The sequence below is a fragment of the Salipaludibacillus sp. CF4.18 genome (assembly GCF_051262595.1).
GTDB classification, from domain to species: domain Bacteria; phylum Bacillota; class Bacilli; order Bacillales; family Salisediminibacteriaceae; genus Salipaludibacillus; species Salipaludibacillus neizhouensis.
Map to the genome: position 1 here is coordinate 1 of NZ_JBIMEV010000003.1, position 115,343 is coordinate 115,343.

Consider the following 115,343-nt stretch of genomic DNA (forward strand, 5'->3'; position numbering starts at 1 on the left):
AACTGGGCATATTATATTTTTTCGACAACGATTTGTATCCAAGATTCCCATACAAATACTCGGTGAAGAGCTTTATTTTAAATTCTTCACTATATTTGGCCATAAAAACACCCCCGAAAGTTAGATTTTCTACTCTAACTTTCGGGGGTCGGTACCCAAGGGAACTACTATAAAGTGAAAGCATTAATTTAATCGTTCCACGTTTGTGCACCGGTTTCAAGGTCCGAGTCTTTGATTTCAGACATAATATTTTCCAACATCCTATTATTTGTGATTTAAATCACCACGTTTACCTTAAAAGAGTATTACTATTACCTTATAAGGTTCCTTAAGAGTTACCATAAGAGTTTTATACGATAAAGAAATGAAAAGGGGTTTTAAAATGAAAAAACATAATGTGAATGAGTTTATAGAATATGGCGAAGATAGATTTACGAAACGAATCATTTATAAAGAAAAAGACAGTACAGCATTTGTTTTAAATTTTAAGCCAGGTCAATCACTTCCTGCTCATAAACACCCAGGTTCAACTGTCTATTTAATGGTTTTGCATGGGAATGGTGAATTTACAATCGATGGAGAGACAGTATCTGCTTCTGTGGACGATGTTTTTAAAGCAATAGGCAGCAATGAAGAGATGGCTTTTGAAAACACAGGCAACGACAATACAAGTCTCTATGTCCAGTTAATGAAAATTCCGGATGAAAAGTACGCGAGAAATATATAACTTAAGTGTACAGAAAATAAGAAAAACGGCATAGCCGTCTTTTGTTATATACAGCGTCAGCTTCCGCCGCCCCCGAGTAGCACCTACTTAGTTCGTGTAGGTGCTACTCGAATGGAGGTCGGTTTCCCTTGATAAATGCGTCGTGAAGGTAGCTTGTAATTTCACTTTATCAGCGGCCTCTATCAAATAAGCGAGCGGAGATTGATATCCACTCACTTATTTAATTTTTATTTGGGTTTGATACTAACTCCTTTATCAACTTTCGTTCCAGGCATATCTTTCTTCGTTTTCATATGAGGGATAACCTTGTATTTTACAATCAAAACATTGAGGAACAAAAGAACCGAAGAAATAATAAACAAACTTCTAATTCCAGCTATTGATGCTATCCATCCACCTGCGACCGGTCCAACCATCGTCCCTAAATACATAAAGCTATTAGAAAAACCATAAGTTCGGCTTTCCATCCCTTCTGGTGAAAAGTGACGTAAAAGCGAATTTATTGCTGGTAATAGTCCTCCTATACAAATACCTAATAGAAATCGGAAGATAAGTAATTGCCAATAACTTTGCACAAACGCTTGTGGAAAACTAATAATCGCAGCAAATAAAAGTGCAAATAATAACACAAAATGATGGCCTTTCCGGTCACTGAGTTTGCCTAAAAACGGGCTTACAGACATGTTTGCGAAGCCCATCACCGACATGGCCAGACCAGCGTAGAAAGCAACATTTTGTGAAGGACTAAGCTCTTGGACAAACAAAGATAAAAGTGGATTAATTCCTATTAATGCACATTGAACGATAAAAAACACGAAAAATAGTGATAAAACGGGGGATGTGGAGATAATTTTTTTAAAATCCTGCATTGTTTTTGTCTTTACTGTTTCTTCTTTTCTCACAAATTGTTCATCCACAAACAACAACACGACAAATGCAGCGATCAAAATAGTAACTCCTGTTACATAAAAGATCATCCGAAACCCCATTAAATCAGCCATAATTCCACCTAATAAAGGTCCACAAATTGTACCTGCCACACCACCAGCTTGCAACATACCTAATGAATGTCCCATTTCTTTTTTTGGCGTGCTCATTGACATTAGTGCAATTGCTGCTGGAATAAAACCAGAGATAATTCCATTCAATAATCGAAGTAAAAGTAATGACCATGGTCCAACTGCAAATCCTGTAAGCGTTATGACAATCGCCATCCCAAATCCGGATCGAAGCAGCATTGATTTCCGGCCATATTTATCAGCAAGCTTTCCCCATAATGGTGCAAATAGAAAAGCGGTTAAAAAATTAGCCCCGAAAATTACCCCGGCCCATCGACTAATTGATTGAGGATCGGTGACTCCTAATTCTTGGAGATAAAGGGGTAAAAACGGGATGATCATTGTCATTGCACCCATGACAAAGAACTGACATACCATCAATATATATAAATTTCGTTTCCAATTTGGTTGAGACACTTTTATTCACGTCCTTCTAGTTACTTCTATTATATATTTCGTATCCCGAAGGTTTCAAGAGTAAATCTACATACATATTGCAAATTCCTTCCTGGAAGTTTCTCGGGGGTCTGACCCCATTCAAGCTTTCATGGATATCTTTGCTATTTTTCTGTATAATCAATATGAAAGCGAATTATTTTCTGAGTAGTGCGATAAACTATCCGAATTCGAAGAAACAAGAAGGAGGAACACCATTTGTTAACAAATCATTTAGATTTCAGGTTGGAACCGAAGTTAATACAAATGTATGAAGATCATAAAAAAAGAGCTGCAAAAATAGATTGGGGCTATCATGAATTTTTACCGTGGGACAAGGCTAAAAGTTTTAAAAGAGTGCCCTGGGACGAAAGTCAGGTTACTTTGCCTAGACATTTAATAACAGCTGTGGAAACTGCCCTATTAACTGAGGTCAACCTTCCTTGGTTTACGTCCCATTTGGATCAAACATTCAAAGGTTCATTAACTGTTATTCGGGATTTTGTTCATACGTGGACTGCCGAAGAAGACCAGCATTCAAGTCTCCTTGAAAACTATCTTTTAATTACTCGCAATGTAGAACCGATGCGTTTACATCAACTTCATAAACAAACGGTAGAGAGTGGATTTAATCCTGATTTCGAATCACCTTTTGAGACTATGGTATATACAACTCTACAGGAACTCGCAACGATGGTTTTCTATACGAATGTCGCTAAATTGGCTAACGGCCCGGATAAAGACCTTGCTACAATGCTTCGTCGCTTAGCGAAAGACGAAACATTACACTATGCTTTTTATCGCGATGTCATTAAATACCATCTTCAATTAGAACCTAATTATTGTTATTATTTGGGACATGTTATCAAAAACTTTCAAATGCCTGGAACAGTTATGCCAAACTTCGAGGATCGTATGTCAATTATTGCAAAGGAAGCAAATTACGGTCCTTTAGAATACTTTGATCAAGTTCTCGATGTGATTGTAGATTACTGGGAACTGGAAAAACTCCGTCCAATCGCTCCGGAAGCAGAAGAAGCTCGGCTAGACATTTTACGTTATCATGCTAGATTGAGAAAAGTTAGAGATCGATTTTATAAGAAAAAACATTCTGAGAAATAATGTAGGAAGAAAAAAGGCATGACACCTTGGTGTCACGCCTTTCCCCTCTAAATTAGAAGAAATCTAATACAAATTTAAGCTTTGCTAAATTCAATATCATTCCCCATCGATCTTAAAAACTGCTGAGCTGATTTATATGTCTCAAATCGTTGCTCATTATGCTCTTCAATCCAGCTCTCCGTATTAAAATAAATATCTTCATTTGCATCTGTTAAATCGTCTTCTATTGTCATTATTAACAATTTTTTATCATAAGTAGCCTTCACTAAAACACCACTAACAGAATGATGAAACAAACCCGTGTATACTTTTGCCATACGTTACACCTACTCTCTTGTTCTATTATAACAAAAATTTAATAATTATGAGGGATTCTAAGCTCACATTAAAAAAATGTCTCTAAAAACTGTCTAGACATTGGAAATAGTGAAGTCCCCCTTAACTATTGAAGTAGGAAGTGTGTCTACCATAGAAGCTCCAGTTTCGCTATATTTTTCACTAGAATATTAAGAATATATATTTAAAACTACAAAGAAAAGGTATAGAAGTAACTGAAATACTAGATGATGGAGATAACTTATTTTCCAGATAATAAGAAATTGCTATCATTACTACTCCCTCCTTAGAGCCTAGAGGTCGAGAAATTAAATATGAAAAAAGCACCTGAACAAAACAGGTGCTTTTCACGTGTTAATTACATGGTGATTTTATTGTTAAAGTCGTTGAATTAAGCTATGTTTTACATCAATTTTTAGCGTTTTGTCTTGCGAACTTTTTCCTGCAGCTTCTTTTCATCATACTAGTCCTACTTTTTACACCTATAAGCTTAATCTCTCGGAAACAATATAAGTCATTGTTGCCTCATATTTGGCATCACTATCTTCTAACTCCACTCGGATAAGGTAATAGTCCGATTCTCCTACTTCCCAAGAAAACAATCCTTCCTCATCCGTATTCACACGAACCTCACTTGAATCACTTCTTTTGATCACAGCCACATCAGCATTAGGAACAGGTTCCCCCTTCAACATCACTTGCGCAGAGACTGTGTTATCCGGTGCAATTGCTGTTGGGTTGAACAATGGAACAATCTCAGCCCTGTCTAAGGTTACGTGTTTGTCATATCCTTTAAAATCTTTAACCGACTCAAGTGATGGGCATTTGCTTGCAGCAACATAGGATTTTGCGCTGCGTAAGGTAGGCTCCGTTTCATCTCCATAGGTGAAATCTCCCTTAGCGGCAATCGTATAAATACCTTCTTCTTCGGTTAGCAAAGAACCTACGTGATAGTTGTTCACACCTATTCTTTCTTCAATCTCTTCTTCTTCTCCCATATAAAAAAATGTATCTGTAATTTGCTGTTCCTCACCAGATGGGGCAGTCACTTCCACATTAGTGTCTTCTAATCCCCAATTGCGGTCCAGTCGATAGCTAGTATGCTCTCCAGAATGATTTCCAAATAGTAATTCTATATAGGATTTTTGCCCAATTTCAACAATTGGAGTGTTTGTTTGAGACCACCCATTATGTGCACTAACACTCGTCGCTACCATAAACAGCGTGACTAACATCAAACTAATAGTACTGATCATTCGCATAATTGTTCCCACCTTTAGGAATAAGTTGTTTCTTTTATATTTTTCCAAAAAGTGAAGATCTTATTACAAATGAGCAGCGTAAATCAACACTTTTTTCTATTGTTCCTAGATAGACGATTATATTTCAATAATAATTGGCACGATCATTGGTCTTTTTCTCGTATGAGATAATAAATACTTTCCAACTGTTCGTTTTATATGTTGTTTAATAATACTCCATTCTTTTCGCTCGGATGCTTTTAACTCCTCAAACGCTTTTGCAATTTGATTATTGACTTCTTTCAGCAGTTCCTCTGAATTTTTTGCATAAACGAATCCGCGGGAAATCGTATCTGGTGGTGAGATGAGTTGCTTTTCTATTTTACTTATTGTCAAAACGATGACTAGCATCCCATCTTCCGAAAGTTGCTTTCGATCGCGCAACACGATATCCTCTACGTCCCCAATTCCTATACCGTCTATGAATGTATTTCCCGCTGGAACTTTCCGTGATTGACGAGCCACCTTGTTTTCAATATCGACTACTTCGCCATTTTTCAATATAAATGTATTTCCTTTTTCTACCCCAACCTGTTCTGCTAGTAACCGATGATGGTGCAGCATTCTATATTCACCGTGAATAGGGATAAAATAAGTCGGTTTCATCAGTGTAAGCATTAGTTTTAAATCTTCTTGATAGCCATGTCCAGACACGTGCATGCCTGATGAACTTCCGGATCCGTAAATGACATGGGCACCAAGTGCATATAAGTTATCAACAATACGAGTGACATTACGTTCATTTCCAGGGATCGGACCCGCAGCGAATATAACTGTGTCTTCAGCTAAAATTTCTACATTACGGAAATTTCCAGTGGATAGCCGGGAAAGTGCAGCCATTTGTTCTCCTTGACTCCCAGTGCATACAATCGCTACTTTTTCAGGAGGCAATTCATCAATTTCATTCGCTTCAATTAACATATCATCGGGAATATCCAAATAGCCACGTTCTCTCGCAACAGCAACGACATTCACCATACTTCTTCCAAGTAGCGCCAGCTTCCGATCCGTTTTCCTTGCTGCGTCAACAACTTGTTGGACACGACTTATATTTGAGGCAAAAGTAGAAAGAATCACTTTACGTTCCGCTTTCAAAAAAGCTTCATCAACATGCTCAGCTACGATGTGCTCAGATGGTGTTAAACCCTTTCTTTCCGCATTCGTACTTTCTGACAAAAGAAGCAATACCCCTTCTTTACCAATTTCAGCCATTCTATGAAGATCAGAACGTTCCGTGCTTGCAGGAGTTAAATCAAATTTGAAGTCTCCTGTATGTACGATATTACCTTGTGCTGTGTGGAGGACAATTCCTAAACAATCAGGAATACTATGGATCTCTTTAAAAAAACTAACACTAATTTCTTGAAAAGCCACCTTTGAGTTTTCGTCTACTTCCATTAATTTTGTTTCTCTAAGCAGTTTATGTTCTCTTAATTTCAATTCAATAAGACCTAGTGTAAAACGTGTTGCGTAAATAGGGACATTTATTTTTCTTAGTAAATATGGGATGCCACCGATATGATCTTCATGCCCATGTGTCACAACCAAAGCTTTAACTTTTTCCTTGTTTGCTTCTAAATACGCCACATCAGGGATAATGACATCTACTCCTAACAAGCTTTCGTCAGGAAATTTGATGCCACAATCGATAACGATGATTTCGTTTCCAAATTCTACTGCATACATGTTTTTACCGATTTCATTCAATCCGCCTAATCCGAAAATGGATAAGACATTCTCTTTTGGACTCATATATATAACCTCCAAGTCTGATGATATAACTAGTATGCCCTTTTCATTTGCGTTTATAAGAGACGTTGTTGGTTAATCTAATATTCCATAAAATTGAGTTATCAATGAGGTCAACAAAGAAGCACACAAAAGAGGCCAGAAACTTTCATCCGCCCCCACGTTCTTTCCGCTCAAGTAAATGCTATTTACATTTTCATTGAACATACTTTATCTAAGTTTTTCTAAATTTTTCTTGAATCTTTTCATCACCATCAGGTGTATTTTTGCTTGGGTTATGAGGTAAAAAGTCCAAGGCAGCGAAGGTATAAAATCATGTATTGCAGCTAAACATTCTTCTTCCCCTGGAATTTTTCTGAATTCTAGTGTACCTTGTTCAAATGGCATACGTTTGGCAAGTATCCCCCCACTTATCGTAAATAAAGCATGATCTGGTTTACTTCTATCCTTTAAATAGCTAAATGACAGCAAAGGTTTTTTTAATAAAACCGTATGTATATAACAATTGTTATCGAAATCTTGTTTCACCTTAATTAGTGGACTCAACGATTTTGACAACCATTCCATATAGTAAAAAGCCATCCACTGTGCATTCTTTCTATCTGGCAACGGTAATTTTTGCACAGAACATACAGAATGATTTTCATTAACAATGGACTTGGATATCTTATCTTTTTCATGACGACTTGTACCTAACTGCTTATCACCAACACGTTTGTTACTTAAATTCTTTTTTAGTTCGAGGGTAACTTCATTTAATGATACTGATTCTTCATCGGTGGCATCTGTTCTCAAAGTCGTTACAGGAATACCGTATGAGCGCATAACAGCTTCCGCTTCATCTTGTATTATCACGTTCCTGGAATTTTTCTGTTCTCCCGCAACTGGACAACGAATATAAATAATCTTTTTCAATCTATTTTTCTTGGCCGTCTGTGCAAAATTATCAGCAGCAATGATATTCAGATCTTCCGTCCTTGCTTGTGTTAAATGATTGATTGTATGTAATGATTGCACAAAATAAATACCATAATCAGCTTCTTCTATGCAGTGCTCTACTTCCCATAACATCAAAGGATTACAGGATCGCCAAATGATATTCTTACAAAATAATTCTTGTTTCGGAACAGACGCTGCGAGTGCAACGATCTGGAAATCTTGTTGTAACTCTTTGATTAAATGTCTCGCTAAATCACTATTGGCTCCTGAAATGATGATTTTAGGAGTCTCATCTTGTTCTTGAACCATCATGACTCGTCACTCCTTCCATAACCTTTAATTTTGTCGCCTCTCCCCTCCTGATTATATAGTATATGACTCACCGGTTAATCTCCATTAGAATGAGCGAATTCAAGTATAGAAACATATCTTCAAACTAATAATAAGTTATGGTTTTTACACACCTTATAAAGGAGGAACTAATTGTGGAAAACAAAGAACCAGAACGATTTACGGCAGCGGATCTTAGTCCTGAGCAGTTGAACGATCTCGAATTTTTTGAGAAGGATTTGCGAAGTGATTCGAATAAAGAGATTATATTAGTAGCATATGAAGAAAAGAATGAAAAATCACATTAAAGATTTGAATAAATGACTATAAAGGAGACATTTTCCTCTATATGTATACTCACCGGTTAGATGAAGGACAATAAGGTGTATTACATTGTGTTTGTATGATTAAAGGAGGTACTCACATGGCTAAAGATAAAAATAAAGACAAGAATCACGAAAATCTCACCGCGGATTTAGGGGGGATGGGACTTTACGGAACAACTGGAAATGTTGAAATAGAAGGATATACCATGTCTGGAGATATTGAAAATGCCGGGCAACTTGACAAAGGTTATAAACGTAACAAGGAACATGAAGGTGCCGTTGCTTCCTTTTTAGAAGACGACTTGCCTGTAGGTAAAAATGAAGATGTTGAATATGACCCAAAACTGGCGGATCATGAGGATAAAGAAGCACAGCAAAGAGCTGACGAGGCGGATAAGCGAGCGGAGCACCGTACAAATTTGTATGACAAATGATAAGTAAACATTTTTCGGAATGATGTAGCAAAGGTCTTTTCACAGACCTTTGCCTCGCCATTCATTCAATAGGGAGAAAAACGATGATTTTTAGCCTGATTAAAAAAGTTCTTGATAAAACCATCAATATAGAGCACTGGATTCTGATAGTAAGCGGTTTCGATTTTATCATTATAAGTTCACTAATCATGTATTTATTAGAACCAACTGAATTTAATTCTCTATTTAATGGTTTTTGGTTTGTTATGTCAACTATTTCTCAAGTAGGTTACGGAGATTTTGCTCCTGAAACAGTTTTAGGTAAGCTTTACAGTATCTTACTTTATATCGTCGGCGTTGGTTTTTTTGCCATTATGATCGCTAAATGGATTGACTTACTTAATAACTATCAAGAATTAAAGGAGATGGAAATACTGGGTTACTCCGGGGAAAATCATATCGTTTTGATCAATTGGTCTCAAAAAACAAAAATTACAATAGAAGAGATGGTTGTTGAAAATCCACAGGTTTCCATTGTTATCATTGATCAAATGAAGGAATCACCTTTAGATCAGAAAAATGTTCATTATATTGAAGGAACTCCATTAAAAAAGGATACTCTTCAACGAGCAAACGTATTCCATGCAGATTCCATCGTCCTTTTTCTAAACTAATGGCTAAAAAAGCTTTGTATAAATAACCTCATTACTCTTTTAAATACATTGTCATATTATCTAGCAAAGTTTCCATGTTTTGCGCCTGATTTTTATACATCTCTTTCGCTTCTTCATTCTCAGCTTGTAAAGAGAAATTCATTAAATTTGTTTGTAGTTGTTTTATATTTGCAGCTAATAATAGTTTCTGTTTTATTTGCGACATTTCAAGTTGATCATTAAATAAATCAATATATACATTCCCTTTTGAATCTACTTGCGCAAGAAATACTTCAGAAAATGAATTTGCTCCTTGGTTGTTTAGTTCATTTAAAAGCCATTCTTGATTGTATCCGAGCTCACTTAAATTTTTTTGCATCAAGTTTCCATCCATAATAACGATACGAGGTTGATGTTCTGGCTTGACCGGCATCCCCATATCTTTAGACGTTATTGGCTGGACACTACTTTGTTTCATCACACTTACTTGACCATTTTTCTCCATGACCGCTGATTCAACATCGGATAATTTAAACACATCTTTCTGTCTCAGATGAATCATGAGTTCATCAATTGTTAAGCTTACCTTTTTTAAGTTTTTTTCATAAACTTTCCCTTTTTCGATTAAGACTGTCGGACTACCTTCTGAAAATTTCCTAAATCCAAATGACCTCATTTCTATTTGTGAAATAATCATTGGTAAGAGAGCCCAAACGATCATCCCAACAATAAAATTAGATACTCTTACTTGCGTTCCGAAAGTTAGTTCCGCAGCAATACTACCGATAGCAATTCCGACAATATATTCATAATAGGTCATATCGGTCAAATGCTTTTTGCCCATCATTCTTGCTAAAATAAATAACACGATAAACCCAAGTATCCCTCTTATAACGACTGTTCCTATTTCAGTCACTATTATTCCCCCTTATTTTATATATACGTACTATTTTTCCATTATTGGGCAATCTATAAAGAAACATACATCATTTACTAATTTAAGGAGTGTTTACTTTGACTAGAAAAATTTTAATTCTTTGTCTGGGATTGTTGATGACTTTATGCATGCTTTCTGGGTGTTCTACAGCTGAGATTTTCCAATCCAAAACGGACGAGGCACTCTTCAACGATATTAATGATCTGTACGAGCAGATTGATAAGGAAGAATGGGATGGTGCACTTTCGAATGTGAACAAATTTCAGAAGAATTATGAAAAACAGAAGTTGAAACTATTAATGTTGGGTACAATTGATTATTACCATGAACTCGAACTAGAAGTTGAATCCCTTAAGGAATATGTAAAAGATGAGGATGATGTGGAGAGCAAATTAGGATTAAATGAAATTAAATATAGATTATTCACAATCTATAATTTGTAAGGTTTACTCTAAGTTAATACAATTTCTTGCATATACTTTTAGCAACCTAAATTGTATACCTTTGCATTAATCTAATGAACATACTGTAAACAATATGGACATACACTTTCACTAACAGTGAGGTGGATTACTTGTCCTATTTATATGTGAATGAATGGCTATTTTTTGTTATATCTGAAGGGCTTACTTGGATTTTTTTAGGTATATTCCTTTTTAATCGCTATACTCTTCGATTCGTCCGACTAAATCGATTGTTCTTGACCTTGATTATCTTTTGTACGATTTTCCAGTTTGGTTTGGTTTTCATTGACTACTATATAACAAAACATATTTCCTTGTTTCAAATCATTATAATCCTGTTTATCGTCTATGCGATGACTTTAGGAAGTGCTGATATTCAGCGTCTCGATAAATATCTTTTATCTAAATTCACTAATCACCGATCCGTCATGAATGAAGATTTATATTCGTATGTAAATTACCGAAAAAATCTCTTTCTCATTCATACTATAGCCATAGTTTTTGTTCATTTTATCTGGCTTATTGCCGACAATAGTATAACTTTGTATTTACGTGAATTAAAAGTTTTTATGTTTACTCATACTTACTTATCTGAGTTTCCACTTTTATTTAATCTTCACGCACTTAATAGACTTAGTTTCATCTGGATTATTATGTATTGCTTTGATTTATTCATTTACCTCATCTATACATCTTGGCAAATAAAAAATCCGTAATTTAACTCAGAGAATCCATTAGTAAAGATATATCATGCCGTGTAAAGAATCTCCTGCATAATTCATCTTTTTTAACCTCCTCTAAAATCATTTCCTTTACTATTAACAAAACCACAAAATTAAAGCTCTTTTTCGTAAAAAGGCTTATTTCTTTCGGAACTTAAATGTCTCAAGATATAGTTAATGTTTGTATAAACCATATAGGTACTTGTATCAAGTGATTTTTCCCCTTGTTAGTTCTTTCAACTTATAGTATCGTTAATATATTCATAAATATATTAATATGTTTATGTTTTAATTTCTACTTGAATTTTGAATAAGGAGGGAAGAGATTCGATTTTATGAAGGTAAGGACTTTTGTGTAAAGAAATGATCGCGTTTACATTTTGTTTTATAGAGAGGAGAAAGTAGAATGCAAAAAACAACTAAAAAGAGAATAGGGCTTATTTTATTTCTATTACTATTAATTATTCCTATTACGGTGTTTAGTCAAGGCTATAGTGGTAAAAATAATGCCAATAGCAATAAGCCCAACCAAGAAAATCAAAAGGAGGTGCCTAGTTTTCAAGAGGCTTCCGTTCATGACCCTTCTATTATTAAAGCCGGAGATACGTATTATGCTTTCGGTACTCATATTGATGCTGCGAAATCAACTGATCTAATGGAATGGTCTAATTTTACGAACGGATATACAACCCCTGATAACACTTTATATGGTGACTTATCTGAAAACTTAGCTGGTTCGTTTGAATGGGCAGGTGAAGATGACTCGGATAGTGCCGGTGGTTTTGCTGTTTGGGCACCAGAAGCCGTTTGGAATGAACATTACGAACATGAAGACGGTTCAACTGGCGCATATATGATGTATTACAGTGCCTCATCAACATATATACGATCCGCCATCGGTTATGCTGTATCTAAAGATGTAGAAGGTCCATATAATTACGTCGATACCATTATGTATTCTGATTTCCATGAGAAAGAAGATATAAAAGATGCTGGTAGCGATGTAAATAAAAACTGGAAAAATACCAATCTTCCAGACCTTATTGAAGATGGTACGATTGAAGGAATAAGAGATGAATGGTTTCTAGATAATGGTGGATACAACTACAATGATTTCACCAATTCAATTGATGCTAACTTGTTTTTTGACGAAGACGGAAAGATGTGGATGACTTACGGCTCTTGGGCAGGTGGGATATTCATTCTCGAAGTAGATCCGACTACCGGTCAACCAATCTATCCTGGTAAAGATGGTGTGACAGAAGATGGTAGAATGATAGACCGCTATTTTGGAACTAAAATATCTGGTGGATATGGTCGTTCAGGTGAGGGTCCATACGTAAACTATGATGAGGAAACTGGCTATTACTTCTTGTATGTTACATATGGCTGGTTAGGTGCCGACGGTGGGTATCAAATGAGATCCTTCCGTTCTGAGAATCCTGAAGGTCCATATGTAGATGCTGCTGGAGATCCGGCTATTTTACCTGATTCATTAGACAATGGAATTCCGGGAAACAAACCTGATTCTCTGGAACATGCTGATCACGGAAATAAATTAATGGGCAACTTCTTATTTGAAAGAAAAGTCGGCGATCCTGGGTCTGGAAATGGCTACGGTTACATGTCTCCTGGTCACAACTCTATCTTTACAGATCCCGATACTGGAAAAAGATTCTTAGTTTTTCATACACGATTCCCTGACAAAGGTGAAATGCATGAGCTTCGTGTTCACCAAATGTTTGAGAACAAAGAAGGATGGCTAGTGGCCGCCCCTTATCGTTATGCAGGGGAAGAACTTGCTAAGGTAAACCGGCAGGACTTGATCGGTGACTATCAGTATATCAATCATGGAAGCGGAATTACTGGGGATCTCGAAAAAGCCTCCTACATTTCTTTAAACAAAAATAACAAAATATCTGGTGCAGTGGAAGGTTCTTGGAAAAAAACCAGTCACAATCAAGCAGAAATCACGATTGATAACGTGACTTATGATGGCCTATTTATCGAACAATGGGACCATAGCTCGGAAAGTTACGTGATGACATTTACGGCTATGTCTAAGGAAGGCGTCACTGTTTGGGGCAGCAAAATGCTTGATAAAACAGACGGAGAGATTGTCGAAGATGTCGTAAATGATTTAAGTCTCGGTGACATCGATAATGTTATTTCTAACGTAACCCTTCCCGTTGAAGGTACTCGCAATTCAGAGATTACGTGGGAAACTTCTGACGAAACTGTTGTCACGGATTCAGGTGAAATCAACCGACCAGATGTTGATGCTGACTTTGCGACAGCGACGCTTACAGCAACAATCACAAAAGGTGACGTCTCCGAAACTAGAAATTTTGATCTCACCGTTTTACCAATGAAAGAAGCTGGCTTAGTCGCGCATTATCCGTTTGAAAATGGTCTTGAAGAAAGCACGGGTAACTTCGATTCAGGTGCGTCTACTGGTGATAGACTTGATAATTCAGGTGGTACGATCACATTTGAAGATGGTCAACTAGGGCAAGCAGCTGCCTTCGATGGCAATTCCGGGGTTCGTTTACCAGATGGGCTTATTTCCAGCGACGCTTATTCGGTATCACTTTGGTTAAAGCCTGAATCCTTAACATCGTTCACGACCGCTTTCTTCGGTGCGACGGATGCAAACAACTGGATTAGCCTCCTTCCATCTGGGACAGATGATCTTAAAAATACGATGGTTTGGTCAGGCAGTTCAACTTGGTATGATGCCAATACTGAGATGACGATAGGAACTGATGAATGGACCCATCTCGCTTTCACAGTAGCAGACGGAAACATTCAAATATATATTAATGGAGAAGAGAAATACACAGGTTCTGATTTTCCAAATGTATTCACGAATACTTCAGCGAAATTTGGCTTAGGTGTAAATTATTGGGATACCCCTTATCAAGGGTTAATGGATGATCTGCAAATTTATGAAGGTCTCCTCTCCCCTGAAGAAATAAAAAATATTACAGATTCCAATGAATAAGCTGACAAAAAGTCATATTCTGTAGTCTTAAAAGCAACTAGAAAATAAAACTTTTAAAAACCTATTGGGAGAAGAGGCCTCCTAATAGGTTTTTATTTCTTCGTTCTGATTGATTATGAAGGGTGATGATTGCCCTCGGAAAGCGCCCGCCTAGAGCGGATAACGCTTCCTCTTGAAAAGAAACGTCTGCACAAACCTTTTATTTATTAGTCCAAACTAATCTTTGAAAAAACACAAGTATCCGTCAGCTCTTTCCCATCAAGAGAAAGTTCGTCATTTCTAAGTATACCTTCTAAAATGTACCCCAATCTTTCAGGAATCGCTCTGCTTTTAAAATTCTTAGAATCACACCTTATTTCTAAGCGTCTTGCTTTCAGCTCTTTAAACGCAAACTTGGTTATCCCTTCTACTACCTCAGTAGTATAACCCTTACCACGATGTCGAGTGTCTACCCAGTAGCCGATCTCAAACTTAGGTACTTCCCAATCAATTCGGTGCAGGCCGGACGAACAAACAAATTCACCGGTTTCTTTTAGAAAAGCCAGCAATCTAAGATCTTCTCTTTTCAAAAACTTTATGTAAGAATTTCGGATGTTAATCTCTGTTTCCTCTTCTGTAGGTTCCTTGTGAGCAAACGGCATCCATGCTTTTAATTCATTTATAGATTCTTTTATTGCCCCATTAACAGCTTTGCCATCTCCTGGTTTAGGAAGCCTTATTAAAAGACGTTCTGTTTCAAATTCCTGTGGAAAATTGAGCAGCATTGGTTTCACCTTTGAGTTTTGCAACATTTCCCCATCTCCTTAAACTTATCATTTATCTGATTATACCATTTTATAGCTATTCGTTTTACAATAGTGACCACTATTATACAAGATTTACAAATATCGAAAACAACAATATCCAAAGTTTTCTTTTCAATCTACTTTGTTTACTTATTGTGTACATTCATAATATTTAATTACTTGAACTCGGTTAATGTGACCACCAAACCGTTTAGCTAAAGTTACTTGGTTTCTTCGGAAAAAGAGCCAGCACTGTGTGCTGACTCAAAGAAATTACTTTTTAATTCTATAGTAATAACTGTACTTTTCCTCGAATCCTATTTTACTGTACAGATTTAATGCCGGAACATTCGAGATCATTACTTGAAGATATGCAAATTTAGCTGCACTCTCTTTTCCCCATTGTAAAATCTGAAGCACAAGTTTTTCTCCGTACCCGTTGTACCTATATTTTTCATCAGTAATAATGTCGTATAATCCTATGTATTCGCCTTCCAGAACGCCTCTCCCGCAGGCAACAACGTTACCATTGTCATCGATTACCATGACGTAACAAATACCAGGTACAATATTTCTTAAGATTTGCTTCATTGTTGATTGGTCGTTTTCTTTTATTTTGCTTAAACGGCAAAAAGCAGATAACCAACTATCATGTAAATACTCGTATACTTCAACGTTTTGCGCTGAATGAAACTCTATCTTTTCCAATGGGAGTAATTGAACACTCGTTATACCCTCCAGAACATAACCTCTTTCATCAAGACTCTTATCTAAATTTCGCGGAAATATTTGGGGAGTAATTTTATAAACTGTTCTCAAGTTTCTTTTTTCGTAAATCTGCTCACTTATGTCTATTTTTTGTTCCACTTCTTGTTTCGAGAAATAAAGCGCATTAATCGAATTTGCTCGTTTCGTATAACCATCTGCAAATCGTAATACCCACCCATCGAACATATGTGTTTGAAGCGCCGGTAAAGCATTCAAAGATAATTCTTCTATTTTTTGTATGAATGATTGATCTTCCATGTAGACGACCTCCATGGTCTTATAATATAAATTCTGGCAAATGGTACTTATACATATTTATTGCATTTATGTGTCTCTTTAAAACATCCATCGTTTTTATAGGTAACTTCGTTTAATTCTAGCAACTATTCATTTATACTTTTAGAATCACATACTAAATGATAGACTTAACCGCAAAATTCAATCATTGTTTATGCTAACTTACTTTCTGGAATTACGATATTTCCCATACATTAATTCATTATAATATTTTTCATATTGGGCCAATCCAAGCTCTTTCGCCTTTTTAAGCTCGGCCTCTCGATCATATTCTACCCGGACAAATTGAATAGCATTGTTTGAATGCGTCCCATCAAGGATGACATAGGACGCTGACGTTAAATCCAATGAATTTCCGACACTCCCCACGTTACAAAGGATGCCTTCTTTAAATGTGTGTAAGAACGTTGTATGTATATCACCATAGAAAACGATATCGGGCTTTCTCGAAGAAATTTCTGAATTCGTCTTCTCACTATTTTCAAACATCGATGTTCGTTTAGTATGTGAGTCGATATGAAGAATACGTTCAAACTCACTTCTAGGGGAAGCATGAATAAATCGAATGAGCTGTCCATTCATTTCAAGATCATGATGGAACTTTAATGTGCTTAAATAATGATAATCCTGCTTTGTAAGCTGATCTTGGAACCATTGAATAAATGGGTCTTTCGTAGGCAATTGAATAAATACATCCCAATTCCCCCTAACTACTTCTTCGCAATTACTTTTAATTAGTTCAATGCATTCCGATCCTTGTGGGCCTTTTCCGATTAAATCTCCCAAACAAAAAATTCTATCGATATCTCTTGAATGAATGTCCCTAAGAACTTCTTCTAATGCTGTCATATTTCCGTGTACATCAGATATAATGGCAATTTTAGTCATAACGTTGTTTTCCCCATTTCTTTTCTGATATAGTTTATTAATAGCATTCATGCCTTCACCAGTAAAGTTATATAAACTCAAGTATTAGCTTGGTTACAATTTCAGATTGCTCGTGATTCACCCAGTGAGTCGCTTCCCCAACAAAGATTAGTTCACCATTTTCACAAAAATTCAAGCTTTTTTTAGCACTTTCTACACTTAAGAATTGATCATCCATACCCCAGATAATTCTTGTCGATACAGCTATTTTCTCCGAAGGAAGCTTTGCAAAACGCATTGCTCGGTACCAGTTTAACATTCCAGTCACACTGCCTTCTTGCGACCAGGCACTATGATAGTAATCGATATCCACTGAATGGAACGTGCCTTTTTTACTCGAAGCTAGAAGAGCCCCTGTCAATCGTTTATAGTTATCTGATTTAAGAAATGACTCCGGAATATTAGGTAATTGAAAAAATAAAATATATGAGCTTTTTAACCATTGCGGAGGGTAACTAAGGATTGTTTTTTTCATAGCACTTAAGTGTGGGATATTTACGGCAACTAATTTATCTACATACTGTGGCCTGGTAGCCGTCAAATACCATGCAACAGCACCTCCCCAATCATGGCCAATAATCGTTGCGCTCTCTCTGCCACAAACTTTGATTAATCCAATAATATCATCACGCAGCTTATCCAACGTATAATTAACTATTCCTTCGGGTTTATCACTTAAATTGTAACCCCTCTGATCAGGAATGACGACTCGGTACCCCGCATTAGCAAGAGGCTCAATTTGATTTTTCCACCCGTACCAAAACTCTGGAAACCCGTGAAGTAACAATACAAGTGGTCCATCTTCTGGTCCAGCAAAAGCAACATGAAGTCTAATTCCGTTAGTCTCTATAAAATGAAAGTCGACGTCAATCATCATGTTATGATCTCCCCTTTATATAAATATAGTTTACTTAAGAATCGTAACCCATTATTTTATTAGCAGTGGATCTTAGTATATCTCAACTTAAGAATATTTAACGTGAATCATCAAGTAATTTTAACATTAATTTCCTGCACAAGGATTACTCAATCATCTAATATGCATAAAAATAATTCTTTTTCCCTCCTAATCATTACAAATTAGTTGAAAAGAAATTCATAGAAGGTATACTATTAATATGAGTCTATAAGACTATGTATATTGAATTATAACCAGGAGGTATCGTTTTGCGAAATGACAAAGCTATGGAACTAATTAATGCTAACCTAACTTCCGATAATCTTTTAAATGTTATTGAAGAGATGGGTATCGGTGTAACTATTACTGATCCACATTTGCCAGATAATCCAATTATATATGTCAATAAGCACTTCGAATCAATGACAGGCTATTCGAAAGAAGAAGTCATGTACAAAAACTGCCGTTTTCTTCAGGGACCAGAAACAAATCAAGAAGACACTGACATCATTCGTACTGCGATTAGGAACAATACACCTGCATCCCTTACACTATTAAACTATAAAAAGGACCAGACTCCTTTTTGGAATCAATTCGTCATTAGTCCAATCTTTCAAGAGAATTTGGATCTGCCGATGTACTTTATCGGTCTTCAATTTAACGTAACAAACTTAGTTGATCAAAAGAAAGCATTCGAACAACGCATCCACCAATTAACATCCTTTGATTCGTTAACTGGACTCATGAATATGACAAATTTTCGCTCATACATATCAAAAGATCTACAAAACTTTAACAAAAAGCACGAAACACGGGCAGTTATCGCAATTAACATTAATCGATTCCGCTATATTAACGAATCATTCGGTGAACATTCAAGCAATGAGATACTTATGAAATTCGCTGACCGTTTGCGTAAAAACTTACCTAATCACACAAGGATCACTCGTTACTTCGCTGATTTATTTGTCGTTTATTTAGCTGAAGATAAAGAAAATAGGCAATCTTTAGCTGAACTTTTAGCGAACTTAAACGATCAATTAACACTTCCATATTCTATTCAAGGAGAGATTATCCGTCTGAATGTTCGAATTGGTTCAAGCATTGCTCCCGAAGATGGCTCAAGTGCTCAAGTTTTAGTGAAGAATGCGGAAATTGCTATGAACGAAGTTAAGATCATTCCAAATAAATTTTATCGTAATTTTACATATGACATTCTTGACCGTATACAAAAACGTGTCCGCATCGAAAATCGATTACTTACTGCACTTGCGCAAGATGAATTCGAGCTCTATTATCAGCCGAAAATTGCTGAATTTTCAACTAGTATATACGGTGTAGAAGCTTTAATACGCTGGAACGATCCTGATAATGGGCTCATTAGTCCAGATGATTTCATCCCTATAGCTGAAGAAACTGGGTTTATTAATGATCTTGGTAGATGGATTCTTGCAGAGGCGTGTACCCAAAGTATGAAATGGAAACTAGAAGGATTAGGAGAGATTCCTGTTTCCGTTAATATTTCGGCAGTACAATTTCAACACCCTGGTTTTCTTCAGGATGTGAAGCATATAATGAGTGAAACTGGAATTAAGCCGAAAAACTTAGAGTTAGAGATTACAGAAACGCTGTTGAACGATACGAAACACATTGAAACGAAACTTCACGACTTAAAAGCACTTGGGATCGCGATAAGTATTGATGATTTCGGAACGGGATATTCTTCTATTTACTACTTGAAAAGTTTACCAATCGATATACTGAAAATAGACCGAGCATTTGTTCACGATCTCTACGAGAAAAAGAACAATCAGTCTCTTCTTCGCTCGATGATTTCACTGGGAAAATCAATGGACTTAAAGGTAGTCTGTGAAGGTGTAGAAAGCAAAGAGCAATCAGATTTTTCATTCAATAATAATGCTGACCTTATACAAGGTTATTATTATAGTCGCCCTTTACCCGTACATGCATTTAAAAATTGGCTCCAACAGTTTCAGAGCACTACGTCGTAATATAAGGACGTCAAACACTTTTTGCCAGAAAATTATAATATAGATAAGATTATACTTCCCTCAATACATTAAAAAACTGCTAAGTAATGATCCACTTAGCAGTTTCGTTTATTTATTAAATTATAACTCTTCCCCATTTGTTGCAATAACATTTTTATACCAGTTAAAACTTTTCTTCTTGATCCGTTTATTCGAACCTTGTCCTTTACTATCGCGGTCCACGTAAATGTATCCGTACCGTTTTTTGAGCTCTGCCGTTGATGCACTTACTAAGTCAATTGGTCCCCATGATGTGTAGCCTATAATATCTACTCCATCGGCAATTGCTTTTTTCATTTCTTGAATATGCGCTCGTAAATAGTCGATTCGGTGATCATCATTAACTGAGCCATCGTCTTCGACTTTATCAACTGCTCCTAAACCATTTTCCACAATAAATAACGGCTTTTGATATCGGTCGTACAGTTGATTACTTACTGTTCTAAGACCAACAGGATCAATTTGCCATCCCCACTCTGAAGCTTTCAAATGAGGATTTTTTACACCTGCTAATAGGTTGCCAGACGTTTGAGCTTTTAAATGTTCGGGATCCGTACTTGCTACAAAAGACATGTAATAACTAAAGCCGATATAATCGACCGTATTTTCCTGAAGAATTTCAAGATCTCCATCTTCCATAACAATATTAATATCATTTTCTTCTAGGTAGTTTCGCATATAGGAAGGATAATATCCTCTTGCCTGAACATCGGAAAAGAACAACGTTTTTCTGTCTTGCATCACAGCAGCCAACATGTCTTCCGGTTTTGAAGAATAGGGATACGTAAGCATGGAAGCAATCATACAACCAATTTGAAGATCAGGATTGATCTCATGTCCAACCTTAACGGCAAGTGCACTTGCAACAAATTGATGGTGTGCGGATTGGTAAATGTCTTGGTCATTCTTTTCTCCTTCTTCAAAAAGAAGGCCTCCGCCAGTAAATGGAGCATGCATAACGACATTAATCTCATTAAATGTCATCCAGTATTTCACTTTTTTATGAAAACGAGTAAACAAGGTCTTCGCATAATTTTCATAAAATGCAACCAATTTTCGACTTTTCCAACCACCATAGTTTTTCACAAGAGCTAATGGCATTTCATAATGAGAAATGGTAATGACAGGCTCAATATTATATTTTACTAATTCATCGATTACTTTTTCATAGAATTCCAAGCCTTGTTCATTTGGAGTTTGTTCATCTCCATTAGGGAAAATGCGAGTCCAGGCAATCGAAAAACGAAAGGATTTAAATCCCATTTCAGCAAACAATGCAATATCTTCTTTGTAAGTATGGTAAAAATCAATTCCTTCATGGTATAAATTGAAGTCCTTCATGGAGAAATCTGGTGGGCTCATAATTCCTTTTGGAGAAACGTCTGCCGTTGAAAGTCCTTTTCCATCTTCTTTGTATGCACCTTCTAATTGATTGGCAGCAACTGCACCACCCCATAAAAATCCTTTAGGAAACTTTTTAATTTCACTCATCAAATCACTCCTTCTAAAAATTTATCATCTATCTATCTATAAAAAGATTATTCTTTTAATCAGGACTTTGCTCGAATTCGCTAAAGGCGGACGCTTTCCGCGGGCAACCCTCAAGTCTCCGCCTATTGCTTCTTCTACTTTTTTGAACTAACTAATTAATCGATCTGCTCACCATTTGACTCAATTACTTTTTTGTACCAATAAAAGCTTTTCTTTTTCGTTCTATTCAACGAACCTTTTCCTTCGTTATCTTTATCTACATAAATGTAGCCGTATCGCTTTTTCATTTCTCCTGTAGATGCACTGACAATATCAATCGGTCCCCAGCTAGTATAACCAAGAATCTCGACACCATCTTTTATTGCTTCGCCCATTTCAGCAACATGCTTTCGTAAATACTCGATACGGTAATCATCATGAATTTCTCCGTTTTCACTCATTTCATCCACCGCACCTAGTCCGTTTTCTACCACAAACAATGGCTTTTGATATCGATCATATAATTGATTCGCTGTAATTCGAAATCCTTTAGGATCAATCGTCCATCCCCATTCAGACTTCTCTAAATATGGATTTTCAACGGAACCAAAGATATTTCCGCTCGTTTGGTTCTTTAATACTTCTGGATCTGTACTCGTTGAACGGCTTGCATAATAACTAAATCCTATATAATCAACAGTATGAGCTTTGAAAAGTTCTTCATCTTCTTTTTCCATATCGATACGAATATTGTTTTCCTTAAGAAATCGCTTTGCATAGCCAGGGTAAGCGCCCCTTGATTGCACATCAATAAAAAAGAACGATTCCCGGTCTTTTTCCATCCCATCAAAAACGTCATCAGGGTGACATGTATAAGGATAAGTAGAACCAGCAGCGAGCATACAACCAATTTTCGCTTCCGGAATAATCTTATGACACGCCTTTACCGCTAATGCACTTGCAACCAACTGGTGATGTGCCGCTTGATATTTGATCTGTAATTCGTTATCTCCTTCTTTAAAAACGAGCCCAGCACCTACGAACGGTAAATGCAGCAGCATATTAATTTCATTAAATGTCATCCAATATTTCACTTTATCTTTGTATCGCTCTAAAATAGTTGTTGCATAGTTTTCAAAAAACTTTACAAGTTTACGGTTTCTCCAGCTACCGTATGTTTTGATTAAGTTAACTGGCACATCGAAATGAGCAATCGTAACAACTGGTTCAATGCCGTACTTTAACAATTCATCGAATAATTGATCGTAGAATTTTAAACCAGCTTCATTCGGTGTTTCATCATCCCCGTTCGGAAAAATTCGTGACCATGAAATGGATACTCTAAGAGATTTAAAGCCCATCTCAGCAAATAAAGCAACATCCTCCTTATAGCGATGATAGAAATCAATTGCTTCATGGGATGGATAAAACTCTCCCTCTTTGGGTTCTAAACTATCGAGCTTGCCCATCATAATTTCCCATCGTTTTTGTCCCGTGGGAAGGAGATCAACAAGAGTTAATCCTTTTCCGTCTTCTAGATAAGCACCTTCTGTTTGGTTTGCGGCAATGGCACCACCCCATAAAAAGTTTTCTGGAAATATGTAATTTTTCATAGTAACCCCTCCTTATAAGAAAAACGGCATAGCCGTCTTTTATTAAATGTAGCGTCAGCTCCACCGCCCCCGAGTAGCACCTACGTAGTTCGTGTAGGTGCTACTCGAAAGGATGTAGGTTTCCCTTGATACTTGCGGTGTGAAGGTAGCTGCCAATTTTATGAATTATCTCTCTATCAAGTATCAGAAGGAAAGCTTTGAGTTCCCTTCTGATATTAAGCGAATTACTTAGTTGATTAGCGTAATTAGACTATCACCTTGTTTCACTTCTTTTTCTTCTGTAGTCATCAAATTATAATTCGTTGGATTTGTCACAACAACTGGTGTCGCGAGACTGTATCCAGCGTCTTGAATTTTCGCAATATCAAATTCAGTAAGGAGTTGACCTTTCTCTACTCGATCACCTTGTTTCACATGAGAAGTGAAGAATTTACCTTGTAACTGAACCGTGTCCATGCCAACATGAATTAAGAGTTCGGCTCCATTATCCGTAGTAATCCCAATTGCGTGATTCGACGGAAAAAGAGCTGAGACTGTCCCAGATGCTGGTGCATGTAATTTACCTTCTGTCGGTAAAATAGCGATTCCTTTTCCAAGAGCACCTGTTGAAAATGCTTCATCTTCAATCTCAACTAATGGAACGATTTTTCCAGTAAACGGACTAGCAATTACTTCTCCTTTATTCTCAACAGAAGATGTTGATTTCTCTGTTAACGGATCTACTGGAGCTTCAGATGAAGTTGCACCTTCCTGCATAACTGGTGAATTGGCTTTATTAATTCCACCGAAAATGTATGTCAAGACGAAGGCTAATACAAATGCTAAAGGAGCTGATAGAATCGCACCCCAAAATGCTAAATCAAGTCCGCTTGTTCCGATAAATGACGGGATTTGGAAAATTCCCAATCCACCGATTCTGTATCCTTGTCCTCCAACGAAACCAATAAGACCACCACCTATTCCAGCAGCAATACAACTAATAATAAACGGTTTTTTCAAAGGTAATGTTACCCCGTAGATAGCCGGCTCCGTTACTCCGAATATTCCAGAGATAAAAGCAGGAATACTTAATGTTTTTAAATTATCATTATTTGTTTTTATCCATACAGCTAAGACTGCACCGATTTGAGCAAAAGTAGTAGCAAACATCATGGCTAATACTGGATCAGCACCAGTTGTTGTTAAATTGTTAATTGCAATTGGGATTAATCCCCAATGTAAACCGAAAATGACGATTACTTGCCATAAACCACCGATGACAAGACCGGCAATAACTGGACTTAAGTTATAAACGAAGAGTGTCCCTTGTCCGAGTATCTGGCTTGCCCAAGTTGCAATAGGACCAATAACAATAAACGTAAGTGGCACAACGATAAGCAATGTAAAGAATGGGATTAAGAACATTTTGACAACGTCAGGGATGAATGTTCTTAACCAACGTTCCACTTTTGAAGCGAATAAAGTAGCAAGAATAATAGGGATAACTGATGAAGCATAACCCGCACCCATTATAATAATAGGAATACCTAGAAAGGTAAATTGAACTGGTGATTCAAACACCGTACCAGCAAACAAGACGTATAGAGGGTCAGCTGCCAAGATTGTGTTTAGTGTCGGGTAAACCAGAGAGGCCCCGATGGCTATTCCGATGAATGGTGACCCGCCAAATTTCTTGATTGCAGTGTAACCTAAGAAGATTGGGAAGTAGTAGAATAAAGAATCCCCGATTATGTCTAATAACTGATAGGTTCCTTGTCCTTCTTCTAACCATCCAAGTGCTAAAAATAGTGCATTAAAACCTTTGATCATCCCTGTTGCAGCTAAAACACCTAAGACAGGAGTAAAGATACTAGAAATAATATCAATCATGCGGTTAAATAAATTGGTATCTTGTTCTTCTTCTTGATCTACTTCTTCTTTATGCGCGAAACCACCTACTTCAACGACTGCTTTATAAACATCAGGAACGTGATTACCAATAACAACCTGGTACTGACCAGCGCTTTTCATTACTGTCACAATCTCATTCATGTTCTTTAATTCTTCTGTTTGGGCTTTACTTTCATCTTTCAATTTGAATCTTAATCTGGTGATACAATGCACAACACTTTTGACGTTATCTTTCCCGCCAACTTTGTCAATAATATCTTTTGCTAACTCTTCGTATTTCATGATAACCCCCACTTTCTTATGATGTTTTCTATTTTTTGCAAAATAAAAACCTGATCCGATTTGAAACGCACACAAATTGTGTGTTCTCAAAATCAGATCAGGTTATGCCCACTAAGTGGTAACATTCCTTCGAAGGATATTTAATTTGTAAGCTTAGTATATTACTTCTCTAAACATGTGTCAACGCTTTCACGACAAAAATATTTTATATTTCGATAATTTCTAACATGGCCGATCAGTTGTTAAATTTTTTGTTATAGTAATAACCCTTTACTAGTAAGGATTGTTTGTTTCCTGATGATCGAATTCATTCTTTGCATAACTATATTAAAATATAAGACTTTCTTTATTATCATTATCCACCTCACCTTCCTATCGAAATATCTTTAGCTTCTGCAGGTTAAGAAATAAAAAACCTAACTTTGTTATAGAATGTCCCCCAAGAAGAGAAATTCCATTACAAAGTTAGGTTTTGCCTGCCGAACAGTCACAATCCTTGTATGCAATTGAAAACGATTACTTAATTTTTATCATACTTTTTTGGTATTTGTCAAGTAGACTTCGCGATATCAGTTTCTCTACTTTGTTTTTTTATAATGTACTTTAGAGCCTCGTGTGAAGTGCTAATAGTACGCATTTGTTTATTATTCTCACCAAAGGTCATTGCTATTTTTGGCGTAATTCCAACCAGGATACATTCTATCCCCATTAATTGCAAGCAATCATTTAACGTTTTTATACTTGACTGTACTCCATCATCAAACTTATTTAATCCACCCAGAGATACTAGTACGTAATCAATATCATTAGAAGAAGATTCCTTTAAAACAGAAGAAATCATACTTTCTCCACGTTCCTGTGTAAAATCTCCTATTAGAGGAAGTGCAATTGTTTTCTCCCATATATACATGATGGGAACAGATAAGCCCTTGATCAAATTGTCTTTCTTTTTTTCTTCCTCTGCTTTCGTTGTCACGTCTAACAGCATAACTATGTATCCTTCTATTTTTTCCGCTTCAGTTTTTATAGGTGTTATAACAATATCTGCTACCAATCTGTTACGGATATTTATACGAGCCCGGTGCACTTCTGTTAGTTCATCCATAATTTTTTTTTGATAATTCGGATCACGATGGAATCGGCCCATATTCAATCCCAATAGATCCTGTAAATCAGGAATATCAAATAAAGTGATAACTTTTGAAAACAATTCTGTAGCATGTGAGTTCATCCACGCAATATTATAATTTACATCAGCAACAATAATATTTTCACCGATACTATCTAAAGCGTGTAACAATGAAATATTTTCTGGTAGCTTACCAATAGAAGCCACATCTACCACCCATTTCTATGTAATTTCTATTATTATAGCATAATTAATAATTAGTATTGTTTACTTTCTTGCAAGTTACTGTTGTCTAAATTAGTTTCAACCAAATGCATGATACTTTTGATAAATTCTTCTACTTCTAACCTTTCATTTCCAGTTTGAAATTTCGCTATAATATTCGAGATCGTTCGTGATTCAATTTAAACTTCTTACTTTTAGCTTATTATTTTTTAATAATATTACCCAAATATATGCACACTACTATTGTATCAACTTGCTTTCAGAATAATGAAAACAACCATTTTAAACAAAAAATATTTTTTTAAAAGGTGAATTTTATGCATATACTTACTGCAATTATTAGTATTATAGCGGCCTATGGATGGGGTGATTGGAGGAATTGGAAGAAGTATCACGCTTCATTACTGTTCTTCGCTCTCGGAAACATGATTTACAATTTTTACACAGCAAATCACTTTCTTTGGAGAATGGACGCTGATCTATTTTCAAATCATTCTGTAACAGAAACCATCTATACATTTATCGTCTTTCCTGCTACTGGGCTATTATTTTTAAGTAACTTCCCAAAAACGATGATCAAACAGATTTTACATACACTCCAGTGGATTGCAATTTATGGGATATGGGAATATATATTTACGTTAACAGGACATATCGACTATCAATACGGATGGACGTTAGGATGGTCGATTGTTTTTTTATTTGTCATGTTTCCACTATTGAAACTGCATGAAACCCGTCCTCTGTTAACTTATGTTCTATCGGGATTTGTCGCCATATTTGTTTTGTGGTGGTTTAAGGTTCCCATACATTTACCTGTAGAAGAGAGATTTCATTGATACAACTACGAAGGTATAATAAGAAAAACGGCATAGCCGTCTTTTTATTAAATACAGCGTGATCTTTAAAGCCACCCCCGAGTAGCACCTACTTAGTGCGTGTAGGTGCTACTCGAAAGGAAGCGAACTTCCCTTGATGCTTGTGGCGTAAAGATAGCTGTCAACTTGCTTGCCTTTATGCTGTTAGCGCGAAGAGAAGCAGTTTTACATCCCTCTATATCGACAATCGAAATGCTTTCACAATAATACCATCATTTGCTGGTTCGAAATCATATTGTGGAATACGTTCGAAGCCAAATTGTTCATAAAGTTTAATCGCGTTTTTCATAAAAGATCCAGTATGAAGACCAATTGTATCATAGCCTTTTTCTTTCGCTCTTCGAATGCATTCTAATATCAAAGCTTTCGCAACACCTTGACCACGCGCTTCAGGAGACACTGCCAGCATTCGGATTTCCGGGTATTCCAGTTCCTCGACATATCCCTCATAAGCATCTGTTTTGGCTGGAAACAATACGACACTACCAAGAATTTCTCCATGGATTTCTGCAACAATCATCTCTGAGCCTGGTTGAATGTCGCCCTCTGATGAAATTGCTTTTTCAAGACCCTTCCAGTGATCTTCATTTATTTCCTTGGCATGCTCTGCATATGCAGCTATTCGTTGATCTCGAATTAGTTGTAGTTCTTCCTTTTCAGCATTACGTGTAATCATTACATTATCCCCTCACTAACATTACTTGAGAAACTTCTCTTGTTTACCACTTATTAAATGCCGGCTATGCGGTGAGTCAAGGCTAGTTAAATCAGGTCCTTTCGGGAGAATTTTCTTCTCATTATTATTTGGATTTATCGTTATCGACAAATGGTAATGTTTTTTAATCGCCTCAAGGTCCGTTGTATCTCCAAAACCAGGCGTTTGGTATAAATCCTTAACGTATTCACCTAAGTTTTTAAATTCTCGGATAAGGTTTCTATTCGTTTTAAAAGCTGAATAATAGGCGGCATCAAATCTGATTAAGGTAGAGTAAAGTCGTACATCAGAATCAGTAATAAAATCACCAAATAAGAACCTTTGTTTTGATAAGCGGTCTTCTAAATCGTCCAACCTCGCAAACAATTGGTCGAAAGCTAGTTCATAAGCATCTTGTGACGCAGCGAAGCCGCATTTATATACACCATTATTTATATCGTGAAAAATAATATCATTTAAAGCGTCAATTTCAGTCTGTAGATGTGGGGGGTATAAATCTGGTGCATTTTCTTTATGAAAAGGAGCCCATTCTCTTTCTAAATAATTTGTAAGTTTGAAATAATCGTTATTGACAGCTTGTTTGTTTGTCACATCTACTACTACTGGAACCGTCGGACGATCAGAATAGTTATGATCTGTGCTAATATATATTTCACTTAAGTATCTAATCCCTAACACTGGATCCGTTCCTTGATCATCTAAAGAAAATTCCCAGTCAACCCGAGGAATATCCGGACGCATTGGGCTAACTGTGCCTAAACTAATAACATTTTCCAAACCAAGAACTTTTCGAACGATTACCGAGCGATGGGCCCATGGACATGCTGGGGACCATATAAGACGATAGCGACCTGCTACTACAGGCAGCTCACCAGACTTTGTTCCAAAAGGCGTTGCAAACCTGTTTTTTTGCCGTTTAAATGAACCGTCTTTAGAAATTTCTTCAGGCTTTTTCCCCTCTGGTTTATCATTCCCTGTCATAGATTCCCACACCCTTTATTAATTGTTTAGTTATTCTATAAATGTACTATCATTTCATTTAGAAAACAATTTCTAGGACTCGGTACAAAATGGAATGAAACCCTTACCTGTGAATACGAAAAAAGAGTCTCAAGAACTAAGTCAATAAGAAAAACGGGATAGCCGTCTTTTATTAAATACAGCGTGATCTTTTAGCCACCATCATTTAAGTGTCAAGGGTGGGTTTCCCTTGACACGCGTGGCGTAAAGATAGCTGTCAATTTTATAAATTCTTATCTACTAAAAAAAGGCACTAAAAAAGTTCAAATAACCTTTTTCAGCCCCTTCGCGATCTACTCTATTCGTTTTGTTTTTCCTCTGGCAGCATCTACCATAAGCACAATTCCAGTAATCAGGTGCATGGTCATTCCGACAAATGGAATCCATGCAATGAGATTGGTGAAAATGCCAATAACAGAGCCGTATTTATTACCGCCGTCTCTTGCAGAAATAATTATTGTAATAACATGTAATAACAACATTACTCCAAGAGGTGCCCATGAGAATCCAATGACAATGGATGCACCTAGGAACGGAATACCAAGAATAAATTCAAAACATCCTGTAAGCCACTTCATTTTTGTAGAAGAGCGCATGGTTCATCATTCTCCTTTGTTGACAGATATTGTATCTGTATTTTATAAATAAATAATTAAAACACCCACCATATGAATTTTACCACATGGTGGGTGTGATTGTTTATACCAATTTAATCTCTTCATTCTCCAGAACAATATTGATTTCTTTCGTATCATCTTTGTCAAGAATCAAATCAGTAATTGGATCTTCTAGTTGTTCGGAAATCGTTCGACGCAATGGTCGAGCACCAAACTCTTGATGATAACCAAGCTCAGCCAACTTTTCTTTTACCTCTTGTGATACTGCTATACTCATATTTTGTTCTTTCAATGTTTCTTGCAACTCTTCTAGCATTAATTCCACAATCTCGATAAGACTGTCTTTTCCTAAGTGATCAAACTCAATAATTGCATCAAATCTGTTCAAGAATTCAGGCTTAAAGTAAGCTGACAAGGAATCCAAAATCGAAGTTTGCCTTAACGCATCGTTGTCAGCACCAAATCCTACCTTCCCTTGCTTTGAACCCACGCCAGCGTTACTCGTCATTATAATCACAGTCTCCTTAAAACTGACTGTACGGCCCTGGCTGTCCGTTAACCGCCCATCCTCTAATATTTGCAGAAAAGTGTGCTGGACATCTGGATGTGCTTTCTCGATTTCATCAAGTAAGATGATGGAGTATGGGTTCCGACGAATCTTTTCCGTCAATTGACCCGCTTCATCATGACCGATATAGCCTGGAGGCGAACCAATTAATTTCGAGACAGCATGCTTTTCCATATATTCGCTCATATCAAGTCTAACCATAGCATCTTTTGAACCAAACATTTCTTCTGCAAGTGTCTTCGTCAACTCGGTTTTTCCGACACCCGTTGGCCCTACAAATAGAAACGATCCAATCGGACGATGTTTTGGCTTTAGCCCTGCACGGGAACGACGGACAGCTTTCGCAACTTTAGATACCGCATTAGCTTGTCCTATCACTTTTCCAGCAAGATTCTCAGAAAGATTCTTCATTTTTGACGCCTCATTATCCTGGAGTTTACCTACTGGAATACCAGTTTTCCTTTCAATGATTGCCTGAATGTTCTCCACGTTTACGATTACCTTTTCTTCTTTCTTCGTTTCCAATTGCTTTTCTAAGTTTTCTTCTTCATCTCGGAGCTTCGCAGCCACTTCATAGTTCTCGTCTTTCAGGGCTGCATCTTTTTCCTCAGCTATCACCCTTAACCGTTCTTCAATATTACTATGGTTGGTGCCACCTGCTTGTAAGTTTAGTTTTGATCCAGCTTCATCTAATAGATCAATTGCTTTATCAGGTAAAAATCGATCTTGAACATAACGATGAGATAACGTCACACATGCACGAATTGCTTCTTCAGAATAAGTTACTTCATGGTATGCTTCGTATTTTGATTGAATTCCTTTTAGAATATCAATGGCATCCTCTTCCGATGGTTCATGAACCATCACCGGCTGGAAACGGCGCTCTAACGCTGCGTCTTTTTCAATTGTACGGTACTCTTTTAATGTCGTCGCACCAATTACTTGAAGTTCGCCCCTAGCTAATGCGGGTTTCAATATGTTACCGGCATCCATGGAGCCTTCTGCGGAACCAGCTCCAACCACTTGATGAATCTCATCGATGAATAAAATCACATTTTTGCGCTGCTGTAGTTCAGCAATCAATTGTTTTAACCTTTCTTCAAATTGACCCCGAACTCCTGTGTTCGCCACTAAGGAAGCGACATCGAGTAAATATACTTCTTTGTTTAAGAGCTTAGAAGGAACATCTCCTTCGCTAATTTTAAGAGCTAGTCCTTCCACTATTGCAGTTTTACCAACCCCTGGTTCTCCGATAAGAACTGGATTGTTTTTATTACGACGATTTAATATCTCAATGACTCGATCTACTTCCTCATTACGACCAATAACCGGATCAACTAAACCTGTTTTTGCAGCCTGTGTAACATTTTGACCAAGCTGGTCCAATAAGCCACCTCCTCGGTTACCTCCTTGCTGAGCTTGCTTGCCATTTTTATCTTGGTTTTGTGCATTCATTGTTGATTCATTGAATTGGTTAAAAAAATCTTTTAATGGCATATCTGAAGATCCTCCAAAACCAGAAGGCATTTTACTTTCAGATTGTAATTCTTTAAAACAAGGGTGACATAATTGCACCTGATGCTTGCTATGATTCAATTGCACATTTAAATTAATTGTTGCTTGTCTTTCGTTACATTTTTGACAATTCATATATTACTACCTCCCTGATTTATGCGGAATTTTATTGTTATATTTAATTTGACTTTGACTATCTTTGACTAACATATTTCTAGTATACTTTGACCTATTTTGACTTTCAAGTATTTTGCTTATAAAAAATAAATTCTTATCGATAAAGACAATCAATTTTAGTTTTAGCGTCAAAGATTACATTTGTATTCCTGATAAAAATGTATTAACTAGACATAATAAGAGAAATAAACAAAAGGAGTTGATGAATATGGTTGAAAGTAACAAACTCTTAGTACCTGGAATTGAAAAAGCTCTAGATAAAATGAAGTATGAAATTGCTGAGGAATTAGGAGTAGACCCAAGTGGAGATTCTTCACAAGCAACAGAAGACATGACAAAAAGACTTGTTAGTGAGTCCCAACAGGCAACAAAAAATGATCAGTAAGGAAAACGGCATAGCCGTCTTTTGTTAAATGCAGCGCGGGCTTTCGCCACTAAGAGTAGCACGTATGAATTTCATGTAGGTGCTACTCGAATGATACGTCTACTGTAAAGCTGTTGGCTGTCATCTATCTTATGTCAAAAAAGAACCTAGTTTTATAACTATGGACTAGGCTCTTTAATAAAATTTAATGAATATACATTTTATGTTGCGATATTATCCGCTCACAACCGTCTAACATCAAAGTAAATTTCTTTCTATCATAATCTCTTCCTGCTTCAATGGCATCAAATTCTTTCAGCAAAGCAATACTTTCAAACAGAACTTCTTTTTCGCCTGCGATCTCCCGAAGGCTATACTTCACATGAGAATGTAACAGTCCTGCCAAAGTTCCGGCACTGGCATTATGACGATTAATGCTAGCCAGCAATTCTCTCGAAGGTTTGTTTATAAGTCTTAAGTAGCTTTCTGACACTTGAAAAAATCTTCTCATTTCTTCTTTACATAACTCTCTTTCAGGCATAAAGTTTGTTACCTTAAATGCTTCACCAATGAAATAATGTAAGTCATATTGCCAGTACTTGTCTTCTAAATTGGATGCATAACTAGGAACAATAAAATCATCATGAATATGTTTTGTATCTCTCTTAACATTCAGTCCTCTTATTCTTTTGTCAAAAGATAAATAAATTCTACCTTCTTCCCCTGTTACGATCCATGATAATGGAGCAACTTCTTGAAATTCGAACTCCCTGAAACTATATTTAACCGACAGAAAATCATTCTCTAGAATCTCCATCATTTCTTCGGAAGACTCTGCTATTTTTCTTGTCATACGACACCACTCCTTTTTAACACCTTTCTATGATAGATTATATTCTTCCTGCCATGAAAAATGTCTAGTTTAGTCACAGAGAGTTTTTAATTTCATTTACTTATCTTCCTCATTAATAATCCATGAGCAGATCTACTAGATGTAAGTCCCCGTTCATGTATGCATGATTATCTATCTATTGTTTTTTGTCTAATAATTAGTGAGAGAAATTGCCTCATGAAATGTCGTAGTATTTACTGTCTTATCCAAATGAGAAATTTCTGTATTAATTTTTGACTGGACGTTAATTATGTCTTCTAGAGTCATTTCTTTATAGGTTCTCTTTTTTAGTTTATCAACTGCTTCTCTTTTCCCTAACGAAAAACACACCGGGTGAGGATCATGGATCTTAGGTAAGCACTTTTCTAATTTATATTTTTTGTCATTGGTAAAATAATAGTAAATAATATCATTATCACGATTAACTGCTCCTATGACGACATGGGAGTAATATTAGTCCGGTGGTTTTTTGGCTTGATTTTCAATACCTTTTCTCGTGTCACGTTCACAAAGCTGTCGATATCATCTTCTGAACTTTCCAGCCATTCAGCAGCATTAGCTAAGAGGGATTTAGCCTCCTCATGATTTCCAGTAGCACCTAAAACAATGTTATCTGATATCATCGCTATTTTTTTGAAATCCTCTTGGTAGACTTTGTCTCCTTCACATAACCTTCCATCACTCATTATAGAGATGAGTTCTTTTGTTGCGACAAGCGTAATTAATGACATCATTATCCCTCCTTAAACTAAGAGATGTTAACTAGTACTCCTGGTTTTCCCCTTTATATTAATTAAAAACGCCTGTCACCTGAGCCGACTTTTCCACCCACTCCTACTTTTTCTTTAGTAATGGTGGGTGATCCCACATATGATGTTTAATGAGTAAGTTACTTGTATCTTCCGCATAAATCAGTATGCCTCCCATTAGCTTAAGAAACAGAGCTCCTAAATCTTTACGAAATATGGAAGAAGCAGAGACTCCGTAACGACCCGCGGCAGCACTCATTAAATTTGCTGTTTTGAATAGCATCAACCGCTCTGAAAATGGTGCCCCTCCTTCCGTATCGATTTCTGATTCCCAAGTTGGTAGCTGAGGCAATTCATCTTTGTCTAGCTTTGATTTAATACTCTCTAAATGGTCTTTACACATTTCTATGCCTCGTTCATAATGTGCTTTAAGTTCCGTATTCATTGACTGGGAAAATGATCGACATACCTCGCGGGTCACTTCTATTGCCCGATAATTGTTAGTAAGTTGCAATACTTCTGAAGCAGTTAAATTCCGATTACCCCCCAAAAGTTTTCCTAGAAAAGCCTGCTTGTCGACTTTATCTACTTTTGGATTTTCAGGGAGATAGATCAAAGGCTGATGTAATCCAAGTTTCACTTTTAGTTTTAAACACATATCTACTAGATCTGCAGTTTTATTTAAACATGTCTTGTAAAATTCCCGCACTTCGGGCCTTATACTTGTAGAGAGCGCTAAACCTAGCACATTTAAGGAGTCTTGCGCTAAACTAAACTTAAGTAACACAACAAAGTTAGTGGAACAATATCGTTTATTTTTAAGCACGATATCTTTTTTAGTAAAAGGTTCTGGCAAGGTTTGACCGTCATCTAACAAAAAATTTTCTGCTCCGTATACTTGATAATTTGCAAGCTTTAAAGCGAAATCGAGCATCTGTTTTACCCACGGGTCGTCTTCTTTTTTTAACAGATTTGCCGAAACATTCGATGCCATTGAATTGGTTATATAGGTCATAAATAAATTGGAGGTCTCATCCGCTGTTAGTTCATTCATCTTTTCACTCCTCGCTAAGTAATTATCATTACAATTTTTCTAACAATATATCCTATGAGTAATCCGGGAATTAAAAAGAGCATCGGTAAAAAAACAGGTCCTAACAGTATTCCGAACAAAATGACCTTGCTGGAATACATCAATCCGATTGTAATAAAAAATGCACCAAAAACGAATGGAAGATAAGCTAAATCAGATACCTCTCCATCAGCATCCTGATAGGCATCCCAAATGGCAAACATATACAAACATGGATAGAACATAAGCCATTGATAATTGAGCACCTCGGAGGCAGCACTTATTTCTCCCCTAAATGAATACATAATCCCTAAGTTAAAGTTACTTTGAACATTCACTAAAAACTCTAAAATTATCAAAATAATGCCTTTTAACACTTGTTTATTTAGAAACTGACCAAAACCCGGTAATGCTATGCTCCACATTAAAACCTCATGTTTTTTTGGCTTTCTTTTCACGGTAGCCAACCAATTACTCGACAGGTTGATTTCCATCTGACATTTTTGAAAGTTTGTCTCGATCAGCGGATTTTGGGGGCTCTTCCAACCACCCTTTTTTTATCATGAGCTTTGTTCCATCATTTACATATTTTGCGATTCCAGCTGTAAGTCCTGCGAACTGAAGATGAATGTCATGTCTTAATATTGTAGATACTGCCTGTCCATAATTTTGTATGCCACTCCCGTTGGCGAGGACAGTGTGATACAGCAATAATTTGTCAGAAAACGGAGAAATCGTAGAGTCAGTGATATGGGCATCCATTAATTTTGGCGACGGTAAGCTGTCATCTAGTAATGTTTTGCTCAATTCAACAATCTGCTTCTCAGCTAATTGTGAACCTTCATGAAAATACTTTCTTAATTCTTCTGATTCTGCAATTTGACTAAATGCTAGCACTAATGACTTACCTAATGTATTTGTATTAAGATTAATTTGTAGTTGTTTAATTTCTATTGCAGTTAAGGGTCTATTTTTACCAGCTACAGCTGAGATGAAAGATTTCTTTTCTACGAAGTCAACTTTTTTGGGATAAGGAATTGCAGGTGGAGAAATATCCATTCCCTTCGAAAGTAACAAAAATTGACCTTGTTTATAAATTTCTATGGAATCTTTAATACACATTTCAAAATGACTAATAACGTCCTGTCTAAACGAAGTAGACAAAGCACTTCCATAGGTTAATAACGCTTCTCTTCCCATTTCTGTAACATAAAACACCATAAATAAGTCGCTAAATAAACGGGGCACCTTTTTCCGAAAATCTTGCTCGCCGAAACCGACTGGCAGTGGTATATTTTCTTTACTATATATTTCTTTAATCGATTCTAAATGTTTTTTGCTATTTTTTAGTGCAATGGTTAAAAATTCTTTCACTTCGCTGTCTTCAACTACTTCGAGGTGATGTTGATACACGCAACAAAATAACGAATCGCCAATGTAATTAGCAAATAAATCACCTAATTCCGAAGCAACCAAAGATTTATGCTGCTGATGCTCCTTCATTTTTTCCTCAGTACTGTTTCCGTCCTGTTCTGAATTCATGCTCCATATCCCCTCTCTGAAAAATATACTTAGGAATATTATTTGTAGAGATGGCATTTTGTATGCATTAGCATATATATCACAATTAAAAAAAGCTGATTCCCACTTGTCAGTGAGAATCAGCTTTTTACAAGCAATACAATAGTATGTCTTCAATTTAAGCTATCTTTGTTACGTCCTCATCAATTTTAAAGTTTTCAATCTCTCGATTAAGTTTCACTTTATAAGCAAACAAAGCTACTACAATCCCTGTACTTATCCCAGCTAACATGTAAGATGTTGTCATTGGGAGCCCGAAACCAATCGGTGCACTAAAGATAAATGTAAAGGAAACCATTGTCATGAAAATAGCGGGGATGGTTGCAACCCAGTGAAACTTCATTTGAATGGCTAAATACATTGCCCCTACAAATAATGCAATCGCACTTATCGCCGCATTCGTTACACCGAAGTATCTCCATAAAAGAGTAAAGTCCATGTTTGTCAATGCGAAAGAGACAACGAATAGTGGTAATGCGATCCATAAACGGTTCATCATTTTTAATTGAGGGACTTTAATATAGTCGGCAATTATCATTCGTGCTGAACGGAAAGCTGTGTCACCAGAAGTAATTGGAAGTACAATGACACCCAAAACAGCTAGTGTTCCACCAACCGCACCTAGTAAAGTAAATGCAACTTCACTGACAACAAGGCCAGCTCCACCAGAAGCAATTAAATCACTTAAATCTGTACCGTAGAATATACTCATCGCAGCAGCTGCCCAGATCATTGCAATAATACCTTCAACGATCATCATGCCATAAAAGATTTTACGTCCATTTTTTTCTGATTCCATGGTCCTGGAGATAATCGGTGATTGTGTTGCATGAAATCCGGAAATAGCTCCACATGCAATAGTTATCATTAATAATGGAAAGATTGCTGCGCCACCAGGATGCATATTCTCAAGCGTTATTTCAGGAATTGGCGCTCCGGTAAATAGTAACATTCCACCAATACCAATAGCACTGATTACTAATAATGCTCCTAGGATTGGATATACTCTGCCGATAATTTTATCGACCGGAAGAAGAGTTGCTAATATATAGTAAGCAAAAATTACTCCAGTAATGACACCTAGTGCTACCCAACCATCCAATAGATTGAATAATAGTCCAGCAGGTGCAGTGACGAAGACGGTTCCTACCAATAGCAGAAGAAGCACTGCAATTACATTGACGATATGCTTCATAGAATTGCCAAGGAACTTACCGGCAAGCTGTGGTAAATGCGCCCCATGGTTACGAATGGAAATCATCCCTGTCAGATAATCATGAACTGCGCCAGCAAAGATTGATCCAGCAACTATCCAGATAAAAGCTACTGGTCCGTAAAGAGCTCCCATGATTGGACCGAATATAGGTCCTACGCCAGCGATATTTAGTAACTGTATCATCGAGTTACGATTCGTACCCATTGGAATATAATCCACCCCATCTTTTTGACTATATGCAGGGGTTTGCCTTGCCTCATTAACTCCAAAGATCCGCTCAATCAATTTTCCGTAAGTGAAATAACCAATAATTAAAATTGCAATACAAACTAGAAATGTAATCATGTTAAAAGCACCTCTTTCTATTATATAGTCACGTTTGAACACGCTTTCATTTTATCATCACCAATAAACAAATGTGTCTGTTTTGTGACGAGATGTTAATAGAGGCACTCAACATGTAAGTTATTCGGTTTTACGTGTAACAAAGATGACTAATTGAAGTCACCTTTCTGTTCTAAGTGTTATAATAATTCGTTACCTAGAGTTCCAATCTCTCACGTAAAGCTTTGACATAATTTCTGCTTACTGGTATTTCTTCATTACTACCTTCTACTTTTACTTGATATGCTCCATTGAACCAAGGAATGAGTTCTTCAATTCTATCTATATTAACCAAATAACTTTTATGAGTTCGAAAAAATGGATGATTTTTCAATTTCATCTCTATATCTTTAAGCGGCATTTTCATGCTGTATTGTGAGTCTGTTGTTCGTATCATTGTCTCTCTTTCTTCACGAAACAAATACGTGATCTCGTTAGGGGACAAGTATACAATTTTCCCTTCGTCCTCTACCGCCAACCTTGCACTACTAACAACAATTTTTTCATTAGGCGCTTCCTTAACAATGAGCCGATCCTTTACTAAAAGCATTGTTTCCTCCAACTGTTCTTCGTCAAATGGTTTTAAAATATAATCCAGCGCCTGAACACGAAAAGCTTTTGCTGCATAATCGGGATATGCAGTAGCAAAAACAATGAGAGGTACTTTTTTCATACTTTTAAGTGAATGCGCCAGCTCCATTCCGGACATTTGTGGCATCTCAATATCAATAAACACCACATCCGGAGACTTTCTCATGATTACTCCCAAAGCCTTTTCTCCAGATTCTGCTTCCCCGACAATTTCCACTTCTTGATACTTTCCAAGTAAAAATAATATCTCATCGCGACTATATGGCTCATCATCCACGACAACAACACGAATACGTTTCATCCTTAATCACCTCTTTAAAGGAATAGAGAAGGATACTACTGTTCCTTTCCCTTGTTTACTTTCTATGTTGATTTTTCTCTTTTCACCATACATCATTTGCAATCTGCGGTTCACATTTGAGAGTCCTATACCTGTTCCTGTTTCAGACGATACTTTCTCGTTACCTAACTCGTTCAAACGATCTTCTGAAATTCCGCTCCCGTTATCATGAATAGCTAAATGAACGACTTCTCTCAGTTCTTTAATTCGTATGATTATCAAACTAGCTTCTGTTGATTGCTTCACCCCGTGTTTAATTGCATTCTCAACAATAGGCTGTAATGTCATCGGTGGAATTTTAGCATGTAATACCTCTTCATCGACATCGAATTCTACCGTTAACTTATCTGAAAAACGAGCTTCCTCTATTTGAAGATATGCTTTCACATGATTAAGCTCTTCTTCTAATGTAGCTTCTGTTGCTGTTGTCCCAGCTAAGTTCTGTCTAAAAAAATGAGAGAGAGAAATTAATAACTTTCTAGCTTTCATTGGATCCGTTCGAATTAACGCGACAATTGTATTTAAAGCATTGAATAAAAAGTGTGGACTTACTTGAGCCTGAAGAGCTTTAATTTCTGCCTGTTTTGCCAACTCCAAATGTCGGTCTACTTCAGATAACTCAAGCTGATGGCTTAGAATTGTAGATAGTCCCTTGCTTAATTCAATCGTCGTTTGTGTCATATCTTCTTCTGATTTAAAGTAAAATTTCAATGTCCCAATCGTTATATCCTTTATTTTCAGAGGTGCGATAATAGCTGATCTCAATGGACACTTCTCGTGGCCACAAGAAATTTCTTCTTCATTAGCAATAACTACCTCGCCGTCTCTTAACACTCGTTTCGTAGCGCCAGTTCTAACTTTATCATTTACTAAATGGTATTCATGACCTAGCCCTTCGAAAGCTAACACCGTATCCTTATTGGTTAAAGAAACAGCATCTACTCTTGTTTCCTTTAAAAGAATGTCACACGTAGCTTGGGCTGATTGTTTATTAAGTCCTTTTCGTAAATATTTTAACGTGTAATCGGCTAATCGTAATGCTTTCTGCGCTTGTATTGATCCCATTTTTTCTTCCTCATAAAAAACGTTTCGGATAATTAAGATGAAAATAGCTGTTCCGATTCCGTTAGCAATGATCATCGGTACACCTATACTTTCAACGAGAAGCATCGCTTGATCAAATGGCCTTGCGACTAGTAGGATAATAATCATTTGAACTGCTTCCGCAATCATTCCTACCCAGAATGCGGTCTGTAAAGAGATAATCCGCTTATTTTTATTTCTTTTGTAAAAATATGCGGCAATAGCTCCTGCAATCACAGTAGCTAGTCCACAAGCTATGCCTGTGAAACCACCTAGAAAGAAACGGTGAGTACCGGCAATTAATCCAGCTCCTAAACCAATTTTCCACCCGCCGAGTAGACCGGCAACCACCACCCCAATTACTCTTGAATTAGCAATTGCTTCTCCTTCGTTCAGTTCAAGGGCCCACCTCGTATACGTTGCATGCTCTGCGTTGACCGTTAAACCCGAATATGTGCCTATTATTCCAAATATGCCAAACATAACGATGACACTAACCTTATGTTGTGGTGTAATCTTTCGTTTATCAATTAGATGCCGAATGAATTTAAAGCGAGTCATTATGAAAGCGACTGCGACAATGATGCCCAACCTTTCCAGCATGGCTAACAACAATTCCCACATGTCAATCACTCCTAATGAATCTTTTTATCGTATTTATGAAAACAGATTGGTTCCTGAATGCGGAGGCTGTATCCGAAAATAGTCTATTATCTTAGCAATTGTTTCTTAGAGTATAGCATTACTTTTAAAAAATGACGTCCCTCCATTCAAACAAGGAACGTCACTGCTGCATTATTTAGTTATTTTCAAAAAGTGAGTTGCTGAAGGTAAAAATCGGAAGGCGGTTTCTATCATTTCAACACTCGCACCAGTTTTCTCTACTTCTTGTATTAACTCCTTTAGATGAGAATAAACTTCATCATTAAATCCAACTAAGGGATAAACATAAATCGATCCGTTTCTTTGGGTCACCCTTATTAATTCTTTCATCGCTTTCAAATGAAATGTGTAATCAAATTGTGCTTCATATAAAAATAAAAAATGATTACAAAACACAGATGAAAATACATCCTTTTCAAAAGGTAACCGAGGTAAATTAGCTGGAACATACATTGTTTTGCTTTTATCATTTTTGTAACTAGCTATAAATTGTTTTAACGACATCTTGCGTATTCGTTCATGATTCTCTAAGTTTTGATAATAATCCCATACAAAAAGATTCTCACTTTTAGATAGTTTTTGGGAAGCTATTCTCATTTCTTCTTCCCCTAGAATATTAATTTCTTCTGTGGATAATCTGTACATTGGATCTGCTGCAATCGCATTACAGCCTCTTTGATTTAATTCTGAAGTAAATGACGAAGCACCTGCAGCAATATCCAGAATAGCCTTCTTCGCCAGCGTTGCAACGTCCAACTCAAACATTTCTTCATACTCTTTAAATGAACGACATGTCATCGCCACTCCTGATTGAGCATACAATTCTTTCTTATTCATTGTTCTCATCTCTCCTCATCTCATCTAAACTCATCTCATCTAAAACTAATAGAAACCTAACACCTAACGTAATTATAATGGAAATATAACGTTTTTAAAATAAATTATTTCTTACAGTTTGTTGTTTATATGAGAATAGGTTTGTGGCTCGAATATGCTTAAGCTGTGCTTCCATGGGAAACGCATTTAGACTTTCCCCATGATTTGACAGTCATAGTAAATAAACAGCTTTTTTATATTCCTTCTGCAATACTCTTTCCGAAAAGTGAATGTACATATTTTTATAGTAAAAAAAGATACTATTCATAAGGAGGTTTGATACCATGGATTCAAAAAATTTCGAAGACATTTACAATCAATACAAAACGCAGGGAGCTAACAATACAAACGACTATCCTGAGAATGTTAATTCCACTCAGGAACAGATCGTCGCCGTAAGAAAAAATGAGGATAATGATATCATTGCTTTCAAAACAGAGTCTGGCAAGGAGTTAGACTACGTAAGTGCTTTAGAGGAAGCTAAGTCAGGCAATCTTGCTCATATAGATGTATTCCATCGCTACAGTAGAGATATTATTCGAAGTGAGCCGGATGGTTCTAAAGACAGTTTTTAATCTCCATACAAAAAAGCATTCACTGGCTTAATTTGTGAATGCTTTTTACATATAATGAATGATTATTACTTAGCTATAAATGTTTTACAATTCGGACATAGAGCCTTGGAATAATTATCTGGTATCGTAAAGTCACATTCACTGCAATTGTTTTGTGATAGGACAGAATCATCTGCACTCTTTGAACGGTTTCCCTTGATCGACTTGGTAATTACGAATAATAATATCACTAGAACGGCAATCCCCAAAATAACTGCTAAAACGGGTGACATACTACCATCTCCTAATTATTATTTTAAATCAAGTCTGACTGCAGTTACTTTTCTACATTCCATGTTGGATGAGATCAATACATTGCTACATCTAGATGCTTATTTAACAATTACCCCCTTCCTTTCTTTTATAAACAGATTTTCTTACATTCGGATTCCGAACAAGATATTTATGAATGACCGTATTATTAATATATATGACCATATTTTTCTTCTATGTATATGAAGAAAAAGACTTATAAGAAAACTTTATCTCTCGCCTTACCTCTAGTTCACGTCAACTACTATTTGAAGTCCAACAAAAACATTAAACTCCTCTTTTATTGCCCCAAACCAGTGTATGTAATTGCGGTAAAACTCTTGCTTCATTTAGTTCCTTATCAGATACAACTTTATCAATTAGATCTTCGTAATGATGGAGTAGTACTTCCGTTAATTTTGTTGTATTTTCAGTTGAAACATCTTCGTTGCCTACTTGTAAATAAAGTGGTAATAAGGGATACCTTTTCGTGATACCTTTAGCGTAGAGAAGATCTTCGTCATTAAATATAACTACTTTCAAACTTGTATTTGGGAATCTGTTAGAATCCTTGAGTTGTTTTATAATGTGATCTAACACAGTATAATCTGTCTTCATTTCTGAACTTGGTGGTTTTGGGGAAATTGTCAGGTCATCAATGTGCAAAAACCAATCCTGCCACCTGCTTCCTTGTGTTTCTAAAGCAATGGTTATATTGTTTTCTTTTAGCAGATGGATAACTTTATCAAGATGCCTTAATAACGCTGGATTACCTCCTGAAATCGTTACGTGAGAAAAGCGGTCATTTCCTATTTCCTTTAACTTCAGCCAAATCTCCTCCGCCGACATTTGAACGATGTCATCTTTCGCAGAACCATCCCATGTAAACGCTGAGTCACACCATACACAGGAATAGTCACACCCAGCAGTTCGAATAAACATCGTTTTCTTTCCAATGACCATTCCTTCGCCTTGAATAGTAGGTCCGAAAATTTCTAACACAGGAATCTTACTCATTTTCCATCCACTCCCGTCTTGCTTCTGCATAACTTGTAGGAGTTTCGAACAACCGAACAAATTCTAGTCTGCCACCTTCATATTTTTTCTTGTTCTCCGGCTTTAACAGTGATTCAGCCATTTTTTCATATATCCAGACCACCATATTTTCTGCTGTTGTATTCATTGCAGGAAGTGTTTCATTCAAATAGCGGTGATCCAGATGAATTTCAATTTCTTTTTTCCATATATCTTTAATATCGCCAAAATCCATCATTAAACCTGTCTCATCAACAAATCCGCTAATTCCAAAAACCGCTGTATATGTGTGACCGTGTAAATTCTTACATTTCCCCTCATAACAATGCAAGTGGTGCGCAGCATCGAAAGTGAATTCTTTACTAACCAACACCCTTTTTGAATGATATTTTAATTGATCTCTTTGGATATCTTCATCTATTTTTTCTAGTTTATCTACAATTTTAAATCCATACATCCTTTTAAAACTCCTATTCTTTCCTTATAATATTTAAAATACATACAAGTTAATTCATTTAGTACTACAAATAGCTCTATTCTAACAAACTACCGTATTTAAGCTATAATATCAAAGGAATCGACATATTTAAATATAATTTATTTCCGGCTAAATTATGGAAGTCACTGAATTAACTCCTACGTTATGTTAATCTGATATTAAAGACTATGAATAACTTATGGAAGGTGAGATCATGTTTTTAAAACTATATGCTGCTGTTTCTGCAATCATTGTACTTTGTTTAGGAAGCTATAGCCTTATATCACAAAATTTTCATTTAATGCCTCTTTTATTATTTTTCTTAGGGATTACTTTATTGTTATCGGGATTAGGTGAACTTAGAAAGAAGCGTTATTACTGGGGATATGTTAATATCGGCATTTCTCTATTTGTATTTTTTGTTTCCATAGAATCATTCATAACTAATTAAAGGAGCATGCTTATAAATATTAAGACGCTCCTCCACATGAATATTTTTTTACACAAATGATCAAGACAAACTATTGAAAAGCTGAGCTTCCATAAGAACAGTGTCTATTGGGCATATCTCAGCATCTCGCCCATATTGCCAAGCCCATACATTGCCGCCACATGTTGGACTTTCAGGGTTATACGCCGGGATATCACTTTTCCTAGTAACACCTGGTTCAGGTTCTGCACTCCATAAAACCGTTTGATTCCTGACATTTTCATTTTGTCCCTGTGCTTGACAGAATGCTTCGTTAAAATCTCCTTCTACCGGGTCGTTATAATATCCTGGCCGGAAACTGCTTTCGACAAATGCATCTGCCCATCCCATTAACCAGTCAGCATCGATGTTGAAAAAATTCTCTACATTCGCGAAAATAAACGTATCATTATTTATTCCTAATCGTTGAGCATTAAAGATAGCATTTCGTGCCGCTACTCTTCCTGTTGAGTACCCTATTGCTTCTTGAAAATTATTGTATATTGGAAGTAACTTAATCCCCTTATTTCGCATAAACGTGATTTCTTCTTTGCTTAACCCTTCATTCACATTTGGAACTGTCGTAAGGTACCTTCCCCAAAAATCAGGTTGACCAAAGTTAGTGACCACACAATTAAGCAATGTTTGATCAGCAATTGCTGCAGAATCCACACCCCAAAATAAACTTCTCCTCATATACCCACCTCCTCCCAAAATTATATGAAAGGAACATCTTGAAGGTGAACGTAAGAGATCTTTTACTGGTTATGAATTAAGAAAACATACTTTCTTTCATTTCTTTTACCGACTCTACTTCAAATCCTAAATCTTCTAACATTTTATGGTCTTCCGTTTCTTCTTGACCATCTGTTGTTAAATAGTCTCCGACAAAAATAGAATTCGCTGCGTATAATCCTAAAGGTTGTAAGGAACGAAGATTGACCTCTCGCCCCCCGGCAATTCTAATTTCCTTAGTCGGATTAATGAAACGAAATAAAGCCAGTACTTTTAAACAATACATTGGATTAAGCTCGTTTACACCTTCTAGCAGGGTTCCATCAATCGCATGTAAAAAGTTAATTGGGATTGAATCTGCATCAAGTGTCTTTAAACTAGTTGCCATATCTACTACATCTTGTCTTTCTTCCTTCATTCCTATTATCACACCTGAGCATGGAGACATACCTGATTCTTTAGCAATAGTAATTGTATTGACTCGGTTATCATAAGTATGAGAAGTCGTAATATTAGAGTGATGGCTCGCTGACGTATTTATATTATGATTGTATCGATCTACGCCGGCTTCTTTGAGGCGCTTTGCTTGCTCGGGCTTTAATAGACCTAAACAGGCACATATTTTCAACCCATATGTATTTTTTATTTCTTTTACCGCTTCCACTACTTGATCGACTTCCTTATTTGAGGGACCTCTGCCACTAGCAACAATACAGTATGTGCCTATATTCAGCTTATGTGCCTGCTTTGCCCCTTCAACAAGCAATTTTTTGTCTCTCATTCTATAGCTTTCAATTGGTGATTCTGCAATAGAGGATTGAGAACAATACCCACAATTTTCTGGGCATAAGCCTGATTTTGCATTCATAATCATATTAAGCTTTACTTTCTTGCCATAATATTTTTTTCTAATTTGAAAGCTAGCATGCATGAGTAAAAGGATATCTTCATCTGGACACTCTAAAATTGAAAGTGCTTCTGAATTCATTATCTCTCCATCATTTAATACATGCTGTGCAAGTTCCTTCCATTTTTCCATTTAGTTACCCCCGATATGTGTGCATATTATCAATCCTTTAAAAGTTTAATAGACTGATATCGATATTAACAATAAAGCAACTCTATTGTTAACCTATATAAAATAAAGGTTAACAATATGAATATATGTTTTTTGCGCTAATTTGTCAATGCTCAATAAATGCTCCCTGGCTTTTCAAGAAAACAATCGGAAAATAGACTTCCTCAGGAAAAGCCTATATTATTTTACTTCCTATTCTATCTCAGATCCCATGTTTCTAATTCTTCTTTCTCTGATGAAATCAGCAATTCCATTGTAATCACTTTCCCCTGAGACTCGGCCCATTCTTCAAATTCTTCACGATTTTCATAACCAGATTGCATCTCTCCTGTACCCTCTATCACCCCGATTCCATAGATAACAGGTTCTGCATCTTTCACAGCTACACTATCTTGCCGCGTCCACATTTCTAAATCTCCTTCATGCGCAAGTCTACCCCACTTCTTAGACTCCCGTTGGTGACTTTAATGACTTGAGTCCAATAATATCCGTCATCATTTTCTTCCAGGTTGTTCATTCCACCAGTTGCAAAATCGACATAGTCCCCTTCGAATAAAAAATCGTCATCGAATATAAGTGCTCCCGACGGATATTGAGCTACATGCTCACCTTCCTCGTATATGTTAATCAAAGAGGTGACAGTTCTTATCTCGCCGGGAAATGCCACATTCACTCGAGCGTGAAAGGATGCATCAAATGCTGCGTCAAAAATGCTAGATTCTATTTCTTGATGATCCACAAAAAAACCGAACTCTTCTCCATCTAAAGTTTGAAAAGTTTTTTCTGAATTGTCTAAAAGCATAGATAAACCTATCCCAATAAAAAGACAAACTATAAAAATAACTGCTGTAAAAACCTTTAAATCTTTCATTTCGTATCCCCCTTTAAATGAATGTTCAGAAGTTCCAATAAGCTATGAGGCTAATGACCTTAAAGCCCGAACCTCGACCAATTAAAAATTTACCAAGTTCTCCAGCAATCTGATCCAAGCATGATACACAGAAAAAAACACTAAAATGAAAACTAAAGTTAATGCGATAAGAAATATCCATTTATTTTTACTCATGGAAATCATACTCTCTCATCCTCTCTCCTTGAAAAGTTTCATTTATTTTTTTATCACCTAGTTTGTATCTGAGACTCTGCTGAGAAAGATAGCTTCATGAAAATATAGTCTCTATTCTGATTTTATTCGTTTAAAATTTCTTGATACCTTCTTTTTCAGTAACGATATTAGTATAAATTAACCTGTTTTAGCTAATAATTCAATTGTATTAATTTCACAAAGGAGGCCTTTATTTTGAAGGTATATGTCTTACATGCAAGTATGAACGGTCATACTAAGGATTTTGCAACTGCACTTGCAGATGGCGCAAAACAAGTTGAAAACACGGAAGTTTTTCTACAAGCAGTCGAGGAAACGGACCCTGATGATTTAAAAGATGCAGGAGCTATTATGTGGGGATCTTCAGGTTACTTTGGCGAGCCCAACTTGAAAATGGCAACTTTTCTTTCAAAACTAGGCCAGTTATGGTTTACTGGTGGACTCCAGGGAAAGGTTGGCGGTGTATTTGGAACAACTTCCACTCAGCATGGTGGTGTGGAAAACATTTGTCGTGCCCTTCAAACGCCAATGCAACATCACGGAATGATTTTTGTATCAAACACCGGTCCATTAGACGAGAATAGAATAAAATACGGCACGCCCTATGGTGCAACAGCAGTTATTCCTGTCGAGTCTTCACAAGATTCACCAATGAACAAAGCAAGTGATCCTGAAATGCAACTAGGAAAAGACTATGGAAAACGAGTTGCAGAAGCTGCTTTAAAATTATCAAAATAGATTCGAAAGAAGCTGAGTTCCGTTCAGCTTCTTTTTCTATTAATTTAATTTTTTATGCGCAAGAAATTACTAAATAAGAGTGTTTCTTTGATGAGCACACAATACCGTTTCATTGAAGAGGACGGGGCCTTGCCAAAGACAGTGTTCGATTCTAGCGGTACGAGTTCTGCAATGTTCTAATTTGACCACCCGGAAAAATTTATTCATTTCTTATATTGATGGTAGTTTTACGGTAAACGTTGTACCTTCATCCAATTTGCTCTGAACACTGACCTCTCCATCATGATTAGAAATAATCGTATAAGAGACCATTAGGCCAAGTCCTGTGCCTGTTTCTTTTGTGGTATAAAATGGTTCTCCTAAACGACTTAACTGTTGATCAGTCATTCCTGCTCCTTCATCTCGAATAGAAATGTGAACGCACCCATTTCTATTTGCTAAAATAATCGTAATGGTTCCCCCATTTATCATTACTTCAATGGCATTCTTTATAAGATTAATGAAAACCTGTTTTAGCTGTGTTATTTCGCCTCGAACTGAAGTATTCTCTGTTGTTACTCTCATATCAATCAAAATAGATTGTTTATATAGTTCTGTGTCTAATAAGGCTAAAACATCCTTTATAAGAGTTTGTAAATCCAGCGACGTAAAATTAATATTTCCAGGTTTAGCAAGTGTAAGAAATTCACTCGAAATGATATCAATTCTTTCTAATTCTGTTTCCATGATATCTATAAATGTTTGATTTGGAACTGTACCAGCGCGAAAGAGTTGCACAAATCCTTTCAGAGATGTTAAAGGATTTCTTATTTCATGCGCGATCCCCGCTGCTATTTCACCAATAACATTCATTTTTTCTGCCTGTATCATTATATGCTCTGCATGTTTTTGTTCGGTAACATCTTGAATAATAAGTTGAGTAGCTGTTCGTTCTCGAAAGGTAAAAGGCATTGAAATGACTTCCGTGTGCAATTCTTTTCCTTCTATAGTTTTCCAATATATGTTTGTTGTAGCAGGTACTCCATCTTTTGTGGTAATCATCTTGTACTCATTATGAATTATGGGGTCGAGCAAATCGTAAATGTTTACACCAAGGAGGTTTTCTTTGGATTTAACCCCAAATAACTTAAGCGCGGCTTCGTTTGCATACACCCATTTATCATCTTGTATTATAGCAATACCATTTGGTGAAGACTCAACTAACCTTTTATATTGTTCTTTTGTATTATGTATTATTTTTTCCGCTTTTTTCCTATCACTAATATTTCTACATACGGTTAGAAAATATTTCTCACCTTTTTCATCAAAGGTATCCGTCATAATTTCTACAGGTATCAGGCTGCCATCCTTACAAACATGTGTGGTTTCAAAAGTATAAGTCCTATTGGTATAAACATCTTCAAGTATTATATATATTTCTTCCTCCGCATGAATATCAATGTCTGCAGGAGACATTCCCAACATTTCTTCACGAGTGTACCCTAACCTGCGATGTGCAACTTCATTTATCTTAATAAATTTTCCGGCTGAAATATTGTTTTCGGATATTTTAAAATAATATATCGCATCCGAGCTTATGTTAAATAATTGTTCAAATCTTTTTTCACTCTCACTATGGTGCAAACTGACTTCATGGTAAGTTTGGAGTTTTCGAGTTAACGCTTCATTTTCACGTTTCACTCTATCCATTTCCTCCTGTAGTTCTTTTATTTCAAGAAAATACTCTTGTTTAAGATTAGACAAATTCCCATCCTCCTAAGACCCTAGAACAGTAAAATATTCCAAAGCCTTTATCATAATTATTTATAGTACCGCTATTCAACTTTATCAATAAAAGGGATGTTTGAGAGTAAGGTCACTATATTAGAAAGATACGCACAGCTAATTACAATTTTATGGTTTTCTTTATCGAATTCCATTTCATAGAGACTTGGTAATTAACGCGTCTTTAAATGGCGAATTGTATAAAATCTTTTTCTCTAGTACCACCCATTGCGTTCTCGAAGGGTTGTTATATGCGAAATATGATGCCTACCGTGCCATGAGTAGTTTCCAATATTTATTCCTAATTTCATTTCACCAGATTCGGGGTGATAGAAAGTTTTTTCTAAATCGCTAGGTTCTAGTGATTGTAATAATGTCACCCACCTTTGGTGCAAAGCGAAAAGAAGGGTTAACGAGACATCTATAGCCATCTCTGAATCTGGCAGTTCTGCCCACTTAGCCTCCTCGTAAGGTCTAATTGTAGGTTTATTTTCAGTAAGTGCTAACTTAACTCGCGTATAAGCATTGATATGACTATCGGCCATATGGTGAACTACTTGACGAATAGTCCAACCTCCTTGACGATACGGTGTATCCAATTGCTGATCATTAAGTCCATCTACCGCTTCTCTTAATTTAACTGGTACCATATCAATCTCACTTATCCATGTCTGAACAACTTCCATTGTCACGTCATCCCTGAATTCGAATTCTCCAATTGGGTATCTTAAGTCCATAAATATCTCTCCTTAATCTCGGCACTAGTTTCTTACGTTTTAATAAACTTCTCTATTAACGAAGGTTTTTCCTGTCATTATATTGAAATTATATGAAAATTCTTCCAAACATCCCATCAGACAACTGGAATCATAGTTACGCTCGTTCCTGTGGCAGCCTCAGTCGTTACTTTCCCGCCAGAATCCCTACCTTTAACTTCATCAATCTTTATTTACATCCTATCGATTACAAAATTCTGCGACTTTTAATGGGTGTCGACTGAACAAAATCCTTTAAATATGGTAAAATCATTTTATATTTTTAAATTTTAATAATCTATATTTATATATATTGGAGGAAGCTCGTGCCTAATAAATATAATCTCACAACAAATGATTTTCAATCCTTAAAAAATGTCTCTAAAAAAATGTTTGAATTAATTAGCGAAAAACTAAACGTAAATACAACTTATGTGACGAAACGTGGAGAATCAGCCATGACTGTTCTTAGTTCTTTTAACAAAGAAGAAAAAATAATTCCAGAGGGCTATAGCGTTAAATACGGTGATACTTATTGCAGATTGATCATTATGAATGATGAAGATGCCATGTATACCGAAAATTTATCGGAAGATGCTTTGACGAAGGAATTAGAGGTCACTTCTCTGTTAGGTGTCAAGGGTTTTTTAGGTGTTACATTAAAAGATACTAATGGAAATGTATTTGGGACGTTATGTGTGATGGATCGGGAAGAGAAACAGTTTACCGAAGATGATAAAAAATATCTAAAAACTATCGCAGGAATTTTATCCCATTTAATTGAATTAGATCGAACAAAATATAACTTAGGCTTTTTAAGTGTTCCAATTATTCCAATAACTAAAGGTGTTTCCATTCTTTCCGTGCAAGGGGTTATTGATGAGGTTCGTTCTGAACTTATCATCCAGGAGGTACTAAATTACGGAGCAGAGCACCAAATCGAACATTTCATTATCGATTTGTCTGGGTTAGTTATTTTAGAGAATGCATTCCCTTCTGTATTGTTCGATATGGTACAAGCTTTGGAGATAATGGGGATATCCACTGTAATCACTGGCGTTTCACCTTCATTTGCCAAACAGGAAGTAAATAATACTCAATTAAAGAATTTAAACACTAAAACAGTGAAAACGATAGAATCAGCATTAGATAATATTGGGTTCAAATTAACGGCTAAATAAAGAACAAACCGAAGAGGGAGGAAAAGCACCAATTGCAAGGCTTTTCTTCCCTATAAATAAATTTATTTATTCATTCCTTTGATATTAGAAATATCTTAAAGAACCTTAACAGTAAGCCATCAAGTAAATCTTACTTTTCTTTTTCTTTATCTTTTTCTTTGCTTTTCAGTAATTTAATCCCTTTTCTTAGTTTCTCCGGTATAGGCACTCCTGCCCTTCCTGCATTTTCGACAATACTAATTATTTCATTTGTTACATAAAAAATAATCACTGCTTCTCTCACAAATGGACCGCTTCCTAAAGCTATGTCAATAAAATTCCCTACAGAAACAATCGCAAAGATGATTACTTTTTTAGCTATGCCTTTTAATCCCTGCTTACTGCTTAAATCACCCTTTATATATGATGCTGTCAATCCAGTAATATAGTCTAATACGACTAGTGCTATTAGAACCCCCAGCATCGTTGTCCATCCTCCAAACATGAATGAAACTATCCCACCACCAATAGCAAACCCTGATTTTAAACCAGTTCCTATCAACTCTCTCACTCCTCTCGCCTTTAAATAGACAAGACGGTTCTATACATAAACTACTTTATTCATTGTATGGTATTAATGACAAAATGCTTGTATTCATATCTTGTATCAAGTGAAAATGGAATGAAAAAAGGAAGATGATTGTCGATTATCTCGGCAACTCATTAGAATAACGTTTACGAAGTTGACTAAGACGGTCCAGTTGTTTCAGGTTTTCCTCTTTATTCCTCATGCCAATCGAAATAATTAAATTTTCAATGATAAAAAGAGGTGCAATCATAGAATGAAACTCCCGAACTTCCCCACGATCGGCAAAGAGTACGACATCCGCTTCTGTAGAAAATTCAGAGACGATCTGATCGGTAATAATAATTGTTTGGTAACCCACCTGTTTGGCCTGTTTCAAAATGACGTTTGCTTCTGGAAGCAAACGAATAAACCCAAAAATTACGACGACATCCTCTTTTTGAAAATGCAAAATATCCTCTAGTAACTCACTTCCGCTTTTTTCTATCGTATGTAAGTCTAATCCAAACCTGGACAAACGATAATTCAGTAATTCCGCTAAACCGCGTGAGGGACCAGGACAATACAAATGCCATAAAGTTGCCGAACTATCACATCATGTTGGCTATGTTTATCAAGACTTTGAAAATCAACTAGTTAGCCCAAGAGTATTGGAAGACGCGAGTTTTGCACCACTTAATTTTGGTTTTCCCGATTACATACAAAGAGGAAAACGGGCACTTGATTTAGTTGGCCTGCATGGTCATGATGATGAGTTTGTTTGGCAGTTAAGTGGAGGACAGAAACACCAGCTCGCTTTAGCTGGTGCTGTTTCTCTTAACCCTGATATCTTAATTATTGATGAACCCGTCGCTCAGCTCGATCCTTTCCATGCAGAAGAAGTATATAAAATTTTAGAAATGTTAAATAAAGATCATGGGAAAACAATTATAGTCATTGAACATCATACTGAATTTATTGCCGAGTTTTGCGATCAAGTTGTGTTAATGGATGCTGGCCAGATTATTTGGAAAAAGCCAACTAACGACGCCTTAAAAGAAGTAGACCATCTGTTAGCGAGTAAAATATATCCACCACAAGTGACCCAAGCAGCCTATAAGTGCGGACAGTTTAAAAATAATGCGTTGCCAGTGAGGTTAGAGGATGCATTAAACCTGTTTCCAATCCAATTAAACAACCATAAAGATGAATTTCCACGGAGCAACTACTCTCACCTTGCGGAAAGGGATAAACTTGTTGAACTTAAGCAAGTCAGTTTCTCTTATAAAATGGTAAATCGCTCACGAAAAAAGGTTTTAAAAGACATCAATTTAGATATTCATCACGGTGATTTAGTAGCCCTTGTAGGGAATAACGGTGCGGGAAAGTCGTCGTTAATGCGATTAATCACAGGTCTCGTTAAACCAGAGAAAGGTAATGTATGTGTAGAAGGTAAAAATACTAGGAATTACTCGCCCGAGAAATTGGCAGATACTGTTACGTACATCTACCAAAATCCTGAAGAGATGTTTATTGAGGACTGCGTTAGAAAAGATGTCGAGTTTTATTTGAAAGCCCGAAAGGTTCCTGGGTACGAAAAAATAGTAGAGGATGTACTATGCCAATTCGACTTGACAGATCTACAGGATAACGACAGCCGTTTAATGAGCGGCGGTCAACAAAGACGAGCATCTTTAGCGATTGGCGTTGCTATGGATCCCTCTATCATTTTACTGGACGAACCTACAGCCAATCTAGATATTGCAACTCGTAAGCATATCACGAAGTTAATCGATTCTTTAAAAGAACAAATTGGTTCCGTGATAATTGCGACTCATGACATGCAGCTTGTCGCAGAATGGGCAAACAGAATTATCGTTTTACATGAAGGGGAGGTTATTCACGACGGAGACCGTGAATCAGTTTTCAGTAACGTATCCCTGCTTGAGTTAGCTGGTTTAAAACCCCCTCAGATTTTAGAGTTAAGCAGGAAGTTACATATGTCTCCCCTCGCCTACACTGTCGAAGAATTTGTTCATGCATTAAAAAAAGAGGAGAATCCTAGTGGAATATACACGGAAATTATCTGAAAAACTCTCTGTTGAACAAGTTAAAATTGAATTGTTAAATACTGCTTATGGGAATGGTCACACCTTTTTAGCGAAGCTCGATCCACGTACTCTATTTATCTGGTATCTATTTTTCGGAATGGCTCCTTGGTTTATTCATAATAAGCCTGTACTAATAGGGCTACTGGTATTCATGGTTATAACTACAATCACAGCCAAAATATCTCCTTTAATTATCCTGATTCTGTGCTTAGGATTACTAGGACAAGGTGGTTATTTGTTGATCGCATCTTGGTTCTTTGGTGGTGATTTAAGTGTGATATTGCCGCTTATTATTTTAACCATGAAGGTATCTATCATCTCGTTAGCAAGTATCACCGTTTTTTGTTCGATAGATCCGGAAAAATTGAGCAACGTACTTCTAAAGATCGGTGTCCCTGGCCAAGTCTCTTTTAGTATTGCGTACGGTTATCGGATGCTCCCTAGTTTACTAGAAGAATATCATCACGTATTTCTATCCTTCCGTTTACGTGGAAAGGCCCCTATGAAACATGGTTTTCTTTATTGGCGTACGATAGGTTATTTTGCAAAGATCGCTGTACTATCTTTTTATCCTTTGCTGTTGAGTACTGCAAAGCGGGCAAGAACAACAGTTGAAGCGTTAGAGGTGAAAGGTAGTTTCTATGCATTTAATCATCCGAAGGTCAAAAAGATCAAGCTTGCTCATTTATCGTTTCGATCTCGCGATTACATGTTTTTAACATTTTCAGCTTTGTATGTTGTCACGTTGTTTGTTGTGGGAAATATTTAATAGTTAAAAAACAGGAGGTTTTATCATGAGAATAGATTTTCATAGTCACGTAAAAATATCTAAAAAGTCGCTGTTTATGCCTGACTATTTTAGGGAGATGATGAAAGAGGCAAAAGCAAGCGGGTTAACAGCCCTGGCAATGACGGAACATTTTAACACCTTTCGAATGAATGATCTTTTTGATTTCCTTGAAAAGAATTACACGTACGAGCAAGGGTATTATATGATTGACGGATTAAAGCTTTTTCCAGGAATTGAAGTAGATATTCAGGAAAACGGACATATTCTCCTGATTGGGAACCGTGAAGATGTGCTGGAGATTCGTAAAGCTCTAGAAAATCATACAACCGAGACAACATTCCTTCCTTTTGATGATCTTTTGAATCTTGTTGAAGGTTATCAATTGTTAAAAATAGGCGCTCATCCATTCCGGGAGAGCACCCCTCTCCACCATCTTGAAATCAAACAGCTTCAACGCCTCGATGCTTTTGATCTAAACGGGAAGGATCTATATGCATATGGAAAAGAACCATATACAAGTAAATTAATTAATTTTGCGGAGGTAGTTGGTCTCCCAATTGTTGGAGGCAGCGACACTCACCAATACTTACAATACGGAAGTGTTTATAATGATTTTAATGAGGAGTGTAATACAGTTAATGAATTAAAAGCTTCCATCTCAACTGGAAACTTTACCGTTCAGACTTCTCCAGCTCTTGATGTCAAAGTAAAAGCAGCAACTCTAGTAAAAAAATTATTAAAGGAAAAGTTAACAGATAGGGAGCCTTTATCTATACCAAATCGTTCTTAAGAAACAATTAATTAGTTGAGTAATAGATTCTGATTTGGAAAATAAAATGCAAAAATAAGAAAACCTAATCACAATCGAATAAAGGCAAAAATAAAAGGCATGAGCCTGGTAAATTAGGGAGTTCATGCCCAATTAGATACCCAAAGGAAATAATCTACCTTACCTTAAGGGGATCATCATTCGCTCAGGGCTTTTTACGAGTTAACTCTAATTTATCTTGTAAAATAACACTGTTTACAATATTTGTTATAAATGATAAGATATTTTAAATATTTGAAACGCAATGAAGAGAAGAGTAGGTAATGATGTTCTTTACAGGGAGCTCCGTTAATTGAAAAGGAGTAAGAATGAATTTATTGAACCAAGCCTCTAAGTGTCGCATTGGAACCTTCGCTGGGGATGATGTGACGGGAGCTCCCGTTATAGAGCTAAAGTATAATCATTTGTTTGAACCTCTAGTAAACCACGGGTGTTTCTGCCTTTGACGTACTTGATAAGATTAATATGGTGACATATTAATAAACTGGGGTGGCACCGCGATTTCGAATCTCGTCCTCAAGATTAAATTCTTGGGGATGGGGTTTTTTAGTGAATATTAAAATAGTATTGAAATCATGGAAGTATCCTTCCATCTTATTATTTGGTATTGGAATTTCCAATATTGGCATGTGGATCTACTTTATTGCTTTGAATGTTATCGTTTTCAATATGACAGGATCTGCTCTTGCCGTGGCATTACTTTACATCATCAAACCTTTAGCTACACTGGTAACTAATTTATGGAGTGGCAGCATAATTGACCGGCTTAACAAAAAGCACTTCATGATTTTGTTGGATCTTCTGCAAGGCATTCTAATTACATGTTTAGCAGTTTTCTATACTTCCTTATGGGTCATTTACATCTTGGTGTTTTTTATAAGTTATGGGACGTATTGGAAGTATGTATGGTTTTGTTGAAGCCTTTCTTGTCATAGTTACCACTTCTATTTTTGCTGTCACAGTTCATTTAATTTCCGTTCAATATGCCGTTGTAAGTGGTGCTTTTATCACATTGGTGCTGACGACTGTTTTATTATTCGTTATCATAAAGCCTTCCAAACGAAAATATCATGATTCTAGAATGGAAAAATTCCCATCATGAATAAGTCTTTTTTGATTTATTCATGATTTAATTTCTCCTCCATTCTTCCTCTAAGATACTCATTTCATATAGACTCCAATATTCGTCTCCATTTTTTGCAGTGTCCCTAAGTAAACCTTCTTTTTTAAAGCCTACTTTTTCATAACACTTTATTGCAGCAGTATTGAAGTCAAACACTCCCAGACTTACGCGATGTAATTGAAGTTCATCGAATGCTACTTTGAGTATTTCTTTCATCATTTGTTGTCCTATACCTTGCCCTCTTACATCTTCAGAACCAATTAATACTTTCCCGATCCTGGCAGATCTATTTTTTCGATTTATTTTCCCTAAGGAAATGTGTCCAAGAATTTCACCGGATTTTTGGTGAATAACGTTATATACGAGAGTTTCTGCATTTTCATGATTCGAATTTTTCGTGTATATATTTAATTGCCCCTCATCCAATGGATAAATAAACCCTGGTCCACCCCATTTTAGTAATAACTCCGGGGAATCAATCCAACTTATAAGCCTTTCAAAATCCGCAGTGTCAAAAAATTTTAGTTCTATCATATTAAGATCTCCTTTCCATCATTAATGAATGCAAATTCTGCTCATAATTATACCAGTTTCATTTTATCTAGCTTTTAACCATCTATTTGCTTTAGCATCGATATCCTTAATAAAATTGTTTTTACCATCTATGTATTTCTCGATATCATCTGGATACTTTTTCGCCAACAGTTGTTTCAGTTGACTGTACCTGTCTGCTTCATGTGGGTGAGCTATCAAGTAGTCCTTAAATACTATGTGCCGTTGTATTTCTCTATTTTGCGTTCCAAAAACATGAACGTGATGACTCCGGTTATTTCCCCCTTTCTTATAAAAACGTCTACCTTCAATACCGTTTTCTCCCATAGCCACATAGCCAATCCGCTCCATTTCCAAGTTAAAAGAATCGACATTCTCTATCTTCTGCACCTCAACAAGGATGTCAATTACTGGCTTAGCATGCATGTTCGGTATTGCTGTACTGCCAATATGATATAGATGTATACACTCACTCCCGAAAATACGAGATATTTTTATAGACTCCTCTTGAAATAATAGTGTCCATTCTTCTCTGTAAGAGACAACCTCGACTTTTCTCATATTTTTTCACCCTCACTTAATGATTATATGATATCTGCTTTTAATTGTATTACTTTATACATTTTCTTACAATCACTATCAAAAAAGTGAAAGCATCCGTCCGTGGTGAATTAGAACAGGCGGTTCCACCCCCTTGCCGCAGCTGGACGCTTCCATCGCAATATCACATGAATATACGCATACTGTAGGCACTACCGCCGCTGTTCCGTGGGCTTCTAACATTCCATCTTCCTCTTCATATCCATTTTGCTGAAAATCCCTTGACAAAACCTTAATAAATGACTAAGATGAATAAGGAATAATTGAATATCAAAACTTCGCAATTTGTGAAGAACATGGACTTTTCTAAAGGGTAATCCTTTATTTTCGCCATACATCTGACCCGATGTATGGCTTTTTTGTATTCAAAATAAATTTAGAGGTGAAAGATTATGAAAATGTGGATGTATGCTTTATTTGTTTTTATTGGTGGTTGTTCTTTAGGAGCACTATCTACGAGTGTGAAACTTGCATATGGTGCTGGTTTTAATTTAGCTCAAATTACTATTAGTCAATTTATGATAGGTGCTGCACTTCTTTGGATACTTGTGCTTTTCACTAGAAAATCCAAGATGTCAATAAAGTATCTTGGCTTGCTTTTACTTTGCGGAATTCCTATGAGTTTAACCGGTGTTTTTTATTACTTTTCGCTGCAAACTATAGATGCTTCATTAGCGATCATCTTTTTATTTCAATTTGTATGGATTGGATCTCTGTTTGATTACATTCTGTATCGCAAAACTCCGAGTAAAGCTCAATGGCTCTCGATTGTCATATTACTCATAGGCTCACTTTTAGCTACTGCAATTATTACGAATGGATTTGGAAGCTTTACGATAAATGGTGTCATTTTTGGTATTCTATCTGCTTTCACGTTTACTTCATTCTTATTTATTAGCGGCAACGTTGGAAAAGAACTTCCTCCTTTACAGAAAAGCGCGCTAATCGCGACAGGAGGACTTATCTTTGTTAGTATTCTTTTCCCTCCGACTACCGCATTTGAGAGTGTTTCGCAAATGATTAGCTTTTCACCATATGGCGTTTTCCTAGGCGTATTTGGGGTTTGTTTGCCACCGTTACTATTTGCGATTGGAATGCCGAAAGTTGGCACTGGTCTTGGAACAATTCTTTCTGCTTCTGAACTTCCAGTCGCTGTCATACTTTCTGCAGTAGTTTTAGTAGAATACGTTGCACCCATCCAATGGTTAGGTGTTATTGTTGTTCTCCTTGGTGTTGCTCTAGGTAATATAAAGCTTTCTTCTTTTTCAAAAAATAAAAATTGGCAAGCGGAAAAAGTATCTTAGTTTAATATTTTATTATTCTTTCAAGACTTGCTGCGAGCGTTATTTAGACTATTCCTATTTCATAGACAAGTTTCAACTATTGTATTACGGGAATAGTAGAACCAAGTCCAACAGATAAAATTCAAAAACTATTGCAAAAGTTACTTTTCTTTGATAAAGTAAACTCAAAGTTCATATTTATTTACTTCAATTATCTTTTGAAGTGAGTATAGAGGTGCAAAGGTCATTAGTACGTATTTTGAGGAGATTGAGCTCCTATGATAAATATCGAAAGGGATACTTGCCGAAGCAATAGTCTGCTCATAGGATTGTTGTTGGGTCTGTCATTGAATAAATGCAGAACTGTCATGTAGTCAGATGACTATATGGAGGGCTATCTCACGCTGGAATAACTGTGTTATACATTCTAGCAGCAACGATACCCTCGTTGTTGCTTTTTAGTGTTTAAATAACAGTTACTCATGCGATTTAGCTCTATTCAGGACCTTGGACTCGTCATGTAGATTGGACGAACAAAATTTGTTGAATAGAGGTGTTTCAAATGAATTTCGGACACGTTTTAACCGCGATGGTCACGCCATTTGACCAAGAGGAAAACATTGATTTTCATGCTACAAGAGAATTAGTAAATTATTTAATTGCAAATGGATCAGATGGTCTTGTTGTTGCAGGCACAACTGGAGAATCCCCAACATTAACGAATGAGGAGAAACTTTCATTATTCCGTTATATCGTGGAAGTTGTCGATGGAAGAATCCCGGTTATTGCTGGAACAGGCTCCAACAGTACGAAAGCATCTGTAGAATTAACAAAATTAGCAACGCAAACTGGTGTAGATGGAGTGATGCTCGTTAATCCATACTACAACAAGCCAAATCAGGAAGGCCTTTACCTTCATTTTAAAAAGGTAGCCGAGTCTACAAACTTACCAGTTATGCTTTACAATATTCCTGGTAGATCTGCCGTGAACATGTTACCGGAAACTATCATTCGACTATCCCAGGTTGAAAATATTGTTTCCGTTAAAGAAGCAAGTGGTGATCTTGATGCAATGACTACGATCATTCAAAATACTCCAGAGAACTTTTCTCTCTACAGTGGTGATGATAGTCTAACCTTAGCGGTATTAGCCATCGGTGGACACGGAGTCGTATCTGTTGCCTCACATATTATTGGTAGTGAGATGCAAACTATGATTACCGCTCACCAAAACGGTAACAGCCAATATGCTTCCGCACTTCATCGAGATTTAGTGCCAATGATGAAAGCGATGTTTATTGCGCCAAGTCCTTCCCCAGTGAAAGCAGCATTGGAAATGAAGGGTATACACGTAGGACCTGTTAGATTACCAATGATTCCGGTAACAGAGTTAGAAGCACAAACAATCTATCAAGCAATCCAACATAAAATATACTCTTCATCAGCAGTTTAAAAAAGGTGTCCTAAGGGACACCTTTTTTAGTTGAGTTGCCTGTACTATAAAACTTGTACTACTGAATCACCACTTTTACCTTCTGTTATATAAGAAAAAACATTCTGTTATATTCGTCATGAAAGTGTCACATTTCAAGTTACTCCTCTTCCTTATTCTGTTTTATAATTAAATTACAACATCATGTGAATGTTTTCACATAAAAACTTTTATCTCAATTTAGAAATGGAGGAATCTTTGATGGTGACTACTTTTGAAAAAAATGAAAAGCGTGGATGGGAAGGATTCAAACAGGGTTGGAAAATGAAGTAAATGTAAGAGATTTTATCCAAACCAATTACAAAGTATATGAAGGTGACGAGTCTTTTTTAACTAACGCAACCAAAGCTACAAAAGATTTATGGGAACTAGTGATGAAACTAACAAAAGAAGAACGTGAACGCGGTGGTGTGTATGATCTTGATACAGAAATAGTATCAACGATAACCTCCCATAAGGCAGGTTATTTAAATCCTGCAACGGAAAAAATTGTTGGTGTTCAAACTGATATCCCCTTTAAGCGCTCCATGCAACCATATGGCGGTATTAGAATGGCTAAAGCTGCGCTTGAATCTTATGGCTATAAATTGAACGAAAAAGTAGAAAAAATCTTTTCTGATTATCGGAAAACTCACAACGAAGGAGTATTTGACGCTTACACTCCTGAAATGATGCTCGCTAGAAAGGTCGGTATTATTACTGGTCTGCCAGACGCATACGGCCGCGGCAGAATTATTGGAGACTATAGACGAGTTGCCTTGTATGGTGTCAACTATCTAGTAGCTGTAAAAAAAGAAGAGCTTGCTAGTCTCGCAGGTAAAATGACGGAGGATGTCATTCGATTACGTGAAGAAATTGCGGAGCAAATCAGAGCCTTGCAAGAGTTGAAAGAGCTTGGGAATATTTACAGCTTTGACATTTCAGAACCTGCGCAAAACGCTAGCGAAGCTTTTCAATGGCTCTACCTTGGCTATCTAGCAGCAGTAAAAGAACAAAATGGGGCAGCAATGAGTTTAGGACGGGTTTCTACCTTTTTAGATATTTATATTGAACGTGATCTCGAAATTGGAAAAATGACAGAAAAAGATGCACAAGAATTAGTTGACCACTTTGTTATGAAGCTAAGATTAGTAAAATTTGCACGAACACCTGAATATAATGAATTATTCAGTGGTGACCCTACTTGGGTAACCGAATCTATTGGTGGAATTGGTAAAGACGGTCGTCCATTGGTTACAAAAAACTCATTCCGATTTTTACACACGTTAAAAAATCTTGGACCAGCACCCGAGCCAAACTTAACCATCCTTTGGTCACCTGCATTGCCAACATCATTCAAGCATTTCTGTTCAAAAATGTCTATCGAGACGAGTTCCTTACAATATGAAAATGATGAAATTATGCGACCTGAATTTGGTGATGATTATGGTATTGCCTGCTGCGTTTCCGCAATGGAAATAGGAAAACAAATGCAATTATTTGGGGCACGAGCAAATTTAGCTAAAGCTTTACTGTATGCGATCAATGGTGGAGTTGACGAAAAAGCGAACGTCACAGTTGCACCTGGCATAAAGCCTATCACTTCCGATTATTTAGATTACAACGAAGTTATGAACAACTATGACAGGGTATTAGAGTGGTTATCGGATCTTTATATAAATACTTTAAACATTATCCACTTTGATGCATGATAAGTACAGCTATGAAAGAATTGAAATGGCATTACACGATAAAGAAATCATGCGTACCATGGCCACTGGAATTGCCGGATTGTCCGTTGTAGCAGATTCATTAAGTGCGATTAAACACGCTAAAGTAAAAGTAATCCGTGATGAAAACGGATTAGCTGTCGACTATGAGATCGAAGGTGACTATCCACAATATGGAAATGATGACGACCTTGTCGACGACATTGCAAAAGACATCGTTATTAAATTTTCAAAAATGTTAAAGCAGCACCAAACTTACAGAAACTCTAAGACAACCATGTCTATCCTTACGATTACTTCCAATGTTGTTTACGGAAAGAAAACCGGGAACACACCTGATGGCCGAAAAAGTGGTGAACCATTCTCGCCTGGTGCTAATCCGCTTCACGGTCGCGATAAAAAAGGTGCATTGGCTTCTCTGAACTCTGTTGCAAAAATGCCTTATGAGCATTCTTTAGATGGTATTTCAAACACCTTCTCTATCGTACCTAAAGCACTGGGTAAAGAAAAAGATGTACAAAAAGCAAATCTATCAGCGATCCTTGACGGATATTCTGATAAACAAGGCCACCATTTAAACATTAATGTGTTTGACCGCTCCACTTTACTTGACGCGATGGAAAAACCGGAAGAATATCCCCAACTTACAATCAGAGTGTCGGGATACGCGGTTAACTTTATAAAACTTACTCGTGAACAACAAATAGACGTGATAAATCGGACATTCCACGAATCTATGTGATAGAAAAATTGGGAAATGCATTAAACACACATTTAAGGTAAAAATCATTTGTTGGGGAGCACTTACGCTCCCCTATACATACTAATCTCAAGGAGGAATTCATTATGGAAGGAAGAATCCATTCCATTGAAACGTCAGGCATGGTGGACGGACCGGGTATTCGTTATGTTATTTTTACTCAAGGTTGTTTACTCCGTTGCAATTTTGTCATAACCCCGATACTTGGAATCGTACTACAGGAGAAATCATGAGCGTGAAATCATTAATGGAAGATATCAAAAAATACCTTCCTTACATGAAGCATTCTGGCGGCGGTGTGACCGTAAGTGGCGGAGAGCCCCTTCTGCAGCTCGACTTTTTGCTTGCTCTTTTTAAAGAGTGTAAAAAACTAGGTATTCACACAACCATTGATAGTTCTGGTGGATGTTATTCCAAGTCAGCAGTTTTTCAAAATACTTTTCTAGAACTACTGACCTATACCGATTTAGTACTAGTAGATATAAAACAAATGGACGATGAAAAACACCGGAAATTAACGGGTGTCTCAAACAAACATATTTTAGAATTTGCGAAACAACTTTCTTCTCTTGAAATCCCAGTGTGGATTCGCCATGTTCTCGTTCCTGGAAAATATACAGAAAAAGATTTAACAGATCTTTCGTCTTTTATTTCTACGCTTACGAACGTAGAAAAAGTAGAAATTCTACCCTACCATAAAATGGGAGTATATAAATGGAAAGAGTTAGGTTTAACCTATCCTCTCGACGGTGTCAAAACCCCATCTGAACAGGAAGTAACACGAGCAAAAGAACTATTAAATATCAATTAAAAAGAGCAGAGCCCATTAAATAATGGTGCCTGCTCCTTTTTTATTTTACTCTGGATACTGTGATAATGCTTTTACGATTGTAATAGATAGCATTAATCTCTGCCCCTACTACAAGAATAAGACCTGTTAAGAAAAACCAGAGCATGAGTATGATGATACCACCCAGACTTCCATAGGTAGCTGAAAAATTACCAAAATTACTAACATAGTACGAGAATCCCCAAGAGATAACCTGCCAGGAAATGATCGCAAAAATCGCTCCCGGCAGTACCATTTTGAAAGGAAGCTTAATGGTAGGTGCAAAATAATAGAGAGCAGCAAGAACCAACGCCATAATTACAAATCCAAGAAGGGTCCTTACCATGAAAAAGATTATTTCAAAATCGCCTGGAATCACCATAAATGATCTAACAAAACTCATGATAACTTCTCCAAAAACCGGTAAAATTAACGTGGCTACCAGAGCGATAATCATACCGAATGTAAGTAGTACAGAATGAAGTCTTCTATTTAAGAATGATCTTTTCTCAGTAACATTATAAGCGGTATTCGTTGCCAGAATAAATGCATTCATTCCGTTTGAGGCTGACCAGATTGTTCCTATTATACCAATGGTTAACAACCCACCACTGGGAGTGGATATGATCGTGAAAATTGTATCCTGTAATATCTCTGCCATTTCGCTCGGTAGTGCACTTTGAATAAGTTGTATAGCGTTATCAGGATTTATATCTAAGTATGGCAAAATTGCTAAAACCAAAATTAACAGAGGAACTATGGACAGCAAATAATAATACGCTTGTGCCGCTGCAAGTATAGGCGCATTATCGTTTACAAATTCGTTTGACAATTCTTTTAAAAATGAAATGATTTCTTTCACTGTTAATTGCCCCCAATTTCTAGCATTATACTATCGTATTTGCGGATATCGAAGTCTTAGCAGACGATAGATATTTTGAACAACTACCTTTCCAATTGCATAGGAAGGAATGGCTAGAATTAATCCAACTAAACCTGCAAGGTTCGCGGCAATCAGTAGCACTAAAATTATCGTTAGTGGATGGATGTGAAGTTTTCTGCCCATTACGTTTGGTGAAATCACATTTCCTTCTATTTGCTGAATAACTACGATAGCAAGAATAACCCAAAGTGCCATTACCGGATTTTGGAATAACGCAACAAACACAGCCGGCATTGTCCCAATGAAAGGTCCAATAAATGGGATTAAATTTGTAAACATTGCAACAATCGCAAGAATTAATGCATAATCAACTCCAATAATTAAATATGCAATGAGAGATAATGCTCCTACAAAAACACTTACAATTGCCTGACCTTGTATGTAAGCACTTAGTGTCTCATCCATGTCAGTTAAAATACGTTGACCTTCCCCCACTTGTTCTTTTGGTAAAAATCGTAAAACATTATCTGGAAGTCTGTGCGCATCCTTTAATAAGAAAAACAGCACAAAAGGCATAATAACAATCACTGTTACTGTCGTAAATAACGCCGCAAAAAAGCTCATGATATTCTCACTCATATTCGAAAAAATTCCGGAGAGATTATCTGTGATTGTGGAAGTATCAAACTCTTGGAAAGCTTGTTCGTTTTGAATATATGCTACCCAATTGCTTTGCATGATACCATTGAGCCAAGTTTGCGCTGTTTCAACAAAGTTAGGAAAGTTTTCGACTAATTGCGTAATTTGACCTACTAATATAGGTCCTACAAACATAATTAAACCTGTAACTATCCCAGCGAATGCTAGAAAGATAAGTACTATTGAAAGTGCATTTGGAAGTTTTTTATTCAAGAGCCCCACAAGTGGACGCAATATGTAATAAAGAACGCCTCCAATAATTAAAACTGGCGCTATCGTACTGAAAGCTACTCCAATAGGTTGGAAAATAAAAGGTACTTGTACAGCTAAATTAACAGCAATTAATAGTAGAACTAATCCGTATAAAAATTTAAACCATTTCGTTGTTGGCATAATTATCACTCTTCCTTCTTCGATAGCAGTTTATAAAGTTTAAACTTCCCTCTTTAAAGGGGTTTTCAAACCCGCTTTTCCCTTTCCCTATCTTCTGTTGAACGCAGCCACCTAGAGCGGATTCGAGACTCCTTTGTTCGAGAGGCAACAACAATATCTAAAAAACATAACTTTATATATTCCTATCATGTAAAAAACAGCATTTTTTTCTAATGACAAACCACTGAAATTTGCTCAAATACGCTAGACGATTGCTATTTATATTCAAAATTTATCATGCGATGGTTCTATCGACGAAGGTCTGGACCTCTTTTGGAGTTTTCAAGATAATAATTTGTTTTTCATCTTTTAACCTCTCTATTTTCTCCATGACTTTTGGTCGTACTATATTAGGATATGACCATACCCACTTTAAAAAGGAGGATGTAATCCTATCAGGACCCGCACCAGAATCCGGTCTCGTTTTATTTCGGTGCTTTCTCCATCTGTTTACAACCCTATAAAGACATAGATATCGATTCGTATCTAGAAAAATCACAGTATCAGCAGCATTCATTCTTAAATCAACCGTAGATTCATAGTCCCCATCGATAATCCATCGATCTTTTCTCACAAGCTGCTTTTGGGTTTCACGTTGTTCATTCTTAGGAACTTCAACCCATCCGGGCTTCCAAAACAATGAATCTAAATGATAAACATCTACATTTAACTTGTCCCCCAATTGACGGGCCATTGTAGACTTACCTGAACCACTAGAGCCAATTAAAATTATTTTATTCATCATTATATATCCCTCACTTATTCTAGCTAGATTCCTAACCCTAATTGTTAATTCGTGATTACGATTGATTTATCCTTTTTGTTCACATAAAAATTTTCACATCCGAACTTCTGAAAATTATACGCCTCAAGTCTTATTAAATACAAGTCTCTAGTACGTCGTTCTATTGCCCGCCAACACATAAGCTTAAGTTATCAACTAAATAAGGTGGGCGATGTTAATGAATTTATTACGTGTATTGTTAGAACGAAAACTGATTGTTGGTCTCTTTGTAGTATTCATATTAGGAATTGGATTCTATTCTATCGGTAAGTTAGATCAAGAATTGCTTCCACCAGTGACGATGGATGGAGGAATTATCTATATGGAATCAGGTTCTCTAACTTCAAGCGAAGTAGAGGAAAGGGTGACATTGATTGCCGAGCAAAGTATCGAAGGTGTAGAAGGCATTGATTCCTATACATCGACCTCCTCAGAAGGTTTAGCGGTGATTCAGTACTTCACTGATGAAGGAATGGGTAAGGAAGCCTCCTTGGATGTGGAAAGTACTTTACAATCTATTACGAGTGACTTGCCTGTCACAGATTTGACTGTTCAACAGTTTTCGACCGATCAGCCTTATGAATTTTTTATGGATATTTCTGAAGGGTCTATAAACGAAATGACAACCTTTGCTAACAATGTTCTCAAACCAAGACTCGAAGCTTTACCGGAAGTTAGAGAGGTGGCATTTACCGGTTTACAAGAAAAAGAATGGGAACTTGTCTTTGATGAAGATAAATTAGCGGAACATGAACTAACAGTCGATCAAGCGATTAAATCGATTCAAGAAGTTAACTTAGATTTATCATTGGGAGAATTGTCAGATGAAGAAGGTCAACCAAGTCTTCGGTGGGAACAGTCCTTTCAATCCATTGAAGATCTCATGGAAACAAGAATGGGATCCTTTCAAATCGAAGACATTGCTGAAGTGACTGAAATAACATCGGAAATTCAAGCGGAAACTTGGAAAAATGGTGATGCTGGTTTTATATTTACGGAGATTGGTCGTACGGACGGGTTTACACAAATAGATATGGCAAATGCGGTCCGGAGCGAAGTAGCTTTAATAAATGAAGAGAATTTAGTCTCTGGTTTTTCTTTGAATGAAATTGTCAATCAAGCGGATTATGTTCAGGATGCGATAGATGGTGTTACCCAAAGTGTTCTTTTTGGAGGGATCATTGCTATAATCGTCTTGTTCCTGTTTTTGAGAAATCCACGAGCGACGATCATTGTAGGCTTGTCTATTCCTTTATCATTACTTTTAACATTCTCAACGATGTGGATCATAGGATACAGTTTAAACATGCTTTCAATGATTGCTTTAGGGCTCGGAATTGGAATGATGGTCGATGCATCGATTGTTATTATGGAATCCATCTACCGTAAGAAAGAAAATGGTTTTGTTGGTAAAGAGGCAGTCATGACAGGTGTAAAGGAAGTTGCTTCTCCAGTAATAGCTTCGATGTTGACAACCATTGTTGTATTTTTACCGATTGGTCTATTTGGAGGTGAAATGGGTGCGTTTATCATTGTCCTTTCCCTAGTAGTTGTGATCACACTCGTTAGTTCTTTACTTATATCTTTTACTGTTATTCCAACACTTTCCGAAAATTTCTTGAAACTTCGAAAAAATTCAACCAGAGTGTCAGACGGACCTATCACGCAAACTTACGGAAAAATACTTCAGTGGATCTCAGAAAAAAAGAGACGCAGTATTTATGTAATTAGTTTATTCCTAGTCATTTTAGCCAGCTCATTATTTTTAACAGCTAAAGTTCCAGTTACACTCATGCCCGATATTTTTAATCGATACACGGAGCTTACTGTAGATCTCGAAACCGGTCTTAGTGCGGAAGAAAGAGAAGATATTGCAGATGCCATTCACTTTCAACTAGAAGATTTACAGGATGTTGATAGTTATATTGTCATGGATAATATAGACAATTTCTATGTCTTAGTTAATTTAACAAAAGAAAATGAAATCACTGTTTCTCAAGATAAAGTTGTTTCCAAAGTTATATCCAGCATTCGAGAATTAGAAGATGAGACTCCTATATCCAACGTTTTAAGTATGATGGATACCGGTGGTCAACAATCCATTCAGATGGAGGTAGTCGGGGAAGATTTTGAGGAGTTGCAACTTTTGGCTGAAGATGTCCAAAATGATTTAAAAACCGTTGAAGGAGTTACAAATGTCGTTACCTCTTTTAATAATAGCCAGGAAACAAAAAGAATTGTCTTAGATGAAGATCAATTGAAAAAAGATGGCATATCTAAAATGACAGTTTTAGAAAAACTGACTTTATCTGAAACAGTAGATCCAATTGCTGAAATTCCTAGTAATAATGAAACTAGTGACTATATTCCTGTATTTATCAAAGCAGACGAGAGTCCAAAGACGATTGATAATCTTTTAGACGTAACAGTTACATCTAGGGAAGGTGAAAAAACCCTATCCGAATATGTTTCCTTTACCTCATTAGATGCACCTAATAAAATTGAAAGAATCGATGGCAAACGAGTTATTCAAGTTACTGCTTCGATCGAGAATCGTGATTTAGGCTCGGTAAACAGCGAGCTTCAAGAATTAATATCGAATCGGAAAGACTTACCTGGTTATGAGGTACAACTGAGTGGGGATTTAGAAACTCAGCAAGAAGCGATGAATGATTTAATTTTTATTTTTATCATCTCATTGTTTCTAGTTTATGTTGTCATGGCCATACAGTTTAACAGCTTAAAACATCCACTTATTATTATGTCAATCATTCCTTTCACAGCAACGGGTGTTATTCTAGGCTTATTAGTAACTCAACGTGAATTAAGTGTTATCTCTGCAATGGGATTGTTAATGCTCATAGGAATAATTTTAAACAACGCCATCTTACTCGTTGATAGAACAAACCAGTTAAGACGTGAAGGTTTACCGATCAGAGAAGCGATGGTTCAAGCCGGGAAAAATAGATTACGTCCGATATTCATGACAACGATGACAACTGTAGGCGGTATGCTTCCTTTAGCTATATTAGGCGGTGCATCTGCAGGTTATCAAGCACCTTTAGCTACAGTTGTTATATCTGGTCTCTTATTCGCAACAACGATAACTCTCCTCCTGATTCCTAGTATCTACTTTTTGGTTGAAAGGGAAAAACAAACAATAATACAAGAAACGCGTGTTGAAAAAATAGAGAAATCAATTTAAAGATAATGCTGTCAATTGCATTTCAACTTTCTAATACGGTATACTATGAGTAAGTAAATAAGGAATAAAATAACTTGTTCTAGTAGGTATTTTATTTTGCGGTAATGGCAGTTGGCAACATAGTTTTAACAGCTTTTTATTGAAATAGTCACCTGACTCACAGACAGGGTGGCTATTTCTTTCTGCTAATATAATACATCCAATAGAATATAATCATAAATACAACCCAATACGCAGAAAGGATATGATTAAGTGATCAAACGAAATATTCCAAACTTCATAACATTGAGTAATCTTTTATTCGGATTTTTATCCGTTGGCTCAGCTATGTTAGGAGATTATCAAAATGCTTCACTTTTTATACTTATCGGGATGATGCTAGATAGTATGGATGGATGGATAGCTAGAAAACTTAACGTGGAAAGTGCATTTGGTAAAGAATTGGATTCTTTAGCTGATATTGTAACCTTTGGTATTGCACCTGCTATTTTAATATTTAGTACGACATTTGTTGATATTGGAATGATCGGCTTATTAATAGCAGGTATGTTTCCGGTTTTCGGAGCGATTAGACTAGCTCGATTTAATATTGACGAAGAAACTTCAACCGCACATTATTTTACCGGTGTACCGATTACTGCTGCCGGTGGTGTGATTGCATTATTAACGATCTTTAACTTCGCGATACCTGATGCAGCTTTAGCTACTATATACACACTTTTATGTGTGTTAATGGTAAGTAAAATAAAAATTCCAAGTTTAAAAGAAATTCCTATTCCAAAATACGGAACGATTATCACATTATTATTACTTTCACTGATTGTTGTAGTAAGGTTTAATGCTAAGCTGGAATTTTCAAGTTTAATGATTGTAGCAATTTTAATTTATTTTACATTTATGATTGTACACTTTCTCCTTAAGAAAAAGCGGCTAAATACGAAAGAGAATGACTAATTAAATCAAACAAGAGCACTCCTTCTAAGGTGCTCTTTTTTTACGATGTTTTTTCGTCTAATATTGTTTTAATCAGAAATTTACGAGTACTCGAATCCTCTACAGGTCGATGCTTTACAGAGGCAATCTTTTTGCCTCTTCTAACAAAGACCGTTTTTAGGAGGCTTTAAAAAAGATTTTCACCGCTGAAGTCATCGCTTTTCGTGTCTACTGTTTTTATTAATGAAGTCGAGGTTTCTGTTCTTTCATTAAGGGAATAATTAGACACAGAAAGGCTGGTGAATGTAATGAGTATTTTTGATAAAGATGCACTGAAAGATGAACATATTTTGATAACTGGAGCTACTGGTGGTATTGGTTATGTCACTGCAATTGAAGTTGTAAAATGTGGTGGACATGTAACGATTACTGGAAGAAATGAAGCTAAATTACAGAATTTAAAGCAAGAATGTCAGTCTATTAATGATCAAGCAAGAGTAAATATTATTTCGGCAAATATAGCAAAAGAACAGGATCGAATCAACCTTGTGGAGAAAACTGTGAAGCATAATGGTCCCATTACAGGTCTCGTTAATTCAGCTGGCATTGTTGGAGGAGACACGATGGAGCAAATCAGAGAAGATGATCTTCGTGAAGTGATGGATGTCAACTACACGTCTACCGTTCTGCTTACTCAACTCGTTTACCGCGAGATGATAAAAAAGCAAAAAGGTTCCATCGTGAACATCTCTTCCCTTTCCGGACTAAGAGGTACTTATGGGAACACGGCATATAGTGCTTCTAAATTTGCCTTAATTGGGTTCACTCAATCCTTTGCGTTAGAAGCAATTGAACATTCTATTCGAGTCAACGCGATATGTCCCGGCTTTGTAGATACGGAAATGGGTCGTGGAGCAATTGAGAAGAAAGCTAAACAAGAAAATCGAAGCTATGAAAAACAATTGGAGATAGTAAATAACAGATTACCTTCAAAAAGAATTACAGGTCCAGAGGAAGTAGCAAATAGTATTATCTTTCTATTAACTGACGCGGCTGAAAATATTGTAGGCGAATCCATGAAGATATCGGGTGGCAGTGTGATGCGCTAATAAAACTCCCCATATATGGAGATACTAATAAGGACATAATTGAATCAAAATTTATCACCTATTTCGAATAAATTGTATTATAATGAAAAGAGTTCTTATATTATAAGGAGAGACAAAAACATGGAAACCCCAAAAAAGAAAATTAATTTGCAAGAAGCAATGAGACAGCAGTTAGAAAAGAAAAAGCAAAAAAACAGTTCAAATCAACAAACAAATAACTCCCTTGGTAATACGAAAAAAATGACGAGCCAACAGCCTAAACAAACTGCCAGTATGCGCCGTAAAATGGGAAGTTAATTATAAAGTTTTGTAAATAGTACTGTTACAACGTAAATTTTTGTACCCTGACTTGATTCAGACAATCAGCCAGGAAATAGTTGTTCATTTGTCTATAAACTTTCTGTAAGATTTACTTACAGAAAGTTTTTTTAATTGACGCTGTAAATTATTCTTTGTTTCTTCTTCTAGCTGCTCCTGGCCCCTCTAGCTTTGTAGCACCTTTGTGCTCTAACTTTTGATCCCGATCAGACTCAACCCTGTGTGACTCTTTCAGCTTTTTTTCTTGCCTGTCTCTTCCCATTTTCAGCCTCCTTTTATAGGTAGTATGCGTCTGTGTACTTTAGCTCATACTTGGAAAATGGTTGAGTGGCTTCTAATCCTTATATCCCCGTCTGCCGTCATCCACTGTACACCTTTTCCTTAAAGATTCCCGCCATCACATCACCTTTGTAACTTCTCTCTCTTTTATCTTTTCAGTCTTCACATAGAACCCCTTCTAGTTTAAGATTCATCCACTTTATAGCATAACCTTTAGTTAATTGGCGCCTTCATAATTATCGATGATACATAATTTTAATGTTAAGTCACATGCTAAGTAAATGTTTGAAAGAGTACATCGATGGGTGGAATGCAGCATGGAAGCCAGTTGGCTATCTATAATACCTTTTTTATTAGTAATACCTATAGCAATGTTTACAAAACAAGTTCTGCCAGCACTTATTATTGGCCTTCTTGTTGGATCCTATTTAGCTGATCCTAGTTATCTTGGTGGTATTCAAACGATGCTTACATATCTAGTTCAAGCCTTAATTGATGAAAACAATATTAAAATCATTGTCTTTCTTTATGCATTTTCCGGTCTTGTTGGAATCATTAAAATAACAGGAGGGATCAGAGGATTTGTAGAACTTGCCGCCGAAAAGATCAAGACTAAAAAACAGGCCCTCATTCTCACCTATGTTTCTACAATAGGAACATTCAGTGCACCTACATTTCGCTTTGTGACGATTGCTCCTATTATGAAAGCTCTTTTAAAGGAGATAAAAATGTCTACGAAAGAGCTCGGTTTTGTTATTGAAACAACTGCAACACCTGTGATTGTATTGATACCAGTAGCAACAGCCTTTGTTGGTTATATGGTATCTGTGATCCAAGTTTCTGTGGAGAATGTAGGCAGTGATATCGATCCTTACTCGTTATTTATTCGCAGCATTCCTTTTAATTTCTTTGCCTTTGTGATCATTTTACTAGGTATATATTTAAGTTTTTTTCACCACTCAAAGTCAGATGCTCCTACAGATATTGAAGGTTCTGAATCTGAATCGGAAGCAGATTGGCATGACTGTCATCCATCCGTTTCTAAAGAGTTACCAAACAGACCATGGAATTTAATTTTTCCGCTTATTTCAGTTATTGGATTCACACTGTTTCTCACCTGGTGGGATGGCATGGGAGAGGGCGTAAACTTTTTTCAAGCTTTTATAGAAGCTGATGTTCTGCAAGCGATGGTTGTTGCCCTTTTAATTACTGTTTTTTTGAGTATCATTTTATATCTTTTTCAACGTTTTAAATTAACAGTATTAGTGGACAGTTTTTTATTAGGTGGAAATGAATTAATGTCTGTTATTGTACTTTTATCTGTTGTATGGGGATTATCTTCCGCTACTGATGATTTAGGATTCTCCAGTTTTATAACAGCCAACACAGAATGGATTCCTCATATGTTTATCGCTCCATTGCTATTTCTTTTTGGAGCCATGATCTCTTACTTTATCGGTTCAGCATGGGGCGCATGGGGAATATTAATGCCCCTTGGCGTTTCTCTTTCCTTTGCAGCAGATGTAAGTCTGCCACTTGTCATTGGAGCTGTTTTTGCTAGTGGTTCTTTCGGGGCTTTTGCATCACCTTTAAGTGATGATACCGTTACTATTTCTAAAATATTAGGCCTTTCAGTTATCGACTATGCCCATTTTAAATTAAAGCCAGCCCTGATTGCTGCAGGAATCACTGCTATTCTATATACACTTATTCCATTTTTATTGTGAATGTGATTCAACCAAAATGATATTTGCGGTAGTTTATCCCTTTATTCTTTCACAGATGGACTATTGTTTATTTGATATGAATAATTTCATTGAATCAATTCCCAGTTTTAACGGTATATTTTTTAGATTTATTGTTATGTTTTTCTTTATTGTATATGAGTATAATTACAGTCCATTCGATCACAATAGAAAGTGTTAATTCAGGAAAATAATTGGTGCCGAAACAACATAGAACTCAGCATCTTTTAATTTTCTATGAATGCGTTGTCTATATAAGTCAAATTTTGAATAGGGAGGTCTTGCAGTGAGTAAAGCAAAACAAACTCGGAAAAAAATGCAACATCATGAAAAGCAGGAAAGTAAAAAAGGAACAATAGGAATTATCGGTTGGAGTATTCCAATGATTGAAGCCGTAGACCAGTTAAAAAAACCATATTTAGTAGTCGGACCACCCGATTGGGAAAATTATGCGAATAAATACGACATTCCATTTGTTAGTTGGGATTTTGACAAATATAACAAAACCCCCATGGAAGATATTTATGACGCATCAAAGGAGTTATTCGAAAAATTAAAAGAACATCATGTGGAAGTAACAGTCCCTCTTTTTGAAACGACCGTTGAGTGGTCAGGAGCATTAAACGCACGATTGAAAGATGAATTCCGGATATTTCACCATTCCCTTCTATTTCGACATAAGGGGAAAATGAAAAGGAGAGCACAATTGAGTGGACTTAGCATGGGGGTATTTGAGGAAGCTCGAAACAAAGAGGATGTACATGAGTTTTTAAAGAGAATGAATGATGTACTCTTGAAACAAGATGGTGATGTAAATGAACCAATTCATGTCAAAGCATTCGACAAGGCAGGCGATGTCGGTCATCGTGTCATATCAAATAATGAGGATATTGAAAAACATTTATCAGATTACGATTTTCCATGCCTCTTGGAAAGTAATTTAGATGGTGTAGAGGTATCTTGTGAAGTATTTATTCATAAAGGAAAAATACAATTCTTAAACATAACGGAATATGTGGTATTTGGATATTCCATGATGGCACCACCCACTCCTATTATTGAAAAGAAACGCCCTGAAATTCGAAGAGCTGTTGAACAATTGATTGAGGGTTTTGAAATTGAATTTGGACATATCCACCCTGAATTTTTCATTACTGATACTGGAAATCTAAAGTTTATTGAAGTAGCTTATCGAATTCCAGGTGGAAATATTTTTGATTTAATTCAAAAAACGTATAATTTCAATCCATTTAAAGGTTATATTCTTTGCAGTGATCCAAAGACAACAGAAGAAGAGTTACGCAACTTCTTCCCTGACGAAAAAAAGCCAAAGGGTTATGCTGGAAGCTTAATGGTTTATCCTCGTGTAAAAAATGTAAAAGGACTAAATATTCCTCTTGATCTTGAAGAACAACCTGGTTTTGATAAACACGATATGTTCGCTACGGCTGAACGTAAAGTTCCAGAAATGGAAGGATATGGTACACCAGATGGCATTGTTTTTTTTCATCATCTGAATAGCGAACATGTAAAACAACCTCTGCTGAAATATGTGAATCATAATTTTTACGTATAATTCAGATGAATCAATAAGAAGAGACAAAGGATGTGCATATAGTTATGGAAACTAAAACAAAATCAGAAAATAAATCCGAACGGTTTATTCATGCATTTGAAGTATTAAATGAGGCTCAACCTTTCGCTAAAAATATATACCAAAATAACTTTTTCCAAGAAGCTAGTCGACTAGTATGTACTATGGAAGGGATTAAAACTGTTTACAATTATGCCGAACGATTTGATGAAGCAGGTGTTTTTGAAGGAGGGCCTTGGGAGGATCCTTCGAAATTACAACCTAATTTAGTCAACGGTTCCTTAAGAATTGACGGCGTAGAATCAATCGTAACACTCTTGAGTGAACTAAGAATGTTATCGTTAGCTGAAGAAAAATATAAAAATGATAACGTTTCATCTGAGAGTGCAAGAGAATACTTGCATGAGGTAATGGCCATGAATCTCGATTTTATTTTCCCAGAAGAATCGGAAGACGCTAAAATTGAGCAGGGTAAAGAAACCGAACGCGCCCAACGTTTGTTCAAGTTAATGTCAGATGTCTTGTCTTTGAAATCTATTTCAAAAACGCTATTGAATGAAATTAGACGTTTAACTGTCCAAAGACCAATCATGGTTAATCGGATTCTTGTAATGATACAGAAAGCCAAACAGCTTACCCATGAAGACCTAGACAAAGAGGTTCTTCACGACATTAATACCTATCATGAAGCTATTAGTGATCTGACCCCTATTAGTCAGGAGTATCCTGAATTTAGTGATTACCGGACAAAGATTAAAAATATACCGGAAGAAAGCTTGAAAAACGAAGCAGATGCTTTTGGTCAATCTATGCAAAAAACAGGGCTTGTCTCTCCCTATCACGTAATTTTAGTTCGTCATCTTAATCGTTCTAATCCTAAGTTACTACCAATAGCTCTTGCATTAAACAATAAAGGAAAAGCCAGTCTAGAAGCTAACGCAGAACTAGTACATCAGCTAATCAAAGCTGCCATCCATCCTCCGACACATCAATCTTTATATGGATTAGCTCGTATGCTAGAACGAAGTGTGCTTTCTTATAACCCAGTTCCTCCTGGATTAAGGAGACTCATTGATCTAGATCTACAACCAGATGTTCGTGAAACATTATTAGAGAATTTTTCTAAACACGAGGGCTTAACTGCCAATGATGTGATGGTCGCTGGCACGATTAGTGTATTAGGTCAACCTTTAGGCATTGGTCAAGGGTTAAATCCAACTTGCCAAAGTGCGAGAGCCTTGAGTCTTTGGTCCCTTCATGATCCTGGCTATTTGTTAGAACTTATCCCCAGAGCAGCTCGAGATGGAGATATTCACGTCTCATTCGAAGGGGAAACGATTAATTCTAAAAACCTGACCGGTGGTTTAGCTCCAGAACTTCATAAAGAACTTGACCCAGTTTCTTTAATCTTAGTGCCTCATCTTGATAAAATTTACGCGGATATGGTAGGTAGAGTTAAGTTTCGAGGTGACGATGCTCATAAGTGGGTCAATCCCGCTTTTTATGGCGAATGGATCCCAATTGGTTTTAGCAAAGTGTTTGAACACCTTACAGGAAATGTTACAGATTACGCATCCTTTGTACGGCTCTTTTATGCCACTCACCACCCCGATTACAATGAGGGTTACGAAATGATTTATCCTAATCCAGTGGGTATATGTATTACAACGGTGTATGGGAAAATGCTCGGATTCCATGCGATTTCAATTCAACGTATCAAAAAAGATCCTAATGAGAAGTACCGCGTATATTTTTATAATCCAAATAACGACAGTTCACAAAACTGGGGACAAGGAATAAAGCCATCTGTCTCCGATCACGGAGAAATTGAAGGAGAATCATCCTTGCCCTTCCATGAATTTGTCTCACGATTATATGCTTTTCACTACAATCCTTATGAGCAAGGGGATGCATTTGCTGTTAAAGATGACATTGTAAAAGAAATAGAAACACTTGCCCGGGAGAGCTGGGGCCAAGAGTACAATTGGGTGTAACTAATCATGATAAAGTAAAACTAAGTCTCCGGTATTTTAATCTCTCACCGGGGACTTAAGGTTTTTATACCATATGTTCATACATTCTAAACGTCCGTCTATATTGCTATTTTGAATCATTCTACCACCGAATGAGAAACCATTTCTGACATTGATTAAATTCATACCTACTGATATAGAACGGGCATAACAAAATAGAGTTTGTAAGCCTATGTCTTTCATGTGTTCAGCAAGATGAGCAAACTGAATGTTTAGTAAACCTTTATTCCTATGTTCAACTAATGTTGCACAGTCGGTCATTTCAGCTGAATTAAAAGCGGGTAAATAGTCTGCTGCACTTGAGCTAACAACTTGACCGTCATATTCAACGATGGTGAAATATACATTATCATCCATCATAGTCTGGATATATTTTGAATCATTCATAGGAGTCGGATACGTTTTAAATACAGTATCATACACCCTTGCCATCTGCAACGCATCCTGTTTCGTTGCACTCCTCATGAAATAGCCATCAGGTAAACGCATGTGTTTCGTTTTCTTATGATCATTCTCTATAAGCTCCATAACCTTCTTGTTTTGTTTCCAATCAATGGAATGCTCCCTAACAGGATTTAGAAACATCGCATAGATGAACGCATCGATCCCACGAAAAAAACCACGAATAACGCCCTCCTGGTAAACTTTATTTCCCGTTAACTTATCCCTATCTTCTTTTCGAACATAAAAAATAATTTTATCACATCCCTCATTCCTTCCCAACACTTCACATTCATCCATTGTTTCTCTCATGTTGATGTTGTTCGGGAGGTGATAAAGTTTGACACGTCGATTTTTGGGCTCAATACTTATTGCTTGAGTTTTGGCTAATAATGTGAAGTAAGAGTCACTCATCATTCTCAATGTGTGCTCATCCTTTCTTGATGGATTGTAACGTTACGTAATCATAGTATAGAAAGATAACGCTCAACTTAGAACGGGAGGGTAGAATTTCTTAAAAATCAAGATAATTTTCCAATTATCTCGAGTAGAATGTTACTGGGTTCCTTCATTTTTAAAATTAGTATTTGTTCTATTACACAATAGAGAGTATTATTTAGTTATACATATCTTAAATATAATAAATGGAGCTGAGAATAGATGAAACAAACATTGATTGAAAGGTTAACTGCATATGCAAAAATAGACACGCAATCAGACTTGTCGAATGAAGTTTGTCCCTCTACTGATGGACAGTGGGAACTTGCAAGAATGTTAGTTGCAGAATTACATACAATTGGTATGAAAGATGTACACATAGATGATTACGGTTACGTGATGGCCTCGCTCGCTTCAAATACAGAGAAAGATGTTCCAGTAATTGGCTTTCTTGCTCATCTAGACACCGCCACTGATTTTACTGGTACGAATGTTCGCCCTCAGCTAGTAAAGAATTATGATGGCAGTGAGATCGTGTTAAATAAAGAGAAATCTATCATCCTTGAACCTAATAAGTTTCCAAACCTTCAAAATTACATCGGACATACACTGATTACTACAGATGGGAATACGCTTTTAGGCGCGGATAACAAAGCAGGAATTGCAGAAATTATGACTGCACTTGAATTTCTAATTGCTAATCCCGAGATTAAGCATGGAAAAATTCGTATAGCATTTACGCCTGACGAAGAAATTGGACGTGGACCACATAAGTTTGACGTAGAAAAATTCGGGGCATCTTTTGCTTATACTGTAGACGGTGGTCCCATAGGTGAACTTCAATATGAAAGTTTTAATGCTGCTTCTGCCGAAGTTATCTTTCATGGCAATAACGTTCATCCCGGCACAGCAAAAAACAAAATGACAAATTCCATGAAGCTTGCAATGAACTTTCATGATGAAATTCCTTTGAGTCAAGCTCCAGAGCACACTGCTGGATACGAAGGTTTCTATCATTTGCTCTCTATGGATGGTGATGTAGAAAAAACTACATTACACTATATTATTCGTGATTTTGATCAACAGAAATTCGAAAACAAAAAAAAGCATATTCGCTGGGTCGCGGAAGGCATGCAAAGAAAATTCGGAAAAAACACTGTTGAACTAGTTATCAAAGACCAGTATTATAATATGCGAGAAAAAATAGAACCAGTAAAAGAAATTGTAGATGTTGCCTTTTCAGTAATGACTTCATTGGAAATAACTCCTATTGTAGAGCCGATCAGAGGAGGAACGGATGGATCACAACTCTCCTATAAAGGTTTACCTACTCCGAACCTTTTTACCGGTGGAGAAAACTTTCATAGTAAGTATGAATTTATTTCCGTCGAAAATATGGAAAAAGCTACTAATGTCATTGTGGGTATCGTAAAAAAATTCGAAGAAAATGCTTAGAGAGTCTAGAGGGTGTGACCAAAAACTTGGTCACACCCTCTACTTACTAGTGCCATCTGGTGTATCTGATGAGGTACCATGCTCACTCGCAGCTTCCCAAGTATCTTGTCGCAGCTCTTGCTTATAAGATGTATCCCCTTTTTTCAGTGGACTTGTTATATCCTCTTCTACTGGACGTTTGTTTTCTTCTGTTTGTTTTTTCGCGTGGTCTATGCACCACTTTGTCGTTGGTATTGCTTCCAGTCTTTCAAACTGAATTTCCTTCCCACATTCTCACATTTACCGTAGGTGCCATCTTGAATTGCTTCTAACGCTTCACTCGCTTCTTCTAACGTTTCATTCAAATGATTATCTAAAGTCATTTCTTTTTGTCTATCAAATAACTCCGTTCCTTGATCTCCGGGATGGTTAGAAGTATTTGAAAGTTCTCCAGTATCCCCAGCACTTTCCTTACTATCCTCTTGAGTTGATAATCGGGTCTCGAACTCTTCTTTCATTTTTAAAAGTTCTTTTTTTAATAATTGTATTTCTTGTTGCTTCATTTATTAATTCCCTCCAAAAACATGATACCTTTAATATTCACGTTAGTAGAAGGGATTAAACGTAAGGAGGTGTTCAAATCTCTAATACTAAACAGATAATATTTCGGTTAACTTATACATGTGGTTATCAAAGGGCTTTTTCATGTTTAAAGCTTCCGTAATATCCATATTAAAGATCTTATTATCTTTTATACCTACTACTTTATTTGATTCATTTTTTAACAGCAATTCCACAGCATTCACGCCCATTTTACTAGCTATAATTCTATCGAAAGATGTCGGGTCTCCTCCGCGTTGAATAAATCCTAAAACGGTTACACGAGCATTGACACCGGCTTTCTCTAAAATTTCTTCTTGCAATTGCGAAGCATTGCCAGATCCCTCGGCGAGCATGATAATGTGATGAAGTTTTCCTCTTTCTTTTCCTTGTTTAAGCTTTTTGGCGATATCTTCAATCCCTAATTGGGCCTCTGGAAGAATGATGCTTTCCGCACCTCCAGCTAGACCTGCGTGTAATGCAATATCACCGCAATTTCTTCCCATAACTTCAATGATTGTTGCTTTTTCATGGGAAGATGATGTATCACGAATTTTTGTAACAGCATCTAAAACTGTGTTTACTGCCGTATCAAATCCGATCGTATACTCGGTGTATGCCAAGTCATTATCGATTGTTCCGGGAATTCCTATGGTGTTTATCCCCATTTCACTGAGTTTTTGAGCACCAGCGAAAGAACCGTCTCCTCCGATCACGACTAAGCCCTCCACCCCATTTTCTCTTAATATTTCATAAGCTTTTTTTCTTCCTTCTTCCGTTTTAAACTCCTCTGATCTAGCTGTTTTCAGCATCGTACCACCTTTATGAACAATATCTCCAACAGTAGACGCTTCCATTTCTATTAATTCACCTTTGATCAATCCAGCAAATCCTCTAGTAATTCCAACAATTTCAATGTTATAATACACGGCTGCCCTTACCACTGCCCTAATTGCAGCGTTCATACCAGGTGCATCTCCCCCACTTGTTAATACAGCAATCTTTTTCATGTATGTATCCCCTTTCATAAAGTTGTCTGACTTCTTATGTCCATAACTTAGAGAATACACCGTCTTCACAGAAAAGTCCATGCAAGTTCTATTAATTTTTAATTATCTTGATTTTAGCTTTCATCTAAATAGAAAAGAAAAGGATTATTCCTTCTTTTTGGTGAATAATAAACATGATGGAAGGAGTATGAATACATGCAAAACACGAAACGGTTAAGAAACTACGGAGTAAATATTGGAGATTTTAGCCCAGGCGTACTAAATGCAATAACAGATGTACCTGGTGTGAAGGTTGGCCATACAACTCTTAGCGATAGAAACATGCAAACTGGAGTTACCGCTATCATTCCCCATCAAGGAAATTTATTTAAAGAGAAAATGATTGCAAGTTGTCATGTCATGAATGGTTTTGGCAAAACTACTGGTACACTTCAGCTGAATGAACTCGGTACACTCGAAACTCCTATTATACTTACAAATACCTTGAGTGTCGGTACTGCTGTGGATGCTCTAATTGAATACATGTTAAAGAGTAATCCCGACATAGGTAAAACAACTGGAACTGTTAACCCAGTTGTCGGGGAATGCAATGATATGATTCTAAATGACATTCGAGCAGGTTTTATACAAAAAGAACACATTTTTCAGGCGATCTCAAATGCCGCCTCTGAATTTCAAGAAGGTTCCGTTGGTGCAGGAACTGGAATGGTTTGTTTTTCATTACAAGGTGGAATCGGTTCTTCATCTAGAATTATGCAATTCTCTCATGGAATGTATACGATGGGAGTTTTAGTCTGCACTAATTTTGGAGTCTTAAAGGATCTGACCATTAATGGTAAAGAGACCGGCAAAGAAATTTTCCATCTGCATCCTTCTTATGAAGTTAAAGATAAAGGTTCTATTATGATTATTGTCGCTACGGACCTTCCAGTTTCTGATAGACAACTTAATCGTATCTTAAAAAGAACAGTCACCGGACTTTCCCTTACAGGATCATCCTTATCTACTGGCAGTGGTGATATCGTGATTGGTTTTTCTACCGCAACAAAGGTTCCTCATTATAAACTTAACACTCTACTCTCTTCCTTTGTGATACATGAGGAGGATATCGATATCGCTTTTCACGCTGTTTCAGAAGCCACAGAAGAAGCAATTTTAAATTCTTTAATAACTGCCTCTGAAATAACTGGTACAAATGGTAACACACGTCCGGCGCTTAAAGATTTATTAGCGAAATATAATATTAGCATAATTTAAATAAAAATGAAGAACCAATGCTTCCAAAACCAGCATGGGTTCTTCGACGTTCTGAAGATCAAGGCTTCTTAAACTTTTTTATTGAATCGTGTTTTATGCTTTGATTAAGTAGTTAATTAAGATTTTTCTGTAGTTTTTTGGTCATATTTTTTGTATTCATAACCTTCTCTTGGAATCGCTTCTCCATTATGAGACTTTAATGACCCATCTTCTTCTACATCGTCAATTTTCCCATCAACGGTTCCCTCGGTAAATGTGTCAGAAACTTGCTCGTGTGTGATGGTCATCCCTTTAGATAATTCATCTGTTCGATTGTAATCTTCTGGTTCATAACTTTTTTCTGCTACTTTATCTGAGTTTTCTTGCCTTGTCTTATCCATACTTCAACCTCCTCTTATATATCTTTCCTTAGGGTTTGTAAGAAAGAATTAAATTATCAAAATTAATTTAAAGGGATAAACGTTTTATGTTAGAAGTAATTATAAAACAAGGAATTTTTTTGGTAAGAATTATAAATAAGTAACCGATCCCGTCTTATACCATATTAAATGAAAAAGTTAGAATATTTTTTAGGGAGATTATAATGAGTTTAATCATGGAGAACGCGGTTGGTATGGTAATTATTATCTTAGTTATAAACATTGTTTACGTCACACTTTTTACAATTCGAATGATTCTTACATTAAAAGGCTGGCGTTATCTGGCAGCTGGTTTAAGCATTGTGGAGATACTTGTGTACATTATTGGCTTAGGTATTGTCTTGGATAACTTAGATCGCACTGAAAATCTAATTGCTTATGCTATTGGTTATGGAATAGGTGTTATCGTTGGGATGAAAATTGAAGAAAAATTAGCTTTAGGATATATCAAAGTAACGGTTATTACCAAAGAATACGAACCAGACATTCCAAACTCACTCCGGGACAAAGGTTATGGCGTAACAAATTGGGTGGCATATGGGCGTGAAGGTGAGCGTCTGATGATGGATATCCTTACATCAAGAAAATCGGAACGCAATCTCTATTTAACTGTAAAAGCGTTAGATCCTCACGCATTTATTATCTCACATGAGACAAAAGCATTTTTCGGCGGGTTCTGGGTGAAGGGAATCCGAAAGTAGTAGTTATAAAAAAGAATCCAATATAATTTAATCTAAAAGACGATTATTTTCATCTACGTTCATTCGTTTCGGATGAATAATATTTTCAGCAATAGCTTCTCCTTGTCCATCACAGATCGTGCAGACATACTGCCATTCTTCGTCATCTGACAACATTCCTGTTCCTTCACACGCCTTGCAAACATCATTTCGATTAACCATACATACCTCTCCTTTCCAACTATTATTTCTTCATATATTTTTCACTTAAATCAAAGAAATATGCTAAAAAGTGATAAATTATTTAGTCTTCTAAGAAAAACGCGTAGCGTCTTTTATTAAATACAGCGTGATCTTTCGCCCCCCTAGTAGCAACTACGTATTACGTGTAGGTGCTACTCGAAAGGAGGGTACGGTTTCGAGCACCTTTGTTCGATAGAAAAAAGCAATCTCTAAACACCTAATTTTTTAATATATATAAAAAGCACTGAATAAATAATTTATCCAGTACTCTTTTTTATTCAAGCGATTTATTACTCGTTTTCATAGAATGAATTTGACTCGCTCTTTTTTTGAATGAAAAGATAGTTAGTACGACTGAGGCAACCACAAATATAAATCCAAATCCTTGCCAAAAAGTTAAACTTTCATTTAAGATGTAAATGCTCACTAAAACCGAAATAATTAACTCAGCGGAAGAAAGTATTGCTGCTTTACTGGATTCTACATAAGACAGACCCAGAGTAAATAACACATAAGCAAGGATTGTAGAAATAACCGAAATCCCCATGATCGGCATCCATATCTCAGCCGTTAGCAACATTTCCGTCTTTTTCCATATTTGACTCGTCGGTATCATAAACACACTTCCACAGATCATCGCGTAAAACGTAATCGTAACAGGATGATAAGCCCTACTGACATGTTTTCCGATTATACTATAAGAAGAACAAAATAAGCCTGCTAATAAACCTAGTAAAACCGTGCTTAATGTAACTGTAATTCCTCCAATGGGAATAAATTCAATGGCTAAGGCACAACCAGCAACGGTGAATATAATGGCTAGATTTTTTTGCAATGTCAGTTTCTCTCTGTACAATATCCGTGCTATCAATGCTGCAAAAACAGGTGACGTATAAACAAACACAACAGCAATTGCTACTGATGAACGCTCCATCACTGCAAAATAACACCAATTGAACAGTGCAATACTAAAAACACCTAAAATAAAAAAGTAAGGAATATCCTTCCAATCAATCTTTAAATATTGTCTAAACAAAATAAATAATACTGGAAATAAAATCAAACTTGAAATTGTTAACCTTATTGTCACTACTTGCCATGGTGTAAAACCACTCGCGTACAGCTGCTGCACAAATAAACCAACGATGCCCCAACACGAGGCTCCAATAACGACACAAGCATAGGCAAGAGCCTGATTCATTTTAATTTTAGGCATCGCTACACCCTCCCTTTTTCTCTCTCTCTACCAGGTTCAGGAATAACAAACTGCTAATTTAGAAGCTCTTTAATGTCTATAAGGTAAAAGTATCGTATATAAGAAGTAAAAACAATGGAAAAAAACATGTTTTTAGTCATTAAATATGACTATTTTAATATAATAATATTTCCATGCAGTTGCTTTCTTAACTAGGACAATCTAATAAGTTATGTTAAAGTACGCTTTATTTATTAATTTTATTTGTTTACTAGCAATACTAAGCGTATAATAGTTTCTTAGATCTATAAAATACTTAGTCACACTAAATATTATCCATGTAAAACAGGAGGACTCATCTTGAATACCGAAGTAAATAATAAGACACTAATAGCAGCACTGCTCCTCATCGGCTCTTTTATTACTATTCTAAATCAAACACTAATGATCACTGCCATTCCGCCAATTATGGTAGAAATGAATATTACAGCCAATACGGCTCAGTGGTTAACGACTGTGTTTATGCTTGTTAACGGAATTATGATCCCGATCAGTGCCTTTCTAATTGAAAAATTTACGACAAGACAATTATTCATCACTGCAATGAGTATTTTTACCTTAGGAACCATTGTTGCAGGTCTAGCTCCTAACTTTGAAGTATTACTATTCGGTAGAATTATTCAATCAACTGGTACGGGGGTTATGCTTCCGTTAATGCAAACAGTTTTCCTAATGATATTCCCAGTAAACAAACGTGGTGCAGCTATGGGTTATATCGGTTTAGTCATTTCATTTGCCCCAGCAATTGGACCAGCATTATCTGGATGGATTACTTCTAACTATTCATGGAGACTATTGTTTTTAATCATTTTGCCATTAGCCATTGGGATTATCATTGTATCTCACTTTATTTTGAAAAATGTAACCGAATTGAAAAATCCTAAAGTAGATCCAATATCCATCATCTTATCTTCCTTTGGTTTTGGTGGATTGTTATATGCTTTTACAAGCGCAGGAAATGTAGGCTTTACTAGTCCAATCACCTTAATTGTGTTAATTATAGGGGTTCTTTCACTAGTATTCTTTATTCTTCGTCAGCTACGCATGGCGCATCCGATGTTGGAATTTCGTATCTTTAAATACAGAACATTCACTATTGGTACAGTTGTGGCCTCAATTGCATTTATGGGCCTTATTGGATCAGAAACGCTTATTCCTCTTTAATATGCAGGACATTTTAGATTTCACTGCCTTTGAAGCTGGTCTTGTTCTTCTTCCAGGTGCTATCTTAACAGGTATCATGTCACCAATTACAGGTAGAATTTTCGATAAAGTTGGAGGAAGAGTACTTGCAGTAGTTGGTATGGTTATTGTTACAGGGGCTTCATTAGGTCTGTGTTTTCTCGATGAATCAACTTCCTTGCAGTATTTAACAGTAATGTATGCGATTCGTATGTTTGGATTATCTATGGTTATGATGCCGGTAACTACGGCCGGATTAAATGAATTACCTCAAAGTTTGCTTGCACACGGAACAGCGATGACAAATACGATGCGACAAATTGCAGCATCGGTAGGAACTGCTATTCTTGTAACAGTAATGACAACTGCAGGAGAGCGAGCCGCGGAACAACCTGGTATCTCATATCCGGAAATCTTCGGGGTAAACATGGCTTTCGTAGTACTCACCTCTGTTACCTTTGTAGGGTTAATTTTAGCAGTCTTTATTAGAAAGACATATCCACCTTTAGAGGGAAAAAGTGTTAGTCCTATTTCAGCTCAAAAATAAAACATAAAAAAGGAACTTGGAGAAAAATCTCCAAGTTCCTTTTTTAAAGTTAAGAATTTATAGTTGACAGCTATCTTTACGCCACGCGTGTCAAGGGAAACCCACCCTCCTTTCGAGTAGCACCTACACGCACTTCGTAGGTGCTACTCGGGGTGGCGAAAGATAACGATGTAATTAAGAAAAGACGCTACGCGTTTTTCTTAATTTATACTTTTGCTTGTTCCCTGTCTTTTTTCATCTGCTTACTTCTTAACTGGCCACAGGCCGCATCAATATCAGACCCTTGTTCATGGCGAACCCCACATTGAATACCATTCTTCATAAGAATGTCATAAAACGTTAAAATAGAACCTTTTTTACTTTGTTTATATTGAATATACTCGTCAACAGGATTGTAAGGAATCAAATTCACATAACTAAGTCGCTTCTTGTCCTTGATTAATTCGACTAGTTCATGCGCTGTTTCTGCACTGTCATTAACTCCATCTAACAAAATATATTCAAATGTAATTCTTCTGTTTGTTTTTTCCAAGTAGTAATCCACGGCTTCCATTACTTTCTCAATTGGTTGTCCGCGGTTCACTTTCATAATTTTCGTACGGAGTTCATTGTTAGGAGCATGTAATGAGACAGCAAGATTAACCTGGATGCCTGCATCTGCAAATTCATAAATTTTCTTCACTATACCACTTGTAGACACCGTGATATGTCTAGCACCAATTCCAAGTCCGCGATCACTGTTCACAACACTAATAAAGTCCATTAAGTTCACAAAGTTATCAAATGGTTCACCAATACCCATGACAACAATATGACTGACTCTTTCTTCTTTACCGACACTATCCATATTGTGCTGGACATTCATCACTTGCTCTACAATCTCACCACTCGTCAAGTCCCTGCTTTTTGATAAAAGACCACTGGCACAAAAACTACAGCCAATATTACAACCAACTTGTGTAGTAACACAAACAGAAGAACCATAATCAAATCTCATTAATACTGTTTCGATTAGATTTCCGTCATCTAGTTTGAATAGGAATTTCATCGTACCGTCCTTGGATTCCTGCTTGGAGTGCAACTCCAATGTTTGGATTACAAAATTCTCTTCCAATAATAATACACAATCTTTTTTTATATTTACCATGTCAGAAAAAGCTTTCACTCGTTTTCTATATAACCAGTCCCACACTTGTTGCGCACGGAATTTTTTCTGACCACGTTCTGTCAGCCAATCCGTAAGCTGTTCAAATGTTAAGCCATAAATGGATTCTTTCTTCATAATTAACCCTACTTTCAAAACTTTATATTAATGTCCGTTATCTATTCATCATTATATTATTATCTATATCAAGCCATCAGCCATTATCTCAAGATTCAACGATTTATTCAAGTCTTAAACGTTAATCCATAAAATTTAATTTTCTCCGACTGACAAATCTTCGATAAAATCCTCAACTGGGACTGCAAGACCCACCTTCTGTTCGTTACCCTTATGATCAACTTGAGTCGTTGCAAAAATAACACCAACGACATTTCCTTGTTCATTTATGACAGGACTACCGCTACTACCTCTATATACCGGTGCATCTAGCATCAGCACGGGATCTTCTCTGTTTTGTGTGGTTGTCTCGCCAAGCAATTGACCTTCATTTGCAATATAATTAAAAAATAATGGATTACCGATTACGTAAACAGGTTCGTCTATATCCCACGCATCTTCGAATTCTAATACATGCCGATCTAGTTCCACTTCTTCAACTTTCAAAATCGCAATATCGAGTTCTTCATCACTTTCTATAACCTCGGCATGATATCCGTCTCCATTCTGAAACGAGACTGTTACAAAAGGTTCATCTTCAATGACATGTTGATTAGTCATAATATGCCCTTCATCCGTGAATAAAAACCCAGTCCCTTTGCTATTTCCACCTCTTACTACAACAACCGAATCCGTATATGTTTGTACGTCTTCATTTTGAGATAATTCCTGAGAAGTTGCTAAAAATTCAAGTGCTGGAAGATTTATCAGCTTTGGCCATATTGCAAACACATTACTAAATAAAGCAAGTGTCAGTACTGAAGCAATGACTATTTTAAAACCTTTTTTGTTTCTCTTAGGCTTAGGATCTTCCTCTTCATCATCTGGATTAAAAAATTCTTCTTTTGTATAATAATGTTCTCCATCAAAGAAAACTCTTTCGTCTTCTTTTTTTTGTTCTTCCTCTGGAGTACTCTGATCGTTTTGTTTTTTTGAATCCATACTCTTGTACCTCCCGGCCATCCCGCCTTTAACAATAGTTCACTCTTTCCTATTATAAATCTTGATGCCCATCATTTAAACCGATAACTCTCCATCAGATTAAAATTAAGTGTCCATTCAAACCTTCTATAGGTAATTCCACTTCGGTTTTTAGCAAATATACCAAGTTTAAAGACCAAGTAATTTAATCACTTGGCCTTTGGATGTAACCATTTATACTTAGCCTACCACAGTTATTTTGTAACCATGTTCCTCTAGTGTTGCGATCACCGTCTCGATATGAGCGTGGTCTTTTGTCTCAAGCGAAAGTTGCAGAAGAGTTTGACCAGGAAAAACTTTCACACCTACTCGTTGTTGATTAATGTTCAAAACATTCGCCTCCAAATCAGCTAGGAGTTTTAATACTCTTTGAAGGTTTCCAGGCTGATCCTTAATTAGAGTATGGAAAGAAAAATATCGACCGCCTTCTAATAATCCGTACTCGATGATTTTAGACATAAATGATATATCAACATTCCCACCACTAACCAATGCAACGACCTTTTTTTCCTTGATAGGAATCTTATGATAACTTAAAGCAGCTAGTGCACACGCACCAGAGCCTTCAACGAGAAGCTTACTTCTTTCTAATAATGTAAGCATTGTTCTTGCAATCTCCGTTTCTTCAACACAGTATATGTCGTCCACATATTTTTGGATTGTTGCAAAATTTCTTTCGCCAGGTTTCTTTACAGCGATACCATCAGCCATTGTTGGCGATGCCTCGATCATGGTTGGTTTTTGCTCATCTATAGATTTTTGTGCACTCGGACAGGCACATGCTTGAATACCATATATCTTAACTTCGGGTTTCTTTTCTTTTATGGCAGTTGCTATTCCTGCAATTAATCCTCCTCCGCCAATCGGACAAATGACGGCTTCTACATCCGGCAATTGCTCCAATATTTCTAATCCTACCGTTCCTTGCCCGGCAATAATGGCATCGTCGTCAAAAGCATGTATAAAAGAGACACCTGTTTTTTGTTGAAGTACTTGTGCATAATCAAGAGCATCATTGAAACTCTCGCCAATTAATTCAACCTTCGCGCCATAGCCTCTTGTTGCTTGAACTTTACTTAAAGGTGCCCCTTCAGGCATGACTATTGTGCAAGGAATTTTCATTAATCGACTAGCATAAGCAACGCCTTGAGCATGGTTTCCTGCGGAAGCAGCAATGACCCCTTTTTCACGCTCTTTCTCGGTCATAGACAGCAATTTATTATAGGCACCTCTTACCTTAAAGGAACCTGTTTTTTGTAAATTTTCTAGCTTTAAGTAAACGGAATTGTTGGCCATTTCACTAAAAGTATAAGAAAAGTCCAGCGGGGTTTCATGTATCATATCTTTTATTTTTTCACGTGCTTTTTGTACATCTGCCTTTGAAATCATCTACATACCTCCTTAAAGATCAGTTAAAATTTATTTTTTCCTAAAAAAACTTTTTAAATCAAAGTTAGTAATGGGATCGTGGAGAATCTTCACCTGTTCGGAATAATTCCCCCTAATTAAGTAAAAAATAAAAAGAAATCCTGTTTTAACAGACTGCATTAACTATGCTAAGGAGGAGTGCATGAATGAATACGCAACGTGCAATAGAGATTTCTGAGTCATCTATTATGGCAAATGTTACATTCAACGGGTCACGAGTATATATCCAACATGTCAATGATTCACAGGAAACAGCAAGAGTGTATCATCTTGATGACCCCGAAAATGAACAAGATATTGACCTGAACAACTTAATAGAGAACTCATAAGCTAATAAAAACGCGTAGCGTCTTTTATTAAATACAGTGTGATCTTTTAGCCACCCCCGAGTAGCACCTACGAAGTGCGTGTAGGTGCTACTCGAAAGGATGTGAGTTTCCCTTGACACGCGTGGCGTAAAGATAGCTGTCAACTTATACATTCTTAACTTTTAAGAAAAACGAAAAGCGCCTTTTGTTAAATACAGTGTGAGCTTTGGCCACCAACATTTTAAAAAAACAAGGCCCTGAAAAAAGTAATCTTTACTTTTTCAGGGCCCTATTTAGAGAATGAGTCGATCCTCCATCTCTTTACTAAATTGCTCTATCATTTTTTATATCCTAAATTAATCATCTGGTCCAATCTTCTCGGTTATATGCCATATCCCAAAAAGCATACTCATAATGACTGCTAATAAGAAAATGTTCTTCCATTCTATTGCGGTCTTTCTCCGTAACTTTCTCGGCAATCTCATCCAACCGATCGATTTGTTCATTTACCAAATCTCTGAACCAGTCTCCACCATAAGCAGCGATCCATTCTTGATACACTTCCTCTTTTGGAGTAGCACCTTGTAATAGATCTCCTATCTCCAAATACACCCAATAACAAGGAAGTAGTGCAGAAATAATCTCACCAAGGTTCCCATTGTATGCCACACGATAGAGATGTGAAGTATAGGCATACGCTGAAGGAGCAGGCATAAAGTTTTCAAACTCTTCCGCAGATATATTCAACATCTTAGAAAACTTTTCGTGCAGGGCCATTTCTGCTTCATACGAGCCTTGAGCATGAATAGCCATTCGGCTGGTTGTATAAAAATCTTCTGCTTTAGCTCCTCCTGCACATTGAATCCTTGCAAAATGAGATAAATAATACGAGTCTTGAAGAACATAATACTTAAAAGACTCAATTGGAAGCGTACCATCAGCAAGTCCTTTGATGAATGGATGATTAAAGTTATCCTGCCAAATCGGATCTGCTTTCTTTCTAATTCTCTCTGAAAACTTTTCCATATTGCACTATCTCCTTTATCATTTATTTTTAATATAGTGTATTAAGAGTCTTGTGCAGATTGAACGATGACAAATCCTTCACCAGAGAACTCCATTTGGAAAGACTCTCCGCTTCCTCTACCTAATAACGTTCTGTAATTCATATCGGTTCGTATCTCAGGTTGTAAGTGCCCGGACCAAGCTACTGTCATACTAGGATCAGTCATCACAGGAAGACCAGGACGAACCGGCAATGTCAACGGTTCAAAATGTGACGTAATTGCCACAAGCCCCTTGCCCTGAAGAGTCGCGTAAAATAAACCTCCCGACATCATGCCTGCTATTTTTCTCATCAATTTAATATCCCACTCAATACTAGGTTCGAATGCAAGAAGATCATTCCCATTAACCGCGATGACATCATTGTCCAGTTCAAGAATAGTGATTCTTTTTCCTGCATCTGCTAAATACAATTGACCTCGACCTTGTGCTTTCATTAAGGAACTTGCTTCCCCGGTAAATGCTTTTTTAACCATACGCCCAGCCCCGTGTTCCAACAGCTTTTCGCGTTCAAATTTTATATCTCCACTATAGGAAACCATTGACCCTAATTTCGCCCATACTAAATCTGTTAAATTCACTTCTAAAATACGTGGTGTTTCTAATTCAAAAAAGTTATTTTCCCCTGCATCTTGTTTTGTTTGATTAATAAACTCGTCAATAGTATATTTACCCAATTCATCTCAACTCCTTAAACTTTTATAAAAGTTTTGCTTTCACACTAATCCAAGGTCGTTCATTATGCCAATGAAGATTCAAAGGAACCCGGAATGTCTGCTCTAAGTTCTTTTCCGTTAAAACTTGTTCTTTCGTTCCTGAATCTACCACTTCCCCTGAATGGATAAACAGTAAATCAGTTATCGAAGGGATTATTTCTTCGATATGATGAGTTACGAAAACAATAGTTGGTGCATTTTCTTCTTTTGTCATCTTTTCCAATGTGTTCAGGAACTCTTCCCTTGAGTAAATATCCAATCCCGCGCAAGGTTCATCTAAAATTAACAATTTTAATTCTGACATCCAAGCTCTTGCAAGCAATACTTTTTTCCGTTCTCCCTGGGAAAAAACACGGAGAGGTTCATTTGTTATATGTTGAATATCAAATTTCTTTAATAGTTCCATTGCTTGATGGTTATCATCCTCAGTAATAGAATCATACAAACCTACAGAAGCATATTTCCCACTAAGTACGATTTCAAGCGCTGTATCATTTTGATGGGACTGCAGTTGCTGATCCAAAGAATTACTAACCCACCCAATTGACTTTCTTAGTTCATGAACATTTACTTTTCCATAACGATACCCTAACACATCAACGGAACCTAGAGTTGGCCACATATAGCAAGTAATGATTTTTAAAAGGGTTGTTTTTCCAGCACCATTTAATCCTAAGATCGCCCAATTTTGTCCTTTATGTACATTCCATGAAATATTTTTTAAAAGAAGTTTTTCGCCTCTTCTAACGCTAACATCATTCAAAGTAATCACTGTTTCCTTTGACATTCACTATCCTCCTGAGTTAACCATCTTTAAATTAATTGAATAATTAATAATAATATCATTTTAACATAAATAGGAAATTCATTTGATAAATTAAGCTGAATTTTGACTAGCATATGGACAAAAAGTTACATCATAGTTATTAATAATGAAGTAAAGGGAGTGATGAACATGGCGATTCAATATGGTACACATATCATTCATACTGTTCAGCCAGGAGATACTGTTTACAGTCTTGCCGTGAGATATGAAAGTGATGTCGATGCTATCAGTCAAGCGAACGGTCTTTATCCACCTTTTACAGATCCTTTTGTTATTTATACAGGGCAAGTGTTAGTCATCCCTAGACAATTAGTTGATCCAACTGAAACCTTTTACGTGGCACAGCCAGGTGATAACTTAATATTACTTGCACAACGATTCTCCACTCATTGGGAGCTTCTAGCTGGAATAAACCCAACCGTACAAAATCCTAATATCATTTTTCCGAATCAACAATTAAGGGTGCCGGTATTCGCATACGATGTCGAGTTAAATGATACGTTGAATTCTATCTCACAAGTTACTGGTGTACCGATCGAAGAAATTTTGTTAGCAAACAGCTCTCGCCCTGCCATCTCCCAAGATCTTATTTACGAGGGAATTAAAGTACTTATTCCAATACCTTCTTCACAAAACATCGTAGTTGTTCAACCTTTTCCAGGAAGTATCGTTCGTGACAATTCTATTATTGAAGGATTTGCAAGAGCCTTTGAAGCGAATGTACTATACCGTCTAGTTGATGATAACAATACGGAAGTTATTGAAGAAACCTTTACAACTGCCGAATATGCAGGACCGAATTATGGGCGATTCAGAGAAAGTGTAACATTTGACACTGAACCAACCTCTGAAGAAGAAGGTACACTGCAAGTATTTACAAGAAGTGCAAGAGATGGTTCGATACAAGATTTAGTGGAAATAAGAGTTCGATTTGAATAGCCAAGGTCCCGCTCAAAGCAGCAACCTAGAGCGAATTCGAGCCTCTCTGGTCGATAGAAAATAACAATCTTAATAAATTAAATAATTTTATAAATTCTGGTCTTGCAAAAAAGACACCTTTTTAATTAAAGGTGTCTACTACTATTTTCATATCAAGAAGCCATAGTTGTTAAACTACGGTTTAATAATCACTTTGATGCAATTGTCTTCATGATCATTAAATATTTTATAAGCATTGCCAGCTTGATCTAACGGAACAATATGTGTAATAATTTCTTTCGGATCAAATTCTTCGTTTGTTATTTTATCGTACAGCATCGGAATATAAGGTATTATTGGTGCCTGGCCCATTTTTAGAGTTATATTTCTTGCAAAAAATGGCCCCAAAGGAAAATTATTATAGTTACTGCCATATACGCCAGATATTTGCACGGTGCCGGCTTTTCTCACTGCCTTCGTAGCAATTTGGATCGGTCCCAGCGTTCCTCCTTGCAGCTTTAATTTCTGCTCCACTAACTCCAATGGGGACTTTTTACCATCCATTCCAACACAATCAATCACCACGTCAGCCCCACCGTTTGTGATTTCTTTTAGCGTCTCACCCATATCTGGATCTTTCGTAAAATCATAAACCTCCACTTTATTCATTTTCTTTGCATGACTCAATCGATAATCAATATAATCGACTCCAATAACTCGTTTAGCACCTTTCATCCAAGCAAATTTTTGTGTCATTAATCCTATTGGTCCACAACCAAGAACAATAACCGTGTCTCCTTTTTTAACACCAGCATGTTCCACACTCCAGTAAGCAGTGGGTATGACATCTGATAAAAATAAGAGCGATTCATCTTCTAGTTCACATGACTCAGGAACCAAAAACGGAGTAAAATTGCCAAAAGGCACCTTTAAATATTCTGCCTGACCACCTGGATGATCGCCAAACTTTTCTGTATATCCAAAATACCCTCCTGAATCATAGTGAGGGTTTGAGTTGTCACATTGACTTGTTAAGTCCTTCTCACAGAACACACAATGACCACACGCAACATTAAAAGGAACAATCACTCCTGTCGCCTTTTTTCAGCTTTGTTACGCCAGGTCCCACCTCTTCAACAATCCCCATCGGCTCATGTCCAATGATATATCCTTTCGGTAACGGCATATTTCCTTGATATAGATGAAGATCAGATCCACAAATAGCTGTTGATGTAATTTTAACAATAATATCCTCTTTATCTTCTATTACTGCGTCAGGGACATTTTTTACTTCCACATGATTTGGTCCTTGATAAGTTACAGCTTTCATTCGTTCACGCTCCTATTTAAATTTTCATACACCCTCAAATCATTCCTTTTAGTGTGTCTAGTTTTCTATATGTTCATTCTGAAAGTGTCATTTCATCACTAATAAACTCAGTACACTAAATGGATTAGTAATACTGAGTTTTTCATTTCTTGCTTATTACTAGATTATAAGAAAAATGCAAAGCGTCTTTTATTAAATACAGCGTGATCTTTAGCCACCCCCGAGTAGCACCTACGTAATGCGTGTAGGTGCTACTCGAAAGGAGGTGGATTTCCCTTGATACTTGTGGTGTAAAGATAGCTGCCAATTTTATGAATTCTCTTAAAAAAAGTATGCCATAAGGAATATCAATCTCCTCATGACATACTTTTTGATATTTTTAAAATGTAATCGTTTGTGGTTCCTTGCCGTCATTCATTAATCTAATCATCGAAGGTTTGATTTCTAAAACAATATAATTTGGGTCATCTTTTCCATCAAACCAATTTTCAAAGTCTTCTTTCCATAGTTCTTCTTTTAGTTTATCCGAATTAGAGATTGTTGCTTTCCCTTCAACTTCAATAAACTTATCCCCTAATCCCTCACCTTCATAACCTAGTAGAATATGCACATAAGGATTCTCTTTTATTTCCTCAGCCTTATGAGTATTTTTGTGTGTAGGTGTATAAAGCGTAAATTCTTCATTGTAAAACGTCATGTACCTTGAATGAGGACGATTATTTTTAACTGATGCAAGCGTTCCAATTTTGTTCTCTTTAAATATATCTAAAACTTTATTTTTTAATTCCTGTTGCGTCATTTCTAAAACAACTCCTTCTTCAATAAATATATAGTAAGTATTCCTTATAACATCTATCCTTAAACACGATATACAGATAAAAGTAGTTCACGTTATTGAGAGCACCTGTAAAAAAATTAGTATTTTCAGTTCTTCTTCGAATCAAGCCCTTTATAAACATGCAACTGACAAGACATTAATACGTGAAAAATTTCTTCTATAACCGTAGAGTAATTCACCAAAAGCGACAGTAAAGTAGTATACTGTTTACTGTGTTAATAAATCAGACTTTTTTTACTATGGTTGTGGAGTGTGAGTATTATGAAGCAAATCCTTCTCGGAGTTTTAGCATCAATGTTTTTTGCAGTAACGTTTATCTTGAATCGATCGATGGAACTTACAGGCGGCAGTTGGATATGGAGTTCGTCACTTCGTTTTTTCTTCATGGTTCCATTTTTACTCATTATTGTACTCTTTCGAAAAAACTTGAAACAATTAATTACTGAAATGAGACAAAATATTTTCAAATGGATTTTCTGGAGTTTTTTTGCATTTGTACTGTTCTACGCGCCAATCACTTATGCAGCTGCTTTTGGACCTGGGTGGCTTGTGTCTGGAACATGGCAACTAACGATTGTTACTGGAACTTTGCTCGTTCCTTTATTTTATGAACAAATACAGACTGCAGATGGCTACATAAAAGTAAGGTATAAGATCCCATTCAAGGCTTTGTCTATTTCTTCGATCATTTTAGTTGGCGTTGTTTTAATACAATGGCAACATGCAACCTCTATTACCACGACCATGCTTATAGCTGGCGTGGCACCCGTAGTATTAGCAGCTTTTGCCTATCCTTTAGGCAATCGTAAAATGATGGAACTTTGTGGTGGTAGACTTGATACTTTTCAACGAGTACTAGGGATGACAATCGCATCACTGCCTTTTTGGATACTTTTAAGTGTATATGGAATGATTAATGTGGGGCCTCCATCCACTTCCCAGGTTTCTCAAACATTTATCGTAGCAATTAGCTCTGGTGTTATTGCTACAACGTTATTTTTTATGGCAACCGATGGAGTCCGAAAAGATCAAGGGAAATTAGCAGCAGTAGAAGCAACTCAGTCTGCGCAAATATTTTTTGTAGTTTTCGGGGAAGTACTTCTTCTTTCAACACCATTACCAAGTGGTCTTGCTATTATCGGCTTATTTATTATCATATTAGGTATGTTAGCGCATAGTTTACTAGCTAAGAAAATGAGTAACAAAGCAGCGTTAATTAAAGAAAAGGTTTCCAAGAAAGCTTAAGTAAAGGTAGTTTCAAAGCAAAAAAGCATTGAAGCTAAATCACTTCAATGCCTTTTTTGAATAATTATTTTAGAAATTTAAACTCCTTCTAGTTGCACCTTTTGGATATAATGAAATTACTTTTGGAACATACCTTCATTATTCTTTATGCTTTCATATAAATCTTCTAGCGATCCCGAATCATCTATAGAAAAAACAGGTTCTCCCCGATCAATCACACAGCCTTCTACCAAATAAGTCTTCATACCAGTTTGTGAGGCCGCCATATCTTCTTGCTTGTCATTACCAATCATAATACATTCTTTTGGATCAAAACCAATTTGATCACATATCGCTTGGTAATACTGAGGATGAGGCTTTGTAAAAGAACTTTGTTCATATACAGTCACTAGATCAAATGGAAGGTCATCTATGTTAGCCCATTTGAGCCGGTGGTAAATTGCCGCTTTAGGGAATACTGGATTTGTAGCAACTGCTACCCGATAACCTTGATTAATCGCTTCTTCCACAACAATCCTGGCAAGCGGTGTCGGCGCACACATAGGAGAAAAGCTAGGAAATGTATTCTCGTAAAAATCATTTAAAGTTGGCCAAATTTCCTCTCGGGTCAATGTTGTTAATTCTAAAAAAGTTTCTTCAAACACTTTTTCATTTGTTTTTTCAGGGTCTAAATTTCTCATCATCGCTTCTGTACCTGCGAATAAAGCCTTTACGAATTCATCAGGACTGATAATATGTGCTACTTTTGGTGCTAATTCTTTTACATAATTTTCTACGAACATATTTGTATCCATTGGTAATAATGTTCCATCCAAATCAAATAATATAGCCTTTGTCATTTTAAAAAGCCTCTCAAATTCTTTATATTTTCTATCAGTCTAACACAGAAATTAACTTAATATAAAAATCTAGAACTTAGTTTGATAAAAATCTTATTCAAAAGATAACTCAGTGGCTCAAGTAAAAACCTTCCTGGCCTAGATTGTAACTATTTTCTCCTCAATTGAATACGTTTTTCTTCGAATTGAACACGTTCATCTCTCATTTGATTGCGTCTTTCTGAATTGATCACGTCTTCCCCTCAATTGATTGCGTCAGCCTTTGAATTGAACACGTTCTTCTCTCATTTGATTGCGTCTATTTGAATTGATCACGTCTTCCCCTCAGTTGATTGCGTCAGCCTTTGAATTGAATCCGTTCTTCTCTCATTTGATTGCGTCTTTTTGAATTGATCACGTCTTCCCCTCAGTTGATTGCGTCAGCCTTTGAATTGAATCCGTTCTTCTCTCATTTGATTGCGCCTTTTTGAATTGATCACAAATAGCCCCCCATCAACATAAAATGCTCCATGGTGATAAATATCCAATGCGGTTGCGCCCATTAGAATTTCGCAATCTTCATACGTTGTTTGCATACTATCCATAAGGACCCCGTTAATGAAGTGAATAAAAGTTTTACAATTTTCCAGATTATATTTTTTTACTAAGTATGAAAGGGATCTCCCTATGTATGGAAGAAGACGAATAGAATTTGGCTTAACGCCCCTGAGTATGGAGAAAGTTTCTTGCCGTGATTTAGGTGGAAAAACAGGATACTGTAACATATGTCTTAGCAATATTTGACCGATACTCCATACTTCTTGAAAAAATTTCCTGATCGATTGTATATGTTTTGGTTCCTCTTTCTCCCACACTTTTAAAAATAAATCACGATCAGTGTGATACGGTATAATTCTTTCGCCAATTCGGACATCCATCACCTTCTCAAGAGGATAGGACTCTGTTTTAAATCCAAGGTAATCATTAATCTGTTTATGTAAGCCATTCTTCTCAAATCCCATTGCTAATGTAGCGCCTACTGGAAAAGTAAAATCCTTTCGCTGAAATTTACCAGCACAGCCACCCCACTCCACTGCAGCTTCCAAGACAGTTACGTTATAGCCTTGTTTCTGTAAAAGGTCTCCCGCAGTTAAACCTCCAAAACCAGATCCCACGATTGTTACTCTTTTATTCAACCTTCTTCACCTCAAATTCCTACTACTATATTTTTTTCAGAATAGACACACTTTTCAAAACTACTAGTCGTAAATTATATACCCAAAAAAGGTGCCCCTGAATCTCTCAGGGGCACCTTCTCTTCAATCTTAATTAACCTTCTAATAATAAAGTTTCTGGATCTTCAATCAATTCTTTTACTTTAACTAGGAAGCCAACTGCATCTTTACCATCAATGACACGATGATCATAAGACAATGCAAGATACATCATTGGACGGTTTTCAATTTTATTGTCTTCAACGGCAACTGGACGCATTTTTATCGTGTGCATTCCTAAAATACCTGCTTGAGGTGCATTTAAGATTGGAGTAGACCATAGGGAACCAAAGACACCACCATTAGTGATTGTAAAAGAACCACCTGTAAGATCAGCAATTGCTAATTTCTTTGCATTCGCCTTTTCAGCCAATCGACCTACTTCCTTTTCAATACCTGCGAAATCCAAGCGATCTGCATCTCTTACAACTGGAACAACTAAACCTTCTTCAGTAGAGACTGCCATACCAATGTCATAGTATTTTTTCAATAGAAGGTCGTCACCATCGATTTCAGCATTTACGTAAGGGTATTTCTTCAAAGCACCAATAACAGCTTTTGTGAAAAAGGACATAAATCCTAATTTTACACCGTTAGATTCTAAGAATTTGTCTTTACGTCTTTTACGAAGTTCCATCAGGTTTGTCATATCAACTTCGTTAAATGTTGTAAGCATAGCAGCAGTTTGTTGTGCCTCCACTAAACGCTTAGCAATTGTTTTGCGACGACGTGACATTTTCAAACGTTCCACTGGCTTAGCTGGGTCATCTTTCTTTTCAGCCGAAGGAGCACTTGTTGCCGGAGCACTAGTTTTTGCACTTTGCTGCTTTTGTTGGTGCTCATCAACGTCATCCTTACGAATTCTGCCTAGGGGATCGCGAGGACTAATTTCACTCAAGCTGATTCCTTTTTCTCTTGCGTACTTTCTAGCTGAAGGAGAAGCAAGTGGACGATCTCCATTCGTTGACTCTTCAGAATTAGAAGCAGGAGTTGATGGTTCTGGTTTACTTTCCACTTTCTCCTCTGCTTTCTTCTCTTCTTTAGGAGCGTCGGTTTTAGCTTCAGACTCTTGTTCAGAACCACTAGATTTACCGGATTCGTCTACTCTTGCGATGACATCTCCGACCTTGACAGTATCACCAGGTTCAAAAAGTGTTTCTTTTAAAACGCCAGCCTCTTCCGCTGCAATTTCAACATTTACTTTGTCTGTTTCTAGTTCAACGATATCCTCGCCTTTTTCAACGTAGTCTCCTGGACTTTTTAACCACTCGGCTACGGTTCCTTCTGTGACAGATTCCGCTAATTCTGGAACTTTGATTTCTAGCATTTTATTTATATCCCCCTTCTAGATTCTTCGTTGTCGCTTCTCTTAAGATTCGAGCTTGATCTTTTTTATGAACTTTCGGATCTCCCTCTGCAGTACTTGATCTGCGTTTACGACCGATAAAGTGCACAGGAGTATTTGTCGTTGGTGTAAGCTTCTTTAAATAAGGGAAAACATAATGCCAAGATCCCATGTTTTGTGGTTCTTCCTGCAACCATACGAATTGAACAAGATTCGGATATTCTTTTAACAATTCTTCAATTTTCTTTATAGGGAACGGATACAGTTCTTCTACTCTAACCACATGAAGCCAATCAAGTTCTTTTTCTTTTTCATCGATGACTTCTTCAAGATCCACTGCTACTTTTCCAGAACAGAACAGAATTCGTTCGACTTTATCTTTATTCTTTCCTAATCTTTCATTTGGCAAAATAGGCTCAAATTTTCCTTCACTTAGTTCGAGAGGATTCGAAGCTACTCTTTCATTTCGTAATAAACTTTTTGGTGCCATTAATACTAATGGTCTGATTTCATTTTCCTTAAGTAAACTTGCTTGGCGACGAAGTAAATGAAAATACTGACTTGCTTTCGTTAAATTAACTACATGCCAATTGTTTTCGGCTGCCAAGGTAAGGAATCTTTCCATTCGTCCACTGGAGTGTTCCGGTCCTTGTCCTTCATATCCGTGTGGTAAAAGTAACACTAGTCCCGACTTTTGCCCCCACTTTGCTCGTCCACTTGAGATAAATTGGTCAAAAAGAACTTGGGCTCCATTTGAGAAGTCACCATATTGTGCCTCCCAGATCGTTAGTGTTTCTGGGGCTTGGACATTATAACCGTATTCAAATCCTACACAGGCTCCTTCAGACAAAGGGCTGTTATGGATAGCAAAAGATGCCTTAGCGGAAGGAATAATATGAAGTGGTGAATAAATATTTTCAGAATCATAATCGTGTAATACCAAATGTCGGTGAGAGAATGTACCTCTCTCCGTGTCTTGACCAGTCATTCTTATCGGAATACCATCAGACAGGATTGTACCTAAGGCTAGCGTTTCCGCAAGTGCCCAGTCTACTTTTCCTTCATCCTCAAGTGCTTCTAATCTCCGCTCCAGAATTTTTCTTAACTTTGGAAAGACATTGAATTCTTTAGGGAATTCTAATAATTCTTGATTTAATTGTCGTAAAGAAGTCAACGGTACTTTCGTTATAATTCCTTCAAGCGTATCACTGACATAGGAAGGAGGAATCATCGTCTCGTCGATAGTTTCACGTTTGTTGTTTTTAATTTTTTCATATAGATCATCCATCTTAGCGTTAAATTCATCGCGCATGGAGTAATATTTTTCTTCTTCAATGATTTTATCAGCTACTAATTTTTTACCGTATAATTCAAAAGCAGTATCATGCTCTTTGATTAATTTATAAAGTTTTGGTTGAGTAGCTAACGGCTCATCCATTTCGTTGTGACCGTATCTGCGATAACCAATTAAATCAATCACTATATCTTTATGGAACGTTTTTCGGTATAAGTAAGATAAATGCATCGCAGCAATACAGGCTTCAGGATCATCAGCATTCACGTGAATAACAGGAATTTCATAGCCTTTAGCCAGATCACTGGCGTATTTTGTTGACCTTGAATCTCCACTTACTGTTGTGAAACCAATCATATTATTGGCGATAACATGGATCGTTCCGCCTGTAGAATAGCCATTTAATTGACTTATGTTTAAAGTTTCTGCGACAATACCCTGACCAGGAAATGCAGCATCTCCGTGAATTAAAATTGGTAATGCCTTCTTCTTATTATGTTTTGGAACTCCCGGTTCTGATCGATCATCTTGAGCAGCTCTCGTTAATCCTTCTACAACGGGGTCAACAAACTCCAAGTGACTTGGGTTATTTGCTAATGTTATCGTTGCGTTTGATTGGCTTTTTGGAATTCTGAAATTGGCTCCTAGGTGATATTTAACGTCACCTGTCCAACCATAGTTAATCCCTAAAGATCCTTCTGAAGGCACTAACTCCTTGTTCGGGGCATCAACGAACTCAGAAAAAATTAGTTCATAAGGTTTCCCTAAGACGTGAGCAAGCACATTTAGACGTCCGCGGTGAGCCATTCCTACTAATATTTTTTCTGTGCCGTCTTCTACAGATTCTCTGACAGCTTCATCGAGCATTGGAACCATATTGTCCAAGCCTTCAATAGAAAATCTTTTTTGGCCTTTAAACGTTTTGTGAAGGTAGTGTTCAAAGCCTTCTACTTGATTTAAACGATTAAGTAATTGTTTTCTTTTTTCATCGGTCACCTCTGGCAGGTAATCTCCAGACTCAACCATTTGAAACAGCCATCTTCTTTCTTCTAAATCATGTACTTGAGTAAATTCAAAAGCTAGTTTCTTTGTATATACACTCTTTAAATACTTAATTGCTTCTAAACCATCCTTAAATGAAATGGAATTAAACGGTGATAATAAATCGGGAGGAATTTGCTTTAGTTGTTCTTCGGTAATACCATAGTCTTCAAAATTGAATATCTCAGGTTTTTCTTCTAAGTTAATTGGAGAAATGTCCGACATAAGATGTCCATTTCTGCGAATGGATTCTACCAACGTCATTGCTTTCATAGCAGCAGATACATTTCCATTATAGTCACTTTTTGCTTCAGTCTGCTCTGCTTTTGTAGATGCGTCCTCTTCTTTATAAGGCCCCCATTTGTCAAAAAACTGCTTTAATTCTTCTTCGACTAACTCAGCGTCCTCATGATAATCATCATATTGTTCGAGCATGTATCCCAAGTTAGGACCAAAAAACTGGGACCAGCCTTCATTCAATCGAATCGATTGATTTGCCATTTTCCGCTACCTCCATTGCTGAATAAATACATACTACTAATTAACTTTACACTATTTTAACATCGTAAAGCGTTTCCACAATTATTTTATCACTATACTGTACATTCCTCAAAGATTTTCTTTGAAAATCAGCTAAAAAATCGTTTTTTTCTGTCTTTTATCTTTTCCCTCCTAATTAAAATCTAAATCACCTTTTTATAGTTAAAAGTATTTAACAGAGTTTAGCCCTCTTAAATACTTTAAAGCATCACTAAAGACTACTCATAATTTAATTAGAGTAGTCTTGATAACTTCATACAATTCCTTTCCAAAAACGTTCTAATCTTTGGAGTGCTTCTTTTAATTCATCCATATGATATGCGTAGGATAGCCGAATATATCCTTCACCTATAGGAGAAAAGGCATCACCCGGTACAACCGCTAACTCCTGCTCTTCTAACAGTTTTACTGAAAAATCGAAAGAAGAAAGTCCAGATTCCCTAATCGATGGGAGTACGTAAAAAGCGCCATTTGGAATAACTGTTGGAATCCCAATTTCTTTTAATCTTGCTAAAACAAAATCTCTTCTCTTTTTGTACACTTCTTTCATCGATATAGCATCATCTTGACCGTTCTTAAGTGCTTCTAGCGCTGCATATTGTGAAATCGAACTCGCACAACTGACATTATATTGGTGAACTTTAAGTAAATGCTGGGTAATTTCTTTCGGAGCAAACACAAATCCAATTCGCCACCCAGTCATCGAGTGTGATTTACTTAAACCATTGATCACAATTGTCTTCGCTCTCATACCAGGATATGTAGCAATAGACTGGTGCCTTGCTGTATAATTCAATTCTGAATAAATTTCATCAGTAATTGTAAAGATTTCTTGCGCAGATAGAAACTTTGCTAGAGATGTAAGATCTTCCTCTGTTAACACTGCTCCAGTTGGATTTGAAGGATAAGGTAACATAACAGCTTTTGTTTTTTCTGTTAGCTGAGCCTTTAACTGGGAGACAGTAACAATAAAGTCGGATTCCGTTGTATCAATAAATACAGGTATTGCCCCACAGAGGCGAATGATATTTTCATAGGCCGGGTAAACAGGGGCAGGAATCAAAACTTCGTCTCCAGGATCTAAGATCGTTCTCATTGTAATATCAATACCTTGTGAAGCTCCCACAGTTACGATTACTTCGTTCTCAGGATTATAGTCCAATTCATATTTATTTTTAACAAAATCAACCGCGCAACTTCTAAGTTCTAATAAGCCGGCATTCGGAGTATAGGTTGTCATATTGTTATCCACCGCGAGCTTAGCAGCCTCTTTAATATGAGTTGGCGTAGGAAAATCCGGCTGACCTAATGTTAACTGAACAGCGTCAGGATAAGCTTGGACACGATTAAAAAACTGTCTAATCCCTGATAATTCTATGTTTTTAGTGTATGAATTTATAAGTGACTCCATCGTTCTGTTCCCCCAGTAATAATTAAGGCGCTTGTGGATTTACGAAATATACTGTACCCATTGTAATCAAAAAATGTAAAATGTACAACAGCATAGCTCCGGCAAACACTCTCCAGACCCATTGTTTAGGTGTTAACGTCATGGTATAAAAATCTCTAATGGATGGCATTGCAAAGACAATGATGATAAGCAAGTATACAAATATAAAAATAAGCTCAAGGACATATCCTGACCATTGTAACGGTTCGGCAATAGTTCCCGAAAAAACAAGAAATAGATTTGCAAAGATGGCTATAATCTTCGCAACAAACAGCTGTGTAAAAAGAATCATTGTCAACCACCAAGCACTTCTTAACCGAAGGAGTAACGCTATAGCTAATGGTAGAAAAAGAATAAATAGACCGTCGGATACGAGTAACATTAACATTCTGTCGTTTAAAACCCACATAAAACCAATATACATATAGTAGCCGTAATATGAAATGACAAATACTAATAAACTAACAGCAAAAATAATCATGAAAATTCGCAGCCTTTTTTCCATGTTTCCTCCTTCTATTCAAAACTAGTCTCCACTATTGATCGTTAAATAGGTCTACACCTGTTCTCCCTATTAAATAGGCAGCAATAGCAAATGCTTCTGTTTGTTCTCTTACACGATCAAGTCCTTGAGGTGCTTGACGTACTTGTAATTGGTAATTATCATTCACAAGAAGCGTTCCTTGATTTGACTGTCTGAGAAAGCTGGAAACCTCTTGAAGACCATATCGACCGCTCTGCATCACTTCATAAAAAGAGACAAACCCGTGCATAACACCTCGGTATCTAGTCGCTTTTACAGGAATCCCCTGTTCTGCAAGTCTTTCTGCATACGCTTCACCTTCATCCCTTAAAGGATCAAATTCTGCAGTTAAAATAAGTGTTGGTGGCAAATCCGTTAAGTCCTCTGCATGTAAGGGTGATGAATATGGATTCGACCACATCAATTCCTCTGGAGTATATAAATCTCTTGCCCGATACATGACTTGCCTAGATAATAAATAATATCCGCTATCATAGACATCCCTGGATTCTAATTGAACATCCTGGAATGTTGTAAGAGGATACATTAATACTTGAGAAATAATGTCTGGACCATTACGGTCTCTAGCCATCATTGACACAACTGTTGCAATATTCCCCCCTGCGCTGTCTCCTACAACACTCACTCGTTCAGGATCACCGTGAAAAGTCTCCGCTTGCTCGACACCCCAGATGAGAGCCGAATAACTATCTTCTATTGCTGTAGGAAAAACATACTCTGGTGCAACTCGGTAACTAGGCGCTATTACAACACTCTTTGTTCTTGAAGCTAAAGAGCGAATAATATTATCATGCGTTTCAATATTACCATATCCCTTTAAAAAGGCACCGCCATGGTAATAAATAATAATTGGAAATGGCCCCTCTCCTTGAGGTCGATACATCCTCATAGGAATTTGGACATCTCCTTGAACAGGAATGTAAAGGTCTTCTTTTAAAAGAGGAGAACCTCCGCCGCTACCGCCAGAAACAATTTGCGGTACTTGAATATTTATGTCTAAGGAAACAAGGTTATTATTAATTGCGTGAAGCACTACTGCAGTTTTTGCTGGCAATCTTCCCTCGTCTGTAGACTGCCAAAGGTAAACTGCAACTGACGTTAAAATCAACACGGTAGCAACGAGAAGAGAAGAAAATATAATGAAGTGTTTTGCAATATTTTTCGCCATCTCCATGCTGATCAATCCTCCTGATAGACTTCATTTATGTATTTCTTCTAAACACAGAAAAATTTGTGCATCTATTCCTATAAATAGATATTTACAGGTAGCTATTTAGCTGAATCAAAACTTAATTTAGCTAAGTAAAATGTTCTAAGTAGCTAAGGTGGATTCAAGTCTCTCTTGTCGAAGGAGAAACTATATCTAAAAACTTAAAACCTTATAAATTGTTACAAAAAAAGACTTATTGCCAGACTCCGTCATCGAGTTCTTATGCAAAAAGTCTTTAATCAACGTTTTATCAATATACCACTTTTTTAAAAGAATTTATAAAATTAGCAGCTATCTTTACGCCACAAGTATCAAGGGAAAGATCACGCTGTATTTAATAAAAGACGGCTATGCCGTTTTTCTTATATAGTTAAATTTTACACCAGTCATGGTCCGCAAACAATAAGGAATTTAAGGAATTGTTTGAAATTTACGGAATAAAGACAAGCGCTTTCATTCCATAATGATTACATATACATCTATTATAATCTTATAATAATACACCTGAAAAGGTGCCTGTCTTTATTTATCCATGGGGAAGTAAAGAAACCCGGTTACTACTAACCATGACATAAATGAACTCTCACTTTTTTCAGGTATAGGGCTAATCGCTACATCTTTATCTATATTTAAATAATCAATTGGTAATCTAACCTCTTGCCTTTGATTTAACTGTACTTTATCTATTAAACGTTTCCCTGCACCGTAAACACTGACAACTCCAGTGTCCGATATTCCCGTTAGAATTTTCTCCCCTTTAACGACCGTAACCGGCAGTGATTCAGGGTAAATATAGCCTGGTAGCGTTTCTTTATCGGCAAAAGAAAGCCATTTCGTCTCATATTTGCTAAAAGCTTCATTGAGAAGTGTTAACGTATCATCAACTAGGATATCTTTAGTAGGACTATTAAGTGTGACAACAATTACCTCTGTATCCTCTTGGATTGCTGCAGTAGCCAATGTATAACCGGATTCTGTTACGAAACCGTTTTTTATCCCAATCACTTCTTCATTACCTCTTAGAAGTGGATGGTGATTATACAATGTCGTCTCCCACCCCTCACCTACCCAATCATAAGATTCTGTATTTACCAGCTCTCTAAATTTTGCATTTTTCATGGCGTAGGCACTTATTCTGGCCATGTCTAGAGCAGTCGTTACGTGCCTTTCGTCAAAAAGTCCATGCGGATTTGTGAGCGAGGTATTTTCCACACCAATTTCCTCCCGAAGAAATTGATTCATATCTAGAGCAAAATTCTCCACAGAACCCGAAACATGTTCTGCTATAGCGATTCCTGCATCATTTCCTGAACTGACCATCAATCCATGTAAAAGCTGATCAATTGTTATTTCTTCGTCTTCTAAAAGATATACCCTGGTTCCATCTGCGTGAACAGCATGGTTACTTACAGTAGTCTTTTCGTTTATATCTATAGATTCTATTGTCATAATTGCCGTAACGATTTTTGTAATACTTGCAGGATACATTTCTAATAGCTTATTTTTACTACTAAGGACTTTCCCACTGTTGGAATCGATCACTACATATGCTTCGCTCTGCACTAAAGTTTCAGAGGCTGCTTTACTGACAGACGGATTAATGGGTAACAGTACGATGCACCAACACAATACACTGGCTATTACTATGTAAAAAGTTCGATCCATTAATTTCATTTAATCACCTATGTGTAAGTAAGATACTATTATTTTATACAGTATCTCCTGGAAAGAACAAGGTTTTTTTCTAACTATTTGTCACAAATTGATGTTAACTGTTGTATCGCAGAAGTTCTAGTAAGCGGTTAACACTGTCTTCATTCATTAAAAGTGCACTAAAAAAATAAATTTTTATAGTGCACTGATAGTATTTATTTACTTATCTTTTGCTAATATGACATCGAAAGCCGGGTCACCCTTTAGAAGACCCAAGGCAATAATCGAATAGTTTTCACCTTTTTCAAGCTCCAAATTGGGAATATTAAATATTTCTTTTTCTTGGCCAGCAGGTCTTATGTCAAGAGAGTAGCTTCCCTCTGCTAAGTTTTCATATTTAGAAGCCTCTGAGAAAGCAACATTTGCCACAACTGGTGTATCTAAAGAAAAAACATCAATAGCAGGGGCATCTGGTGATAAGTGTATCACTCTTAATTTGGCTTCTTCTTCATTTACTTCTTTATCATCCTTAATCTCATATAATTGGAGTTCGTCAACTTTACCCCCGACTGCTAACGTATATGATTCGCCTGCCATTGCTGTTATATTGCCTTCTAACACAGGTTCTGAATTTTTCGGTTTGCTCCCTTCTTCATAAATTTTTATCTCATAGCTCTTTTCATCCAATGGGTGGTATTCACTTAGCTCCTTGAATTGCATACCAGTAAGTATTTTTTCGTCATCTAAATACACATCCACTGCAGGTGCATTTGGTGACGCGTGGACAACCCTTGCTTTTGCTTGTTCTGTCGTAGTATCATCTGCACTAGTGAAGTTTGGAAACTGCATCATCAAACCTACTATTGCAATAAAACTAACTATAAGCCAACTTTTTTTCATTTTTCCACTCCTACCAAATTTTATTGTGTTTAACAGATTTAGGTTGCCTCTTTTACTGATTATTATGTAATGAGAAAATACTTTTTCTACCCTAACGATAAATCATCAAATAAATTCAATATGATTCGACTGTTTATTTTTCTGTATTCCGGTTACATTCAAAGAAGGAAATAGAATAACAATGAAAGGAATGAAACAATGAATACATTACAAGCTAAATTAAAGCAATTAGATGGAAAATCTTATCGATCTTTAAAAGATATACAAGGAACATATCATGCAGAAAATTATACGTTGCATGTCGATTATGTCCAAGGAGATCCCTTTGCAACACCTTCTCGAATACGCTTCTTTATATCTTCAAACCATGTGGATTTAACCTTTGATAAATTTGATAACATACAAAAAGAGACAGCCCTCACACACTTTTTTGCTCATGAGTGTCACCGGCAGATCTTAAATACAAAGAACCCCGTTCATGGAACCGGCAAAAGTGGACTAATATCCATTGATTGCCCAGGTCAAGAAGTATTGCAACGAACGGCTGTAACTATAGATGAGGGTGGAATAGAATTCCGTCTTTCCATAGGTTTACCTGCTCAAGGCAGACGCATTCTTGGACAAAAAGCTGCGACACTTCTTTCATCAGTTATCCCAACCGTTCTCCTAAATACAGTTAGAAATTACGATAGAGACAAACTGAATCAAGCTCTTCTACTTGCTGAGGATCAGGCTTATATCCGGAAAGAATTGTTTAAGAGAAACCTTATTTCCTTTATTGCGAATGGATCAAGATTACCCAGAGAATCTGGAGTAAGTAATAAACCGTTAATGGATGAATCCGTTATTATGTTTCAATCACCCAGAGAGTATGAGACAACAATCAATCTCCCATCTGGTAAAAGTAAAACTGGCATGGGAATAAAAAAGGGAATCTCTCTCATAATCGGCGGGGGTTACCACGGAAAAAGCACGTTATTACAAGCCATGGAACGTGGTGTTTACAATCATCAGTTGGAAGATGGCCGGGAATATGTCATCACAGATGAAGATGCAGTAAAAATACGCTCTGAGGACGGGCGTGCTGTTACAAAAGTAAACATTAGTCCATTTATTAATGATCTTCCTTTCGGCAAGAAAACGACAAGTTTTTCATCTGAAGATGCAAGCGGCAGTACTTCACAGTCTGCTAATATTATTGAAGCACTTGAAATGGATGCTTCACTCCTTTTAATAGATGAAGATACAAGTGCGACAAACTTTATGATTCGTGATGGCAGAATGCAAAAGCTTGTGAGTAAATCCAAAGAACCGATCACGCCATTTATTGACAGAGTTCAGCAGTTATTCAAAGAAAGAGGAGTTTCAACTGTTCTTGTTTTAGGTGGATCCGGTGACTACTTTGATGTGGCGGACCATATTATTATGATGGATGAATATAAGCCTTTTGACCGAACGAAAGAAGCAAAGTTTCTTGCTGATACAATTAAATCTACCAGAGAAAAAGAAGTGTCCAACAAAGAAGCTTTTTATTCAGCTCACGAAGAGAGAAAACTTGAGCTACAAAAAATTAGGAAGTTATTTGATCGTAAAGAAAAGGTCGAGGCAAAGGGATTACACTCGATAAGAATTGGCAATTCCAACCTCGCATTGCATCACGTTGAACAGTTAGTTGATTCAAGTCAAACCCAAGCCATTGCTCATATGGTAAAACGTGTTGCTAACGTTGCCAATGGAGAAACAAGTCTCAAAACAGCAATAGACAAGGTTTATGAAGAAATAACCAGAGATGGATTGGATTCTCTATCTCCTTTTAAAGGGAAACATCCTGGAGACTTTGCTTTACCAAGAAAACTAGAAGTAGCTTCGGCATTTAATCGAATAAGATACTAAAAACGTTCTAAGCGAACGGTCATTCTTCAAAACAACCTTTCGTTGAATAAAAAAACCACCAGATCAGTTTAAAATAACTGGTCTGGTGGTTTTTTTATTCAAAAAGTGATTTATATTCTTTGTACCCTTCTTTTTCCAAATCCTTTACAGGTATAAATCGTAAAGAAGCTGAATTAATACAATAGCGCAAACCGTTTGGTCCTGGACCGTCATTAAACACATGTCCTAGGTGAGAGTCACCTTCTGAGCTGCGCACTTCTGTGCGGGTCATTCGGAGACTATTGTCTTGTTTCTCCTTCACCTTTTCTTTTTCAAGCGGTTCGGTAAAACTTGGCCAGCCACAACTAGAATCGAATTTTTCTTTTGAACTAAAAAGTACTTCACCTGAAACGACGTCTACATACAGCCCGTCTTCAAAGAAGTCCCAATATTCATTTTTGAAAGGAGGCTCTGTTGCATCTTCCTGTGTCACTTTGTATTGAATGGGTGTTAACTTTTTCTCTAAGTCTTTCTTACTCATGCTATTCCCCCCAATGTTTGTTAATAAAATCTTCTCTTCCGCTTCCTTTACGATACATTTTGTAATGAAGGGAGTTTTTCTTATAGTAATCCTGATGATGCGTTTCGGCAGGATAGAAAGTGGACGCTTCGCGAATTACCGTAGCGATCGGATCTTTGAATTTCCCACTTTGCTGAAGTGCATTTTTTGATTTTTCAGCGAGCTCCTTTTGTTCCTCATCATGATAAAATATTGCAGTGGTATAGGATTCGCCTCTATCATGAAATTGACCGCCTGGATCTGTCGGGTCTATTTGACCCCAGTACAATTCTAAAATTTTCTCAAACGGATAGATTTCCGGATCGTAAGTAATTTGAACAGCCTCTAAATGACCTGTTGTCTCTGAACAAACCTCTTTATAAGAAGGGTTTTCTGTATGTCCTCCTGTGTACCCTGAAATAACTTCATGAATTCCAGGTTGCTTATCGAATGGTGAAACCATACACCAGAAGCACCCTCCTGCAAATGTTGCTTTCTTTAAATTGCCTGTTTCCATTTTGAATGCCTCCCATCTTAGAAATTATCGAACAGCTATTCATGAACCAAGTATAACATGCATGCAGAGTTAGACTTTATAATATGCTTACCTTTCCTATCACCAAGTAAACATTTAGAAAAGTAGTAATTATAAAGCCTTTTTTGGGGTTTAATTAATCATGATCTTTTACTTGATGTAGGCGAGGGCATAATTGCTGCCTAACTATTCTCTCTATGAAAGCAAACAAAGGGAGCGGTAAAGGTCCTTTAATAACCTCCCCCGCCCCCGTTATTTCCATAAACCCGCCATGAAGCTACTCATTTTCTAAACTGGAAGACGATCAATGACATTTTGGTATGCAAATCCACGCACTTCTTCTTCTGTAAATCTTTTTAGCAATTCATTAACCAGATTTTGATATTTCCCTGCGTGTTCCAAATCCTTGACATGCATCGTAATACCATCAAAATCTGACCCTAATGCAACGTGTTTTGATCCTCCCAGACCGCAGAAGTGATCAATATGTCTCAAAACATCGTCCATCGTGGCTGTCTCTTTCCCATTTAAAAATGGGGGATTAAAAACCATTCCAATAAATCCTTTTTTATCAATAATGGCTTTAGCTTGATCATCTAACAAATTTCTCCGGTCCCCACAGATCACTTTGGAATTTGAATGGGTTGCAACTGGAAACTCGGCTACCTCGACTGCATCCCAAAAGGAATTTATTGATAAGTGGGACATGTCTGTCCAAACCTTTTCTTGATTATTCATCGTCACCACTTCAAACCCTAATTTCGTTAAACCTGCACCTCTGCGCTCCCCTACGCCGTCAGCGCATAAATTTGCATTGTTCCAAGTAAGGCCTAT

Annotated in this window: 101 protein-coding genes, 7 pseudogenes and 1 riboswitch (1 of these 109 running past the window's edge); of the genes and pseudogenes, 39 read left to right on the plus strand and 69 right to left on the minus strand. The window is 36.7% G+C overall.

Annotated elements, in window-relative coordinates; translation table 11 throughout:
* Positions 1–382: 382 nt before the first annotated feature.
* Positions 383–727: a cupin domain-containing protein gene (locus tag ACHABW_RS02940; RefSeq protein ID WP_435753977.1), complete on the plus strand. Its 345-nt coding sequence runs from the start codon at positions 383–385 to the stop codon at positions 725–727.
* A gap of 227 nt (positions 728–954) precedes the next feature.
* On the opposite strand, the gene ACHABW_RS02945 is transcribed toward ACHABW_RS02940, so the two are convergent.
* Positions 955–2,163 (minus strand): MFS transporter, encoded by a 1,209-nt coding sequence (locus tag ACHABW_RS02945; RefSeq protein ID WP_435754140.1) that lies wholly within the window; start codon positions 2,161–2,163, stop codon positions 955–957.
* Positions 2,164–2,439: 276 nt separating this feature from the next.
* Here ACHABW_RS02945 and ACHABW_RS02950 point away from each other — a divergent pair, with 276 nt between their 5' ends.
* On the plus strand, positions 2,440–3,342 hold the full coding sequence (locus ACHABW_RS02950; protein ID WP_435753978.1) for an acyl-ACP desaturase: 903 nt from the start codon (positions 2,440–2,442) through the stop codon (positions 3,340–3,342).
* 74 nt (positions 3,343–3,416) lie between these two features.
* Here ACHABW_RS02950 and ACHABW_RS02955 read toward each other — a convergent pair whose 3' ends face one another.
* From ACHABW_RS02955 to ACHABW_RS02970, 4 genes are all read right to left on the minus strand, one after another.
* Entirely contained in the window at positions 3,417–3,659 is a 243-nt protein-coding gene (locus ACHABW_RS02955; protein WP_110935418.1) for a hypothetical protein, read from the minus strand.
* Positions 3,660–4,160: 501 nt separating this feature from the next.
* Positions 4,161–4,940, minus strand: a complete 780-nt coding sequence (locus ACHABW_RS02960) for a DUF4198 domain-containing protein (RefSeq protein WP_435753979.1) — start codon at positions 4,938–4,940, stop codon at positions 4,161–4,163.
* Between the two features lie 117 nt (positions 4,941–5,057).
* Entirely contained in the window at positions 5,058–6,731 is a 1,674-nt protein-coding gene (locus tag ACHABW_RS02965) for a ribonuclease J (protein ID WP_435753980.1), read from the minus strand.
* A gap of 207 nt (positions 6,732–6,938) precedes the next feature.
* Positions 6,939–7,979: a hypothetical protein gene (locus ACHABW_RS02970; protein WP_435753981.1), complete on the minus strand. Its 1,041-nt coding sequence runs from the start codon at positions 7,977–7,979 to the stop codon at positions 6,939–6,941.
* 173 nt (positions 7,980–8,152) lie between these two features.
* Between ACHABW_RS02970 and ACHABW_RS02975 the strand changes: the two genes are divergently transcribed.
* From ACHABW_RS02975 to ACHABW_RS02985, 3 genes are all read left to right on the plus strand, one after another.
* The gene (locus ACHABW_RS02975) at positions 8,153–8,305 is read left to right on the plus strand and encodes a hypothetical protein (protein WP_435753982.1); all 153 of its coding nucleotides are present in this window, start codon (positions 8,153–8,155) and stop codon (positions 8,303–8,305) included.
* Between the two features lie 116 nt (positions 8,306–8,421).
* On the plus strand, positions 8,422–8,757 hold the full coding sequence (locus ACHABW_RS02980; protein WP_435753983.1) for a YfhD family protein: 336 nt from the start codon (positions 8,422–8,424) through the stop codon (positions 8,755–8,757).
* An 83-nt stretch (positions 8,758–8,840) separates the two neighbouring features.
* Complete coding sequence (locus ACHABW_RS02985; RefSeq protein WP_435753984.1) at positions 8,841–9,410, plus strand: potassium channel family protein; 570 nt, start codon at positions 8,841–8,843, stop codon at positions 9,408–9,410.
* A 31-nt stretch (positions 9,411–9,441) separates the two neighbouring features.
* Here ACHABW_RS02985 and ACHABW_RS02990 read toward each other — a convergent pair whose 3' ends face one another.
* Positions 9,442–10,305 carry a DUF421 domain-containing protein gene (locus ACHABW_RS02990; RefSeq protein WP_435753985.1) on the minus strand — a complete coding sequence of 288 codons (864 nt, stop codon included), beginning with the start codon at positions 10,303–10,305 and terminating at the stop codon, positions 9,442–9,444.
* A gap of 98 nt (positions 10,306–10,403) precedes the next feature.
* Here ACHABW_RS02990 and ACHABW_RS02995 point away from each other — a divergent pair, with 98 nt between their 5' ends.
* Complete coding sequence (locus tag ACHABW_RS02995; protein ID WP_435753986.1) at positions 10,404–10,769, plus strand: DUF4363 family protein; 366 nt, start codon at positions 10,404–10,406, stop codon at positions 10,767–10,769.
* 1,149 nt (positions 10,770–11,918) lie between these two features.
* Positions 11,919–14,516: a LamG-like jellyroll fold domain-containing protein gene (locus tag ACHABW_RS03000; RefSeq protein WP_435753987.1), complete on the plus strand. Its 2,598-nt coding sequence runs from the start codon at positions 11,919–11,921 to the stop codon at positions 14,514–14,516.
* A gap of 206 nt (positions 14,517–14,722) precedes the next feature.
* On the opposite strand, the gene ACHABW_RS03005 is transcribed toward ACHABW_RS03000, so the two are convergent.
* From ACHABW_RS03005 to ACHABW_RS03020, 4 genes are all read right to left on the minus strand, one after another.
* A complete protein-coding gene (locus tag ACHABW_RS03005; RefSeq protein WP_435754141.1) occupies positions 14,723–15,289 on the minus strand; it encodes a GNAT family N-acetyltransferase in 567 nt (188 codons plus the stop codon).
* 285 nt (positions 15,290–15,574) lie between these two features.
* Positions 15,575–16,327, minus strand: a complete 753-nt coding sequence (locus tag ACHABW_RS03010; protein WP_435753988.1) for a GNAT family N-acetyltransferase — start codon at positions 16,325–16,327, stop codon at positions 15,575–15,577.
* Positions 16,328–16,528: 201 nt separating this feature from the next.
* Positions 16,529–17,254, minus strand: a complete 726-nt coding sequence (locus ACHABW_RS03015) for a metallophosphoesterase family protein (RefSeq protein WP_435753989.1) — start codon at positions 17,252–17,254, stop codon at positions 16,529–16,531.
* A 67-nt stretch (positions 17,255–17,321) separates the two neighbouring features.
* Positions 17,322–18,167: an alpha/beta fold hydrolase gene (locus ACHABW_RS03020; RefSeq protein ID WP_435754142.1), complete on the minus strand. Its 846-nt coding sequence runs from the start codon at positions 18,165–18,167 to the stop codon at positions 17,322–17,324.
* A gap of 293 nt (positions 18,168–18,460) precedes the next feature.
* Between ACHABW_RS03020 and ACHABW_RS03025 the strand changes: the two genes are divergently transcribed.
* The gene (locus ACHABW_RS03025; protein ID WP_435753990.1) at positions 18,461–20,203 is read left to right on the plus strand and encodes an EAL domain-containing protein; all 1,743 of its coding nucleotides are present in this window, start codon (positions 18,461–18,463) and stop codon (positions 20,201–20,203) included.
* A 120-nt stretch (positions 20,204–20,323) separates the two neighbouring features.
* Here ACHABW_RS03025 and ACHABW_RS03030 read toward each other — a convergent pair whose 3' ends face one another.
* The 4 genes from ACHABW_RS03030 to ACHABW_RS03045 form a co-directional block, all read right to left on the minus strand.
* Complete coding sequence (locus ACHABW_RS03030) at positions 20,324–21,733, minus strand: glycoside hydrolase family 1 protein (protein WP_435753991.1); 1,410 nt, start codon at positions 21,731–21,733, stop codon at positions 20,324–20,326.
* Positions 21,734–21,888: 155 nt separating this feature from the next.
* A complete protein-coding gene (locus ACHABW_RS03035; protein ID WP_435753992.1) occupies positions 21,889–23,325 on the minus strand; it encodes a 6-phospho-beta-glucosidase in 1,437 nt (478 codons plus the stop codon).
* A gap of 228 nt (positions 23,326–23,553) precedes the next feature.
* Complete coding sequence (locus tag ACHABW_RS03040) at positions 23,554–25,497, minus strand: beta-glucoside-specific PTS transporter subunit IIABC (RefSeq protein WP_435753993.1); 1,944 nt, start codon at positions 25,495–25,497, stop codon at positions 23,554–23,556.
* 550 nt (positions 25,498–26,047) lie between these two features.
* Positions 26,048–26,833, minus strand: a complete 786-nt coding sequence (locus tag ACHABW_RS03045) for an RsbR, positive regulator of sigma-B (RefSeq protein WP_435753994.1) — start codon at positions 26,831–26,833, stop codon at positions 26,048–26,050.
* Positions 26,834–27,168: 335 nt separating this feature from the next.
* Here ACHABW_RS03045 and ACHABW_RS03050 point away from each other — a divergent pair, with 335 nt between their 5' ends.
* On the plus strand, positions 27,169–27,690 hold the full coding sequence (locus ACHABW_RS03050) for a CBO0543 family protein (protein WP_435753995.1): 522 nt from the start codon (positions 27,169–27,171) through the stop codon (positions 27,688–27,690).
* Positions 27,691–27,904: 214 nt separating this feature from the next.
* Here ACHABW_RS03050 and ACHABW_RS03055 read toward each other — a convergent pair whose 3' ends face one another.
* The 4 genes from ACHABW_RS03055 to ACHABW_RS03070 all read right to left on the minus strand — a co-directional run bounded on the left by ACHABW_RS03055 (position 27,905) and on the right by ACHABW_RS03070 (position 32,299).
* The gene (locus ACHABW_RS03055; protein ID WP_435753996.1) at positions 27,905–28,405 is read right to left on the minus strand and encodes a GNAT family N-acetyltransferase; all 501 of its coding nucleotides are present in this window, start codon (positions 28,403–28,405) and stop codon (positions 27,905–27,907) included.
* A 21-nt stretch (positions 28,406–28,426) separates the two neighbouring features.
* A complete protein-coding gene (locus ACHABW_RS03060) occupies positions 28,427–29,425 on the minus strand; it encodes a glutathione S-transferase family protein (protein WP_435753997.1) in 999 nt (332 codons plus the stop codon).
* 332 nt (positions 29,426–29,757) lie between these two features.
* Positions 29,758–30,060, minus strand: coding sequence for a hypothetical protein (locus tag ACHABW_RS03065; RefSeq protein WP_435753998.1), 303 nt, complete (start codon positions 30,058–30,060; stop codon positions 29,758–29,760).
* Between the two features lie 103 nt (positions 30,061–30,163).
* Entirely contained in the window at positions 30,164–32,299 is a 2,136-nt protein-coding gene (locus ACHABW_RS03070) for an ATP-dependent Clp protease ATP-binding subunit (RefSeq protein ID WP_435753999.1), read from the minus strand.
* Positions 32,300–32,549: 250 nt separating this feature from the next.
* On the opposite strand from ACHABW_RS03070, the gene ACHABW_RS03075 reads away from it, so the two are divergent.
* Positions 32,550–32,726, plus strand: a complete 177-nt coding sequence (locus ACHABW_RS03075; RefSeq protein ID WP_110935395.1) for a small, acid-soluble spore protein, alpha/beta type — start codon at positions 32,550–32,552, stop codon at positions 32,724–32,726.
* 184 nt (positions 32,727–32,910) lie between these two features.
* Here the strand turns inward: ACHABW_RS03075 and ACHABW_RS03080 are convergent, their stop codons facing one another.
* From ACHABW_RS03080 to ACHABW_RS03120, 9 genes are all read right to left on the minus strand, one after another.
* Entirely contained in the window at positions 32,911–33,558 is a 648-nt protein-coding gene (locus ACHABW_RS03080; RefSeq protein WP_435754000.1) for a hypothetical protein, read from the minus strand.
* A gap of 470 nt (positions 33,559–34,028) precedes the next feature.
* Positions 34,029–34,331 carry a hypothetical protein gene (locus tag ACHABW_RS03085; RefSeq protein ID WP_435754001.1) on the minus strand — a complete coding sequence of 101 codons (303 nt, stop codon included), beginning with the start codon at positions 34,329–34,331 and terminating at the stop codon, positions 34,029–34,031.
* A 100-nt stretch (positions 34,332–34,431) separates the two neighbouring features.
* Positions 34,432–35,400: a DUF3231 family protein gene (locus tag ACHABW_RS03090; RefSeq protein WP_435754002.1), complete on the minus strand. Its 969-nt coding sequence runs from the start codon at positions 35,398–35,400 to the stop codon at positions 34,432–34,434.
* Between the two features lie 14 nt (positions 35,401–35,414).
* Positions 35,415–35,843 carry a hypothetical protein gene (locus ACHABW_RS03095; RefSeq protein ID WP_435754003.1) on the minus strand — a complete coding sequence of 143 codons (429 nt, stop codon included), beginning with the start codon at positions 35,841–35,843 and terminating at the stop codon, positions 35,415–35,417.
* 46 nt (positions 35,844–35,889) lie between these two features.
* Positions 35,890–36,960: a DUF3231 family protein gene (locus ACHABW_RS03100; RefSeq protein WP_435754004.1), complete on the minus strand. Its 1,071-nt coding sequence runs from the start codon at positions 36,958–36,960 to the stop codon at positions 35,890–35,892.
* 157 nt (positions 36,961–37,117) lie between these two features.
* Complete coding sequence (locus tag ACHABW_RS03105; protein ID WP_435754005.1) at positions 37,118–38,560, minus strand: carbon starvation CstA family protein; 1,443 nt, start codon at positions 38,558–38,560, stop codon at positions 37,118–37,120.
* 196 nt (positions 38,561–38,756) lie between these two features.
* Entirely contained in the window at positions 38,757–39,491 is a 735-nt protein-coding gene (locus ACHABW_RS03110; protein ID WP_435754006.1) for a LytR/AlgR family response regulator transcription factor, read from the minus strand.
* 6 nt (positions 39,492–39,497) lie between these two features.
* Positions 39,498–41,237, minus strand: a complete 1,740-nt coding sequence (locus tag ACHABW_RS03115) for a LytS/YhcK type 5TM receptor domain-containing protein (protein WP_435754007.1) — start codon at positions 41,235–41,237, stop codon at positions 39,498–39,500.
* Positions 41,238–41,408: 171 nt separating this feature from the next.
* Entirely contained in the window at positions 41,409–42,113 is a 705-nt protein-coding gene (locus tag ACHABW_RS03120; protein ID WP_435754008.1) for a hypothetical protein, read from the minus strand.
* Positions 42,114–42,436: 323 nt separating this feature from the next.
* On the opposite strand from ACHABW_RS03120, the gene ACHABW_RS03125 reads away from it, so the two are divergent.
* A complete protein-coding gene (locus ACHABW_RS03125; protein ID WP_435754009.1) occupies positions 42,437–42,727 on the plus strand; it encodes a DUF3892 domain-containing protein in 291 nt (96 codons plus the stop codon).
* Positions 42,728–42,792: 65 nt separating this feature from the next.
* Here the strand turns inward: ACHABW_RS03125 and ACHABW_RS03130 are convergent, their stop codons facing one another.
* From ACHABW_RS03130 to queD, 3 genes are all read right to left on the minus strand, one after another.
* Positions 42,793–42,999 carry a hypothetical protein gene (locus ACHABW_RS03130; protein WP_110935382.1) on the minus strand — a complete coding sequence of 69 codons (207 nt, stop codon included), beginning with the start codon at positions 42,997–42,999 and terminating at the stop codon, positions 42,793–42,795.
* 307 nt (positions 43,000–43,306) lie between these two features.
* Positions 43,307–44,035 carry a 7-carboxy-7-deazaguanine synthase QueE gene (gene queE, locus ACHABW_RS03135; protein ID WP_435754010.1) on the minus strand — a complete coding sequence of 243 codons (729 nt, stop codon included), beginning with the start codon at positions 44,033–44,035 and terminating at the stop codon, positions 43,307–43,309.
* Positions 44,028–44,510 carry a 6-carboxytetrahydropterin synthase QueD gene (queD, locus tag ACHABW_RS03140; protein ID WP_435754011.1) on the minus strand — a complete coding sequence of 161 codons (483 nt, stop codon included), beginning with the start codon at positions 44,508–44,510 and terminating at the stop codon, positions 44,028–44,030. The genes queE and queD overlap by 8 nt, the downstream gene beginning before the upstream one ends.
* A gap of 235 nt (positions 44,511–44,745) precedes the next feature.
* On the opposite strand from queD, the gene ACHABW_RS03145 reads away from it, so the two are divergent.
* The gene (locus ACHABW_RS03145; protein WP_435754012.1) at positions 44,746–44,982 is read left to right on the plus strand and encodes a DUF3953 domain-containing protein; all 237 of its coding nucleotides are present in this window, start codon (positions 44,746–44,748) and stop codon (positions 44,980–44,982) included.
* A 60-nt stretch (positions 44,983–45,042) separates the two neighbouring features.
* On the opposite strand, the gene ACHABW_RS03150 is transcribed toward ACHABW_RS03145, so the two are convergent.
* From ACHABW_RS03150 to ACHABW_RS03165, 4 genes are all read right to left on the minus strand, one after another.
* Positions 45,043–45,696, minus strand: a complete 654-nt coding sequence (locus ACHABW_RS03150) for a glycoside hydrolase domain-containing protein (RefSeq protein ID WP_435754013.1) — start codon at positions 45,694–45,696, stop codon at positions 45,043–45,045.
* Between the two features lie 76 nt (positions 45,697–45,772).
* A complete protein-coding gene (gene bioB, locus ACHABW_RS03155; RefSeq protein WP_435754014.1) occupies positions 45,773–46,774 on the minus strand; it encodes a biotin synthase BioB in 1,002 nt (333 codons plus the stop codon).
* 236 nt (positions 46,775–47,010) lie between these two features.
* Positions 47,011–47,220 (minus strand): hypothetical protein, encoded by a 210-nt coding sequence (locus ACHABW_RS03160; RefSeq protein WP_435754015.1) that lies wholly within the window; start codon positions 47,218–47,220, stop codon positions 47,011–47,013.
* 2 nt (positions 47,221–47,222) lie between these two features.
* Positions 47,223–47,684 carry a hypothetical protein gene (locus ACHABW_RS03165; RefSeq protein ID WP_435754016.1) on the minus strand — a complete coding sequence of 154 codons (462 nt, stop codon included), beginning with the start codon at positions 47,682–47,684 and terminating at the stop codon, positions 47,223–47,225.
* Positions 47,685–48,113: 429 nt separating this feature from the next.
* Between ACHABW_RS03165 and ACHABW_RS03170 the strand changes: the two genes are divergently transcribed.
* On the plus strand, positions 48,114–48,656 hold the full coding sequence (locus ACHABW_RS03170; protein WP_110935376.1) for a flavodoxin domain-containing protein: 543 nt from the start codon (positions 48,114–48,116) through the stop codon (positions 48,654–48,656).
* Between the two features lie 210 nt (positions 48,657–48,866).
* Here the strand turns inward: ACHABW_RS03170 and ACHABW_RS03175 are convergent, their stop codons facing one another.
* Positions 48,867–50,336 (minus strand): PAS domain S-box protein, encoded by a 1,470-nt coding sequence (locus ACHABW_RS03175; protein ID WP_435754017.1) that lies wholly within the window; start codon positions 50,334–50,336, stop codon positions 48,867–48,869.
* Positions 50,337–50,635: 299 nt separating this feature from the next.
* Positions 50,636–51,157: a YfiT family bacillithiol transferase gene (locus ACHABW_RS03180; protein ID WP_435754018.1), complete on the minus strand. Its 522-nt coding sequence runs from the start codon at positions 51,155–51,157 to the stop codon at positions 50,636–50,638.
* Between the two features lie 344 nt (positions 51,158–51,501).
* Between ACHABW_RS03180 and ACHABW_RS03185 the strand changes: the two genes are divergently transcribed.
* Entirely contained in the window at positions 51,502–52,356 is an 855-nt protein-coding gene (locus tag ACHABW_RS03185; RefSeq protein WP_435754019.1) for an STAS domain-containing protein, read from the plus strand.
* A 130-nt stretch (positions 52,357–52,486) separates the two neighbouring features.
* Here the strand turns inward: ACHABW_RS03185 and ACHABW_RS03190 are convergent, their stop codons facing one another.
* Complete coding sequence (locus ACHABW_RS03190) at positions 52,487–52,906, minus strand: phage holin family protein (protein ID WP_435754020.1); 420 nt, start codon at positions 52,904–52,906, stop codon at positions 52,487–52,489.
* A 136-nt stretch (positions 52,907–53,042) separates the two neighbouring features.
* Positions 53,043–53,489, minus strand: coding sequence for a MurR/RpiR family transcriptional regulator (locus tag ACHABW_RS03195; protein ID WP_435754021.1), 447 nt, complete (start codon positions 53,487–53,489; stop codon positions 53,043–53,045).
* 67 nt (positions 53,490–53,556) lie between these two features.
* On the opposite strand from ACHABW_RS03195, the pseudogene ACHABW_RS03200 reads away from it, so the two are divergent.
* From ACHABW_RS03200 to ACHABW_RS03225, 6 genes and pseudogenes are all read left to right on the plus strand, one after another.
* Positions 53,557–53,715, plus strand: a pseudogene (locus ACHABW_RS03200) (hypothetical protein); the annotation flags it as partial.
* 192 nt (positions 53,716–53,907) lie between these two features.
* Entirely contained in the window at positions 53,908–54,990 is a 1,083-nt protein-coding gene (locus ACHABW_RS03205; protein WP_435754143.1) for an energy-coupling factor ABC transporter ATP-binding protein, read from the plus strand.
* Complete coding sequence (locus ACHABW_RS03210) at positions 54,965–55,780, plus strand: energy-coupling factor transporter transmembrane component T family protein (RefSeq protein WP_435754022.1); 816 nt, start codon at positions 54,965–54,967, stop codon at positions 55,778–55,780. The genes ACHABW_RS03205 and ACHABW_RS03210 overlap by 26 nt, the downstream gene beginning before the upstream one ends.
* A 25-nt stretch (positions 55,781–55,805) precedes the next feature.
* The gene (locus tag ACHABW_RS03215; protein WP_435754023.1) at positions 55,806–56,591 is read left to right on the plus strand and encodes a PHP domain-containing protein; all 786 of its coding nucleotides are present in this window, start codon (positions 55,806–55,808) and stop codon (positions 56,589–56,591) included.
* Between the two features lie 594 nt (positions 56,592–57,185).
* Positions 57,186–57,512, plus strand: a pseudogene (locus ACHABW_RS03220) (MFS transporter); the annotation flags it as partial.
* 19 nt (positions 57,513–57,531) lie between these two features.
* Positions 57,532–57,732 (plus strand): hypothetical protein, encoded by a 201-nt coding sequence (locus tag ACHABW_RS03225; RefSeq protein ID WP_435754024.1) that lies wholly within the window; start codon positions 57,532–57,534, stop codon positions 57,730–57,732.
* Between the two features lie 27 nt (positions 57,733–57,759).
* On the opposite strand, the gene ACHABW_RS03230 is transcribed toward ACHABW_RS03225, so the two are convergent.
* Positions 57,760–58,287 (minus strand): GNAT family N-acetyltransferase, encoded by a 528-nt coding sequence (locus ACHABW_RS03230; protein WP_435754025.1) that lies wholly within the window; start codon positions 58,285–58,287, stop codon positions 57,760–57,762.
* A 63-nt stretch (positions 58,288–58,350) separates the two neighbouring features.
* Positions 58,351–58,866, minus strand: coding sequence for a GrpB family protein (locus ACHABW_RS03235; protein ID WP_435754026.1), 516 nt, complete (start codon positions 58,864–58,866; stop codon positions 58,351–58,353).
* 431 nt (positions 58,867–59,297) lie between these two features.
* On the opposite strand from ACHABW_RS03235, the gene ACHABW_RS03240 reads away from it, so the two are divergent.
* From ACHABW_RS03240 to pflA, 4 genes and pseudogenes are all read left to right on the plus strand, one after another.
* On the plus strand, positions 59,298–60,209 hold the full coding sequence (locus ACHABW_RS03240) for an EamA family transporter (protein WP_435754027.1): 912 nt from the start codon (positions 59,298–59,300) through the stop codon (positions 60,207–60,209).
* A gap of 201 nt (positions 60,210–60,410) precedes the next feature.
* Positions 60,411–60,593: riboswitch (Lysine riboswitch) on the plus strand.
* A 157-nt stretch (positions 60,594–60,750) separates the two neighbouring features.
* Positions 60,751–61,641: a 4-hydroxy-tetrahydrodipicolinate synthase gene (gene dapA / locus ACHABW_RS03245; protein WP_435754028.1), complete on the plus strand. Its 891-nt coding sequence runs from the start codon at positions 60,751–60,753 to the stop codon at positions 61,639–61,641.
* Between the two features lie 240 nt (positions 61,642–61,881).
* Positions 61,882–64,131, plus strand: a pseudogene (pflB, locus tag ACHABW_RS03250) (formate C-acetyltransferase).
* A gap of 104 nt (positions 64,132–64,235) precedes the next feature.
* Positions 64,236–64,960: pseudogene (gene pflA, locus ACHABW_RS03255) on the plus strand (pyruvate formate-lyase-activating protein).
* 40 nt (positions 64,961–65,000) lie between these two features.
* Here pflA and ACHABW_RS03260 read toward each other — a convergent pair.
* The 3 genes from ACHABW_RS03260 to ACHABW_RS03270 form a co-directional block, all read right to left on the minus strand.
* Complete coding sequence (locus ACHABW_RS03260) at positions 65,001–65,840, minus strand: YihY/virulence factor BrkB family protein (protein WP_435754029.1); 840 nt, start codon at positions 65,838–65,840, stop codon at positions 65,001–65,003.
* A 30-nt stretch (positions 65,841–65,870) separates the two neighbouring features.
* Positions 65,871–66,953 carry an AI-2E family transporter gene (locus tag ACHABW_RS03265; RefSeq protein ID WP_435754030.1) on the minus strand — a complete coding sequence of 361 codons (1,083 nt, stop codon included), beginning with the start codon at positions 66,951–66,953 and terminating at the stop codon, positions 65,871–65,873.
* Positions 66,954–67,227: 274 nt separating this feature from the next.
* Positions 67,228–67,734: a DNA topology modulation protein gene (locus tag ACHABW_RS03270; RefSeq protein ID WP_435754144.1), complete on the minus strand. Its 507-nt coding sequence runs from the start codon at positions 67,732–67,734 to the stop codon at positions 67,228–67,230.
* Positions 67,735–67,954: 220 nt separating this feature from the next.
* On the opposite strand from ACHABW_RS03270, the gene ACHABW_RS03275 reads away from it, so the two are divergent.
* The 4 genes from ACHABW_RS03275 to ACHABW_RS03290 all read left to right on the plus strand — a co-directional run bounded on the left by ACHABW_RS03275 (position 67,955) and on the right by ACHABW_RS03290 (position 73,320).
* Positions 67,955–70,981 (plus strand): efflux RND transporter permease subunit, encoded by a 3,027-nt coding sequence (locus ACHABW_RS03275; protein WP_435754031.1) that lies wholly within the window; start codon positions 67,955–67,957, stop codon positions 70,979–70,981.
* A gap of 252 nt (positions 70,982–71,233) precedes the next feature.
* Positions 71,234–71,935 (plus strand): CDP-diacylglycerol--serine O-phosphatidyltransferase, encoded by a 702-nt coding sequence (gene pssA / locus ACHABW_RS03280; RefSeq protein ID WP_435754032.1) that lies wholly within the window; start codon positions 71,234–71,236, stop codon positions 71,933–71,935.
* A 287-nt stretch (positions 71,936–72,222) separates the two neighbouring features.
* Positions 72,223–73,023, plus strand: coding sequence for an SDR family NAD(P)-dependent oxidoreductase (locus ACHABW_RS03285; protein ID WP_435754033.1), 801 nt, complete (start codon positions 72,223–72,225; stop codon positions 73,021–73,023).
* A 120-nt stretch (positions 73,024–73,143) separates the two neighbouring features.
* On the plus strand, positions 73,144–73,320 hold the full coding sequence (locus tag ACHABW_RS03290) for a hypothetical protein (protein WP_183041025.1): 177 nt from the start codon (positions 73,144–73,146) through the stop codon (positions 73,318–73,320).
* Between the two features lie 148 nt (positions 73,321–73,468).
* On the opposite strand, the gene ACHABW_RS03295 is transcribed toward ACHABW_RS03290, so the two are convergent.
* Positions 73,469–73,603, minus strand: a complete 135-nt coding sequence (locus ACHABW_RS03295) for a YpzI family protein (RefSeq protein ID WP_435754034.1) — start codon at positions 73,601–73,603, stop codon at positions 73,469–73,471.
* Positions 73,604–73,937: 334 nt separating this feature from the next.
* Here ACHABW_RS03295 and ACHABW_RS03300 point away from each other — a divergent pair, with 334 nt between their 5' ends.
* From ACHABW_RS03300 to ACHABW_RS03310, 3 genes are all read left to right on the plus strand, one after another.
* Positions 73,938–75,347, plus strand: coding sequence for a Na+/H+ antiporter NhaC family protein (locus ACHABW_RS03300; RefSeq protein WP_435754035.1), 1,410 nt, complete (start codon positions 73,938–73,940; stop codon positions 75,345–75,347).
* A gap of 304 nt (positions 75,348–75,651) precedes the next feature.
* Positions 75,652–76,941: an ATP-grasp domain-containing protein gene (locus ACHABW_RS03305; RefSeq protein WP_435754036.1), complete on the plus strand. Its 1,290-nt coding sequence runs from the start codon at positions 75,652–75,654 to the stop codon at positions 76,939–76,941.
* A gap of 44 nt (positions 76,942–76,985) precedes the next feature.
* Positions 76,986–78,953, plus strand: coding sequence for a hypothetical protein (locus ACHABW_RS03310; RefSeq protein ID WP_435754037.1), 1,968 nt, complete (start codon positions 76,986–76,988; stop codon positions 78,951–78,953).
* Positions 78,954–78,989: 36 nt separating this feature from the next.
* Here the strand turns inward: ACHABW_RS03310 and ablB are convergent, their stop codons facing one another.
* Positions 78,990–79,850: a putative beta-lysine N-acetyltransferase gene (gene ablB / locus ACHABW_RS03315; RefSeq protein ID WP_435754145.1), complete on the minus strand. Its 861-nt coding sequence runs from the start codon at positions 79,848–79,850 to the stop codon at positions 78,990–78,992.
* A 243-nt stretch (positions 79,851–80,093) separates the two neighbouring features.
* Between ablB and pepT the strand changes: the two genes are divergently transcribed.
* Positions 80,094–81,326: a peptidase T gene (gene pepT, locus ACHABW_RS03320; protein WP_435754038.1), complete on the plus strand. Its 1,233-nt coding sequence runs from the start codon at positions 80,094–80,096 to the stop codon at positions 81,324–81,326.
* Positions 81,327–81,535: 209 nt separating this feature from the next.
* Here pepT and ACHABW_RS03325 read toward each other — a convergent pair whose 3' ends face one another.
* Positions 81,536–81,868, minus strand: coding sequence for a hypothetical protein (locus ACHABW_RS03325; RefSeq protein ID WP_435754039.1), 333 nt, complete (start codon positions 81,866–81,868; stop codon positions 81,536–81,538).
* Positions 81,869–81,955: 87 nt separating this feature from the next.
* Complete coding sequence (pfkA, locus tag ACHABW_RS03330) at positions 81,956–82,915, minus strand: 6-phosphofructokinase (protein WP_435754040.1); 960 nt, start codon at positions 82,913–82,915, stop codon at positions 81,956–81,958.
* A gap of 195 nt (positions 82,916–83,110) precedes the next feature.
* Between pfkA and ACHABW_RS03335 the strand changes: the two genes are divergently transcribed.
* Positions 83,111–84,172: a P1 family peptidase gene (locus tag ACHABW_RS03335; protein ID WP_435754041.1), complete on the plus strand. Its 1,062-nt coding sequence runs from the start codon at positions 83,111–83,113 to the stop codon at positions 84,170–84,172.
* A 116-nt stretch (positions 84,173–84,288) separates the two neighbouring features.
* On the opposite strand, the gene ACHABW_RS03340 is transcribed toward ACHABW_RS03335, so the two are convergent.
* A complete protein-coding gene (locus ACHABW_RS03340; RefSeq protein WP_435754042.1) occupies positions 84,289–84,552 on the minus strand; it encodes a YozQ family protein in 264 nt (87 codons plus the stop codon).
* Between the two features lie 203 nt (positions 84,553–84,755).
* Between ACHABW_RS03340 and ACHABW_RS03345 the strand changes: the two genes are divergently transcribed.
* Positions 84,756–85,292 (plus strand): DUF2179 domain-containing protein, encoded by a 537-nt coding sequence (locus tag ACHABW_RS03345; protein ID WP_407690383.1) that lies wholly within the window; start codon positions 84,756–84,758, stop codon positions 85,290–85,292.
* 27 nt (positions 85,293–85,319) lie between these two features.
* On the opposite strand, the gene ACHABW_RS03350 is transcribed toward ACHABW_RS03345, so the two are convergent.
* Both ACHABW_RS03350 and ACHABW_RS03355 read right to left on the minus strand, forming a co-directional pair.
* Positions 85,320–85,493, minus strand: coding sequence for a hypothetical protein (locus ACHABW_RS03350; RefSeq protein WP_183041026.1), 174 nt, complete (start codon positions 85,491–85,493; stop codon positions 85,320–85,322).
* A gap of 295 nt (positions 85,494–85,788) precedes the next feature.
* Entirely contained in the window at positions 85,789–86,730 is a 942-nt protein-coding gene (locus ACHABW_RS03355; RefSeq protein ID WP_435754043.1) for a DMT family transporter, read from the minus strand.
* Between the two features lie 339 nt (positions 86,731–87,069).
* On the opposite strand from ACHABW_RS03355, the pseudogene ACHABW_RS03360 reads away from it, so the two are divergent.
* A pseudogene (locus ACHABW_RS03360) lies at positions 87,070–88,498 on the plus strand (MDR family MFS transporter).
* A gap of 205 nt (positions 88,499–88,703) precedes the next feature.
* Here ACHABW_RS03360 and rlmN read toward each other — a convergent pair.
* The 3 genes from rlmN to ilvA form a co-directional block, all read right to left on the minus strand.
* Positions 88,704–89,780, minus strand: a complete 1,077-nt coding sequence (gene rlmN, locus ACHABW_RS03365; protein WP_435754044.1) for a 23S rRNA (adenine(2503)-C(2))-methyltransferase RlmN — start codon at positions 89,778–89,780, stop codon at positions 88,704–88,706.
* 135 nt (positions 89,781–89,915) lie between these two features.
* The gene (locus tag ACHABW_RS03370) at positions 89,916–90,761 is read right to left on the minus strand and encodes a S1C family serine protease (protein WP_435754045.1); all 846 of its coding nucleotides are present in this window, start codon (positions 90,759–90,761) and stop codon (positions 89,916–89,918) included.
* A 219-nt stretch (positions 90,762–90,980) separates the two neighbouring features.
* Positions 90,981–92,189, minus strand: coding sequence for a threonine ammonia-lyase (gene ilvA / locus ACHABW_RS03375; RefSeq protein ID WP_435754046.1), 1,209 nt, complete (start codon positions 92,187–92,189; stop codon positions 90,981–90,983).
* A 185-nt stretch (positions 92,190–92,374) separates the two neighbouring features.
* On the opposite strand from ilvA, the gene ACHABW_RS03380 reads away from it, so the two are divergent.
* The gene (locus ACHABW_RS03380; protein ID WP_110935345.1) at positions 92,375–92,557 is read left to right on the plus strand and encodes an H-type small acid-soluble spore protein; all 183 of its coding nucleotides are present in this window, start codon (positions 92,375–92,377) and stop codon (positions 92,555–92,557) included.
* Between the two features lie 339 nt (positions 92,558–92,896).
* Here the strand turns inward: ACHABW_RS03380 and tenA are convergent, their stop codons facing one another.
* The 3 genes from tenA to ACHABW_RS03395 are packed head-to-tail and all read right to left on the minus strand — an operon-like array spanning position 92,897 to position 95,104.
* On the minus strand, positions 92,897–93,562 hold the full coding sequence (gene tenA, locus ACHABW_RS03385) for a thiaminase II (protein ID WP_435754047.1): 666 nt from the start codon (positions 93,560–93,562) through the stop codon (positions 92,897–92,899).
* Positions 93,563–93,603: 41 nt separating this feature from the next.
* Positions 93,604–94,278 (minus strand): AIM24 family protein, encoded by a 675-nt coding sequence (locus tag ACHABW_RS03390; RefSeq protein ID WP_435754048.1) that lies wholly within the window; start codon positions 94,276–94,278, stop codon positions 93,604–93,606.
* 22 nt (positions 94,279–94,300) lie between these two features.
* The gene (locus ACHABW_RS03395) at positions 94,301–95,104 is read right to left on the minus strand and encodes an ABC transporter ATP-binding protein (protein WP_435754049.1); all 804 of its coding nucleotides are present in this window, start codon (positions 95,102–95,104) and stop codon (positions 94,301–94,303) included.
* A 168-nt stretch (positions 95,105–95,272) separates the two neighbouring features.
* Here ACHABW_RS03395 and ACHABW_RS03400 point away from each other — a divergent pair, with 168 nt between their 5' ends.
* On the plus strand, positions 95,273–96,082 hold the full coding sequence (locus ACHABW_RS03400) for a LysM peptidoglycan-binding domain-containing protein (protein ID WP_435754050.1): 810 nt from the start codon (positions 95,273–95,275) through the stop codon (positions 96,080–96,082).
* 174 nt (positions 96,083–96,256) lie between these two features.
* Here the strand turns inward: ACHABW_RS03400 and ACHABW_RS03405 are convergent.
* Positions 96,257–97,391, minus strand: a pseudogene (locus ACHABW_RS03405) (zinc-dependent alcohol dehydrogenase).
* Positions 97,392–97,770: 379 nt separating this feature from the next.
* Positions 97,771–98,190 (minus strand): pyridoxamine 5'-phosphate oxidase family protein, encoded by a 420-nt coding sequence (locus ACHABW_RS03410; protein ID WP_435754051.1) that lies wholly within the window; start codon positions 98,188–98,190, stop codon positions 97,771–97,773.
* A 300-nt stretch (positions 98,191–98,490) separates the two neighbouring features.
* Here ACHABW_RS03410 and ACHABW_RS03415 point away from each other — a divergent pair, with 300 nt between their 5' ends.
* Complete coding sequence (locus ACHABW_RS03415; RefSeq protein ID WP_435754052.1) at positions 98,491–99,474, plus strand: DMT family transporter; 984 nt, start codon at positions 98,491–98,493, stop codon at positions 99,472–99,474.
* A gap of 116 nt (positions 99,475–99,590) precedes the next feature.
* Here ACHABW_RS03415 and ACHABW_RS03420 read toward each other — a convergent pair whose 3' ends face one another.
* From ACHABW_RS03420 to ACHABW_RS03460, 9 genes are all read right to left on the minus strand, one after another.
* Entirely contained in the window at positions 99,591–100,313 is a 723-nt protein-coding gene (locus ACHABW_RS03420) for an HAD family hydrolase (RefSeq protein ID WP_435754053.1), read from the minus strand.
* A gap of 419 nt (positions 100,314–100,732) precedes the next feature.
* Entirely contained in the window at positions 100,733–101,488 is a 756-nt protein-coding gene (locus ACHABW_RS03425; protein WP_435754054.1) for a phytoene desaturase family protein, read from the minus strand.
* Positions 101,489–101,621: 133 nt separating this feature from the next.
* A complete protein-coding gene (gene odhB / locus ACHABW_RS03430) occupies positions 101,622–102,893 on the minus strand; it encodes a 2-oxoglutarate dehydrogenase complex dihydrolipoyllysine-residue succinyltransferase (protein WP_435754055.1) in 1,272 nt (423 codons plus the stop codon).
* Position 102,894: 1 nt separating this feature from the next.
* Positions 102,895–105,747: a 2-oxoglutarate dehydrogenase E1 component gene (locus tag ACHABW_RS03435; RefSeq protein ID WP_435754056.1), complete on the minus strand. Its 2,853-nt coding sequence runs from the start codon at positions 105,745–105,747 to the stop codon at positions 102,895–102,897.
* Between the two features lie 292 nt (positions 105,748–106,039).
* Positions 106,040–107,197 carry an aminotransferase A gene (locus ACHABW_RS03440; RefSeq protein WP_435754057.1) on the minus strand — a complete coding sequence of 386 codons (1,158 nt, stop codon included), beginning with the start codon at positions 107,195–107,197 and terminating at the stop codon, positions 106,040–106,042.
* Between the two features lie 22 nt (positions 107,198–107,219).
* Positions 107,220–107,741, minus strand: coding sequence for a hypothetical protein (locus ACHABW_RS03445; protein WP_435754058.1), 522 nt, complete (start codon positions 107,739–107,741; stop codon positions 107,220–107,222).
* Between the two features lie 31 nt (positions 107,742–107,772).
* Positions 107,773–108,954 (minus strand): alpha/beta hydrolase, encoded by a 1,182-nt coding sequence (locus ACHABW_RS03450; RefSeq protein ID WP_310793572.1) that lies wholly within the window; start codon positions 108,952–108,954, stop codon positions 107,773–107,775.
* A 558-nt stretch (positions 108,955–109,512) separates the two neighbouring features.
* Complete coding sequence (locus tag ACHABW_RS03455) at positions 109,513–110,664, minus strand: D-alanyl-D-alanine carboxypeptidase family protein (protein ID WP_435754059.1); 1,152 nt, start codon at positions 110,662–110,664, stop codon at positions 109,513–109,515.
* A gap of 198 nt (positions 110,665–110,862) precedes the next feature.
* Positions 110,863–111,543: a DUF4397 domain-containing protein gene (locus ACHABW_RS03460; protein WP_435754060.1), complete on the minus strand. Its 681-nt coding sequence runs from the start codon at positions 111,541–111,543 to the stop codon at positions 110,863–110,865.
* 198 nt (positions 111,544–111,741) lie between these two features.
* On the opposite strand from ACHABW_RS03460, the gene ACHABW_RS03465 reads away from it, so the two are divergent.
* Positions 111,742–113,436, plus strand: a complete 1,695-nt coding sequence (locus ACHABW_RS03465; RefSeq protein ID WP_435754061.1) for an ABC-ATPase domain-containing protein — start codon at positions 111,742–111,744, stop codon at positions 113,434–113,436.
* 94 nt (positions 113,437–113,530) lie between these two features.
* Here ACHABW_RS03465 and msrB read toward each other — a convergent pair.
* Together msrB and ACHABW_RS03475 are read right to left on the minus strand one after the other, a co-directional pair.
* Positions 113,531–114,491: pseudogene (gene msrB / locus ACHABW_RS03470) on the minus strand (peptide-methionine (R)-S-oxide reductase MsrB).
* Positions 114,492–114,797: 306 nt separating this feature from the next.
* A protein-coding gene (locus ACHABW_RS03475) for a dipeptidase (RefSeq protein ID WP_435754062.1) crosses the window boundary here: on the minus strand, positions 114,798–115,343 show its 3' portion. The gene runs 378 nt beyond the window's last position; 546 of the gene's 924 nt are visible here — the last part of the coding sequence; its start codon lies beyond the right edge, outside the window; it ends in the stop codon at positions 114,798–114,800.

Excerpts from the sequence above, each read along its gene's own strand:
- ACHABW_RS03380 (WP_110935345.1), top strand. The coding sequence starts at position 92,375 with ATGAATACGCAACGTGCAATAGAGATTTCTGAGTCATCTATTATGGCA.
- pfkA (WP_435754040.1), bottom strand. The coding sequence starts at position 82,915 with ATGAAAAAGATTGCTGTATTAACAAGTGGGGGAGATGCACCTGGTATG.
- ilvA (WP_435754046.1), bottom strand. The coding sequence starts at position 92,189 with ATGATTTCAAAGGCAGATGTACAAAAAGCACGTGAAAAAATAAAAGAT.
- ACHABW_RS03295 (WP_435754034.1), bottom strand. The coding sequence starts at position 73,603 with ATGGGAAGAGACAGGCAAGAAAAAAAGCTGAAAGAGTCACACAGGGTT.
- ACHABW_RS03410 (WP_435754051.1), bottom strand. The coding sequence starts at position 98,190 with ATGACGCAACAGGAATTAAAAAATAAAGTTTTAGATATATTTAAAGAG.
- ACHABW_RS03040 (WP_435753993.1), bottom strand. The coding sequence starts at position 25,497 with ATGAAATACGAAGAGTTAGCAAAAGATATTATTGACAAAGTTGGCGGG.
- ACHABW_RS03055 (WP_435753996.1), bottom strand. The coding sequence starts at position 28,405 with ATGATTACACGTAATGCTGAAAAGGAAGAACTACAACTAATTCGAGAT.
- ACHABW_RS03065 (WP_435753998.1), bottom strand. The coding sequence starts at position 30,060 with ATGCGCTCTTCTACAAAAATGAAGTGGCTTACAGGATGTTTTGAATTT.
- ACHABW_RS03275 (WP_435754031.1), top strand. The coding sequence starts at position 67,955 with ATGAATTTATTACGTGTATTGTTAGAACGAAAACTGATTGTTGGTCTC.
- pepT (WP_435754038.1), top strand. The coding sequence starts at position 80,094 with ATGAAACAAACATTGATTGAAAGGTTAACTGCATATGCAAAAATAGAC.
- ACHABW_RS03440 (WP_435754057.1), bottom strand. The coding sequence starts at position 107,197 with ATGGAGTCACTTATAAATTCATACACTAAAAACATAGAATTATCAGGG.
- ACHABW_RS03395 (WP_435754049.1), bottom strand. The coding sequence starts at position 95,104 with ATGTCAAAGGAAACAGTGATTACTTTGAATGATGTTAGCGTTAGAAGA.
- ACHABW_RS03100 (WP_435754004.1), bottom strand. The coding sequence starts at position 36,960 with ATGAATTCAGAACAGGACGGAAACAGTACTGAGGAAAAAATGAAGGAG.
- ACHABW_RS03075 (WP_110935395.1), top strand. The coding sequence starts at position 32,550 with ATGGTTGAAAGTAACAAACTCTTAGTACCTGGAATTGAAAAAGCTCTA.
- rlmN (WP_435754044.1), bottom strand. The coding sequence starts at position 89,780 with ATGAAGAAAGAATCCATTTATGGCTTAACATTTGAACAGCTTACGGAT.
- ACHABW_RS03120 (WP_435754008.1), bottom strand. The coding sequence starts at position 42,113 with ATGAATAAGAAAGAATTGTATGCTCAATCAGGAGTGGCGATGACATGT.
- ACHABW_RS02955 (WP_110935418.1), bottom strand. The coding sequence starts at position 3,659 with ATGGCAAAAGTATACACGGGTTTGTTTCATCATTCTGTTAGTGGTGTT.
- ACHABW_RS03115 (WP_435754007.1), bottom strand. The coding sequence starts at position 41,237 with ATGTGGGAATTGTTGTTAGCCATGCTGGAAAGGTTGGGCATCATTGTC.
- ACHABW_RS03265 (WP_435754030.1), bottom strand. The coding sequence starts at position 66,953 with ATGCCAACAACGAAATGGTTTAAATTTTTATACGGATTAGTTCTACTA.
- ACHABW_RS03130 (WP_110935382.1), bottom strand. The coding sequence starts at position 42,999 with ATGTCACCCGTTTTAGCAGTTATTTTGGGGATTGCCGTTCTAGTGATA.
- ACHABW_RS02985 (WP_435753984.1), top strand. The coding sequence starts at position 8,841 with ATGATTTTTAGCCTGATTAAAAAAGTTCTTGATAAAACCATCAATATA.
- tenA (WP_435754047.1), bottom strand. The coding sequence starts at position 93,562 with ATGGAAAAGTTTTCAGAGAGAATTAGAAAGAAAGCAGATCCGATTTGG.
- ACHABW_RS02965 (WP_435753980.1), bottom strand. The coding sequence starts at position 6,731 with ATGAGTCCAAAAGAGAATGTCTTATCCATTTTCGGATTAGGCGGATTG.
- ACHABW_RS03335 (WP_435754041.1), top strand. The coding sequence starts at position 83,111 with ATGCAAAACACGAAACGGTTAAGAAACTACGGAGTAAATATTGGAGAT.
- ACHABW_RS03060 (WP_435753997.1), bottom strand. The coding sequence starts at position 29,425 with ATGACAGGGAATGATAAACCAGAGGGGAAAAAGCCTGAAGAAATTTCT.
- ACHABW_RS03085 (WP_435754001.1), bottom strand. The coding sequence starts at position 34,331 with ATGATGTCATTAATTACGCTTGTCGCAACAAAAGAACTCATCTCTATA.
- ACHABW_RS03230 (WP_435754025.1), bottom strand. The coding sequence starts at position 58,287 with ATGATAGAACTAAAATTTTTTGACACTGCGGATTTTGAAAGGCTTATA.
- ACHABW_RS03035 (WP_435753992.1), bottom strand. The coding sequence starts at position 23,325 with ATGAAAAATTACATATTTCCAGAAAACTTTTTATGGGGTGGTGCCATT.
- ACHABW_RS02980 (WP_435753983.1), top strand. The coding sequence starts at position 8,422 with ATGGCTAAAGATAAAAATAAAGACAAGAATCACGAAAATCTCACCGCG.
- ACHABW_RS02940 (WP_435753977.1), top strand. The coding sequence starts at position 383 with ATGAAAAAACATAATGTGAATGAGTTTATAGAATATGGCGAAGATAGA.
- ACHABW_RS03370 (WP_435754045.1), bottom strand. The coding sequence starts at position 90,761 with ATGGATTCAAAAAAACAAAACGATCAGAGTACTCCAGAGGAAGAACAA.
- ACHABW_RS03455 (WP_435754059.1), bottom strand. The coding sequence starts at position 110,664 with ATGAAATTAATGGATCGAACTTTTTACATAGTAATAGCCAGTGTATTG.
- ACHABW_RS03460 (WP_435754060.1), bottom strand. The coding sequence starts at position 111,543 with ATGAAAAAAAGTTGGCTTATAGTTAGTTTTATTGCAATAGTAGGTTTG.
- odhB (WP_435754055.1), bottom strand. The coding sequence starts at position 102,893 with ATGCTAGAAATCAAAGTTCCAGAATTAGCGGAATCTGTCACAGAAGGA.
- ACHABW_RS03070 (WP_435753999.1), bottom strand. The coding sequence starts at position 32,299 with ATGAATTGTCAAAAATGTAACGAAAGACAAGCAACAATTAATTTAAAT.
- ACHABW_RS03165 (WP_435754016.1), bottom strand. The coding sequence starts at position 47,684 with ATGAAAGATTTAAAGGTTTTTACAGCAGTTATTTTTATAGTTTGTCTT.
- ACHABW_RS03205 (WP_435754143.1), top strand. The coding sequence starts at position 53,908 with ATGGATGCTGGCCAGATTATTTGGAAAAAGCCAACTAACGACGCCTTA.
- ACHABW_RS03290 (WP_183041025.1), top strand. The coding sequence starts at position 73,144 with ATGGAAACCCCAAAAAAGAAAATTAATTTGCAAGAAGCAATGAGACAG.
- ACHABW_RS03015 (WP_435753989.1), bottom strand. The coding sequence starts at position 17,254 with ATGACTAAAATTGCCATTATATCTGATGTACACGGAAATATGACAGCA.
- ACHABW_RS02970 (WP_435753981.1), bottom strand. The coding sequence starts at position 7,979 with ATGATGGTTCAAGAACAAGATGAGACTCCTAAAATCATCATTTCAGGA.
- ACHABW_RS03215 (WP_435754023.1), top strand. The coding sequence starts at position 55,806 with ATGAGAATAGATTTTCATAGTCACGTAAAAATATCTAAAAAGTCGCTG.
- ACHABW_RS03450 (WP_310793572.1), bottom strand. The coding sequence starts at position 108,954 with ATGGAGATGGCGAAAAATATTGCAAAACACTTCATTATATTTTCTTCT.
- ACHABW_RS03240 (WP_435754027.1), top strand. The coding sequence starts at position 59,298 with ATGAAAATGTGGATGTATGCTTTATTTGTTTTTATTGGTGGTTGTTCT.
- ACHABW_RS03150 (WP_435754013.1), bottom strand. The coding sequence starts at position 45,696 with ATGAGGAGAAGTTTATTTTGGGGTGTGGATTCTGCAGCAATTGCTGAT.
- ACHABW_RS03435 (WP_435754056.1), bottom strand. The coding sequence starts at position 105,747 with ATGGCAAATCAATCGATTCGATTGAATGAAGGCTGGTCCCAGTTTTTT.
- ACHABW_RS03420 (WP_435754053.1), bottom strand. The coding sequence starts at position 100,313 with ATGACAAAGGCTATATTATTTGATTTGGATGGAACATTATTACCAATG.
- ACHABW_RS03105 (WP_435754005.1), bottom strand. The coding sequence starts at position 38,560 with ATGATTACATTTCTAGTTTGTATTGCAATTTTAATTATTGGTTATTTC.
- ACHABW_RS03080 (WP_435754000.1), bottom strand. The coding sequence starts at position 33,558 with ATGACAAGAAAAATAGCAGAGTCTTCCGAAGAAATGATGGAGATTCTA.
- ACHABW_RS03300 (WP_435754035.1), top strand. The coding sequence starts at position 73,938 with ATGGAAGCCAGTTGGCTATCTATAATACCTTTTTTATTAGTAATACCT.
- ACHABW_RS03110 (WP_435754006.1), bottom strand. The coding sequence starts at position 39,491 with ATGAAACGTATTCGTGTTGTTGTCGTGGATGATGAGCCATATAGTCGC.
- ACHABW_RS03050 (WP_435753995.1), top strand. The coding sequence starts at position 27,169 with ATGCATATACTTACTGCAATTATTAGTATTATAGCGGCCTATGGATGG.
- ACHABW_RS03020 (WP_435754142.1), bottom strand. The coding sequence starts at position 18,167 with ATGATTGACGTCGACTTTCATTTTATAGAGACTAACGGAATTAGACTT.
- queE (WP_435754010.1), bottom strand. The coding sequence starts at position 44,035 with ATGAGTAAGATTCCTGTGTTAGAAATTTTCGGACCTACTATTCAAGGC.
- ACHABW_RS03270 (WP_435754144.1), bottom strand. The coding sequence starts at position 67,734 with ATGAATAAAATAATTTTAATTGGCTCTAGTGGTTCAGGTAAGTCTACA.
- ACHABW_RS03010 (WP_435753988.1), bottom strand. The coding sequence starts at position 16,327 with ATGGAAGATCAATCATTCATACAAAAAATAGAAGAATTATCTTTGAAT.
- ACHABW_RS03345 (WP_407690383.1), top strand. The coding sequence starts at position 84,756 with ATGAGTTTAATCATGGAGAACGCGGTTGGTATGGTAATTATTATCTTA.
- ACHABW_RS03225 (WP_435754024.1), top strand. The coding sequence starts at position 57,532 with ATGTATGGTTTTGTTGAAGCCTTTCTTGTCATAGTTACCACTTCTATT.
- ACHABW_RS03355 (WP_435754043.1), bottom strand. The coding sequence starts at position 86,730 with ATGCCTAAAATTAAAATGAATCAGGCTCTTGCCTATGCTTGTGTCGTT.
- ACHABW_RS03350 (WP_183041026.1), bottom strand. The coding sequence starts at position 85,493 with ATGGTTAATCGAAATGATGTTTGCAAGGCGTGTGAAGGAACAGGAATG.
- ACHABW_RS03465 (WP_435754061.1), top strand. The coding sequence starts at position 111,742 with ATGAATACATTACAAGCTAAATTAAAGCAATTAGATGGAAAATCTTAT.
- ACHABW_RS03400 (WP_435754050.1), top strand. The coding sequence starts at position 95,273 with ATGGCGATTCAATATGGTACACATATCATTCATACTGTTCAGCCAGGA.
- ACHABW_RS03180 (WP_435754018.1), bottom strand. The coding sequence starts at position 51,157 with ATGGACTTAAGATACCCAATTGGAGAATTCGAATTCAGGGATGACGTG.
- dapA (WP_435754028.1), top strand. The coding sequence starts at position 60,751 with ATGAATTTCGGACACGTTTTAACCGCGATGGTCACGCCATTTGACCAA.
- ACHABW_RS03090 (WP_435754002.1), bottom strand. The coding sequence starts at position 35,400 with ATGAATGAACTAACAGCGGATGAGACCTCCAATTTATTTATGACCTAT.
- queD (WP_435754011.1), bottom strand. The coding sequence starts at position 44,510 with ATGTATGGATTTAAAATTGTAGATAAACTAGAAAAAATAGATGAAGAT.
- ACHABW_RS03030 (WP_435753991.1), bottom strand. The coding sequence starts at position 21,733 with ATGAGTGAAATTAAAAAGTTTCCTAAAGGATTTTTATGGGGTGGTGCA.
- ACHABW_RS02945 (WP_435754140.1), bottom strand. The coding sequence starts at position 2,163 with ATGGTATGTCAGTTCTTTGTCATGGGTGCAATGACAATGATCATCCCG.
- ACHABW_RS03325 (WP_435754039.1), bottom strand. The coding sequence starts at position 81,868 with ATGAAGCAACAAGAAATACAATTATTAAAAAAAGAACTTTTAAAAATG.
- ablB (WP_435754145.1), bottom strand. The coding sequence starts at position 79,850 with ATGATGAGTGACTCTTACTTCACATTATTAGCCAAAACTCAAGCAATA.
- ACHABW_RS03415 (WP_435754052.1), top strand. The coding sequence starts at position 98,491 with ATGAAGCAAATCCTTCTCGGAGTTTTAGCATCAATGTTTTTTGCAGTA.
- ACHABW_RS03160 (WP_435754015.1), bottom strand. The coding sequence starts at position 47,220 with ATGTGGACGCGGCAAGATAGTGTAGCTGTGAAAGATGCAGAACCTGTT.
- ACHABW_RS03310 (WP_435754037.1), top strand. The coding sequence starts at position 76,986 with ATGGAAACTAAAACAAAATCAGAAAATAAATCCGAACGGTTTATTCAT.
- ACHABW_RS02960 (WP_435753979.1), bottom strand. The coding sequence starts at position 4,940 with ATGCGAATGATCAGTACTATTAGTTTGATGTTAGTCACGCTGTTTATG.
- ACHABW_RS03340 (WP_435754042.1), bottom strand. The coding sequence starts at position 84,552 with ATGGATAAGACAAGGCAAGAAAACTCAGATAAAGTAGCAGAAAAAAGT.
- ACHABW_RS03235 (WP_435754026.1), bottom strand. The coding sequence starts at position 58,866 with ATGAGAAAAGTCGAGGTTGTCTCTTACAGAGAAGAATGGACACTATTA.
- ACHABW_RS03095 (WP_435754003.1), bottom strand. The coding sequence starts at position 35,843 with ATGTGGAGCATAGCATTACCGGGTTTTGGTCAGTTTCTAAATAAACAA.
- ACHABW_RS03445 (WP_435754058.1), bottom strand. The coding sequence starts at position 107,741 with ATGGAAAAAAGGCTGCGAATTTTCATGATTATTTTTGCTGTTAGTTTA.
- ACHABW_RS03145 (WP_435754012.1), top strand. The coding sequence starts at position 44,746 with ATGTTTTTAAAACTATATGCTGCTGTTTCTGCAATCATTGTACTTTGT.
- ACHABW_RS03125 (WP_435754009.1), top strand. The coding sequence starts at position 42,437 with ATGGATTCAAAAAATTTCGAAGACATTTACAATCAATACAAAACGCAG.
- bioB (WP_435754014.1), bottom strand. The coding sequence starts at position 46,774 with ATGGAAAAATGGAAGGAACTTGCACAGCATGTATTAAATGATGGAGAG.
- ACHABW_RS03285 (WP_435754033.1), top strand. The coding sequence starts at position 72,223 with ATGAGTATTTTTGATAAAGATGCACTGAAAGATGAACATATTTTGATA.
- ACHABW_RS03000 (WP_435753987.1), top strand. The coding sequence starts at position 11,919 with ATGCAAAAAACAACTAAAAAGAGAATAGGGCTTATTTTATTTCTATTA.